The organism is Mesorhizobium sp. AR02 (assembly GCF_024746835.1).
In the GTDB taxonomy this organism is placed as follows: Bacteria; Pseudomonadota; Alphaproteobacteria; order Rhizobiales; family Rhizobiaceae; genus Mesorhizobium.
The window spans coordinates 276,371-357,630 of record NZ_CP080533.1 but is presented as its reverse complement, the minus strand read 5'-3'; the positions used below and the strand labels follow the sequence as shown (position 1 = coordinate 357,630).

Below are 81,260 nucleotides of genomic sequence, written 5' to 3'. Positions count from 1 at the left end.
GGGGGGCCTCCTTCCGGCGTTGTCTCCTTGTGTCCATGTTAACATGGAAACAAGTCATCATAGACACATGATGCAAAATCACGGTCGAAACATGGTGACATAGTCGACGGGGAAGACTGGTTTGGCAACCCAGGCGCGCACCGGCGCGGCCCTGGCGGGCCCTTAGCGCCCGCGAGCGGGCTTGAGAGATGGATGCAGACGCCCAGAAAACAGCGGTGAAGAGCGCGTCACGACACTACGGCGAGGTGACGCACATCCGGTTTTCGGCTGACGAACTGGCCAGCCTCAAAGCCATTGCGGGGCGGGACGGCGTAACCGTCAGCGAGGTCGTCCGGCGGCTTGTGCGGGCAGAAGCGGGGCATCTGCCTATCGCATCAGAGGCGTTGCGGCCGGCAATCGTGGAGATGACCGAGCAGCTGCGGCGCGTCGGCATCAATTTCAATCAGGCCGTGCGCCCGATGAACGACGGCCGTGTTGCCCATGATGAGGATCTTGAGCAGGCGCTGATCGCCGTGGGCGACCTCGTGCGGCAGTTTCGTGAGGAACTGAAAACGATGACCGTCGGGTCTCGCAAGGCGAGGGAGGCCAGGCCATGAGCGGTCGTCTTGCTGGCTACGCGGCCGAAATCGAACGCTACCTGCGGGGCGGGTCCGGCGTGAAGTGTGAGGAGTTGGACGACGACAAGTCCGTGACGGGAGCCGGACGCGCGGCCGGTGAATTCCAGGCGATGAAAAGTCACGAGGTGACTGGTGGCGGCGGGCGCCTCGGGCAAGGACAGGCCGGCGCGACGCCAGGTGGGCGTAGGAACGCCCCTCGTTCGTCGCCGGGAGGATTGGGGGCGTCGGGGAGTTCGATGTCCAGCGGGGCTCCAAAGGCTACTACTGCTGCGAGCTCGCACAAGGCCACTAGCGCGCCGATCCTGGTCTATGGCGCCACGCTCGCCGGTTTCCGGCCGGAATGAGGAGGAGGAAGAGTGGAAGCGGCGGGGCGGGGGTGGCGGTCGTAGTACTGACCGCTCTGGGGGTACAGGACGAGCGGCGCGGGTGGGCTATCAGGCGCGGGCCGTCGCGGCACGGGCAGGCTATGCGGCGGGTGCGCAGCCTGCCGTGTTCAAGGTCATGCCCAATCCTCCGTCGACCAGGGAAGCCGCTGCTCGGCTGCTCAATTACATTGGCAAGCGCGAGGACGAAAAAGGCGAGAAACACGACATCGAGATTTTTGACGAGGACGGGCAGGTTCTTGCGACAGGTGCCGCACGAAAAGCGTTTCTGGAGACGTTTTGCGAGACGTTCGAACCACCCCTGGAAAACACCAATTTTATCGAGGTTCGTTTCGAGCTCGCCGGCGAGGTCGCCGATGCCGCCTTGAGCGAGGCGCTGAACAAGGCCTTCGGTGCAAAACCGTTCATCTATGCGCAGGACGGACAGACAGTGCAGGTGTACGCGCATACCGATGAGCGGGCAGGACCGCTCGCCAAGGCGCTTGCCGGCGGGCGGGAGAACTCGCGCAGCAAGGCGCTCGACAAGATCGAGGCGCGCTTGGCTGAAGCCATGGTCGCGGCGGGGGTGGTCGCCAAGGCGGAGGTAACGGCGGCCGTGAGCCGTGAACCCAAAGCGAAATACTTTTTGCAAAAGTTCATCCGTACAAACAAAGACGTCCGCACTGCGAACGGCGAGCCAATTCGGGGCGCGAGGAACCCCGCCAAGGCGGCGGCTTCGGTCTACGAACAATGGCGGCCGCAGTTTTCGGGGCGTGAACGCCGCAATGCCTATCACCTGCTTTTCTCTGCAAGGGCCGGCACCAATGCCAACGCCGTCATGGCCGCGGCGCGCGCCGTGCTCGAGGAGCGAGCGCCAGGATACAAGTTCGTCCTGGCGCATCACAAGGACACCAAGCACGTCCATATCCATGCGATGGTGCAGGCACGGTCAGCCGATGGCGAGCGCCTGAAATTCTACAAGCCGGATCTCGCAGCCTGGCGCGAAACCTTTGCGGAAAAGGCGCGCGAGAACGGCATTGCGATGGTGGCGACGCGGCGCATGGACCATGCGATGACGCGGCCATTCACGAAGGAGCATGCTGGAGCCTATAGCCGCGCCCAGAGCGATCCGCGCTATCAGGTCAGCGCCAGGACAATCGAGCGGGTGGAGGCCAAGCGGCAACGGCGTTTGGATGGGCAATCCCTTGTCGTGAACGGCGATGCAATCGCTGCCGCATGGCAAAAGACTGTGACGACGATGCGGACCGCGGGCGTGGTCGGTCAGGCTCTCACGGCGGCGGAGTCGATCGGCAACAATTTTCTGCAGTTCCGTCGCGATCGGGCAGTGGAGGGGCAACCAGGTCCTGGCGCGGGTCGCGGGACTGATGAATTGGGGCAGAGGTCTTTCCTGTCCCATCCCGGTATGAGAAAATTGAATGCACTGATAGGAGATTTGAACATGGCGCAAACCCCCTTGGAAATGCGGCGTCAGATGGCCCGCGTCAATCAGGCTCTGGACAACATGCGCGAGACGCTGCCGCCGGCGCATCAAGGACAGTTCGAACAGTATCGTGAAGAGGTGAACGACAAGATGCACGACCGTCTCGCGCGGCTGCAATTCGAGCGGCAGCAGCGTCGTGGTGGTGGCAGTGGCGAGCCGATCCCTGAGCGCGAGGCGCGAGGGCGAGACCTTCCAACTCGGGACGATCCCCGCGAGCCGCAGCAGCCGCGCACAGGCACCGAGCAGGAGAAGGTGAGAGCCAAGCAAAAGGACGGCAACAAACAGAAGGCGCGGCAGTCGGAAGAGCAAGACCGTAAGACCCAGCGCTCGAATGATAACGATTACGAGCGCTGAGCAAGGGCCGACCTAGCGTCCTCCCGTGGAGGTCTACCAAAACGACACATTCGTCACAGAACGATCAGGCTGTATGGCAGTAATGCGCCCTCATTCGGTCATTGACGTGGTCTCTGCCGCGACCTCAAAGCTGACATCGCCGGCGATAGTACTGGCAATCTATTTGCTGGCGAACGACAACGAACCAAATGGAGGACGGATGCCCAAGGTCAAACGTGAGAGCGCTCTCGACAAGGAGCGCGCCAAAACAGAGAAGCTCCTCAAAAAAGTTGGATACACAGCCTTGAAGGAGGCCGGTGTGGTATCCAAGCGACCCGACCTCCCAAATCTAAAGTTGAAAAACGAGGGAAGTAGCGCGGCCACTCACTCCGGACAGCAATGCGCCTCATGTCGGCCGAAAAACGGTGAGTGTCTTAACTCCTGAAAGCCGACCTAACGACTTAAAGGGCCCTAGCCGGGACGCTGAAGCTACCTAACGGCCCGTGCCGATCGAACTTTCCGGCAGGACATCGATAGGGGCCCCTGCCAGCGTCGGCCGCTTCCTGCATCGCGAGGGCAAGAGTTTTAAAAAACCGTTCTGCCGGCCGAGCAGCTCAAGCCGAAGCTGATGCGTCGGCGGGCGCAATGGATGCGCTATCAGACCCGCATTGACCCAACGCGCCTAGTCTTCCTGGATGAAACGTGGGTCAAGACCAACATGGCGCCGTTGCGCGGCTGGGGTGTGCGCGGCAAGCGGCTGATGGCTCACGCGCCATATGGTCATTGGAAGACGATGACCTTCATCGCCGCGCTGCGGCATGATCGGGTAGAGGCGCCTTGGGTCATTGACGGACCCATCAATGCGCAGACCTTCCGTGTCTATGTCGAAACCGAACTCATTAAGACACTGAAGCCGGGCGACATTGTCATTCTCGACAATCTCGGGTCTCACAAGGGCCAAGCCGTCCGCGACATCGTCAGGGCCGCCGGAGCGCGGCTCTTCTTCCTGCCGCCCTACAGTCCAGATCTCAATCCAATCGAGAAGCTCTTCGCCAAGCTCAAGCACTGCATGCGACGTGCCGCCAAACGAAGCATCCAGGCCGTACACAACGCTATCGCCCGCACCCTCGACATCGTCACCTCAAATGAATGCAACAACTACATCGAAAGCGCGGGCTATAAGTCAACCTAAATGCGAACCGCTCTAGTGTTGGACCAGCCCGCTGCCAGGCTTAGGGAGCTCTTAAGGCAACGGGCTGTTGGGTGTTTTTGCAACACCCTCCTATTAGGAACAGCGACGGGCATCGCCGCTCCGACTAAGCCTACGAAACAATGCCCAAACTTGCGACTTACCGATTCGTAAGGGCGCATGAGGACGCGCCTTTGCGGGGCGTGGATCAATGGTGCGTCCTCACCCGATAGCGCCGTCTCACTTCACCCAGCGGCTCCCCGTCCCCTGCGAACTGGCACAGAACCGCTGATGCCGCTTCCGCGATCACACCATAACGCTGCCCCGATAAATCGGTCATCTATGCAGCGCGGCGGATCTGTTTCCGCCTGGCCGGCGCCCTTTACCCCAACGCCCCCCGCCCAACGAGGCGCCGGCCACCTTTCCAACACGCATCGGCCGAGGGCTAAAAGTCGAACAGATTGTCCGTCACTTCGTCGAGCAAATCAGGCGTGTTGTTTCGCGGGTTGCCGCCCGTCCTGTTGCCTTCATCACAATGCACGGCGACACGCGTGAGCCTCCGTGGGACACCTTCTCGCATGGAAAGAGCAGTAGGCCTTTACCGATGCCCAGGAAGTCCGCCCTTTGCCTGCATCCTGGAGAGCGGCAAATGCAGCTATATCGGCCAGGACGCCTACCGTTCCGGCAACCACAAGCCGGACTTTGACGCATTGCCGTGGGAAGCCGAATACAGGGCCACAAAACAAAAGGCCTAAGAGAAAACCCGCCGGGCGAAGACCCCAACCACCTCAAGCCCGGCGAGCCTACTACCTGATCAGGTACGCGATCAGGGCCGGGATCAACCGGCACACTGTCCGACGCAAGAGCAATGCCAGAACGCCCGTCCCAAAATGGGACGATACCGGGGGAAAACGCCAGCGCAGGGTTATGTTGCAGACTTGCTAATATTACGGTCGCGCTGGTCGGCTCGCCGCGGATGAGTCGGCTAGGCCCGGCGGCCAGTCAACACAACACCCCAACGACGACTGCCGGGCCGCTTCGTTATTTGTGGTCGACGAAATATCGCCTTTGCGCTAAATTGGTCGCAACCAGGGGTGGGGTTCATGACCAAAAAGCAGCCGAAGCGCGAAGTCGTCGAGGTTCATGAGGATGCGGTTTTTGCCGTGGAAAACGGCATCACTCTTGAACAACTGCGCGATCTGATCGTAAGCGCTCATTTCCCCGCACATTGACGGCCCTTGCAACAACTGATCGCTTTCAGACGGACGCGTCGGGTCAGGCTGCGGCGGCTTTGAGGAAGTTGAAGGGCAGGAGATCGTCGATAGCCACGTTCTCGGGGCGCTGAGGCAGTTCAGTGAGGACGTGGCGCAACCACGCTAACGGCTCGACGCCACAGGCGCGGCAGGTTAACATCAGGCTGTAGACGATGGCGCTGGCCTTGGCTCCGTCGACAGTATCGCTGAACAACCAACTCTTCCTGCCAGTTGCAAAAATCCTGATGTCGCGCTCCAGAAGATTGTTGTCGATCGGCATGCTGCCGTCCTCGGTGTAACGCGTCAGATATCCCCATTGGTTCAGGGTGTAGGAGACGGCGTCGCCGAGCTTGCTGTCCGGCAAGACTTTTGGGGCGATGTCGTCGAGCCATGCCTTGAGAGCATGGAGGATGGGGACACTATGTTGCTGGCGGAAGCGGCGAATGCAGTGATCTCGCGTTTCGCCGTCATCGGGGATTTCGTTCCGCGCCTGCCTTTCAACTCGGTAGAGCTGTTCGAAGAACCGGAGTGCCTGTTCCGGCGGCCCGCCGCCTTTCTTCCTCGCCTTTAGGGCATCGACGAAGCGCCGCCTGGAATGGGCCATGCATCCAAGATGCGTTGCCCCTTCCAGCGTGCGCCAGGCGGAATAGCCGTCGCTCATCACGATGCCGCGGTAATCGCCGAGGAAGGCCTGCGGGTGTATCTGGCCGCGGCCCGGCTGATATTCGAGCAGCACGATCGGCTCGTCACTGTCCTGGCCGCTCCGGTATGCCCACATGTACGAGGTGCTGGCGGCCTCTCTGTCCATTTCCTTCAGCACCTGGACCGTGGTCTCGTCACCATGGATGAGGGGCTGCGATCTGAGCCGCAGCTTCAGCGCGTCATAGATGCGGGAGAGATGCTTTTCGCTCGAGCCGATCACCCAGTGGCCCAGAGCGCCTCGGCTGACAGGAACGCCGGCGCGCTCGAATGCCTGCGCCAGGCGGTAGAGCGGTGTGCCGTCGACATACTTATGAACGAGCGCGAAGGCCAGCGTCGAGGCCGTAGCGATGCTGCCCGGCAAAGGTTGCGTGGGCATCGGCGCGGTCACGACCGGCGTGCTGATCCCGGTGCGGTCGCAATGACGGCAAGCATATTTGAACCGCACATTCTGCAGGACCTTCGCCTTCACCTCGATATGAAGTTGCTCGGTAACGGTCTCGCCCATGCGATGCATCTGGTGACGGCAGCAAGGACAAGCCTTCTGGGCGTCGGGAAGGTCATACTCGACACGCTCGCGCGGCAGGTTTTCCGGCAAGGCCTTGCGGCCGCGCTTCTTTCCCGTCGCCCCTTCGCTCGCCGGCAAGCCCGTGTCCGGCAGGACAACGACATCGCCATCTTCGTTGTCGGCGGCGTCCTCATCCGCGGCCTGTTCGGCTTCATTGAAGAGGCGGTCAATGTGTTTTTCACTGCGCGGCGCAAAACGATGCAGTCGTGCAAGCGCCAGCTCTTCCTCGAGTTTGACGACGCGTTCGGTGAGTTGACGGTTCTCCGCCCGAAGCGCAGCAATACGCGCCATCAACTCTTCAACAGTCGGTTCGCCGGGTCGATTCATCAGATTCTTGAATCGAAAGCATGCCGGCGCGTCAATCGCTCAATTCGAGAGCCCTCAACCGGCAACCTGATATTGCCGCACCGGATGGCGGACCATCGCATCGATATCGATGCCGTCGAGGATCCAGTGCAATTGCTCGGTCGTAAGCGTGACCACCGCTGCCTCCCGGCGCGGCCACCGGAACTTGTCCTCGGTCAGCCGCTTCAGGACCAGCACGAAGCCGGACCGGTCAAAGAACAAGAGCTTCATCCGGTCGCGACGGCGATTGCAGAAGGCAAAAACCGCTGGAGCAAACGGATCGAGCGCCATCGTCTCTTGGACCAGAACCGCAAGGCTGTTGATGCCGGCCCGGAAGTCGATCGGCTCGCGGTGCAGGTAGACTTTCAGGTCAGCGCCCAGTCTGAACATGACCCAGTGCTCCGATGGTCGCCGTCAATGCATCCACATCACCGCATTCCAGCGTCAACTTCACGCCGTTCGGCAGTGACGCGCTCACCTTGGCTGGAGAGGAAAAAAGCGCAGCCCTTTTGGCTTCCGACCCATGCACTTCATCACAGGTCGCCGGCAAATCCACCGCAGCCATGCTGCTCTGTCGCAGCAAGACCCGATCGGAAGTGCTTTCAATCTGAACCGGGATGAACGCCGGTGATGAGGACGGCGGGAGGGACTGGGTCTCAGTGCGCTTCTTTATCCACTTCCGAAGAAGGTTCGCATTGACCCCATGTTCGAGCGCAAGCCTCGATACCGACACGCCAGGCTCAAGGCAGGCCGAGACAAGACGGTCCTTCGATGCAGGGTCGTATCGGCGTCGCCCGTTCCGACCAACAAGCCTTACCTGCAATTTCTGATCATCTTCTTCCATCACAAGGTGTCCACCTATTTGGGTGGACACCTCATGCATCAGAGCACTCAACAGCAAAAGGTGCGGGGAAATTCGCGCTTACATCTGATCAGGGTACTTGGCAATGATCGCGAGACATTAGTCGAAGCGGTGCTGGCGTTGCGAAACATACGGTAGGGGCCGTCTGGCCCTACCGCCTGAAATCACCGCGTGACGCTCGCCGTCCTCTGTCCAAGGAATTTAGGAAGTCGGCCAGGTCGATAGCCTGCAGAAGCGACATTCCTTCTAGCGCCAGCGCGCCGCGCTCATAAGGAAGGCCCGTGAATACGTCGACGACAGCCCACGATCCGTCGTGTTCTTCTTTGATGTCGTAGCGCCGCGTGGCAATCGGGCAAGGCTAGCACGCACGCGGTTAGGTTCCGATATGCTTTTGCGCAGGTCCCGTAAGGTTCCATCGAATGAACGGAGCATCCCTGCCGGTGACCACGACGATCGATTTCAACAGCGCTTCGTGGGCGGACTGAAGGGCACGGTAATGAGCGCTGCTTGGCGACAGCAGCGGTTGTACGATGCTTTTGTGTAGCGCCTGCGCAGCCACCAGGAAGCGGTCAATCTCTTCTTGAGAGAGTTCCTTTGAAAGTTTCGTCCTAGCCATAGCGACACCTTTTGAGAGTCGCCCCACCCAACGACAATATTCCTACTGCTGCACTGACAGTCAATAAAAAAGCCCGCCGCCGAGGGTGGCGTCGGGCTAAAGCATTGGGACAGGGCCATGGAGATGGCCACATGGCGATGATGCGCTTGGTCCGTGAGGGAGACCTTAATTACACCCTGACAGTTTTATGGGGTGCGTCGAATCTGTGCATAAACCATCACATCTCGGAACGGACTGGGAACGAGTCAACCCGTTCAGCCGCCGTCGCGTCGATGCAACGCCTCGAAGATGACTTCGAAAACGCTCCGGACCTCTTCATTGATCTCGTCAGGCTTGATCCCTGCTTCCTGGGCGGCTTTCATCATTTGATCTGCCAAGCCGCTGGCGGCGATTGGGTCGCCTGGGCTGGCAATCGGCAAATGTTCCGCCACCCAATTGTTGAGGAAGTCCATCCAACGGGCGCTCATTCGGGCAGTCCCGGGTCGTAGTGCACGATAGCATCGAGGAGCGTGCGGTAGAGGCTGTCGACTTCCTCATCTATCTCTATGCGCTTGATACCGATCGCTCCGGCGTCGGCCAACAGCTGGTTGGTAAGCTCGTCAACTGAGATGACATCAGCTTTCGTCGTCTCAGGGACGTTGGTGGCGATCCATTGATCCAGGAAGTTTATGCCGCGTGTGCTCATTTGGCCTAATGTTGCCCCTTCAATAGCCTGGCCTCGCGGAGCAGCGAAGATCGGTCTGTGCCAACCACGTTGATGAGTTCTCTGGCCTGCGCCTCGGTAATTCCCGTCTCGCGCGCGAGGAACCGGACAAGAAAGGCCTCCTCTTCTTCCATCCGCGCCCGGTTCTTCCGCTTACCGTTTCCAGCTGAGTTTAGATTTGATGGAGTTCTACGCGTTGCCTGTGGCCTTGGTTCAGATTGCAAGACCACCATGCCGGCTTCTTGTACCGCAGCGAGAAAGGCCTGGCGGGCCATTTCGATCTCTTCTGAGGTATTGATCTGACCTGTACAGGCTTGCAGTGCAGCTCGGTAGAGCGTCCCGTGCTCGGCGGGCCATCGCTCCATCATAAAAATCGCCGCCTCAGACACGCTGACGATTGTGCGATACGCGCCCGGCGTCGCCGCCTCAATGATCACGGGTTCCCCAAAGAACGGATCGCGCATGCCTTGGCCCTCGATGTCCAAGCGAACGAAGGAAACGACAACTCGTTCCATCCCTGCCGCGCGTGCTCACGTTTCGTCCTCCTTCAGTATTCGCGCTTCCCGCACAATCGACGAACGTTCGTAGCCGACCATGGAGATCAGTTACCGAACTTGGTCCTCTCTAATGCCGGTCTGGCGCGCCATCATCGCGGGCTAGGCGCTCAGCCTCGATCATCAGTTTCGATTCGCGATCAGCACGAAGGTAGTGCGGTTGTAGGCTCTACTCACTCTTCGCGGGAATCCTGCAGCGAGGCGTGACGCAAATCTTCCTCGCCCCTTAGGTGCTTTACACGGCCGATCAGCCCGGCTTGACCCATTGCGTGGCCGGCCGCTTCATGCCCTTCGGTGCCGTCCCTACGTGCTGTTGGACGCGCTCCCAAAGGCGTTCGCGCATTTCCCGGTTCAATGTGACGAACGCGCTCCAGACATAACGCCCGGTGCCACGCTACGAAGAGCCTGGCCATGAGCCGCTCGAGCCGGAGCCCGAGGCAAAGGTCATTGAGTTCCCACGACGGAAACGAAAAAAAGCCCGCCGGCAGGAGCCAGCGGGCCTTTTTTGAAATGACCGATTGTCAGGCCACCGGTCCAGAAATAACCACCACCTGAGCCGTCACGGACCCCAAGCGATCACGCTTGGTCAGAACAGGCTTTTCGTATTTCTTCTTCATAATGGGGTGTCCTCGCTCTTTCCCTCGAATCAAAATTGCCTTGCGCCTGCGCCCCTTGTCAACCTCCAGCGCCTGTCGATGCATTGGGAACCTTGTCATCATTGGCAAAATCGTCGAGCAGCCTGATGATAGTTTTTGCTTCTTCCGACTTGCAGGAATAGTACCGCCGGGCGCCTTCGGTGCGGCATTCGAGAATCCCTTGTGCAATCAGAAGGCTTAGATGCTGGGACAAGGCGGGTCGGCTGAGGCCCACTCGGGAGGCAAGGTCTCCCATCGTTGTTTCGCGGTCCATCAAATGAACGATGGTCAACAGGCGCTTGCCGTTACCCAAGACGGCAAGCAACCGCGCCGCGACGGCTGCCTGGCTTCGTAAGCTTTGGCGCTTGATCGGCGGCTGCCCAAGGGCGGGGTCGGCCTTGATCTCCTGAAGTCTCTGTCTGAGGTATGATACCATGATGCCAAACCCCCGTGTGACGCCTCGTCTCAATGCCTGACCAGATAGCACGTTTGAAATGAAAAAGCCCGCCACCTTTCGGCAGCGGGCTTGCGGTCAGCCGCCTCAACGGCGCGCGATTAGCAGACACAGCTGACGCAGGTCTCGGTCATAGCTTCCTGAGCTCGCAAGGATATCTGCGCAGCGCTTCTTCATGCGAGCAACCTGGCTATCCGACATCTGGGCGACAACGCCCGGCAGGTGGGGATTGCTGGTGTTTGACGGATTGGATGGATTCCCTGGATCGACAGCGCCGACCCCAAGGCCAACTCCTAAGCCGACACCAGTCGTTCCCCCGACTGTAGCACCCAGACCGGCGTTCACGCCGTTCGTGCCACCAATGTTGGCTCCGGCGCCCGCGTTGACGCCGCTGGCTCCGCCAACGGAAGCGCCAAGTCCGGCACTGACGCCGTTCGACCCGCCCACATTTGCGCCGGCACCAGCATTGACACCGCCGCTGCCGCCTACGGAAGCACCTGCACCCGCATTAACGCCACCGCCTCCACCAATCGAAGCGCCAGCGCCCGCGTTGATGCCGCCGCCACCACCAACCGATGCGCCTGCCCCGACGCCAATGCCCGCTGTGTGAGCCGGGAAAGACAATGCAATAGCCAACACACTGCCGGCCAAAGTCTTGGCAAGACTTCTATTGAGGGAATACATGCGATTCTCCTTGTTGCCTAACAGTCGTCAATGACTGCACAGGAGCAACTTGCGAGCGGCATGTTAGACCCATCTTATAAAACCTTATCCACGAAGATGGCTTGCAAGGCGTCACTGAAACGGAATCAATTTGAACCAGCCGCGTCAGGAAAAGGCCCGCCACTCCGAGGAGAGCAGCGGCCAAGCACGGAGTAGCTGGAATCAGACAGGATGGGTCAACGAGCGGCGGAGAGGTTGGTTGCGAAACCGTAGATACATGGGCGCCAGCGCGCGTTCCCCGCTGTCCTGGCTGCTCAGGCCGCACGCTTCTCGCCTTCGCTGATCCTCGCCTTCCGCATCTTGCCGGGGCCAGCGACCTTGAAGGTGGCACCAGCCGGCCGGAGTTGCCTGGCGTAGAGATAAATCATGCCCGCAAGCGCGTGGCGCTGGTGGACCACGCCCCTTAGTTCGTTCACCATGGCCATCATCGGCCCCAAGGGCAGCTCGTCGAACATCTCCAGCAGCGCCGTGGTCTTTCCCTCGACCAGATCAGGACAGGCCCGCAACAGGTCGCTAATGGCCCATAGGGAAGTTTCGTCGATTAGGGCGTTGTTGCCCTTGCCTTCAGCCAGAACGCACAGCACGAGCCGCGCATGTTCTACGCCATGGCGATCGATGATCCGCCGAATTGTGCCCACTGCACGTGTTTCGCCGGGCTGTGGGTAAAGGTGCGAGCCGACGATCCGAACGGCGAATTCGTCGCAGAGCGCCTTCACGCGCGGATCCGCAATCGTGCCGCGGGAGGTACCCATCCGTGCCAACATACTGCGCCTCACTATTGATAATTCGGGGATATTTGCACTAAATGCGATCTTCGCGCAAGGATATTGCGCGCGTAGACAGGGTGGGGGGCGGCACCGCGACACAAACGAAGTCGACAAATTCCACTATTTTACTGTATCCGGCATGTTCTTTTCAGGTGAACAGCTCATAGCGTAGGGACCGCCAAAAATCATCCCGAGCCTTTTTATGGGGTCGCATAATTCGAGATCCTGCGATCAATCGCGTCCCTTTTGCGGGCCATCACGAACGGTTCAAACCTTGACATTACTTGACAGGCGAGGCTGCCTTGGCCGGCGGGGACGCGAGAGGTGCTGGCGTGGCTTTGTTGAAGACAGTGGAACATTGAAGCGCGGGCTTCATCCTTATTGATGATGCTGTGTTTCGGCTGGCAGTTGTACGCTCTCGTAAGGTGGGGACGGTGCCATGCGAGAATTACCATTCGACATCGATGCAGATGCCGTGATTGAAGTCGGCCGATATCTGGATGATCACGCGAAGACCACCGCAGTTTCGATATCTGAAGCGCTCCGTGTAATCAGGCGTCGCGTCAACAAATCGCACGTCGGCGACAGCGGTTTGGAGGAACTGATCTTAGAAAGCGCCGCAACCAGAAAGCTTGCTCTCTTGTTGGACAATCACAATTAAGGGCCGAGTCAGGCGTAGGCGGGCGCCAGGACGCGCGGAGCGCTTCGGCGGCGTAGGACAGCGGCCGGCGGGAACGCGCGCTGGCGAGGCTTCCTGCGGCCCGGCAGTCCGTTGGGGTGTGTTCGACTGACGGCCGGGCCTAGCCGGCTTGGGGGCTTCCCTTGGTGGCAAGCCGGCTATTGCTTTCGTCGGCCCACGCTCATCGTCAGGGGCGGCGTCGGCGCCACAGGGAAGTAGGGTGCTGATCGGCCTTTTAAACCCTGCGCAGCTTTAATCACGGCCTTGCGGCTGTTACCGTGTTTTAGGATCAACTCCCAGACCAGGTCCGCAGGCAAGCCGTTCTCCGGAGCGAAACATTCGACCTGATGGTCGTGAATAGCATCATGCCAGGGCTTATTGCCGCCCATTTGAGCCTCCGCTCTAGGCGCCGCATGGCAAAGATATGCGCTCCTGCTAATGTATGCGAAACATGTGAACGAAGGACGTAAGGCCCTGGCTATGGCAAAGAGATCGGCGACAAAGTTCGGATCCAAGAGATCACGTAGGTCAAGGAACCGAAGGGTTGACAAAAACCAGCGCTTCCAACAGTTTCCACTCTGAGGGAACAACGCGGGGACACACCATGAAGAAGACATACGAAAAGCCGGTGCTGACCAAGCGTGAACGTCTGCCGTCGATTACCGCGCTCGTTCCAATCTCAGCGGTAGGCAAGTAACGGCTGGTCGCCTTCCTCTCAAGGCCCCAAAGTCCCCACACCTGCCTGCCCCTACGTGGTGCGGGGGCTGATGTCAGGGTGCGTTCTGAAGCCCGCTACCACGACATCCACTGCAGATGACCGTCGATCCTTTACAACCCTGGCGGTGGACTCCGTGAGGGCAGCAAGTGCCGTTCGAAGCCCGCCATTTATCGCAACTGAAAACCTTGCCTGCACCGAGACACTGCCGACATTGGTGCTTCCTAAATTCCGACAATTGCTACCCGCCGCCCCTTTAGAACGGCAAGAACGCGCTAGCCGAATTTTAGTTTCAGCTACTCCATGTCCGGTACATCGCCATTGGCGAAAAGCACGCTCGGCGGTCCATACTCGCCGAGCGCTGGATCGGCATCGCGGCTCCAAGCTATGACGCCGACATGTCGCCCAGCAAGCGCCTTGGCCGTGCGGATGGCCCGCTCTTCGCTCTGCTGATCAGTCGGACCATAGGCCGTGAACAGCTCGCCATCATCGCAACGATCGAACGCAACGACTACGATCAGCTTCGGTTTCTTTTGGCCGGGAAGGATGTGATCCGACATTCAGTGCGTCTTACCGGAGCGGAGCTCCAGTTCGATCTTGTTGAGCGCCTTGGTCAGAACTTCGACCGCCTGCAAATTGATGGCGAAGTCGAAGTTACCTTCTGCCGTCTCGAATATCAGAACTCCCAACTTGGACTCGTCGTCAATCAACATGCCCATCCCAATGCCGGTCGGCATGTACGGAGGTCTATCTGGCATGGTCTTCCTCCTTCAAAGGTGCCGATCGCCATGCTCGCGATGTTCGAAGCAATACCAATGCGATGGCTTTCTCGGCCGGGCAAAACCAAACGGTGCGCGCTTGGCGCATCGAGAAAACTCGCAGACGTGATTTTCGATCCTGGCGCGCTCGTGCGGAACTGCTGTCATGCCCTCGGCAAGCTTGATCGGTTCGTCGCTCATAGCGGCTTGATCGGCTCAATGAGCCCGGCATGATCGTTGGGCTGCTTGTTGATGGCGGCCGCGTTGACGTCGCGGCCAACCCGGTAGAACTGCAACTGCCCGTCGATGTCGTGGCTGAGGATGTCCTTCAGGTCGCCAGTTGGCGTCTTAGGATCGAGCCAAGCGTCGTAGTACGCCGGATCAAGGATAAGCGGCTGGCGGTCATGGATTTCATTGACGGGTGCCGCTGATGGCTCGGTTATGATCGTGCAGCTTGTCACATCCAGGTTCGAGTTGTAGGCCCAGAGGCCAGCAAATGAGAACGGTGCATGGCCAGGCTGGAAAAAGTGCCACGGGTCTCGCTTCTTGTCGGCTGGTGATATTGTCCACTCATAATATCCGTCGGCCGGGATGAGACAGCGCTTTGACTTGAAGGCGTCACGGAAGGCGGGTGTCGTGTCGACGCCCTCGATACGGGCATTGAACATCGCAGCCTTTGGCATTTCCTTGGCCCAGAACGGCACCAGCCACCAGCGGCCCGATCGGACCTTGTGGTTGCCGTCTTCGGCGGCCGTGATGAACGGCACCTCATCTGTCGGCGCGATGTTGTAGCGCGGCGCGTCGTTGCGACCGACATCTGCGGGCGCTGTCAGACGATACAGTCGGTGGATTTCCGACCATGTCAGATATCGGGTGTAGCGACCGCACATATCTTGCCGGGTAACTCATTCCAACCGGCAGGGGCCGGACATAGCTAAAGACCCGGGACGCTGGATCATAGGCTAATTTGGCCTCAGCACCACGAGGGGTTTCAACCACCACCCTGATCAGGCCACCCGTTGTCGTTGGCAGCTTTAGAAAGTCGCGCATTAAAAGGCCTCGCAAATTGTGAGCCGGCTCTGGAACTTCGGGAGGTCAAGAATGTTCCGAGCGGGCAGCCGCCAGGAGAATCCAGGGATGACAAAAACTGCTCTCCATATGCTCAAGGGCGTGGGCTATGTGATTTCAACTGTAAGCGTTGTCCTGCTCGCCATCGTGAGCTGGAAGAGCGCTTCGCAAAGCCCACTACTGATCGCCTGTCTGCTCGTCGGCGCCACCGCATCAATTGCTGGCATGTTATGTCGATGGCTCACGTACGAAATCGAAAAGCGTCGGGAAGGGAAATAGATGCCGTCAGGACCGGTCTGCGTTGATCGGGAATACGCCGTCCGTAGCTGGAATGATCGTCACAATTCCACGCTAGACACGCGTCCTTCACGGACGACCGCCGGCCTTCAGCTCGTCAGGCTGGCTATAGAACAGGTTTGTCCCCCTGGGGTGCTGCCAAGCGAAGAAACGTCACTGGGCTTTATGGGCCCGGAACCGGTCCACTAGGCTGAAGCGCTGGCTAGAACAATCATTGAAACCGTGGAAGCTCGTTGGATGGGCACCGTCTTGGTCAAATCGCGCCACGGCGGTCCGAGATTGACCGGAACCTTGGAAAGCCCATCCCCGTAAACATGGCTGTCTGGTGAGGAGGACGAGCCTGGAAGCCTTCGCTCAGCGACAACGTTGAAGTGCAATGCGACTTCTAAGATCCCGGAGCCAGCATCGTCGCGGACTTTATCGAGAGCTGATGATGATCACCGTCCGGCAGGCTTTCTCTGATCATATCCATCAGAGCCGAGATGGCTTCCTTCTTCGCCTCGGCGAAATCCTTGCAATCTGTTCCTTGGTCATCGTGAAACACCTGACCGTTGTCGTCGACGTCGAAGTAATAGAGAGCCATGGGACCTCCCGTATGCTCGGTACGGATGGCCCGCGCCTTCCCATCCTGCGCGGGCCGACCAAGTCAGCTTTGGTCAGCGGTGGCCGCTGAAGCACCGACCGCCTGGTCATCAACAAACCGACTGTTTCTAAGTTCCGATCGACTGGGAAAGCCCGCCCAGCGTGCGCCGAGACAGGCTGAAAGTCGTCATGGGTGGTATGGAGTGGGCCCGCCTCGACTCGGGGGGCAAAGCGGGCCCCGCCAAGCCTTGCGGGATCTTGACCAGCAGCTACGCTGCCGTCCCTGAAACCAACCGGAGCATATCAGGTTCCGCTTATGCTTGAAAAACGCCCGCCCGAATGGAGAAACGGGAGGGCCATTGTCTGATGATGGGATCTAGCGGCTGACTAGCGAGCTAAGAAGATAGCTTCTTCCTCCTCATCGCGTTGCCTCCCGCCTAGAGCCGCCGCAGCGCTAGCGACGAAGGCGCCTATGACCAAGGACAAAGCACTCAAAAGCGCAAAGGTTATAGTTGCCTTCCTGGCGGTGTCGGCGGCTTGCTTTGCCTTTACTTTTGCGTCCTGCACTTTGGCAAGCACTGCATCGACGCGCGCCTTGGCGTCCGCCTCCGACAATCCTGTCCGCGCCGAAACCAGTTGAGACAGATAGGTCTTGTCATCGGCAGAAACGTCGCCCGTCGCTGCGCTGGCGATCAGAATATGAGTTGCCTGTGCCGTTGCCGCCGCATCGCTTTGTGGGTTGGCGGCGGCAAGCTTGGAAGGGTCGTTCGGTCTGAAAAGCGAATCCACGAAGTACGATGTTGCATTGTCGACCGCTCCCGCGTTGGACGATGCACCAGCCGAAGCGCCCATGGCCGCGCCCGAAGCGATAGTCGTCACCGCCTGCGCACCCGAGCCTACCGCTCCAGAGAGGGCCGACCCGAGAACGCCGACGACAAGCAGCGTCGCAAGCGCCCAGGCAAGAAAGCCGTGCACGGTATCACGGAAGTAAACCTCGTCCGTGTGAACGTTCACCCATTTGGTACGCAATCGTCCTGCAAGATAGCCACCTACGCCCGAGGACAGCCATTGGACGATAACTAGCCAGACCGCAGTGGAGACCGCGAAAGTAGTTACCGAGGCGCCCGAGCCGGACCATGGCGAAACCATCGTCAGGCCGAGGCCGGAGCCGAGTAGCATTAGAATGAACGTGAGCGTGCAGGCCGCGAAGGCGCCGGCGATGATCGGCCCCCAGCTGACGGCGGTGGACGAGGATTCGGTGGAGCGGGAAACCTCTACGCCTGAGAGGACTGGTTGCATCGCAGCACCTATCGAACAAAAAGCATGATGAGAATAATGATTGGAATCGGAATTCCAATGAGCCAGAGCAAGATACCGCGTCCCATGAAAACCTCCCGTAAATTGTTAGGACCCAATACCAATTCCTTGCTCGACGTTTCGTTCCCGAAGTCGCCCCAACGAAAAGCCGGCTGCCTCGGAGGGAGCAGCGGGCCTAGTAGTGGTGGCGGAAGTGGGTGGGACATCCTCCCAACTAACGCGCTACCGGAACCAGATGCGCGCAACGAGATTGCATAAGCCTCTACCGCCAAATACGGCATCGGGAGGTGCGCTTGAATCTCGACAGGGAAGTTCGACATAAATCCGAAGACGTCGATGACCAAGTCTTAGCCGATGTGTTGGTCGCGTTACAAAAGCGAGTGAAGATCAGCCACGATTTCGATATTCCCTATATTGCTGGATACAGTGGTGATGCGACGACCGTTTACATAGACCGCCACCTGCCGAGAACGATGGCATGGAAAGGCAGGGAAGTCAGACTGGCACCCTTTTTGGTCACGCACGAAATCGTGGAAAAGGCGTTGTTGGACGAGCTCAGGTTGCATTACCTCCACGCCCACCAGATCGCCCTTCGGGCCGAGCGAGATGCTGTGAGGGGCGCCGGCCTCACGTGGAGAGATTACCAAGCAGTGATGAAGGCTCACGAGAAACAAATCGACGAAGAGACGCTCAAACGTGTGCCTGGCGATTTGGATCTTACGCCGTATAGGGACCTTGACGACTTTCCCGTTTTGGAGCGCCTGATAAAGACGGCCCGATAGAGCCCGCCCCGGCGTGAGCCGAGACGGGCCTCTTGATAATTGCTGCCTTGTTAAGTGATGACGGGCTTGGAACTCTGCACTGCTGCGGTGACGGCCGAAAGCTTCTCTCGCTTGGTCAGGATCGGCTTTTCGTAGGTCTTCTTCATAATATCCCCTGTGTTTCCCTCGGCGCGAGGGTGCCTTCGCGCGACAACTGTTGTCAAGCTGGCGCGAAAAAGCCCGCCGCCTTTCGGCACCGGGCAGGTGTCGACATGCTTGATCGATCCGTCACAAGCTTTCAAACGCGTCGGATATCTCGCGATCTTCTCGCCCCTGGTGAGCCGCTCTAGAATGTCCGACGATAACCGGTCGATTTCCCGAACCTGCTCCGTGGCTCCGTGCTCTTGAGCAATGTGACCAGTTCGCTTTGCTGGCGGGCTGTAGAATATCGGCTCTAATTCGGCGCGCGGATAGGGGACCAACGGATCAAATCCATGCACCGCCCTTCAGCATCAAGAAGCCGGATTTGCATGCACCCCAACTCCCCTCGCATGAGCCTGCTGGCCTCGATAGAGCCGGTTTTGTTCTCTGCGGCACTCTGCTGCTATGGATGGCAAAAAGGTGGCGACTGGCGTGTTCCGGCGCGCCATTGTGTCCCCAGCGGCGGGCTTTTGCCGTCCGAACCGCGATCACCTTCGGAGGTTTTAGCGACGGCGGCAGGCTCTTCAGCGGCTGTCGCTGACCAAAGACCCATCTTGGTTGGCCAGCGTTTCCCCCCGAGGTGAGGCGGGCCATGTGCCGGACAAGCTGGTTGTGACCAGAAACGAAGAATCAACCGACGACGCGGCCATCACCTCAGCCCGATGTTGCGGCACCTATCCCTCCGACCCTGTCGGCTTCACTTACGGTGGTTTCGTCGAATGCTGCTTCTATATGATGGCTGCAAAGCTTTGGTCCGGTTCGAGACCCTTGCAGCAAGGCGCCGGCGTCCTCTTGCCAATAGTCCGGCATCTTGCGCTCCTTGCCGTCCTGCGCTTGGGCGCCACACAGGCGTCGGCTTTCCCGTCTTCCGCTCGACACCAAGGATCTGGTATTCATCGATCGTATAGCTCTTGATCTTCAGCCAGCTTATCAAAGCGCCCGCTCCGGTATTTATCGCGGCAGCGGGCTAAGGCATAGAGTGTGCTGGGATAAGCCAGCATAGGTCAACGAGGGGCGGCGAGGTTGGGTGCCAACAGGTCGTGATCTCACTTAGCCGTGAAAAATGTCAGCAGAACTTTTCCTTTGTCCCCAAGCAAGCACACAAAGCGGTCCGGCGCTCCGGTTTTGCCACTTCGAGCGATGTAGGCTTCGCCCAGAATGACCATTTTGATGGGAACGTCCCCGACGTTGGTGTCCGCCTTGCTAATCGCGAGACTCTCCATGTCGATAACTAGGTCACTGATGTCCTTCGACTTCTCCTGAAGGGCCAACAGGCCAGTGGATTTGCACGCAGTAATCGCTGGGTCGTCGGCCGTCTGCGCAAGGCAGCTTCCAGTCACCAGGCCGAGAATAACTGACGGCGCAACCATGTTTTTGATCAACATATAGATTCTCCAACGGAAGAGCGACGTTGCGCTCTGTGTCCCTACGAAGCAATGCGCCCCCTAGGGAAAGCCATGGTCTTTGAATTCGTTCCTCCTAGTTACACAAATGCCGATTAAAACTAAGAAAACTCGCCTCGGACACACTTGCCGGCTCTCGGCGGGTAGGCGCCAGGCACTGGCGCATTTCGGTTAGTTCCGTATGCCGGCGTTTCAAATTCCTGCAGCCGTGCTTGCCTTTCAAGGCCAGGCTCTCCACCCATTGGCACGGCGCCGGATTCGTTATCCATCTCCTAAGGCGGGCGTGTGCAACCAAAAGAGTAGCAACTAAACCAAGTGCCTTGTACAGCCACCTGGCCAGTTCACCAGCCATTAGTATCTGTAGATCACTGTGCGGATGCTTTTAGCTTGCGGCGACGTCCTTTGCTATGTGCGGGCAGTAATGCGAGGTACTGTGCTTGGTCACGAAATCACTCAAGAACTCCGTCAATACCTCTGAGGCGGCGGGCCTCACCGCGCTGTCAAAACTGACGATCGCGTCATACGAAGCGCTTGAGCGCGAGCTGCGCGGCACGATCGCGACGCTCGAAGGACAGGCGCGTCGTTTCGAGACAGCGATCGACAACATCACCCAAGGCATCTGTTTCTTCGACGCCGATCAGAAGCTTATTCTGTGCAATCGTCGATAGGCGGAAATTTACAGGATTGCACCTGAGCACTTGCATCCTGGGTCCACCCTCGGCGAAATCGTTGAACTGCGCGAGGCCGCCGGGACTTCTGCAATCCCCAGCGACGCCTGCCTAGCGGTGGCCCGGTCGGTCAATTCGGTCGCTGCTTCAAAAATATGGAGCGCCAAGCTCGCTGACCGTCGAACAATTCAGATTTGTCATCAGCCAATGTCGGACGGCAGCTGGGTGGCCACCCATGACGACGTTACCGAGCGCATTGCTAGTCGGCAGATCCTCGACGAGCGGATCTCCCTACAGGCGTTGATCGACTGGGTGCCCGACTATTTATGGGTCAGGGATACCGAAAGCCGCTTCGTCATAGTCAACAGGGCGCTTGCAGCCGACAGCGGCTACGAGAAGACAAGCGACATGATCGGCTTGACCGATTTCGATCTTCACGCGCCGGAACTCGCCCAGAAATTCCGCCGCATCGAGCAGCGTGTTCTCGACAGCGCACAACCGATGATCGACGAGGAGGAGTTTGTTGTTGACGCCACCGGTGGAGGCATGTGGCTTCATCGACCAAGGTCCCATTGCGCAATATCCAGGACGATGTCTTCGGACTTGTCGGCATCGCCCATGACATCACCGCCCGAAGGCGGGCGGACATCCTGCTGAACGGGCAGGCGCATATCCTCGAAATGATTGCGATTGGCGCTCCGCTTGAGGCGTCCTCGACCGACTGATGCGTCTGGTGGAAGCCCAGCTTAAGGGCATATTCGGTTCCGTGCTGCTGCTCGACAAGGTCGGCAGCCATCTGCGGCATGGTGCGGCTCCGAGTTTGGCGAGAGACTACACGAACGCCATCGACGGGGTCGCCGTCGGCCCAAGGTGGGATCCTGCGGGACCGCTGTCTACCGCCGAGAGCCGGTCATCGTCACCGACGTCATGCAGGATCCACTGTGGGAGGATTACCGCGACCTGGCATCGGCTTTCGGCTATCGATCATGCTGGTCCACCCCGATCGTGTCGCAGGGCGCTGTCCTGGGTGCCTTCGCCATGTATTCGATGACGGTGCGAAAGCCATCCGAAGCGGAGACCCGGCTGATTGATTTTACCACCCGCATCGCTGGCATCGCAGTCGAACGCAAACGGGCTGAAGATCAGATCCACTTCATGGCCAATCATGATGTGCTCACCGGACTTCCCAATCGCGCTTTGCTTGAAGACCGGCTTTCGCAAGCGATCTTGTACGCACAGCGATACGATCGCGGGGTGGCGGTGGTGTTCATCGACCTGGACAATTTCAAAGTCTTCAACGACACACTTGGGCACAACGCCGGCGATGAGCTCTTAAAGACCGTCACTGGCCGTATGGTCGAATGCGTGAAGGCGACTGACACTGTCGTACGACTTGGTGGCGATGAGTTTGTCATCGTGTTGTCCGACCAGCCGAAAAACGTCGACCTCGCGTCTGAGACCCTGCAGAACCTTCGGGCGGCAATCGCAGAGCCGGTTCAGATCGGCGAGCGTCAGCTAAGCGCGACGGCCAGTATCGGAATCGCGAACTATCCCAGGGATGGCAGGCACCCAGATACGCTGCTGGCCAATTCCGATGCGGCAATGTATCGGGCAAAGGAACTCGGCCGAGACAATATTCAGTTCTACGCCCCTGAGTTCAACACCAAGGCCCGCGAAAAGCTGGTGCTGCAGGGGGAGTTGAGAAACGCCTTGGCTTGTTCGCAGTTTACCCTGGTGTCTCAGCCGCAAATCGATCTTCGCTCTGGGCAGGTCTTTGCGGTCGAAGCGTTGATACGCTGGCAGCACCCGACGCGGGGCGCCGTCCCGCCGATGATTTTCATTCCAACAGCTGAGGAAACAGGTCTGATCGTGCCGATCGGCGACTGGATACTGCACGAGGCCTGCAGGCAAAACAAGGCATGGCAGCTTTCGGGTCTACCGCCAATGACCGTTTGCGTGAACGTGTCGGCACGGCAATTCAGGGAAAAGTCTCTCGTTGGACGCGTCGTCAATGCGCTGAAGGAAAGTAGCCTGGAGGCTCGATATCTCGAGCTGGAGCTGACCGAAAGCCTCATCATGCAGGACACCGAACTGGCGGTCGCAACGATGAACGAACTGCAGCGCCTTGGCGTCCATATCTCCATCGATGATTTCGGAACGGGCTATTCCAGCCTCAGCGCTCTCAAAACCTTCCCGATTGCACGGCTGAAGATCGACCAATCATTCATCAAGGACGTCGCCAACGACGAGAGCAGCCGTGCCCTTGCAAGCGCGATGATTTCGTTGGGCCAAAAGCTGAATATAAGGGTTATTGCCGAGGGCGTCGAAACCAGCGATCAGGTAGCGTTCCTGCGCGAAAACCATTGTGACGAGATGCAAGGGAACTATTTCAGCGAGCCTATCTCCGCTCTGGCAATCAAGAGTGTACTTGGCTGAGATCGACGCGAGCGCATTGGTAATTTCCCGTACACCGGCAGAGCCAACGCGTTCCTGACCACCACCCCGTGGAACCCGCTGATGTGCGGAGAGCTCTGCTGGTTCGCCCGGCTGTTCAACCGGCAGGCTTGGCGGTCGGTGCACTTCATCTCGTTCGCTATGGATCGGCCGTATCGGCGCTGAGAGGCCGGTGATTGTCCAACGATTGTTCCTCAAGCAAGCGCCGCATCGCCAGGGCATTCTTTGGCGCAAATCCCTCATAGTCGTTATTAAAATATACCCACGCTCTGTTTGCGCCGCTGGCTCGGATTTTGTCGGCCCATTCTGTTAGCTCGCCTCCGCTGTAATTATGCCGATACCAACGGTCTGGACCGTGGAGCCGCACGTAGACGTCATCGGCCGTCCGTACCAGGACATCCGGAAGGCGAGGGCCGCTGCAGGAGCAAAAGATTGTGCCCGTCTCACGAAAGGCGGAGTAAACAGTTTCGTTCCACCAGCTGGCGTGACGAAACTCCACCACATTGCGCCTGGCCGGGTCGAGTTGGCCGAGAACGCTGTTCAGCCTCGCCTTTGTGAAGTGGTAACTGGGCGGCAGCTGGAATAGAAAGCAGCCCATTCGCTCCCCGAGGATATCGGCGATCATTCCGAAATCCCTTACGAGGGTCTTGGTGCCCTTAAACCTTTTGATGTGAGTAATCAGCTCACAGACTTTTATTGTATAGACGAAGCTGCGGTTGCCGGGCTGCCGACCCCAGCTTCTGACATTCGCGACGGTTGGCCATGAATAAAAGGATGCGTTGATTTCGACAGTATCGAACTGGTTCGCATAGTGGTTGAACCATTCGCCTGTAGGCAAATCCGTCGGGTAAAACTGTCCTCGCCATTTCCAGTAGAACCATCCCGAGCAGCCGACATAGGCAAATGCCCCTAAACATGACGCTGGGTCCCCGCACTCTGCGACTGCCCCGGCCAAGCGCGCGGCGTGCATTTTATCTGCACGTCCAACGTTTTCAACTCGCTGCTTTTCCCTGCGCAGCCTACGCCGTTGACGGCGCTCATTAGGTTCATCTCCCTTGCGTTGGATGGCTTCGGTACCCATGAAAAAATCCTTCCCGCCTTAACGCGGGCACAGCGGGATCGCTCCCTGCATTCTTGGAAGGCTCAAAATTCGGCGCACGCTGCTGATTGAGATGCGTTAAGCCCCAAACTCAGTCCTGCGCTGAGCGAACCAAAACTTGCCCGCGTTGAGGCGCGAGTCGCTCGGTCGGGCGCTTCCATAAAAAGGCGAGCGGGATTGCATAAAGCCGTGAGAAATCGAGCGCAACATCGAACAGGCTCCGTTTGTCATCAAAAAACATGCCGCCGGCGGCTGACTAAGCCCTACGTCTCAGCCCGACGGCGCCTCTAGTCGTGCCCTTCAACTAAGGTCACGGGCACAAGATTCGCTCGACAACCGGCTGCCGGACGAGGTTGAGGATAGCTGGATTACGGCGACTTCGAAGGCGGGGTATTATGACGGCGGCACCGCGTTGGTGCGGCCTCTACGCAACGAGCAGCACCAACCGGCCCGTCCTCGACGGGCCGTTCAATACAACAGTCTCGACTACTTGGCTGGGGCGGCTGGGGCGGGCGCCGTCTTTGCAGGCTTTGGGGCAGGGGCGAGAGCAGGTGCTGGCTCAGCGGGCTTCGGTGGGGTGTCGGACACCGGAGCTGTACCGGCGGCCGGCGTCTGGGAGGCCGGGGCTGCGTGTTCGCGGGTTCTGCTGAAGGAGTAATAAGCGGCGATAGCCAAAACAACGATAATCATTACAGCTAGCCATCCCGCGCCACCGCGTCTTGGCCTGATATCTGTTGTCCGGCCAACACCCGAATTCGTATCCAAAGGCGGAATCGGATTGAACGGTCCATTGGGAGTGGGGGGTGTGTTTGCCATGATGTTCCTCCGGGCTAACCATTAAAGCTCTAACGCCCGACCTTTAACCTGGTTGCAGGCGCCTCATCGCGAAGGGGAACTCGTTTCAAACGTCATGCTGTCATTGAGCCGAGGCATTCGAATCAAGAGCGAGACCGCTTATTGCTTCGGAGAACCTGCCAAGCCGCCCAATGATCGACATGCATGTCAAGCTGGACGGCAAAATCGTCTAGCATCTGGAAAAGAGGTTCGCCGACGAGCGGCGGCCGGCGATGGAAATGATGATCGGCTGCCTGCTGCAAGCCACTCAGGATATGCAGCGCAACATCACCGAGATCCGGCGTGACATAAAGGACAGCGACGCGCGCGGCCCCGCGCTTCGAGCAATCTGAACAGCGCGTCACCGCTACGGAAAGCGCGTCGGCAAGCTCAACGCCGACATGACCAGCGTCAAGGAAGTCACCGCTGAAGTCACCGTTCCCATTTTGGTCTTCGCTGACGTCATAGGTGAGCTTGGTCTAAAATGTGTGGACGCGTCTTCGTCAAATCGACAATATCTGACATGGTGCTGCGCTTTGAATTCGCACATCCTGGCGAAGTCGATCGGCTGAGCAACCGATTCCCAGTTTGGAATGGCCGGCCGGCTGATGTCTATCCGATCATCATTCGAGAAGAGCTTTCCACCAGCATGGCCGGCTTCGTGTCGGCAAAATGGGGCTTGGTGCCTGGCTGGGCTCGCGACGGCGGCGGCCGCCCACCACCCGTCAACGCACGCTGCGAAACGATTGCGACGAACGGCATGTTTCGGAAGGCGTATGCCTCACGCCGCTGCTTGGTGCCTGTGGACGGCTACTTCGAATGGCAGAAGCTCGATACGTCGGGGAAGAAGAAGCAGCCTTACGCCATCGCGATGAAGTCCGGCGAGCCGTTCGCCATGGCCGGCATCTGGGAAGAATACGCCGACAACGTGACGGGAGAACTCATCCGCACGTTCGCCATAGCGACATGCGAGCCGAATGACCTCATGGCGACCATTCGCGACCGGATGCCCGTGATCCTGGCGCCGGAAGATTACATGCGCTGGCTTGGCCCAGAGCTGGACCCGCGAAATCTGTTGAAACCGTATCCATCGGACTTGATGACGATTTGGCCCATTGCCTACGTCGGCACGCGCAACAGGCCCGACATCATCGACGAGATCGGCATTGGGCCATCTGACCTGTTCGATCTATAGGCCCCTCGGCTCGGCATCGCCGAAGAAATGGGCGGCGCAAAGGACCGGACCTTTTGACTGCAAGCCATGTCGGGGAGCGGGACGAGGCAACAGAAACCTTCCTTTACCAGCCATCCGAAGACACCAGGGTGTCGTCAAACGGGCGCTGACGCCAGCACGCCTGTGCCGCCTATTTCCCTTCCCGACGCTTTTCGATTTCATACGTAACCCATCGACATAACATGCCAGCAATGGATGCTACGGCGCCGACGAGTAGGCAGCCCATCAGCAACGGGCTTTCTGAAGCGCTTTTCCAACTGACGATGGCAAGCAGGATAACGCTGACCGTGGAGATCAAATAGCCCACGCCCTTGAGCATATGTAGAGGAGCTTTTGTCATGCCTCAAACCTCCTTAGCGCAGGACTTCGGAACATTATCAACGACCCGAAGTTCCAAAGCCGGTTCACATTTGCGAGGCCTTTTAATGCGCGACTTTCTAAAGCTGCCAACGACAACGGGTGGCCTGATCAGGGTGGTGGTTGAAACCCCTCGTGGTGCTGAGGCCAAATTAGCCTATGATCCAGCGTCCCGGGTCTTTAGCTATGTCCGGCCCCTGCCGGTTGGAATGAGTTACCCCTACGACTGGGGGTTTATCCCTTCGACGCTGGGCGAGGATGGTGACCCCCTCGATGGCCTCGTTATTCATCAGGCTGCTACCGCCCCAGGTGTGGTTATCAAATGCCAGTTGCTTGGTGCTTTGCGTGTCAAGCAGAAGGACCAGGACGGCCAGGCCCTGCGCAATGATCGTTTTATTTTCTGCCCTCATAAAGAGGATGCAGAGGACGAGACTGCTGACCAAGTGCCCGAGGTAACCGGGGCAGATTACCGGGCGGTGGGGGTTTGCAGGCGCGTGTGTTCGTGATTCACCCTTTGCGTGACGCTACCACCGACTGATTCGCTTGAAGGCTTGTCGCTTGCGGAACTCCGCGGGCTGGTTTCTGCGCTGATCGGCGAAGTGCGCGGTCTTCAAGGCCGGGTCGAGAGCCTTGAGAGCGAGAATCAGGCGCTACGTGCCGAGAACCAGACCCTGAAGGATGAGATCGCCCGGCTGAAGGACCTGCCGCCGCGTCCCCCGGTCAAGCCGACCAAGCCATCGGGCATGGAGAAGGCGACGCAGCCGACATCTGGCAAGGGCAAGCGCCGCCGGCGCGGCGCCAAGCGCGATGGCGGTCGCGTGAGCCGCACGGTGACGGTTGCGGTGAGCGCACCTGCGGGCTCTCGCTTCAAGGGGTATGAGACGATCCTGGTGCGCGATCTGGCGTTGTCGGCCGAGGTGGTGCGCTATCGCCGTGAGCGCTGGGTGACACCGACCGGCGAAACGATGGTGGCGCCCTTGCCGGCGGGGATCATCGGCGGCTGGGGCGCGAACCTGCGCCGCTTCATTCTGGCCTGCCACATTCAAGGCCAGGTGACGACGGAGCGGTTGACGGCGTTGTTGACCGGGATCGGGGTCGACATTTCGAAGCGCCAGGTGGTGCGGCTGATTTCGGAGGGCCTGGAGGCCTTCGCGGCGGAGGACCGTGACGTGCTGCGCGCCGGGCTGGCTACGGCGCCCTGGATCACCGTCGATGATACGTCGGCGCGCCACGCCCACCAGGACGGCTACACCACCCAGATCGGCGACCGCCGCTTCACCGCGTTCCGCACCGGGCGATCGAAGTCACGGGAGGCGTTCCTGGCGACGCTGCGTGCCGGGCACAGCGATTACTTCATCAATGAAGAGGCCCTGGCCTATATGCGCGGCCGCAACCTCGCCGGTCCGGCGATCACGCGGCTGGCGGCTGCGCCGCACAAGGCATTTGCCGACAGCGCCGCATGGCAGGCGCATCTGGCCGCACTCGGCCTTGACCAGCTTGCGGTTGAGCCCAACCCAGTCAGGATCGCCACCGAAGGGGCGATGTGGGGGGCGATCCGCCACCACGGCTTTCTCGCCGATACCGTCGTCGTATCCGATGATGCCGGCCAGTTCCGCATTGGCGAGCATGCGCTGTGCTGGGTCCACGCCGAGCGGCTCGTCCACAAATTGATACCCGTGACCCCGGATCAACGTCAGGCCGTCGACATCATGCGCCAGTTGATCTGGTGGTTCTATCGCGACCTCAAGAGCTACCAGCGTGCTCCTTGTCCGCGCCGCGCGGCGGCCCTGCGCGCCCGCTTCGAGCGCCTGTTCAAACGACGAACCGGCTACGTCATGCTCGACCGGCTTCTTGCCAGGCTGCATCGCCGCAAGCATGAACTCCTGCGCGTTCTCGATCGTCCCGAGATCCCGCTCCACACCAATGGTTCGGAAAACGACATCCGCGCCTTCGTCACCAAGCGCAAGATCTCCGGCGGAACCGTCAGTGAGGCAGGCAAGAACGCCCGCGACGTCCTGCTCGGCCTGATGAAGACCTGCATCAAGCTCGACGTCTCATTCTTCCGCTATCTCGGCGACCGCCTTGCCATACCAACACAAGAGTCGATTCCGCCGCTCCCGGATCTCGTTAAGCAAGCCGCTCAAGCCTGACTGCCCGGTAATCTGCCCCGGTTACGTGCCCGAGCACCTCAGGCGGGAAATCGAGCAGTTCTTTCTCTCCTCGGTGCTTGGCACCGGCAAAACCATCAAGTTCAAGGGCTGGCAGGGGGCGGCGAACGCTCTAAAAGCGATCAGGAAGGGCATGAAAGCCTTTGCCCCGTACCAACTGACGGGGCAGATCTCACGGAACATTAGACGGCTCTAAAAGTTTGTCCTTGCGGCGAAGATCGGTCCTCGGATCGGACCCGTACACGGCTTTCCTGTTTTTTGCACGAGATCACGCATGTCCCAATCCGTTGAACCCCCGATACTTCCCGAAGAAAGCCCAGATCGCCAGGTTAACTGTGAAGTCGCACTAGAAGCGGCATTCGCTGCCTTGGTGACCGCGTCAGAGGCTCAGGGCTGGACGGCCCAGGAAACGGCTGTAGCTCTACTTAAGATCGCAGAAGAGCACGCGAGGCAAGTCGAGGCCGCTGCCGGCGCTGATGGCTGAGTGGTGGACCTTCATAGGTGAACGGCCGACCGGAATTGGCTTTCCATATGGTGCGGGAGCTTGGCGGTAATAGGCGAAGACGGTGCAGCGCAGTGGGAACACAGTTCAGAAGTGGACGTTCTCCTTTAGGTCACTCGTGTTGAATGACCTAAAGGAGGAAATTCAAATGAACATCAAGATGCTGACGATGGGCGCAATGGCGCTTACAATGATGACTGGCTCGGCGCTCGCGGCTGCCAATGGCACCTCCGCGTTGGACGATCCGGCGAAGATGTCGCCGTTCTTCACCGATGCCGGCATGAAAACGTTGAGGTCGGAAGCGGATTTCAAGACCGCATGGATGGCCATGAAACCCGATGAACAGAAGGCTGTGTTGAAAGACTGCGGCGATACCACAATTAACAAGTCGCATGCGGAATTCTGCGCCATGGCCAAGAAGATGGGGGGTTGAATAAAATCGTGGGAACGAAGGCTCCACGGCATCGTTGCCTAGCAAGCCGGTAGCTCAACCCTTTTACCGGCGTCCCCGTAGACTAAGCCCGTTCCACGAGGACGGGCCTTTTTTCCGGGCGCGGGCCTAACTCCCATTCGGCCTGGGGCGCAGCAAGATTGACATCAAACGTCTCTGGCAAATGCGGGTCGTTACTGATTCCCTTGGGCGTGCGTCGACCGGCAGAAGGATGACCATGGGAGCTTTATGTTCTGGCCAAAGCAGCCGGCACCCGCTTAGAAATAGTATGATCGCCAGCAGGCAAACTAGAAGGCTGGCGGTCAAGACATTCGCGATCATCTCGCCAGCCGCCTTGCGACTCACCAGAAATAAGGTGCCGCCACCTCCTCAGAGTGGATGGCGGGCACGGCCGCGGATAGGGTAAACCGGGCCTGACCGACGGGCTGGCTGTGAGGACGGCGGCCACCGACTGGTATGCAAAGATTTGATCGCAGCATCCTGACACGGTGGATTATGCCCGGCCGAGAAAACAAGCCGCCGCACCGATGCCTGACCCTACTCTGCCGACCCGTTGTCGGTAAATGGGGAGGCGCTGGGTATGCAGCGACCAGCCGGCCGGCGTCGGCTGTTTCTGATATTCTGCTATAGCGGCGGTGCACTGTTCGCGCTTATCGAAGGTGCTCGGTAACACGACAATGCCGCCTTGTGGACCGGCGATTACAAGATACCAGATCAACACTGCGGTTGGAGTCACGGGTCATTCCTTGTGTTGCCCCCAGATCCAGTGGGCGAGTCAATTAATAAACGCGTTCTGGAGGCGAAAGCATGGCGGCAGCGGTGGCTTCGCTTTGCTGCCGCCTGGCTGGATGCAACCGCTCCCGTCGGCTTTGCGAACTTCCACAGCGGCGATCCCGTCATTTTTCGATTGGCAAAAGTCTCTAGGCTGTAGTGACAATTTAATCATTTGAGCCAGAGCATGATGGCTGCGAGCTTGACGAAGCCGAGGAAGTTGGCGGCGATTTTGTCATAGCGCGTTGCGATGCGCCGCCACTGCTTGAGCTTGGCGAAGAAAGCCTCGATGCCCCAGCGGTTCTTGTAGGCGATCTTGTCGCAGCTGTGTTGGTACTTGCGATGGCGCCGCGGCGGGATGACCGGTTCACCGCCTTGGTCGAGGACCACATCATGCAGCCGATCGGCATCATAAGCGCGGTCGGCGATCACTTGGCCGGCAGCAAGTCCCTCGACCAGACCGCAGGCTGCTGCCATGTCGTTTTGCTGGCCGGGGCCGATCTCGAAGCGGACCGGCAGGCCGAGTGCATCTACGACGGCATGAAGCTTGGTGCCGAACCCGCCACGCGAACGACCGAGAGCCTGGGCTTCAGATCCCCCTTTTGCGCCGGGCTCCCGCAGCTTGAGCCTGAGCCCGGATAACGGTCGCGTCGATCATCAGCCATTCCAGATCTGGATCATTGCTGATCGCTTCGAACAGCCGGTCGAACACGCCCGCTTCGATCCAGCGATAGTAACGTCGCTTTGCCCTCTGATGCGGGCCAAACCGCTCCGGCAGGTCGCGCCAGCGTGCGCCAGAGCGAGCGATCCACAAAAGCGCATCGAAGAAGCGCCGGCCATCACTACGGGGGCCGCGCTTGCCCTTGCGCCCGCCCGGCACAAACGGCTTGATCTGCTCCCATTGATCGTCGCGTAGAACCTCACCTTCCAAAGCTGATCCTCCAAAAGTCAGCCTTGAATCTGATTTGCGTCTCGATGGGAATCCCAAGCCGTTAAATTGTCACTACAGCCTAGAATAGTGCGTGGTTCCGTGCGGCTTTTCCGCATCAAAGGGCGTCTTCTCAACGATGCCCCGTTCCCGTACCAGGTCACCGTGTAGGCCACTGTTTCGACATCTCCTCAGCCCGCGCCTCGACGGCCAAGGCTGCAACCAGCACGCGGCCGGCCATCCAGTTCGCGGAGCTATCGCGGTGCAATCGACAATGCGGGCGCCCATCGGTCAAGGCGGCGACGAAGTATGGCCACGAAACGGGCAAGGACATGGGATTGTAGCAGCTAGAGCGGTTCGCGTTTTGTCTGAATCAGGATTCCCAAGACTGAGCAAATCAGATTCGATGTTCTGACCGTTGGAGGTCGGGACAGATGGCCAAGCTTTATTCGATGGATTTGCGAGAACGGGCACTGGCTCGCCTTGAAGAAGGCGAGACGAGCCGAGAGGTAGCTGCGGCGCTGAAGGTGGCCGTGTCGAGCGTGATCAAGTGGGCGGCGCGCAAGCGTCGGTTGGGCAGTGCGGCACCCGGCAAGATGGGCGGTCATCGACCCTATCTGATTGACGGGGAGCATCGTGCTTTTGTCCTGAGCGAGGTCGAGCGGGATGCCAACATAACGCTTCATGAATTGACCGCCGCACTGTCTGAACGGGGTCTCATCATCCACCCTGCCAGCGTCGGCCGCTTCCTGCATCGCGAGGGCAAGAGCTTCAAAAAAAACCGTTCTGCCGGCTGAGCAGCTCAAGCCGAAGCTGATGCGTCGGCGGGTGCAATGGATGCGCTATCAGACCCGCATTGACCCAACGCGCCTGGTCTTCCTGGATGAAACGTGGGTCAAGACCAACATGGCGCCGTTGCGCGGCTGGGGTGTGCGCGGCAAGCGGCTGATGGCTCACGCGCCATATGGTCATTGGAAGACGATGACTTTCATCGCCGCGCTGCGGCATGATCGGGTAGAGGCGCCTTGGGTCATTGACGGACCCATCAATGCGCAGACCTTCCGTGTCTATGTCGAAACCGAACTCATTAAGACACTGAAGCCGGGCGACATTGTCATTCTCGACAATCTCGGGTCTCACAAGGGCCAAGCCGTCCGCGACATCGTCAGGGCCGCCGGAGCGCGGCTCTTCTTCCTGCCGCCCTACAGTCCAGATCTCAATCCAATCGAGAAGCTCTTCGCCAAGCTCAAGCACTGCATGCGACGTGCCGCCAAACGAAGCATCCAGGCCGTACACAACGCTATCGCCCGCACCCTCGACATCGTCACCTCAAATGAATGCAACAACTACATCGAAAGCGCGGGCTATAAGTCAACCTAAATGCGAACCGCTCTAAGCGGGCGAAGAAGCGGGGGACCATAGCCTTGCGCCCGTCGACGCAGGTCTAAATTTGGAATCGGGCTATGCGCGATCGAAGCTAAGTGCCGACCTCTTCGGCAATAACTTCGAAGTGGGCCAGTCTGGACGACCCAAAGCTGGTCGAGAGGGCAACGTCGGTGGCATCCCTTCCCGTCGCCATCAGGATTCTTCCGATGCGGGGGTGGTTGTGCCGTGCGTCGAAGGTGAACCAATGACCACTGAGATAGGCTTGGAACCAGGCACTGAAATCCATGGGATCTGGCACCGGCGGGATTCCGATATCCCCGAGATAGCCGGTACAGTAGCGCGCCGGGATATTCATGCACCGGCACAGTGTAATGGCCAGATGGGCAAAGTCACGGCAAACACCGGTTCGATCGATGAAGCCACCATGGGCAGTGCGCAGCGCGTCGGCGTTCTGATAGTTGAACGCTATGTGGTTGTGAACGAAATCGCAGATCGCCTGGACGCGAGACCATCCAGGCTTTGTGTCGCCAAAGGTCGCCCAGGCGAAATCTCCAAGACGATCGGTATCGCAGTATCGGCTTCCTAGAAGAAAAGTTAGCACTTCATCTGGCAGGTCTTTTATATCGTGTTGTATGGCCTCGGGGGCGACGACGTCCGGTTTGCCGCTGTCGTAGATTTCAAAGGTGGTTGAAATCGTCGTCAGTCCAGCAGGAGCCTCGATCCTCGTGCAGGCATTGCCGAAACTGTCGATGTAGCCCCTCGCTGCGATCGGCCGATCAAAACCGATCACCTGTTCCGTCAGAAGGTCGACCCGACGTGACGGGTGGATTTCCAGGACCAGCAGCATCGGCGTTGGCTTCGGACACTCGTAGGTGAGATTGTACCCTGCGCGTATCCGCATCGTGGCTCCAAATATTCTTGATTGAGGAGACGACCAAACTCCGCTTTGACCAATCGGTTCCACCAGAATCAATGGAGCGAGGATCTAGTCTGCTCTATTCCTTGGTAACTTTCACCTCGACATCCATGCCCAAAAAACTCGAAGCGCTTCCCGAATAGCTGCCGGAAAGAGGGATCGCCTGTCGTGGGTGTCGAGCGACTGCCACCCTGATCAGTTCGCGATTACCGACAATGCCATTGGTCGGATCGAACTCGACCCAACCTGCTCCAGGCAAATAGACCTGGCACCAGGCATGCGTCGATCCTCCCCCTCGTACCTCCAACTTGTCTCGGGTTGGGACGTAGATATATCCGGTCACGAAACGCGCAGCGAAACCAAGCGATCGAACAGCTTCCATCATGAAGAGTGCGAAGTCACGGCATGTGCCTCGCCGCAGATGTAGCGTGACAAGAGGGGGTTGCGTCCCGGGTTCCGTTCGACGGGAATACACAAAGCTTTCGTGGATGGCATAGCAGAGTGTCATCAACAGTGTGCCCGTCTCTGTCTGGCCACCGGCGCTCAAGAATTGTCGTGCCCATTTTCCAATCTCGTCGCCTTCGTCGGGATGATGACGCTCGATCGTTTGGGAAAGGTCGGCTGCCTCGTCAGATTCGTAGGAGAACGGATAGCTGAGTGCTGCTTCGTCGATGCGGAAATCGGGGGCGTGCTGAGGTGTATGATCAAGCCGAATGGCTGTTTCGAAGTGCAGTGCTTTAGCCGCCGCCTTGAAATCGAGCACCGCAACGCAGTTTCCAAAAACGTCGTGGATCCACCGGAGCTCATTCGGCTCGGGATCAATGACCATGGCGTGGTCTAGAAGTCTCTGGTCGAAGCTGTCGCGCGGTCTGAATATCAGCCGGTGTTCGCCAAACCTTACAGGTCGGCTGTAACGATAGACGGTCGAGTGCCTCACTGAAAAAATAGGCATGACGTCGTTTAATGCCTTCTGCATACACACACCGGTTTCTCCCGGACGATCGAGTGGCCTCGGGCGCGGAGAGACGCAACGCCTAACAACTCAAAGCGGCCAAAAACTGGCCACGATAGTCCACGGCCTTGCAATCGCCCGGCTTCTACAATGTCGCTGTCAATGGGCCAGGACGCGCAACAGGGCATAAAGGTCCATGGAGAGGGGGACACGCGATGCCTCAAACCTGCTCACCTCTCGGTTCGAACTTCCCCACCGAGATACGTCTGATGCCTGGATTTGTAATATCCTGCCCAAGGCGTAATGTCTCAACTGGTCCGTTTCGACACCCTTGCGAGCGAGCGCGAAGAAAACGAAGGCAGACAAGCACGCCGAAACGTTGGCTTACACGGTGATTTGGTACGGCAAGCAGGGCATCGTTGAGAAAGCGTCGTTCGAGACCGAGAAGGTGCACGGGATCATGCGCTGGCGACCTTTTCCGCTCGAAACATGGGCGGTATTGTAGCGGTCGAGGTTCGCAAGGACGACGGCACGGTTGTATTCAGCCAAGCGGGCCCCAACTAATCGTCCGCATCTTGGTCAGGTTTAGAATGAGATTTTCGGTCCCCCATCCCTGCTCCTTGGCCGAGGCCTCAACGGGCTAAGACGCAGCACGGCGGCGGCATCATGCACTGAACGCCAACCTATCGAGACCGTGGGGATTAGCAGACCTTTGCCCTGGCCTGTAGCCCAACGGCGTATTGCTTCTGTAACGTCGAGAATTCCGCTGCGCCTTATAGTCGGGCCTCTCGCAGCGTGATCCACGATCGGTAACGCCCATGTTGATCAGCTCTCGCGTCCGGGCTTCGGTAATCCGGGTTCGCGCGCAAGGAAACGGATGAGAGCCTTCTGGCTCCTCCCAGACGGATCGCATCCTTTCTGAACGAGTTAGGAACCCAAGGGGTGTCACGACGCAAGCGCAAGGCCTGCGGCCAACGACTATCTGCCGGTGCAGGCAATCGATGAGGAAAGCCAGACGGTACCCATAAAAAGGTTGACTTCGTGGCATGAAAGCCTATGCGCCAGCGTTAGTGCAGGATGAGGGTTCGCGCTCAGGAGGAAATCCATCATGCGCACTATGCTCGTTCTTGCTCTGCTCGCCTTTGCCATGCCCGCCTACGCCGCCAACCATGCGGTCCAGATCAAGGGCATGAAATTCAACCCGGCGAAAATCTCGGTCGCCGTTGGCGATACCATCACTTTCACCAATGCTGACCCGATGACGCACACCGCCACCGCGCTTGACGGCTCCTTCGACACCGGCCGTCTCGCCACCGGCAAGAGTGCCAAGGTCAAGATATCAGCGGCCGGCGCACACCCGTTCCATTGTGCGATCCACAGCTCGATGAAGGGCACTGTCACAGCGAAATAGCGGCATTCTCGCTGGGCTGTCTTCTGCGCGGCGAGTGATTATCGATTTGACAATCACGTCACACGGAATGACTCGCTAACCGATTGTCGCAAGCGTAGAATCCAATTGTCGCTGGCCACTTTAGCGGGCGCTGGCGCTTGAAAGAGCCGATCACGCTTTCGCCCCTCTGGAGGGAGAGAGCACATGCTTTTGAATGGCATTGCCGATTCGGAACAAATGGCGATCCTCACCAAGGCTTTGAATGACCATTGCTTAGCCTTTGGTATCTCGGATGAATCGGAACGGGAAATGGTCGCGGTGCTGGTCATGTCACTGTTCAATAACGGCGCGACTAGCGCTGAGGAATTGAAGTCCGGCCTTTACGGGTTTCAGATCGCAATCGGCGCTATGAGCAGCAGCGTCACGGCTAGACTGCTGCCCAGCCGTAGCAGCTAGCTTCACGTCCGTCATCGCCCGTCACCGTGGAGGCCAATTCGGAAATCCTTGAGGTTTGGCCTGGCTGATTACCCTTGCTTCTCTAAGGATCGAGGAACGATCGAGGCCGACCATCGATATGATTTCGCGTATTTGTTCCTCAGTGACCTCCGCTTCGCGTGCCAGAGCGCGCACACCTTCGGGCGTCATTTCGGGCCGTTTCGTTTCTTCGGCCATCACACAAATCCATGGCTCCATCGGACAATAAGTCTCCGGGCGCCACGTGGTTCCGAGCCGGTCGCGCATTTCTCGCCGGGAACGATTGCTTAGAAACGGAGTTCCTTGACTGCTGCGGACCGCGTCAACCGGGCTTGGCGGTACGGTGAACAGGATGGTTTTCCCGGTTTCATATCCTGGCTAAGGAATGGCAATACCATCTGTCCCGCCCGGTCTGCAGCATCCGACATCGTAAGCCGCTGACATTGACTATTCGTAAGCCTGTCCTGCGGCGCTCTGGTTGCCGATTAAGCTTATCTAGGAAGCAGACCATGGCCCATGAAACCGAACGATCGAAACTCGACCGATTCGCCACGTCCATCCCTAAGCACGAATTCGAATTTTTGATGAAGATCGGGAGCTTGGACCGACAGGAGGTACTCGCTCTCATCGAGAAACACGATGGCGACCGGGAGAAAATCTATCGCGACCTTGCGCAGCGGCGAGCGCGAAGGATGGCTTCGCTATAAGGCCTTCGTGTCGGACAAGGATGGTAACTAACGCTGTTCGGTAGACCACGAGCTTAGTTACTTCTTGCAGCTTGGCATTTTCTTCATTGCAGCGTTCGCTTCCGCCTCGCTTTTGTATGTGGTCTTCGCGAGGTCAATAACCAGGGTTCCGTCAGGCTTCTTCGTGACCACCTCGCACTGCTTAGAGACCGCGTCTTTCGCCACCCACCACTGTTCGGTGGCCCCAATGGCCGACACAGTAAATTGACTGAGAAGCGCCGTAGTGATTGCGATTTTGCGTATCATTTGATTTCGCTCCCTCGGGTCAACACAGAACGTACGGTTTCATCCTCTGTTCCGTCGATGAACGGTCTGATGTCCATCTCTGTCGCCAAGCGATTGATATCGGCCAAGGTGGGGTCAGCGCCGCTCCGGCTTCGGCGTGATCTCCTCGACTCGGACGCTGTCGCCGATCTCTTTCGCCCAGCCCAGTGCCTTGGCCTTGTCGTCCGTGGTCAGCACCGTGCGCCAATGCGGCTTCTCGAAAACGCTGACGACGTAGGTAGTAACGGGCTTATCTGTCATCTCTTCCCTTCGGTCAGTAAAAAGCCCGCGCCTCTGGCGGAGAACGCGGGCCGATCAGGCCATCGCCCGATCTTCAGCAGGCGATAGAGGGCACCTGCCGCAGGCACAAACTTTAGATATGGCTAATGGTCCGTCAAGCCGGTTCGAAGTTCCAGTTCATCGCGAGTCTACCCCCTCTAAACCGCCTCCCTTGGGGGACGCCCTGATCGCCTTGTCATGACGTGATCTCCCCTTTGGCTGAGGAAAGCCTATCGTGATTGAAGATGTCAGCGACGGTTTTCTTGCTGATGCCGAGATCTCGCGCGATCCAACGGTAGCTTCGCCCTTCTGCTCTCAACGCGATGACCTTTGGCGCAAGGGGATCTGATTTAGGTCGGTCGCCAGCTTGGCGGCCGAGTTTTTTGCCGCGTGCTTTTGCTGCGGCGAGGCCGGATTTGACCCGTTCGCTGATCAGGTCGCGTTCGAACTCCGCGATGCCGGAGAGGAAGGTCGCTAGACTAGCATCCGCCCATGCGGTGACGACAGGTCGAAGGCCATGCCGCTCAGGCCAAAGCGGTCGATTTTGAAAAGCAAGTCGATGGAAAACTGCACGACAGCGATGTCCGGGCGCATCGACATCACGTCCTGACATTCGCAGTAACGCTTCTGCACATTTCGATCGCCGTCGCGACGCTGTCCATCATCATGCACGGCAAGCGTTGGCCGTGGATTGGGTCGCTCGCCTTGGGCGGGTTTGGGCTGATCGCGGCCGGCTTCGCCTACAACTGAGCGCGCGGTTCAAACGGACGGCAGTACCGTCGAGATTTCATGGAGGTGATCTAGCCAAGGGTTCACAATCCACCCGACAGCGCCTCCGGTCTTTTGACGGCTCAAGACAACAACGCCGATTGCCGCGACGGCCGCAGCGATTATCGTATTGCTTCTTAGCCGGCGGCTTTCTTGTAGAGGGTCAGCAAGATGGCGCCCGCTGACGACCTGCCAGTTCCCCAGATAGGTCACGAAGAGCATCAGCCCGTTGGGTAGTGTCTCAGTTTGAAATTTGATCGAGATTGAAGCAACGATTTCGACCGAAGTCTACATGTGCCTTTCGCGCCAGAGCCCTATCGCCAGTCCCGCCGCGACAAAGAAGCCTGCCGTACTCGCCCACATGGGGATAGTGAGACCATTTACAGTGACCTCCCAGCCTAACCAGAGCCGTAGCGCATGCATTATGGCTATCAAAACCAGGAGGACGACGGTAACGGTTGTGAAGGGCTTCATGTGTCGTCGCCCTCCACGGCACGCTCAAGATCATACAGTTCGATCGATGTGCCGTCGCTGGCATAGATGCGGAATTTGATATTCCCCGCTTTGAGTTCGCGCGCTTGGCTTACGACCTGCCTGCTGGACAAGTCGTTGATCACCAGGACGTTTGGCTCGTTACCAAGTTTTGTGGAATAACTCACTGCCCTGCTCCCATGCTGCTAAGCATATAGGAGACCGGGAACGGATGCGACAACGACGCGGTCAAATTTCAAACTGAGACGCTACCCAATTTGGCGCTTGAGGGTGAAACAGGGGATTCCTATGAAGAAGACATACGAGCGGCCGACTTTGGTGAAGCGCGAGAAGCTTTCCGCCGTCACCGCAGCAGTGCAGAGTTCCAAGCCCGTCGCTTAACAAGGCAGAAATTATCAAGAGTCCATTCCGGTTCACCCCGGGGCGGGCTTTTCGTTTGTCCGCGCGCGGCTTATCGTCGCCACATGACGACGCTCTCCGAAATCAAAGCATCGGGCATGGGATTGATGGCAAATTGCGCTGGCCCGAATTGCGGCCACGGCAAGCCGCTGGACATGGACATGCTGATAGAGCGATTTGGGACCGACTATGAGATGGTCGGCGAGAGGCGGATATCTGCATCCCTCAAATGCGATCGATGCGGGCGCAAAGGCGCCGTCATCCACTCGCTGGCCAATACGATGCCAAACGGATACGCCAAGGCGAAGGACGATAGATCCGACTGCTGATCCGACATTTACCGGCGCCCATTCATTATTATCACGCGGCGGCTTCGCTATAGCACATCCGTCACAAGAAAGGCCCGTCGCTCCCCGTACCCCTCCGAGCGGCGGGCTTTCTCTGTGTACTTCGCGGGGCTGGTTTTCATCCGGGTTTGGGGCCGTTTTCAGTTCGGGAGCCATTTCAGCGCAAAGGCTTCGCGTGTCCGGCTGCGAGGGTCTGCTGCCAAAACCTTTTATTCAACGGCGGGAACGTTGGGGGCGCTTGCTTGTTTGCTGAATAGCGGCGCGCATCTCCCCGGATAAAGGCCGCTGGCCAACGTCCCTCATTGGTCGGCCCGCGCTCTGTGCAACAGGCGCGGGCCATTCCTTCTTAGGCCGAAAATGCTTCCTAGGAACATCGGCATGGCTGTGCTCCAGTCGGAGGGATTTTGCGTTTGCGGACAGCCACTTCCAATGTAAGCGGTGTTCTCAGGCCACGGCCTTGAGCTCCGAGGCGCGGATATAGGCCCAGGGCAGGAGTTCGTCGATCTGGCTGTTAGGATGGCCGTTGACGATTTTGGTGAGCGCGCAGGCGAGATATCCGGGCGGCACGACGCCGTTGAGCTTGCAGGTTTCGATGAGCGAGGCGCGATGATCGCCCAATGCTCGGCGCCGCCATCGGAGCCGGCGAAGAGTGCGTTCTTGCGGCTAAGCGCTATTCCGCGGATGGAGCGTTCGATGACGTTGCTGTCAATCTCGATGCGGCCGTCGTCCAGGAAGCGGGCCCTCCCGGCGCGAGAGCGTGTAGCGGATGGCCTCGGCAAGCTTGGTCTTCTGGCTGATGAGGCCGAGCTTCTCGCGCAACCAGGGGTCGAGATCGGCAACGATCGAACGGCTCCTCTCCTAGCGCACGGCGCGACGTTCCTCGACCGACCGGCCGCGGATGTCGTCCTCGATTTTGTAGAACTCGGCTATCCTTGTCGGCGATCGGTGCGGGACCGGCTGCGGCCAATTCATAGAAGGGCCTGCGAACGTGCGCCAGCAGAAGCGAGTGTCACCGCACGCTTGTCGGGAGAGTGCGGTAGGCGCCATAACCGTCGACCTGGAGGATGCCCTGAAGCCCTCGAGTTGCTCGGGCAGCAATCGCTTCAGATAGTTCTCAAGCAGCTTCAGCGAACGATCGGCGACGCCGACATCGCCATCGGCTTTGGTTTGTAGGTCCCCACGATCACACCGGTCTTTGTGATGAGCTTGTCCGCAAGTTCAAGCTTAGTGAAGACCACGGTGTCATCGAACAGGCGACGTCCCTCCCCAATCACGAGCGGGTGGATCATTAGGATGAAGGTGTCGATGAGATTGTCCTGCATAAGCGAGCGCACCAACTCTCCGGCGCCGAAGATGATGAGGGGTGTGCCGACGGTCTTCTTTAGCTTGGCAACGTTGGCGCACGGATCGCCGGCGAGCAGAGTCGAGTTCTCCCACGGCAGTCGGTAACTTGCATTTCTGGTGACCACGAACTTCTGCACATTTGTCAAAGCCTTGGTCATCGGACTGTCCGGCTGCCGTACGTGCCATCCTTCGTAAAGGTCCTCATATGTGATGCGTCCGGCCAGCAGCGCCCAGCCGCCGCTCATATGTTTGCCGACGACCTCTTCCAGGGCGGGGTCATGATCTCCTACTGTCCAGCCCCCGTGCTTAAACCCCCCACGGTTATCTTCGTCCGTGCGTGCTGGCGCCTGATACACGCCATCAAGTGAGAGGTGTTCTGCGGCGATGATCGTGCTTGGTGCGTTGGCCATGACTTCCTCCGTTGTGTTGCCATCATCAGTAAGCGCTGACCTCAGGCCACGGCCCTGAGTTCGATGGCCCGGATATAGGCATATGGCAGGAGATCGTCGATCTTGCTGTTTGGGTGGCCGTTGACGATCCTGGTGAGGACATCGGCGAGGTAGGCGAGTGGCTCGACGCCGTTGAGCTTGCAGGTTTCGATCAGCGAGGCGACGACGGCCCAGTGCTCGGCGCCGCCGTCGGAGCCAGCAAACAAGGCGTTCTTCCGATTGAGCGCGATCGGACGGATCGAGCGCTCGACGGTGTTGCTGTCGATCTCGATGCGGCCGTCGTTGAGGAAGCGCGAGAGGCCTTCCCAGCGCGAGAGCGTGTAGCGGATCGCCTCGGCGAGCTTTGTCTTCTGGCTGATCAGCCCGAGTTTCTCACGCAGCCACGGCTCAAGATCGGCGACGATGGGGCGACTCTTTTCCTGGCGCATGGCACGACGCTGCTCGGCGGATCGTCCACGAATGTCGTCTTCAATGCGATAGAGTTCAGAGATCCGTCTCAGCACCTCGCTGGCGATCGGCGCGGGACCGGCCGCGGCGAGTTCATAGAAGCGCCGGCGCACATGTGCCCAGCAGAACGCGAGCACGACGCCGCTCTTGTCGGCGAGCACGCGATAGCCGCCATAGCCGTCGACCTGCAGGATTCCGGCAAAGCCCGCCAGATGAGCGATCGGACGCTCGGCCTTCCGGTCCGGCGCATAGACATAGGCGACGCCCGGCGGGTCGCTCCCTTCCCATGGTCGGTCATCGCGGGCATAGGCCCAGAGCTGTCCAGTCTTGGTCTTGCCGCGGCCGGGATCGAGCACCGGCGCGGTCGTCTCGTCGGCGAAGAGTTTTGGTGAAGTCTTCAACTTGCCAAGCAGCCGCTCATGCACCGGACGTAGGTGCCAGGCGGCGCGGCCGACCCAGTCGGCGAGCGTAGAGCGATCGAGATTGATGCCCTGCCGGGCGTAGATCTGCGCCTGGCGATAGAGCGGAAGGTGATCGGCATATTTTGAGACCAGCACCTGGGCGACCGTTGCCTCGGTCGGAAGACCACCCTCGATCAGCCGGGCCGGCGCGGGAGCCTGAACCACCACGTCCTCGCAGGCCCGGCAGGCATATTTGGGTCTGCGCACGACGATCACACGCAGCTGCGCCGGAACGATATCGAGCCGCTCGCTCACGTCCTCACCGATCCGATGCAGGCTATTGCGGCAGCACGGGCAGGCATGGTCCTCGATGTCGACGACCATCTCCGTGCGCGGCAGATGGGGTGGCAACGCGCCGCGGTTCGCCCTGCGCTTGGTGACACGCGCCTGACGTTCGCCAAGAGCGGTCTGTGCCTGCTCTTCGTCACCGGCGGCCTCGATCTGTTCGGCCTCTTCGAGCCCCAGCAGCAACTGATCCTCGGGGAGCGTCTCAGCTCTTCGGCCGAAGCGGTGACGCTGCAATTCCTTGATGATCTGGATCAGCCGGGCGTTCTCGACATCGCGGGCCAGGACCATCGCCTTCAGCGCATCCGGATCGTCGGGAAGCTGGTCAGCCGTCATCGCCATGAGCGGATCAGATCATATTCGCCGGCGCCGGGCGACAGTGGAATCCGGGCTGATTCACTTGGTCGCGGATCACCCCGCCTGCACCGGAACGCGGGTCCGGCGGGCTTCATGGACCCGCCGCCAGTCGAGACCTTCGAGCAGCGCCGACAGCTGCGCGGCCGTCAGCCGCATCATGCCGTCATGGACTTTCGGCCAGCGGAACTCACCATCCTCCAGACGCTTGTAACTCACTTGGAAATGCAGGCGGTTCATCGTCCCCGTTGCAGTTTGTGATGGTGACTCACCCCTTTCATCCGTATTCCGGGCAGCACGGTGCCTGCGTTGGGAAGCGCGGTAACCGAGCGGGCAAGCTGTTGCTGCTGCGCTTTGACGATGGCCGGATTTGCTCTGTTCCGCCGCAATGGACCGATGCAGCCGTGCCCAGCCTTGAGGTTGTCGCGGGAAACGGGCGCGCACTGTGCAGCCTCACCGACCTACTGGAACTCAGCAGTCTCGTAGAGCGCCTCATATCGCAAGGGAGATGCGCAACGCCGCAAGATTGTAAAGGAAATTTCGCCGATGTTGTAAGGAAAATAACGCCGCAAAATCCATGGGGGCTTCGCTGAATGTGCTGTATTAGTAGAGATTATATGCGATTGGTTGGCAGATACACGCTTGACAGTTTAATCATACGCGGCATATTTATAATTACGATAATTGAGTCGACATCGGGGGGCAGCGCAGGTGTCGGACAGCGTCAAACACAGGCAATCGAAAGCCAGCGCTTTGGCCGAGGATGGCACGCTCAATCCAGCCCCGGAAAAAATCGGCGATCAGAAGTTCCGGGAGGACGGCTTCTTCGATCCGCGCGACATCGTGCAGGTGAAGTACGAGATGCTGCGGCGCGTATCCGTCGACAAAATGTCGGTAACGGAGGTGTCCGACGAATATGGCGTCTCCCGCCCGACCTTCTACCAGGCCAAAGCGGACTTCGAGGACGCGGGTCTGGCCGGCCTAGTACCGAGGAAGCGCGGCCCGCACGGCCCGCACAAGATCCAGAGCGAAGTGCTGGCCTTTCTCAGGGCCCAAGTGGTTCCAGGCGAGCCCATTCGGGCACGCGAACTGACGAACCGGCTCTGGACAGAGTTCGGCCTCGATGTCCACCCCAGAACAATCGAGCGTGCGCTCGGCGTAAAAAAAACGGCGTAACCATCAGTGGTGGTGCGCAATTGCATTGCGCGATGCAGTCCCGCGCCACGGAGCGATACGAAATACTGCGCGCCGCCGCGCTTGGTGCCGCGCTCCCTGTGGAGGCACGCAGTGGTCTTAGCATCCTTCTGCATCGCGGCATGTGGGCCTGGGTTAGCGCGATCTTGCGTGCGCCGGGCTGGTCCCCACCCGCGGCTTCGCCGCCTGTAGCCAGGCTGCCGATCGCGGACGAAACGTCCGAGCGACGCACAATCATCCACTTGCTCGCCGCCATCGTGATGGCGGCCCCTGAACGGAGAACAGCATGAACGAAAAGCTCAAGGTCCAATCGCATCATCTCGAGCGGAGCGCTTACCTCTACATCCGACAGTCATCGATGCGCCAGGTCATGGAGAATGTCGAAAGCACCAAGCGTCAATACGATCTTCGTGGTCGCGCGATCGGGCTTGCATCGCACGACGACCAGATCACCGTCATCGACAGCGACCAGGGCGAATCCGGCGCTTCAGCGTCGTGGCGCGAAGGCTTCCAGCGCTTGGTGTCCGATGTCGGCATGGGGCGCGCGGGGATCGTCATGGGCCTGGAAGTCTCTCGCCTCGCCAGAAACAACGCGGACTGGCATCGGCTGCTGGAGATCTGCGCTTTGGCCGACACGCTCATTCTCGACGAAGATGGCGTCTACGATCCGGCTAACTTCAATGACCGGCTTCTGCTGGGCCTCAAGGGCACGATGAGCGAGGCCGAGTTGCACGTTATCAAAGCCCGGTTGCGCGGTGGCATTCTCAACAAAGCACGCCGCGGCGAATATCGCTGTCCCCTTCCGACCGGCTTCATCTACAACGAGGTTGGCGATGTGGTCCTTGATCCAGACGCTCAGATCCGGGAGATGATCACCCACTTCTTCGAGACGTTCTCGCGGGTCGGGTCGGCCACGCAGACCGTCAAGGCGTTTGCCAGGGAAGGTCTGCTCTTCCCATCCCGGTTCCGCAACAGCAAGCGGGTGGTCTTCCAACCGCTGACCACATCGGCGGCCTTACGCACGCTGCACAATCCTCGCTACGCGGGCGTCTATGCCTATGGTCAGCGTCTTTACCGCAGAACCGTCGACGGAAAGAAACAGTTCCGCAAACGTGAGCCCAATGAATGGCTCGCATGCATCCCGGACGCACATCCCGGCTATATCAGCTGGGAGCAGTTCCAGCACAACCTCAAGGCGCTCGAGGCCAATGGCCAAGGCTACCAGACCGCGCGCATCTCGCCACCGCGCGAAGGCGCGGCTTTGTTGCAGGGGCGCGTCATATGCGGGCGGTGTGGCTGTCACATGAGGGCCCGTTACGTCACCCGGCGCGGTCAGGTGGACACTTGGTACGTCTGCAGCCGCGCCTACGTCTCTCGGGGTGAGCCTCACTGCCAGTCGATCGCAGGCTGGCCCGTCGACGCGGCGATCGGTGAACTGATCGCTGCGGAAATGACGCCCGCCGCCGTGGAGTTAGCTCTGGAGATCCGAAAAGAGATCGAAGCGCGCTATGACGAAGCGGACAAACTCCGGCTCCGTGCCGTCGAACGCGCCCAAATCGATGCCGATCTTGCACAGCGGCGGTTTATGCTGGTCGATCCGAACAACCGCCTGGTCGCCGACACCCTTGAACGCGAATGGAACGACAAACTGCGCATGCTGTCTGATCTACGAGAAGAAAGAGAGAGTGCTCTGCGCGCAGACCGAGCGACACTCGACGATGCAATCCGCGATCGATTGATCGCCATGACGGCCGACTTCAAAACGGTCTGGCGCGACCCCGCCTTGCCGAACCGAGAACGCAAGCGGCTCCTTGCCTATCTCGTCGAAGACATCACATTGCTCAAGTTCCAGGCCGAGGGAGAGACACGGATACACATCCGCTTCAGAGGCGGAAAGACCGAAACATTGATCACTCAGAACCCGAAAACCTCCGCACAGCAGGTAAAGACCCGGCCCGAGGTGGTCGAATTGGTCGACAAGCTTCTCGACGAGCATATCTGCGCTGAAATCGCTGACATCCTGAATGCAAGGGGAATCCGTCCCGGCGGCTCAGCGCGGCGCGGTAAGGCTGACACCCAGTTCAGCGACTTGCGCGTCATCTATCTCGTCAAGCAATATGGTCTGCGCTCGCGCTACGACCGGCTGCGCGAGCGGGGAATGCTGACAAAAGCAGAAGCCTGCGCAAAACTTGGAATCACCGAATGCACCCTGGTCAGATGGGCGAAATACGGCATCGTGAAAAGACATGCCTACAACGGCTATATCGGCCTCTATGAACTGCCCGGACCGCACGTCCCAGCCAAACAGTGCAGCCGATGGAACCAGCTTGCCCATCGGGCAGAGGCCATCCGCCAACTCAACTCCTCAAAATGCTCCGATCTCAAGGAAAGGGCTGTAGTATGAAGCCAGTTAGTTCGCATAGAGGCAGACCCCGGTGCCGTCCCAGAAGATCAGCTTGATCCGGTCCGTCCGCTTCGCGCGGAAGACATAGACTGCGCCACTGAATGGATCGGCGCCCATCGTCTCGCGCACCAGCGCCGCCAAGCCCTCTGCGCCCTTGCGGAAGTCCACCGGCTTTGTAGCGACCATGACCTTGACCGCACCCGTCGGCCCGATCACGACGTGGCCTTCAGCGCACGGATCACCGCCGCCACCGTCCTGGCGTCGGCGCCACGGCCGACCCGCATCGCGACGCCGTCGATCTCCAGCTCGATCACCCCGCCGTCTCGTGCGGCCTTCCGCTTCCGCGGCGACGACCCGCGCCTCGCCGCTGGCTCCGACATCGGCGCTGCGACCACCGCCGGAACAAACAACGATTCCGGTGCCGGCGCTTCTGCCAACGGCAGACGCGCGGCCCGACGCCAGGCGAACAGCTGCTGCGGGGACAATGCATAACGCCGGGCCACCGCGCTCACGGTCTCGCCGGCCTCGTAGCTTTCCGCTACGATCCGAGCCTTCTCCTCCGGCAGCCATTCCCGCCGCCGACCGGAACCCGTGAACACCTCGAACCGCCGCGCCGGCTCTAGGTCGCTGGACTTGAGCGTACGCTCTGAAATCGTCATGTGTCGAAGCCCTCAAAGGCTCCGACCATCGTCCCTCACGTCCACGCGCGAAAGGTGCTGCCGGAACAGCGCTTACCTTCCAATTCAGCCGGCCCCTGCCGGGCGACCCCAAGGCGATAACGAGGGCATGGTCTCGAAGCGCCGCGTTAGCAAATACCGTAGCGGTCGTCACAAACTGGCTGAAGATCAAGAGTTATGCGATCGCCGAATTTGACCTGCTGGGCGTCGAACGCGAGGCAGGCAAGTCCGCCTTTCGCCCTTATGGCCAAGCCACTGTCAGTAACGGGCGGAGGCCTGGCTACGGGGATTTGATGTCTTCCCGCTTGACGGCGTCGGTCAGCGGCCGGAGAGAATCGGCGGTCGACGAGGCAGGTTGCCAATTCGGAGTAACCGTACTCGATCCGGTGGAAGCTTTCAGGCTGATTGGGTGAGTTCGATCCATTTTGCTCGTCGCGACCGACAGAAGATCGATACCTGGCTTCAGCTGCGATTTTTCGCCTGACTTCTTCAGCCGTGCGGTAATTCCGCCGTCCTGCTGGCGCCTTCTAAGGTAGCGCTCGAAAATCTCCAGCTTCTCTTCGTAGCCGATCCGCACTTTAGCGTTGCATCTATCGCATTTGAAACTGGCGATCGTTTTCAGCCAGGATCCCGTTCTCACCATGGCACGTGAACAGGCGGGGCATCGAAACTCGATCGCTACGTCGCGAAGTTTGTCAGATAGGGGCATCCCGCATTTTCTCCGAAAGTTTGCAGGGGAACGAAGGGCGACGACGGGAGCTCGGAAAAGCGTGCCCAAGGAACATGACCCCAGTGCAGCAACACGAACACAGTGATCCCCGTCACTATCAAGAAATAGGCGGCAAAGAGACCGAGGAGCAGGGGGTCGGTATTGTCGAATAAGATTGATGCTTTGACGCCCTTTTGCGGCTCTTCCATGTAGAAAGGGTCGGCTTCGTAGAAAGGGTCGGCTTCTAGTTCCCGGCTGACGAAATTAAAATTGAAGTTTTCTGATGCTTGTAACATCTTGTAAGGCAAGATGCGTGGCGATCACCGGATCATCGGATAGCTGATCTAAAACGGCCAACTCTGGAATGGCGTGACGCTTATGCTCGCTCATGCCCATTCTAATCCGGCCATATAGATTAGGTTCCGCTAAAATAATAAATGCTTATTGGAACCAAAAGGCGTGCGCGAACTTTGGCCGCCGCAAGCCACTACGGCTTAAGGAGAAGAAGCGGGTAGGGCGCTGGGGACCGGATCAATAAGTGGACGTTCCTCCTACGGGTTAGTTTTTTGAATGACCCTAAAGGAGAAATATTCATGAACATCAAGATGCTCAGCATGGCCGCGATGGCGCTCGCAATGATGACTGGGTCAGCACTCTCCGCTGGGAACACATCAGCGCTCGACGATCCGGCAACGATGTCGCCATTCTTCACCGATGCCGGCATGAAAACTTTGAGGTCGGAAGCGGATTTCAAGACTGCATGGACGGCCATGAAACCCGAGGAACAGAAGGCGGTTGCTGAAAGACTGCGGCGATGCTACGACTAGCAAGTCGCATGCAGATTTCTGCGCGATGGCAAAGAAGATGGGCGGCTGAATCTAGGCCCAAACGTTGAAGGCGGACTATATACCCGCCTTCTCGCATTGTCATGTGCCGTCCCTTCATAGACCAAACCGGAGCAGCGAAACATTTCCCTTCGCTGCTCCGGATCCACACCCACAGCCCGCTGCCTCGCCCCAATCGACCTTGGCAGCGGGCTGTTTCCAACACGGGCGCGGGCAAACGCTGTGTGCTCGCGTCTGTTTCGCTGTCCTGGTCCACCATCCGAACTGGCAGATAGGGCGTTCGTTTCCAGTTCGCGGCGTGGTGTCGAAGTTCCACGCCTGTTCCCCAACGCAATTGAACGCGGTCGCCCCGAACTCGTAAGCCCGGTGCCACAATTCGGCCAGCGATTTTCTGTCAGGCGAGGCGTTGAAGCAGCGCTACGATTTGCTTGGCGATCGGGTCGGCCTCATGTTGAAATGCCTCAAGCATCAGCTTGGCGGGTATGACGGGCGATTGATATCTGTCTTTTAGCAGCGCGTCGACGGCTCGTTCCACGGTGACTGATCCGTCAAATCCAAAGAGAGCAAGCCTGGTGGGGTTCGAGGCAAACCAGTCGCGGACTAACGCCGACAGGCTCGGTGCTTCGGTAGTATCAAGCGCGTTTGCGACGATGCGTCGTATGGCCTCTGCCCTCGCGGGAATGTCCGGCTGCGACCGGCGCCAATTGTCGACGAGCTTTAGGAAGTCCGGGTTTGCGCTCATTTGGAAGCGTTCGGTTTTCATTCCTGTAAATTGGCACCATACGTGCAGACCAGCAAGGACGTACCACCATTGGTGGACCAGTTCTGGCTGCCGACGAAGGCTCTCTTCGCAACCGCCGCCGGTGCGATCAGAGCGTGTTGTGGGAACCTTTGGTCAGCCTTGATGTTTGTTGTTCAGGACATTTAGCCTTCAAGGACATCGAACTATGAATACGTCCCAAGACGACACCGACGAGCCTGTTGATTCCGAGGCAGCGCAAATCGCGACCCAGTATGGTATCTCGGTTTTCAAAGCGCGCGAAATCATGGATCGTTGCGGTGAGAATGTGGAATGCATCAAGGAGCTAGCGGTGAAGGCTCATCGGCAAAATCCTGAAGCTTGAGGGAACTGTCTTTGCCTACCATTTCTCTATTCTGCCTTAGGCCAGCTCAGGCAATGCACATGCTGAAAGAAGCTTGGCGGTTGAGAGAAAGCTATCGGGGTTTATAGAAGACAATGCTCTCACCCATGCGGCTGCGATGGCGTTCTTCGCCGTGACGTTGCTATTGCTGCTAATCGTTGCCATTAGCCGGCTTGGTTTTTGGCCCGATGCCGTCAAGGTGCCGGAGGTGCTGCAAGGCGCTCTCCAAAGTTCCCAAACCCCTCATCGGGCATAATAACGACAGTCGTTGTCATCTGGAAGACCAAACCCCAGGGCGCGTCTTTGTCACGCCTATTCGGGCCGGACCGTCAGTCTCGGCTTAGTGATTGCATTAAGCTTCCTCCTGATGGTTTCCCTTGTAGCCAGCCCGGCAAGCGCAGCTTTGAGCGCCAGCATCAATCATGTGCTGCCGTTCGGCGCCCCGATTATCGCCCTTGTCAACGCGCCGATGTCTTATCTGCTGATCGCGCTACTATTTGAAGCCATTTACAAGGTCCTCCAGACCGGGATCTGGAATGGCGCGACGTCTGGGTCGGGGCTTTCGACACAGCCGGGCTGTTCACGGCTGGCAAAGAGCCTCATCGGTTGGCATATCGGCAGCAGCGCTGTCGGGTCATCGTTCAGGGCGGCAAGTGCCCTGATCATCATCCTTTTGTGGGTTTACTATTCCTCCCTGATCTTTCTGCTCGGAGCTGAGTTACCCGAGCCTATTCGATAGAGCACGGTAGTCACCCAAGCAGCGATCTCGCGTCGAAAACGGCCTGACACTTGAAACTTGAGAGTCTTCTTTTCACGAACTCAACGGTCATACAACTGTAGGCGCCATATGCGGGCAAGCCGTAGGGACATTTGTATACCTGTCGGGCGCTTCGGTTGCTTCGTGTTGCAGGCCGCCGGCCGTGCCATTCCCGACTACGAAGGCCAGCAGCGGAAGCGGAACCGCGAATGGAAGCCGACTTTCATTCGACGACCAAAACCGACTTAACGGAGTATTAGCCATCTCTAATTGTGCATCGCGGCAGGTAGTGCGCTTGAAGACGACAGGGAGACTGAAACCATGCCCTGCTGAAGATCGGGGAAACCCTGATCGGCCCGCGTTCTCCGCCAGGGGCGCGGGCTTTTAAACGATACGGGCCAGCATTTCGCTCGCGTAATAGGAAGTCTCTCAACGGAGGCGGATTTACTGCGCGGGGCTATTGTCAGTGAAAGGCGAGGCGCTCGGCACGCACTGCAGCGTCCAGCCGGCCGGCGTTGGTTGCTTCTGATATTCGGCGATGGCTGCGGTACATTGTTCACGCTTGTCGAATGTGCTGGGCAGTACGACTATGCGTTCCCTGGGCTGGTCGATTACCAAATACCAGACTAACGCTGCTGTCGTCGAAGCCATGAGAAACTCCTTGTTCTACCTGGGTTCATTCGCCGCTATCTTCGTCGTCGCCTCTATCGTTGGGCTGATAGCGCTGAACTGGTTCAGGCGCATTCGACGGGGGTCGTTCGCCTCTTCAGCCAAGACCACCAATTCGTGATCGCGGAAGCCCGCCCCTATGCGGTGCCGTACGCATCGCTTTCCTCGTCTAAAGGTAAATTGATCCGCCCGTCTCGGTCATGCCACGCGTGCATCGTATCACGACGTCGGAATGTAGCCGAAAACCAGCCCCTTCTCTTCGTCAGTGACCCTCACCCAATCGCCTTCAGGCTGCTTGGTCAGCTTCACAGTTTGGCTAATCTTTCCTGCAGCTTCGAACGGCGTCGGCGCTTTGATTGCATGTGTCTTGCGCACGATGTCGTCTTCCATTTCGTCAACGCGATAGTTTCTCTTTTGAGGTCTCACCCTTGTTCGAAAGGGCAGCGTTCTGCTCGATTTTCTCGATCTCAGCGGTAATTTCCGCGTGCGAAGCATGTTCGAGACCAACCACCTCGTTTCGCGCATTGTCCAGCGCCACAATAATTTCGTTCAATTTGGCCTGCATCGCACGGGTATCACGGTTGTTCTGGATAAGGACGACGCCGGTCAACGCCATGGCTGATATGGACAGGATGTAACTTCCAACGGACGAACTGGCGATCGCCGCGCAAGTGAGGCTGCCCGAGCATTACGTAGAAGCCCGGCGGTCTTGAGAAAAATTCTGCCAAAAAAATACAAAGGACGATCCATTAATCCCTTTCCATTGCAGGCGTTTACTGGCCAAGCCTTGTTGAGCTGTCTGTTTTTTGACCGATGGCTGGGCGGGTAAAGTTTGCTGCTCCTGGAGTAGCTTCTTGCGCTTGCTGTACTCGCGCACTGGTTACTCACCTCCTTAGCTCGGCGAAGTGAGCTGGAGACGACAATTACGGAGACGCCAAAGGCGCATCATCATCTTCCGAGTGGTTGGACGGAGAGAAAGGCAGCAAAAGCTCGCTACCTCAATTCTTTGTGATCACCTCGGCGGAAGGATGAATGTTATTCACCACCGTCTTGGCCCCCCTTTAGAACAAGAACGCTAACCAAGCCTCTTGCGGTCAGCCGCTTCCTTGCCGAGCGCTCGTATTTGGACGTGCAGTTCCTCGGATGTAAACGGCTTGGTCAAGCGCGGCCGATCGCGCATTTTGTCTGGCAGCGCCCATTCGCCGTAACCGCTGGCAAGCATGAATGGAATGCCGCGCTCCAGCAGCTTTTCTGCAACGGGAAACACCTCTCCGCCGCGAATGGTCACGTCGAGGATCGCCGCATCGATCATTTCGTCGGTAGCCAGTTGAAGCGCGGTTTCGAGCTTCCCTGTGGGGCCGACGACTTCGCATCCGAAATCCTTCAGCGTGTCTTCGATTTCGATCGCGATGAGCATCTCGTCTTCAACCAGAAGAACGCGAAATCCCGCCATTTCACCGATTGTCATCACGCGTCCCGTGTTTCTCGTGGAATTCGCGCATGCCCAACCTCCGCAGTCAGCGGAATGTCGATTGTGCAGTGCAAGCCTTGGGGGAGGAATTGCCGGATCACGGTAGCATCGAATTCATGGGTTAGGCCGCGTTCGATCAAGGTCGTCCCAAATCCCCGTCTGGTAGGGTCAGAAACTGTGGGGCCCCCGGATTCCGTCCAGGCCAGCTTCAGGGTATAGCCTGCGAAGCTCCCGATTATCGACCACTCAACCGCAAGGTGCCCAGCACTGGTGGAAAGCGCTCCGTATTTGGCCGCGTTGCTGCAAAGCTCATGGACTGCCATCGCTACCGCGAAGCTGGCCTTCGGGGTAAGCGCTATATCTGGCCCAATAATCTTCAGATTATTTCCGCGCCGATCGTATGGGGCTAATTCGGTCTCAATGAGATCGCGTAGTTGCGCCTCGTCCTGTCCACCGTTCCGGGTGAGCACCCCGTGAGCCCGCGATATTGCCGTGATACGACCCTCCATGCTGGCGGTAAATGCTTCTGGCGATGTGCTCGTCTTCAAAGTCTGTTTGACGACAGCGGAAACGATGCTCAGGATGTTTTTTACCCGATGGTCAAGCTCGCCCATCAAGAGCGCGGTATGTTCCTCGGCTTTCTTGCGGGCGCTTATATCGACAAACGTTATCACGACGCCATCGATCACGTTATCGACCGTGCGGTAGGGGTGAATGCGCATGATGAACGTCATGCCTTCCTCGCCGACGCGGACCTCTTTCTCAAGCACGGCCAGGTCGCGCAGCACCTTGCGCACGTCGTCCTGCAACTCGGAGTAGTTCAGCAGCGTGACAATCTCTGTCACCGGGCGGCCACGATCGGCGTCGCGCAAATGGAAGATATCAGTCATGCCGGAGGTGAAGCTTTTGATGCGAAGATCATTGTGGAGAAAGATCGTCGCAATGTCGGTGCTGTCGAGCAGGTTTTTCAGATCGCTGTTCAGCAGCGTCATTGTCTCGTTCTTGGCGGTCATTTCGGCGTTGACGGTATGCAGCTCTTCATTGACCGACTGCATCTCCTCTTTCGCGGTTTCGAGTTCTTCATTGGAAGACTGCAATTCCTCGTTCACCGACTGATACTCCTCGGCGGCCGACTTCATCTCTTCCGCTGTCGTCTCCAATTCGTCGATTGTGGACTGAAGCTGAGTTTTTGTGGTCCGCAGCTCGTGTTCCAGCGCCTCCGTGCCGACGTTTGGGTGTTCGCCAGGCGTGACGGCGGCGTTGCCCATGCTTGCAACACGCGAGCCTTGAAAGGCGACCACGCAGAACCCGCCGGCGATTGGCGTGACGATCACGGTCACGGCCCGGCTCTTGCCGTCGATCCTGAGGGCAACATTCTCATTCACGACGGCACGTTTAGTGGTGAGCATGGTTTGAATGGCGGCGCGGACGGATGGCCGCAGCGCCTTCCTAAGAAGCCCGAACAGATTCAGGCTAGCCGTCCCCGACGATGGCTCAAGATAATGGCCCACTTCCCCGCCAGAGAAGCGCACAATGTCGTGTTGCTCGTCGACCACCACAAAGACAGGCGAATATTGCTCAAGAGCCCGTCTCGCATTCCTCTCAATTCGATCCTCCCCGGGCGAAGAGCCGGCTGCGGTGGTAGGGTGCGGTGGCAGCCTATCGGCAGAGATCGAAAGCTCGGGTAGTATCACCTTTGCATCACCGCGCTCAAAGACACGGTGCTTCTTGTCGAGGGTTCTAAACGCCTTGCTGAGTCTTGTCGCTCCTTCCGATGGCCCAAGAAATAGAATGCCGTTTGGCTTGAGGGCGTAGTGGAAGCTGCGCAGCACACGATCCTGCAGATCGGCGTTCATATAAATCAACATGTTTCGGCACGAGATCAGGTCGAGCTTCGAAAATGGCGGATCCTTGACGACGCTATGGGGCGAGAAAACGCATAGCTCGCGGATTTCCTTCACCGGGCAATGCTCGTCGCCGTCCTTGGTGAACCAACGGTCGAGGCGTTCTGCAGAAACGCCGGAGACCTTTTGATAACGCCCGGCCCTGGCGATGGCGACCGCTCGGTCGTCAATGTCGGTTGCGAATATCTGTATCCTCGAAGCGATGCCTCGCCGTTCCGCCTCCTCCTTCACCAGGATTGCGATCGAGTAGACTTCTTCTCCCGTCGAGCAACCCGGCACCCAGATGCGGATCGCGTCGCTGGCACCCTTGTCTTCCAACAATTTCGGGATGGCTATCAGCTCCAACGCTTCGAAGGCTTGCGGATCGCGAAAGAAATGCGTGACGCCGATAAGGAATTCACGAAACAGCAATTCGAGCTGATCCGGCTCTTTCTTGAGGAGTGTTATGTAAGCGGGAACCTTGTCGATCTGCAAAACCTGCATCCGGCGCTGAACGCGGCGGACAAGCGTGTTCTCCTTGTACAAGCTGAAGTCGTGCCCGATCCTTGTGTGCAAGAGCTTGCTGATCGTTTTAAGATGGGCGGCCATGTCCTGGCGCGTCCCATCCTCGCCCTTGACTGGTGCGACCGTCAGCAGATGGCCTTTGTAGGACAGAAGTTTGGCAGGCATGTCTTCTACCGCCATCACCGCATCCACTAAGCCCGTGGCAGCGGCACTGTGCGGCATACCGCTCATTGCCATGTGGTCGTATTCGGCTTGGGCTAACGTCAGCCCGCCATTTTCCTTGATAGCCTTCAATCCGAGCGTGCCGTCGCTGCCGGTGCCGGCGAGAATGATGCAGACGGCGTTTTCACCCTGGTCTTGCGCCAGAGAAAAGAAGAACGTGTCGATAGGCCTTCGATGTTCGCGCGGCGGCGCCGGACGCGAAACCCGAAGGCGCCCAGCCTTGAACGTCAATGTAGCGTTCGGCGGAATGACATAAACCGCGTTCGCGGCCACCGGCATACCGTCTTCAGCCTCGACCACCTTCATCGCGGTCACCTTGCCGAGGATATCCGCCAGCATGCTTCGATGGTCGGGTGCCAGGTGCTGGACAAGGACAAGCGCCATGCCGCTGTCGGTTGGCATGTTTGCAAAGAAGCTCGTAAAGGCGCTGAGGCCGCCAGCGGATGCGCCAATTCCGACGACCAAACCCAAGTCGGGCGGCGTCTTCCTGCCGGTAGGCAATTGCTTGTCGATAGTGTCGCCTTCGCTGAGTTACAAGCCCCGCCTGTTCGAGCTCCCAGCTCGCCCGCGGCCTCTATCTATCTATCTGTACGTCCAAAATGTGGATGAATCCATTGCCGCGTCAAAAGCGTTTCGATCGGCAACCTTTGATCTGTCGCCTCATGCATAGCCGTCTCCCAATTTGCGACCGTACCCCGGTCGTTGGTCTTTTCGGCCATCTGCCGGCAGAGTTCGGCACGCTCGCCCAGTGATCGCATCGCCGTTTCAAGCGCCCGTTCAAGTGCCAGGAACTGCGCGGCCAACATCACTTCTGCGGTGTAGACGTGGCCAATATGACACCTGAATTGAGACAGCGATCCCAATTCAGTCTTCCGCAGTGCCCCGCCGCAATCTGGGCAGGTGATCGCGACAGGATGATTTTGGGTGAACTCCGCAGTCATCTCCTTATCCCCATCCTCACCATATCCGATGACTTCGTGAACCTTGGCCCCTGCCAGGCGCATCAGGAGCTTCGGCATCTCCGCCAACGATGTGCAGTGATCGATGGTCACGTGGTCGATAGCGCTTTGCGGCATGCTGGGATTGGCGGCATCGTCCGGGCTTTGCACGACGCTGGTGCCACCGCGTTCCTTAATCTCATACAATCCAGCGGTGCCGTCATTGAGCCCTCCCGTCAGGATTACCCCGACGACATTGGGACCGTACGCTTTGGCTGCGCTTCGGAACAGCGGATCGATCGCCGGGCGGGCCCAGTTCTCCCGCGGCCCTTTGGTTAAATGAATAATGCCACGTTCAACAATCATATGATGGTCGGGGGGAGCGATGTAGATGTGCCCGGCGGTGATTGCGTCGCCGTCGTTGGGATGAACAGCCTGAAGAGGTCCGCGTTGGTTCAGCAGCCAAGGGAGATTGCTTCTGTGGGCTCCAACGTGGAGGACGACGAGCACGGCCCTTGGAAAATCCTCAGGAAGAGCGGAAAGCAACTGCTGCAAGGCTGTCACGCCACCCTCTGACGTGCCAACTACGAAGACAGGTTCTATTCCCATGGGCATCAACGCGCCGGCGAGCCAATCGTTCAAATGCTTCGGCATGAGCTTGGTTAGCCCAGGTACCTCTGCACTGAGATTATAACTCCTGGGGCGTAACAGGATAGGCTGATCTCATTCTGTTGCGCGCTGTGTCGCTTGTGATCAGCCATTGATTCTGACCCCAGCGGTCGTTTCGCTGTGGTTTCCGACGTCGCGGACGAGACGGTTCGGATCGTCGATCCTGCCATCGCGGGCGCCTCAAGTCGACAAACCGGCGCGACCTGAGCCGCGACATTGTTGAGGACCCAGCAACACCGAAGCGCGAGATGTCCCGCCGACGCGCATGCCGGCGGGGAGTTTGTCAGCTTACATCGCCATTTTTTCACATTCGGCCTGGGCCTTCTTAGTTGACGTGTCGATCATGTACGCCTTGCCTTTGGCGTCTGTCATCATCATCATGCAATGTTTGATCGGCTTCGCCATTTTCATCATTTCGGCACTCATCTTTGCGTCGGGCATCATCGTTCCCATGTGCCCATCCGGCATAATCGCCGTGACTTCTCCACCCTTCATCATCGTCATTTTACCCATCGTGTCTTCGGCAAAGGCATGTGAGGCGGAAAACCCGACAAGGCCGACAAGAGCAACGAGCTTGATCGCGTTCATTTGCTTACTCCCATAGGGGCACAATTGCCCTTTTAGAGTTCGCAAATTTTGGCCGAATGTTACGCGATCACGGAAGCGTGACCTCTCAAGCACTAAGACAGGACTTGCGTCGCACCGCCGGCCCGCAGAGGTGCAGGTGCATTCGGGGGAACGTTCTCGCAGCTTGGTAGACCTACTTCCTGGGAATGCTTACTTCGCCTTGGTGCATTTTGGCATTAGCTGTGTATCCAGCAGATTGCCCCGACTTGCATTGCACATGCACGGTCGTCCTTCTGTGGCCCACCAAGGTCCATTGCTTCTCGCCGCTGGCGGAAGCTGACAATCTTTTCAACGGCATCAAATTTCAAAGTGACGACGGCGGCAGTCTGCGCCGCGAGATATTTACGTAGAGGTCGCATTTGCCCATCCAGCCTTCATACAGACGAGTGAACTGATCCAGCAGCACAGGTCGCGCGATGGGTGGCCGTATGCGTCGCCATGCTATATGGGGAACTAGGCACGATCCTGAACTGGATTGAACACCAAACCGTTAGAAAGACTAAAAAAGGAGACCTCCGCAACCGGCTGCGGGGCACGCGCAGGCTGCCCGGCGTGGCCGAGCCAGGGGCCGCGTCGCCTTGCCTGATCCTGGGCTAGGCCCGGGGGAGTTACTCGGTCGTCCCCAGCGGGAGTGTCAAATTGCGGTTTTGTTAAATTAGCAAATCTCGGGGGCTCACTACTTGATTGCCGGGACTCAGTTTGCCGCTGCAAGCGACACTTTCTTGCGGGCTGGCGGTCGGCGGCGTATGCGGCGTTTGACAGCGAGCTTGAGCACGACCGGCGGATCGTTTGACAACGCACCCAGCACGGCGTCGGCCATGCTATGCGCAACGAAATCGGCATTGTCGCTGGCCAGCCCAGCGGCTGCTTCCGTGTTGTCGTCCCCGGTCTCCGACCAGAACACGATGCCTACCCGCAACGCCGGCTTGGCGCGCTTCAGACGGCGCACCAGAAATCGGGCGTGCTTGACGGAATCGTGGTTCAGGAAACCGACCACGACGGTGTCGACCGCGTCGAGTTCGAGGCGGCGAATGCTTGCCGGCTCCATATCGGCAAAGCCCGCCTTCGACACGGTCGCGCCCTGGACTTCGAGCACCTGCGCCAACATTGCGGCGGCGGCATCGTCGAGTTCGCCGCGCCCGCCGGCACAAAGCACCGACATGTCGGTGCCATCCGGCAGCTCGGTGTCGTCGTCGCCCTCGGCATCCTTGCCCTCTCCGGCTGCCTCTTTTCCCGCATTCGCCCGTGCGTCCTCGGCCACCTCCGGGTCATCTTCCTCTGCTTCCTCCTGTGCGTTGTCGTCGAGGTTTGCCACCAGCGTCAGAGCACTGGCCGCCACTTGCCGCCTTTGCTGGTCGCCCATCACGCCGCGCACGCGGTCCTGCTCACCGAGCAGCAAGGCGGGAATGGCGACCTTGTCGTAGAATTCGATCAAATACTTCTCCTCCAGCATCTCCTCGGCGTGGTCGGTGGCTTCGTCGGGATCGCCAGCCAGCAGTCGCTGGTAGAGCCGGGCATGAGGTTCGAGCACCGGCTGGTTGCCGAACAGCACGTCGAGGAATTCGAACTGCGGCACGTGCCTGCCGAGCACGACGAGACAGACGGTGAGCGGCGTCGACAGAACCAGACCGAGCGGACCCCACAGCCAGGTCCAGAAGATCGCCGCGACAATGATAGCCAGTGGCGAGAGCCCCGTCCTCGAGCCGTAAAGCCAGGGTTCGACGACGTTGCCGGTGACCAACTCCATCACCACGAACAGGGCGGCGGTCCACAGGACGAGCGACCAGCCAGGCGCCACGGCCAGCGCCAAGAATATAGGCAGCAGCGCACCAATGACCGGGCCAATATAGGGAACGAAGCGCAGGGCCAGCGCCAGCAATCCCCACAGCAGTGCATTGGGAATGCCCAAGACCCAGAGCCCGGCCGCAATCGGTATGGCGTAGACGGTGTTCACCACCAACTGCATGAGCAGATATTGACCGACCCGCTTGCCGGCATCCTGAAGCGCCTGAGTGGTTCGGTGGAGGTCGCCGTAACCGACAAGGCGGATGAAACGATCGCGCAGATCCTCCCGCTCCAGCAGCATGAAGATGACGACGATTACGATCAGCCCGGCCGACGCCAGAGGGCTGATCAGCGGGCCGATGATGTTCTGCAGGACTTCGATCGGCTTTTCCCGCGAGACGATCTCGACAGGCATCGGTTCACGCTGCGGCTTGTCGCTCGCCGCGGGAGGCGGCGACGGCCCCTGCTGATCGATCTCCTGGCCGACGCGCTCGATCACCCCGCTCAATCTGGCCATTATACCTCCGCCGACGCCAGTTTCCTTGAGCGAGCGGATCTTGGTCAGGATGTTTGTTTGGTAGGCCGGGATGTTCTGCGCCAGTTCGCTGACCTGCGACGCGGCAATGAAAGAGAATAGGGCGAGCGCCGCGAATGCGCTGAGCACGCTTACAATGACAGCAGGAAGGCGGGGTATGCCGGCTCGTTTGAGCGCGGAAACCACCGGGGCAAGCGCGAAGGTCAAAAGCACCGCGATTGCAATCGGCAGGAAAACCTCGCGCCCAAAGTACAAGGCGGCTACCGTCGTCACGACAGTTGCGACAGTGGGCAAGGACGTGCGCGGGTGGGCGGTGGCTGCGGAAAGAATGCCCGCCAGTCCGGGAGCCGACGGATGCATGCCGTTTCGAGGATTGGCTGCCACTTGATATCTCCGCCGTACCAACCGCCATGATCAGGCATATTAAGCTGACGTGCAACTTTCGTTTCTTCGCAGCTGGGGAACCGACGGAGCGAGCGGCAGCCTGGCATGCAACTTTCGGAATGAGGCGGCATGGCAGCGGGTCAAGCCGGGTACTGACAAATCTCGTTGCGGCGTCAACCCGCCAATTTCATGAAGGCCACCATCTTCAGCACCGATCGTCGCTGGATAGACATGGCAACGGGGGCAATCCGCATTGGACTCATCGGCTGCGGCTTCTACGCGCAAAACCATTTGCATGGGTGGAAGGATCTTGCGAGCGAAGGCGCAGCGCTTGCCGCTGTCTGCGACGTCGATCCCACCAAGGCGGAAACGACCGTGCTCTCAGCGCTCCGTTCTATACGGACGTCGCAACCATGCTTGCCATCGACCGGCTTGACGCCGTCGACATCGTTGCCCGCCACGACACACACCCGCGAGCTTTGCGAGCTGGTGATAGCAAGGCGTCGCCCACCATCGTGCAAAAACAGTTCGCGCCGACCTGGGAAGAGACTGCGTCGAGTATTATTGCGATTTCATTGCGAAAATTGGTGACGGTATGGAGTCCCGGAACGCGACTGTCGTGACCCCTCGAAATCCTAGAAATGGGGCAGATACTTGAGCGTTCCGGTGCCTGGGTCACTGTTCGCGCTTTTTCACACCGGAAGCATCGGCACACGGCGGATCATTGCAAAGCTCAAGCATTTGAGAATCAATGAGCGCCGCGCCGACCGCAGGTCTGATGAGGCGACGCTAGATGAAGGCGAGGGAGTTCTGATCTGATTTGTCGTTAGAACGCGGATATTAAGAAAGCGGTAGCCAATCCGGAAGAATGTCGCTTGCGGCCTCTTTTCGTCCGCTGGCAGGAGCACTCCCCATGCGTCGCGGCCTCAGCTTACCTGCACTCACCTTTGCCGCCAGCACGGCGCTCGGCCTTTTCCCGGCGACGTTCGTCATGTCATCGGCGACAGCCTCGTCATTGCTTACTCCCGAGGCCATCAACGCAGCAGCACTGGACGCAATCCCGCCGACCTATGAGCCTGCGTCTTCGCAGGTCGACCCGTTGACGACCAGCAGTACCTTCAAGGTCGGTTTCGCCGGCCCTTCCACCGAGTTTATCCCACCCCACGTTGGCGACACACCCTCCCCCTCTATTGTCCGGTTGCAGGTATTGCTCGACCGGGCGGGAGCGTCGCCGGGAGTTATTGACGGGCTCGACGGCGGCAACCTACGGCACGCCATCGCAGCCTTTGAGATGATGCGTGGCCTTCCGGTCGACGGGAAGGTCGGGCCGCAGGTCATCGGCGCCATAGACGCGGACAAGCAGGTGATCGGCAGCTATGTCGTCACGGCCGACGACCTTTCGACGGTGGTGGGCGCCATTCCGAAGGACTATGCCAAAATGGCCGAGATGAAGTATCTCGGCTATGCTCGTGCAAGCGAGGCCCTGGCCGAGCGCTTCCACATGGACGAGGATTTTCTAACGTCACTCAATCCGGGCGCGACCTTCGCCGAGGGCGAAACTATTTCCGTGGCCGATCTCGGCTCAGGCAAGCGCGGGAAAGCTGTCAGGCTGGAAGTGGACAAGGCAGAGGGCCAGGTTCGCGCCTATGCGGAAGACCGCTCTCTTCTGGCGGCCTATCCCGCTACCATTGGCAGCGAGGAGACCCCATCCCCGTCCGGAACATATACGGTTAGGGCGGTGGTCTCGAACCGACCTACACCTACAATCCCAAGCTCAATTTCAAACAGGGTAACAACGACAAGGTACTGACCCTTCCCCCCGGCCCTAATGGTCCCGTCGGAACGGTTTGGATTGAACTCTCCGAACCGAGCTTCGGTATCCACGGCACCCCTGAGCCCGCCCGTATCGACAAGACCGGCTCGCATGGCTGTGTTCGCCTGACGAATTGGGATGCCCAGGGACTTGGCAAGCTTCTCAGTCGCGGCGTGCCAGTCCAGTTCCTGTGAGCGGCGACGACAATCTTGGCCGTTAGACCTTCGACTTGGACTCATGGCGGGAACATTGCTTGGTTCTCTCCGTCAGCGGAGTCGCAATCTTCGTGCCCGTCGACGCTAATATCCATGAGCTTCGGCGTTTTGGCGCTAAATGCTTGTATTGCATGTTTTTGTGGAGCGATCTGGGCACAAGAGAGTTGTGGACCGCCAGCATCATTTTGGCAGGAGGGTCCATTGGCGCCTAGCATCTGCGTGTTGGTTGTCGAGGACGAGCCGCTAATCCGCATGGATATCGTGGATTTCCTGATCGGCGAGGGTTTCGAGGTATTGGAGGCTGCCAATGCCGATGAGGCAATCGACTTGCTCGAAGCCAATGCCCAGATCCAGATCATGTTCACCGACATCGACATGCCGGGGAGCATGGATGGCATAAAGCTTTCCGCTGCTGTTCGCGACCGCTGGCCACCCATCAGGATCGTGGCGACATCAGGCCACCGTGCGGTGTCGGTAACAGACCTTCCGAAAGGCAGCCTGTTTTATGCTAAGCCGTACGACAACGCAGCCATCGCAACAAGTCTACGCGACCTGGTCTCAACTTGACATGCCAGCCGGCTAGTCCTCCGCCTCTATGGCTTGGGCAGGTCGTTTCTCGATCACCTGCTTAGGCCTCTGAAGGCCAGCGCGGGGTTATTGTGCGAGCCGTTCCGGCTGGACCTTCAGCGTGACGACCAGGCCCTGCTTTGACCAGTCATAAGCGATCGAGCCACGCAGATGCCCGGTTACGCTGCGCTCGACCAATCTGCTGCCGTAGCCGGGCGGGCCCGCAGGTGTCTCAACGAGGGGTCCACCACTTTCTGTCCAGACGATCGTGACGGCGTCATCGTGCGCCGAGCACGAAACATCCAGCGTCCCTGCCTCGGCCGACAGGGCACCGTATTTGAGCGAGTTGGTTGCAAGTTCATGGATGATAAGCGCGAGGATAGTTGCCGAGGATTCACCGACGCTCATCCTTGGTACCGACACCCTGATGCGGCCGCTGAACGCTCCCAGATCGTCATAAGGCGCGAGCAGTACCGTAAGCAGATCGCCAAGCAGGGCCGAGGCGGCCTCGGTCTGCCCGGGCACCGGCCGCACCAGATCATGGGCTCGCCCCAAGGCAGTCAGCCGCTGAGTAAGCTCGCGCGCCATATCGTTGGTGGTGTTCGTCGAACGCGAGGTAATGGCTGTAAGGCCGGAGGCTATGGTGAGCAGGTTCTTGACGCGATGGCTCATTTCGCCAGCCAGCAGCTCACGGCTTTCTTCCGCCTGTTTGCGGCCGGTCACATCAATGAAGATGCCGAACATCAGCCGCTGGACTATCCCTTCGTCGTCGCCTTGACCACGCGCGGAAATCCATTTGAGTTCGTCGCCGATCATCATCCGGAAGTCGATCTCATAGGGGCCGACAATCGCTCGCGTGGCGTTGAAGGCCGCGCGCACTCGGTCGCGATCCGCAGGATGGATGTGCGCGGAAAGGTCTTCAAACTTGACGTCTGTGGTGCGCGGGATGCCCCAAAGGTCATAGGCGCGGTCATCCATGGCCAACGCGTCGCTATCCACGTTCCATGACCACAGGGCGACCCCTGCGGCTTCGATGGCTCGGACCAGGTTCTTGGGTTCCCAAAGGAGGGGCTTTAGATTTTCCGCGGTTGTCGTCATGGAAACTCGCAAGGATGTCGAAAAAGGAACGGTTGTGACGTCATAAACAAGCGGCTGGCGGTTCTATTAGCCCAATTCATCCGGCATATGAGAAAAAACCGCAGATCATGCCGCGAGTTTTATCGCCCCTGACCATACTTGAGGCACGGCTGTTTCACCCTCAGTTCCCAATCAACCAATCCTAGCGCAGGAGTGGCTATGTGGGCCCTGGGCAAGCCTCCTTGGCGAAAGCCTGCGCGCCTTCTACAAAGGGCGATGAAAAATTCACAACCTGTATATGTAGTCTACCATCCGCCAATGAACGGCTCCCATACCTGGCGGTCGTTCTGGCACCTGACGGAACTGCGATCGCAACGCGTTTCGACACGGCCGAAGAGGCCTCTGCATTCAACAATCAAACGGCTATGAGGCTGCACGGCGACGGCATCAGGCACTGAACGCCAACCTACCGAGATTGTGGGCCTAGCCCGGGGTCCTCACCGTCAGCCTAGGCGGCGCCCTCCTTCCGGAACATTGCCAGATTCCGGCGTCTCAGCGCTGCGCCTTCAATATTCTGGCCTCTCGCAGCAGTGATCCACGATCAGTACCGACCATATCGATCAGCTCGCGCGCCTGGGCTTCCGTAATCCCGGTTTCGCGCGCTAGGAAACGGATGAGAAAGTCTTCTTGCTCCTCCCTGTGCCCACGATCCCGTCGTTTCTCGTCGACGATGTATGACGATTTTGGCTGTTCTATCGAACGCGGCGATGGAGCGTCCTCGTTGTCATGCACGCCTTGCACGGTCAGCCCTGCCTCCTCCGCAGCCGCCAAAAACGCCTGCCGGGCATTTTCCACCTCCTCCTCTGAAGTCAGTGAGCCTGTGCAAGCCCGCAGCGCGTCCCGGTATCTTGAGCCATGCTCTTCAGGCCACTTCTCCATCAGCAAGATCGCAGCCTCGGATGCACTAGACAACCTGCGAAGTTCTCCATTTGGCAACTCAACCGTCACTGGAACCCTGAAAAAAGCATCGTGCATCGCGTCATCCCTGTCCCCACCATCTCTCAGCGAACGGGGCGCGACGACATTCGTTCCAGCGCGACATATAATGCGGCCTATCCGTCCAACATCAGGCAGCTGATGCCGGATCACAATGAAGCCCCGTGCTATTTGGGGGGGGCGGCCGGTCGGCGCGGCCCCCAGGCGGCCGGGCGTCGACGAAAGGCTCAGATCCAAGCATCCATTGGCGGCTTGGGGCGTTAAGAGTGACGTCAGCAGGCCCCCCAAACCGATTAGCCAAGGGCTGGCGCAATCTCGGAGAACATTACACATGGATATTCCTAAAGGCGCGACCGTTGCAGTGGCCGATGGCGAGAGGCTCAATCTGTTCCGCAATTCAGGAGACGAAGCCAATCCAAAACTGACGGCCTCGGTCGTGGAAGACGTGGCAAACGAGAACAAGGGATCCGGTGCGCGTCATCAGAGCAGCTCCGCCAATCCGGACAACAGTCAGATCGAGGAGGACAGTTTCGCCGCCGGAACCGCCGATCTGCTCAACCGACAGGTCCTCGGCGGGCAAATCGCCAACCTGATCATCATCGCCGCTCCGCGAACGCTTGGCGAACTGCGCAAGCACTATCATCAGAAATTATCGGACGTTCTGATTGGCGAAATCGCCAAGGATCTCACCGGCCATTCGGCCCAGGAGATCGAGAAGGCAGTTGCCAGCGCCTAGGCGCATCATCGACAGGAACTCAAATCTGCATCGCGCCTGCGCTATGATCGTCTTCGCGCCTGCGCCGAATTGAAGGACTTTATCATGACAAAATCCATTGGATGGCTGGCCGCAGCAGTGCTTTGCATTGGAGCGCCTGCTCAGGCCGCTGACGGCGCCTTTCTGAAATCGTTTGCCGGCAACTGGGTTGGCAAGGGCACGGTCAAAGTCGACGCCGATTCCCAACCCATCAAAATCAACTGCAAATTTGCATCTGACGCGACGGAAAGCTCTTTGGCGCTTAACGGCAAGTGTACAGGTTACGTGGTGTTCTCGCGGGCGATCGGCGCCGACGTGAAGACGAATGGCAAAACCTATACGGGCATATACACCGGATCGAGCACCGGCCCGGCCGGCCTCAGTGGCAGTCGCTCAGGCAACGCACTGGTCCTCGGCATCCATTGGGCAAAAGAAGTCAATGGCGACCGTGCCGCCCAGCTAAGGCTCGAAAAAGTTGGCGACAATGGGATGCGATTGACGACGATCGATAAAGACCCGGCAACCGGCAAAACCATTGTGATCAGTCGGATTGATCTCAGCCGCTCCTAGCGTGTTTGGTTGGCCAAGATCCGGCGCCTCGCTAGTGGGAAGACGGGCTGCCGCGCCGACTATTACGTGAGCTCGTAGTAAAAAGCGCAAATCAAATCCGCGACTTTGACGGCTTCAAAGTCAGTCATGTGCGCGGCTGTCTCAACAGCCACGGCCTCCATATCGTCCTGATCGATTGCCAGAAGATCCAGTATCTTTGCAAACTTGAACTTGAGCTCCCGGTCCCCAGCAAATTCATCGATAGTGACGTGCAAAATGTTCACATTTGCGTCGATCAATCGCGTTTGTATGGCGTCGGCAGAGGCTGCTAGCGTGCGAATTGCCGCGAAAAAGTGCTCTCGCGCATTGGCGTATTTATCGTCCATTTTGATACCTTCAAAGTTGAAAAGCTGCGCCCTGGACGTGATGCGCGAACCGGGACTTACGCGTTTGGCATAGGCGGAGTCAACAATGGCGGCCTTCCCGTACTGGTCAGTTTGAAATTCAGGGCTTTGCGAATTAACAGCCGGGCTTCCCGCATGAACGACGGCCAATTGGCGCTGCCCAAAACAGCTGACAAGCTCGCGAGCTTCCGCTTCAGTGATGCCTGCTTCTCTGACAAGACCGTGAACTACCGGGCCGTCCCTGCGAATCGGGTTCGTCAGCCATCGGGTGGCCCTACCACAAGGGGTCGGTTCATATGTCTTTGTTAATAGACGCGTCTGGCCGATTTTGCCTACTGAACCGTCGCCTGCTTTCGAACGGCATAGGGGCGATTGAAAGAGTCGATCGCTTTCGCCCTAGCGCAAAAGGGGAGTTGGCCATGCCATTCACGGGAATAGCGGAACCGGAACAGCTTAGCATGCTTGGCCAGGCGTTGGAGGAGTATTGCCTCACCCATGGTATTTCGGACGTGCAAGGCCGTGACGATGCCGCTTGGCTGATCATGTCAGCATATACGAACGGCTGTGGGCGGCGCTTGAGACGGAAGAGCGCCGCCAAGCTTAGGCGTTTTACGCCTCTTATGCGCCGCGCAATTTCGGCTGTCTCGGGGACATGGGCCAATACTCCTGGAACGGCTGGACGGTATGCGAGCCTGCGGATAAAATGCTGTTGACCGACAGGATATACAGCACCGATGGACAGCAAGCGGCTCGACCACAAACTGGACTGCAAAGCGTGCGGGACGATCCTGTTGGACATCCCGAACAACGCGGAGGAGCACACGGCCATTCATTGCAGCCAGTGTGGCGCGTATCTCGGGGAATGGGGAGAACTGCAGGATGATTTTCACAAGCAGGCCGGAGACACGCAGGCCTTCGACCTGAACCACGGCAATATCGTGAAGAAGTAGTCCCATCAGACGTAACGGATCGCTTCTGGTCGAATATGCCGCGGCAGAGCGCGCCGTTGCGTGCCTCGCCGCGCAAATGCTTCATGGTCCGGGCTTGGCCCTAGTTGGCAGCAGCCTTGTGGGCCGCGGTGGCATCCCGGGACCGCTTGCCATAATTGCCACGTCTCGATAGCATTGATGAAAGCCCAGCCAACATGGCGTGCCTTTCTTGCCCATGAGGTAAGAGTTTCGGTGTCGCGCTCGCAAGGGCTATGGCTTGTGGCGATCAACCCGTTAGGAATCGGCGTGGCCGTGGCGGCAGCATTGAAGCCAATGGACGACAACGCCGGTGACACGACGAGCTTTGGCAAGTGCGCTTCGCTCGTGAGAAGCCGCCGCCATCCAAAAGAAAACTGCATCCGAACGTTCAGTCGGCATACTGCTGGCCCCTGGGCGAGCCCGACACTAGTTGGCATCGCCTGGAACATAACCCGCATCGACTCGTTCCGTGAGAAACGCACGGCTACCCAGGGGATAAGTAGTGTCGAATCCAGTCGATCAAATCTTCGTCGTCACGGCCTTTGATCTGAACGAGAGCGGAGTTCTGATCCCCTCCTATAAGCCCGCACAGCCTGAAAGCGAAAAGGACGCGATCGCTTTGGCATCCGCACTTGCTGGCAAGCACGCCGGTGTGATTGCGTGGAGCAAACCTGCCGGAGGAACCACGAAGAAGGTGCTGTTTCAAAGAGGCGACGTCGGTGAATTGGAATGACGACGCATCAACGACCCTGCCAGCCATGAAGAGTCTGCCAGGCTCTTGCAACTTCAGCCGCTAGAAACGCGTGAACGCCTTCATGGACGTAGAACACTCGGCGACCCGCGGCACTACGACTTCACGCAGTTGAAATGTAAGCGCGAATTTCCCCGCACCTTTTGCTGTTGAGTGCTCTGATGCATGAGGTGTCCACCCAAATAGGTGGACACCTTGTGATGGAAGAAGATGATCAGAAATTGCAGGTAAGGCTTGTTGGTCGGAACGGGCGACGCCGATACGACCCTGCATCGAAGGACCGTCTTGTCTCGGCCTGCCTTGAGCCTGGCGTGTCGGTATCGAGGCTTGCGCTCGAACATGGGGTCAATGCGAACCTTCTTCGGAAGTGGATAAAGAAGCGCACTGAGACCCAGTCCCTCCCGCCGTCCTCATCACCGGCGTTCATCCCGGTTCAGATTGAAAGCACTTCCGATCGGGTCTTGCTGCGACAGAGCAGCATGGCTGCGGTGGATTTGCCGGCGACCTGTGATGAAGTGCATGGGTCGGAAGCCAAAAGGGCTGCGCTTTTTTCCTCTCCAGCCAAGGTGAGCGCGTCACTGCCGAACGGCGTGAAGTTGACGCTGGAATGCGGTGATGTGGATGCATTGACGGCGACCATCGGAGCACTGGGTCATGTTCAGACTGGGCGCTGACCTGAAAGTCTACCTGCACCGCGAGCCGATCGACTTCCGGGCCGGCATCAACAGCCTTGCGGTTCTGGTCCAAGAGACGATGGCGCTCGATCCGTTTGCTCCAGCGGTTTTTGCCTTCTGCAATCGCCGTCGCGACCGGATGAAGCTCTTGTTCTTTGACCGGTCCGGCTTCGTGCTGGTCCTGAAGCGGCTGACCGAGGACAAGTTCCGGTGGCCGCGCCGGGAGGCAGCGGTGGTCACGCTTACGACCGAGCAATTGCACTGGATCCTCGACGGCATCGATATCGATGCGATGGTCCGCCATCCGGTGCGGCAATATCAGGTTGCCGGTTGAGGGCTCTCGAATTGAGCGATTGACGCGCCGGCATGCTTTCGATTCAAGAATCTGATGAATCGACCCGGCGAACCGACTGTTGAAGAGTTGATGGCGCGTATTGCTGCGCTTCGGGCGGAGAACCGTCAACTCACCGAACGCGTCGTCAAACTCGAGGAAGAGCTGGCGCTTGCACGACTGCATCGTTTTGCGCCGCGCAGTGAAAAACACATTGACCGCCTCTTCAATGAAGCCGAACAGGCCGCGGATGAGGACGCCGCCGACAACGAAGATGGCGATGTCGTTGTCCTGCCGGACACGGGCTTGCCGGCGAGCGAAGGGGCGACGGGAAAGAAGCGCGGCCGCAAGGCCTTGCCGGAAAACCTGCCGCGCGAGCGTGTCGAGTATGACCTTCCCGACGCCCAGAAGGCTTGTCCTTGCTGCCGTCACCAGATGCATCGCATGGGCGAGACCGTTACCGAGCAACTTCATATCGAGGTGAAGGCGAAGGTCCTGCAGAATGTGCGGTTCAAATATGCTTGCCGTCATTGCGACCGCACCGGGATCAGCACGCCGGTCGTGACCGCGCCGATGCCCACGCAACCTTTGCCGGGCAGCATCGCTACGGCCTCGACGCTGGCCTTCGCGCTCGTTCATAAGTATGTCGACGGCACACCGCTCTACCGCCTGGCGCAGGCATTCGAGCGCGCCGGCGTTCCTGTCAGCCGAGGCGCTCTGGGCCACTGGGTGATCGGCTCGAGCGAAAAGCATCTCTCCCGCATCTATGACGCGCTGAAGCTGCGGCTCAGATCGCAGCCCCTCATCCATGGTGACGAGACCACGGTCCAGGTGCTGAAGGAAATGGACAGAGAGGCCGCCAGCACCTCGTACATGTGGGCATACCGGAGCGGCCAGGACAGTGACGAGCCGATCGTGCTGCTCGAATATCAGCCGGGCCGCGGCCAGATACACCCGCAGGCCTTCCTCGGCGATTACCGCGGCATCGTGATGAGCGACGGCTATTCCGCCTGGCGCACGCTGGAAGGGGCAACGCATCTTGGATGCATGGCCCATTCCAGGCGGCGCTTCGTCGATGCCCTAAAGGCGAGGAAGAAAGGCGGCGGGCCGCCGGAACAGGCACTCCGGTTCTTCGAACAGCTCTACCGAGTTGAAAGGCAGGCGCGGAACGAAATCCCCGATGACGGCGAAACGCGAGATCACTGCATTCGCCGCTTCCGCCAGCAACATAGTGTCCCCATCCTCCATGCTCTCAAGGCATGGCTCGACGACATCGCCCCAAAAGTCTTGCCGGACAGCAAGCTCGGCGACGCCGTCTCCTACACCCTGAACCAATGGGGATATCTGACGCGTTACACCGAGGACGGCAGCATGCCGATCGACAACAATCTTCTGGAGCGCGACATCAGGATTTTTGCAACTGGCAGGAAGAGTTGGTTGTTCAGCGATACTGTCGACGGAGCCAAGGCCAGCGCCATCGTCTACAGCCTGATGTTAACCTGCCGCGCCTGTGGCGTCGAGCCGTTAGCGTGGTTGCGCCACGTCCTCACTGAACTGCCTCAGCGCCCCGAGAACGTGGCTATCGACGATCTCCTGCCCTTCAACTTCCTCAAAGCCGCCGCAGCCTGACCCGACGCGTCCGTCTGAAAGCGATCAGTTGTTGCAAGGGCCGTCAATGTGCGGGGAAATGAGCGCTTACGTTGAAATGAATGCCTATCAACCATTCACTGGACTAAACACAGCTTACCAGCCGCTCTGCGGTGCGATGTCCATCTGGTAGATGCCTGGGCAGTGGGCGTCGAGCCAATCCCCGTGAGCTTGGCAGCATGCAGGAAACGCTTGCTCAGTGCCATGAAATGGGGCCTCCGCCGAATACGTGGCGCAGAGAATCCTTGACGAAGTAAACAGGCGAGGCGCTCTTTCAAAATGAACCTTACGACCGGCAGAGCGTTCTGTGGGTTCTAAGGAGAGATCGCGATGGCCTGGGTTTTTGGGGTAGCGTTTGCGCTGGTTTTGTTGTTCGCCGTTCTGCTGGCCGTTACAGCACATCGGGATCTTCAGAGTTCTCCCATTTTTCATCGCCTGCGGCGTCGGCGAACCGACGGCGGACATGACGAATAGTTGTGCTGGGGCGACCTTCTCTCTCCCGATTGCCGCCTGCGTCAGAGGGGGCCGCCCGTTCGCAAGCTGATCCCATCCGCCCCGCTCGAGGCGCAGCCCATCTCCGCTCGCCGGCATTCGCCCGCCTCTCTGCCGCGCGCTCACGCGCCCCCCGAAGGCATGCCGAGGGGCATGCCTTCGGCATGTAACGGGAAAGGAATAGAACCATGACGACCAATGAAACGAGTGCGAGGACCGCAACTGCCAGCAGGGCGGCACAGAGGTGTTCATTCCGCTGAACAAAGTTGAAGAAATGGCCCCGCAACGCGCGCAAGACCTCGCACAGCGAGGCGGGGCCCATATTACCACGTCGCAAAGAGGCCCACCGCAGCCACGGCCATGACCGCAGTGGCAAGCCAGCCGACAATTTTGAGCCCTGTCGGCAGCTGAAAGTCTCCCATGGCCGCGCGCTTGCCCGACAGATGCATCATCATACCCATGACTGGCACAGCCACGACGCCATTGATAACCGCGCTCCAGAACAGAGCCTTAATCGGATCGATCGGCGTGTAATTAAGGGCGACCCCGACCAGGGTCGCCACAGCGATCGCGCTGTAGAAGGCTTTAGCCCGGTGCGGTTTTTTGGCTAATCCCACGTTCCAGCCGAGCGTCTCTCCCAGGGCATAGGCGGAGGAGCCGGCGAGCACGGGCAATGCCAGCAACCCTGTGCCAATAATTCCAAGCGCAAAGACGAAGAACGCAAACGGGCCGGCGATCGGACGAAGCGCTTCGGCCGCCTGCGATGAGGTCTGAATGTCGGTCACGCCGTTGGCGTTCAGCGTCGCTGCGGTAGTCACGATAATAAAGAGGGCAACGGCGTTGGAAATGGCCATACCAAAATAGGTATCGATGCGGATACGTGTCAGTTCTTCTGGGGCCTGTTCGGGAGCGACTTTGAGCGGCGAGGCCTCATCGCGCTCCTTAACCTCCTCCACCTCCTGTCCAGCCTGCCAGAAGAAAAGATAGGGGCTGATCGTCGTCCCAAGAATAGCCACGACAGAAGTGATATATTGGCCGTCAAAGCTGATGTGCGGAACAACCAGATTGTAACCGACCGTCGCCCAGGGGACCTTCGCCACGAAGGCCACGGCGACATAGGCCAGAAGTGACAGTGTGAGCCACTTCAGCACCGACACATAGCGCGCGTAACGCGAGAAGATTTCAAGCAGGACGGTCACGATGCCAAACGCGGCAACGTAAAGCAGCTGCGGCCCGCCAATAATTAGCTTTAGCGCAGCTCCCATTGCTCCCAGGTCGGCGCCTATGTTGATGATATTGGCGACCATGAGCAACGAAACGATGGAAATTCCCACGCTGGCCGGATAGTGCTTTCGCAGATTGCCCGCGATACCTCGACCGGTGACACGGCCGATCCTGGCGCTGATCTCCTGGATCGCGCACATCAGAGGCCAGCTGAACAACATGACCCAGCCCATGCTGTAGCCGAACTGGGCACCGACCTGGGAATAGGTCGCAATGCCGCTTGGATCGTCGTCAGAGGCTCCCGTGATCAGGCCGGGTCCAAGGATGCTAAGCAGTCGCGGCTTGGATGGCCCGACAACCGGGTTTGCTGCATTTGCGTCCACGATTAAACCCCGCCCAATGTAAAAATCCGCCAGCGGATTGCTAAAGGTCCCGATCTAAGATCGGCGGTAGTAATATCTACCGAAAAAATGAGAGCCGCTCGCACCGACCGGGAAGACGATGTTGTGAAGCGGCGACACCAGCATTCAGCTGACCTCAAGAAAGTTGATCCCATTCGCGCTCATCCAAACCAGCCGAACGTAAGGCTAACCATCAACACCGCGACAAGGATTGAGAGCGGCACAGCGACGAACAGCCCTGCCTCTAAGAATCGTGTTTCTTTGTCACTGAACATTAGGCGCGCCTTATGCATCCTTGTTGAACGCCAGGAAGCTGCAAACTCCCGGTTCGGTTCCGTGCACCTACCTTACAAATTAGTATGAATGGTATGGCCGCCCCCTTTGAACAGATGATGGAAGGGCATGGCTGCCAGGTTTTGACAAGTAGTCGAGTGAAGCCTAATTCACCACCGGCCCCGCTCCGGTGGATGTTTCGGCCCGAATGGCGGAAATCCTCTCTAAAGTCTCAATAGTGCGATCCATTAGTCCTTCCTGAACTCCATCTGAACGCAGCCTTCAGCATCGGTTCGAACGGCATTTCGTAAAAGGAAGCCGTTCAACTCGCGGTCCCGTCCGCCAAAGGAGACGCTCTCATGATCCGCATTTCTTTCATCGCAACCGCGCTCGCCGCTCTTGTCGGTATTACCGCCGCCGCCCCGGCCATGGCCAACGACGTGAGCATCGAGCAATATGGCTGGTCGAACTTGGCCGGCGGCGCCCAGAACGGCTTTAAGAACCGTATCCGGGTTTACCAGGACGGCCGCTTCAACACGGTGATCGGCCAGCAGCGCGGCCGCCACAACCTTTCGGCCATCGGCCAGGAAGGGATCGGCAACTACGGCGCCACCTACCAGAACGGCAACCACAACGTAGCCGGCGTCGCCCAGTTCGGCTCCAACGACACCACCATCCTGACCCAGGACGGCAACGGCAACATCGCCGCCGGCGTGCAGGTTGGCCACGGCTGCGATGCCAATGTCAGCCAGGGCGGCAGCGGCAACGTCGCCGCTTTCGTCCAGGCCTGCCCATAAACACGGCAACGGCCGGGCGGCCGTGGAAAGAGTCCGCGGCCGCGGCCAACTCGTGCCAAGGAGACGAACATGCCACGCATCGTCAAGCATCCCCGCCGCGTCATGGCCGCTCTCGCCCTGGTCCTGGTCCCGGCCGGCGCGCTGGCGGCTATGGCCACCGCCGACCAGTCCATTGGTCCGGTGCACTGCGAGATCCGTGTCACGCCGGAAGGCGACATGGTCTCGCTGGAGGCGCTCGCCCGTGCCGACAGAAAGGTGAGCGGCACCTATTCCTTCCATGTCGGAAGCGTCGGCCGGTCCGGCGGCACCAATATCGAGCAGGGCGGCGCCTTCAGCGCCGCGCCCGGCAAGCCTGCCACGCTCGGCGCAGTCACGCTCGACGCGAAGGGCGCCGTCTACGACACCAAGCTCGAGGTCACGGTCGATGGCAAGAGCATCGGCTGCGCCGAGCGGGTCGGCGGCGCGACTTGACCGCATCGCCAGATTTACAAAAAGGGCGTCGGCATTCGGCGCCCTTTTTTATGTGCGCCAGGCCCGGGGGAAAAATGACTGAACGACAGCTGAACGAAGGATTCCGGCAGCGTTCAGCCACGAGATGAGAAGGTTGGCCATAGGCTGGGGCAGCCGGAAAATGGAGATCAAGATGACCCCCAATATGTTCAGAACCCTTACCGCCGCTCTCGTTGCCGGCGGCATCGGCCAGGCGGCGCTGTCTGCGCCGGCTTACGCGGGCGGCTGGGTTTCGGTGACATTTGCTCCCGGCAACGCTCGCGACGCTGGCGCGCTGGCGACTGGCCTGCACGTCTATTCGTTGTATCGCGGCCTGCACGGCGCCAGCATCCGCCAGTTGGGACACGGCAACGCCGCCGGCATCGGACAAAACGGCGGCGGCAATCTCGGCATCATCCAGCAGGAGGGCAACGGCCATTCCGCCACCCTGCAGCAGAACGGCAATGACAACGCCTACGGCATTTTCCAGTTCGGAAGAAACACCGACGCGAATGTTGTTCAGAACGGCGATGATGGCGGCGGCGCCACCTTCAGCTACGGCTGGTAGTGGCCGACGACTGATCGAGAATCGGACCCGCATAATCGTTGCTCGTCGTCAGCGGCTCGCTTGCCTGGCGCCGCCCTCAAGAGCGCCTCCTCGCTATCCAACATGGAGCATGAAGGTGCGCCTGATAAGGCGCTCGGAAATTACACGAACGGGGTGATAGCTTTGAGACGAGATTTTCGTGCGCTTCATACGCCTTCCAGCAGGAGCGATCAGCGCTCGAATATGCCGAGCATGCCTGCAAAATTTTGCCGGGAAAGTGCCTTTTGTAGCTATGCCATTTCAAGGATGTATCGATTTGTGAAGCGGCATCCTAACATTCGCCATTTTTTAGATGCCGCTTATATTGCGTTAAAAACCGCACCTGATCGCAAACGACGGTCGGGGCAAAAGAGTAGGGCAGGATAATTTCATGAGCTTCAAAACTGTCTGTTTCGGTGCACTTGCGTTCACCATTGTCGGCGGCGCGGCGCTTGCCGGCGCACTCGACGAACCCAAGATGATGGCGCCGTTCTTCACCGACGCGGGCATGAAGACGATGAAGCCGGACGCCGATATGAAAAAGGCTTGGGCTGGCATGGCTAAGGCCGATCAGGACAAGATGATGAAGGAATGCAACGACGCAGCGATGAGCAAGCCTCACGCCCAGTTCTGCGAGAAATTGAAGGCACTCGGCGGTTCCAAATAAGCCACGGCTTTCGCTAACGGTATGGTGGCGGGCTATGTCCCGCCATCATCATGTCAGGCTGATTTCTTCTGACGTCCGCTCGACACCGATTCATAGATTTGCGGCTTGACCATCGTGTCATTGCCGGCACTGGGCTCTCGATCGGCCCCTTCTTCGTCGGGAGGTCGGTCGCGCTCAGGAAGACCTGATCTCGATCGGCGTCGCGTCTGCACCAGCCTGTAGGCGGTTTTTAAAATCATTTTACAGATTGATGATTTGAGCCTTCGGATAAGTCGAACATCCTTGATAGCGGCTCGATCATGCTGAACGCCAAAAGCTTCGAAATTCAATCTACCGGATTGTGACAAGGCGCTGCACAGGGAGGACGCGAGGAAGATGAAGGACCGTGAAGACTTCCTGGCGTGGGTGAAGACCTCGCTGTACCAAGCCGAGCTTGCCCTCCACAATGGTGACCCGGCGCCTCGCCGGGCGCTCTGGTCCCATCGTGAGCCGGTCACCGTTCTCGGTGCGTGGCGCAACGCCAACGGTCAAGCCGAGATTGATGACCTCTTCGTCTATCTGGGAAAGAGCTTCTCGAACTGCACGTCCTTCGTCGTCGAGGTGCAGGCGTACGACGTGATCGGCGACATGGCCTACACAGTTGGACTGGAGCGCACGTCCGTCTCGGTCGACGGCAAGCCGCGTACATACACGTTGCGCGTCACTCAGGTCTATCGCCGGGAGGACGGCCAGTGGAGAGTCGTCCACCGTCATGGCGACACCGTGACCGAATGATGGCGGATGACTTCCTCATTGTGGAGGCCTGAGCGAGGTCTTGGGTTTGGCGCCTGCTCAGAGATTTCGAACCCCAAGACGCGAGCGTTCACCCGTCGGGTTTGAATGTCGTGGATCTGGTCAACAAGCCCGAGGCCGAGACCCGGACCGAACGGCAGGGACGCATGGCCGACTATCTCGGCCGCCTGACCGCCTCAACGAGCAGACCTCGGTCATCGTCACCACCACCAGACCTTTGGGAAATGGCCTCCCGTTTTCGGTGATGTCAAGAATGACCACGGCGCGATCGCCTGACCCATCAATGCGATATCGTCGAGACCGGCAACGAGAGAGCTGGCGCTTCAAAACCGCGCCTGACCCTCAGCACCCGGCGATCCAATCCGCCTGCGCAACTGCGACCAGCTCCGACACGTTGGTCCGGAACATCGCAAAATTGTGCCGCTGCGAAACCTGCGGCGGACCAGTGGGCGTTCTTCTGCGGGGCACTGCGATCATGACTGATTCCTCGACCCGTCGGCGGGAAGGGCGAGCGGTACGAAACCTGCGAAATTGGACAGGAACCTGGATGCCGCCGCGCTTCAGAACACGCGCAGGATGTCAGTCCCTGAAAACGGCTACCGGGAGATCAGTCGGGTATTCGGCCCATCCGGCCTATGCCCGCCGGAGACCTTTGTCGGCCTGTGAGCAAACCGCCAGGAATGCGGCGAGGAATCAGGATGGAGAAAGTGCAGACAGAGCATTCATGGTTTCGCTCCCTTAATCAAAACTCGGAGGGACGGCTTCTAGTGTTCGGTTCAGTGCCGCGACGTCGACCATGCCGCGTTAGGCTGGGCAGGCCTCAAGGATGGAAATGGGTCCTCGGGTCTGAATCACTCGTTCAAGGCGCAGCCCTGCGGCGCCGAACAAGCTTGCATATTGGGTCTGCGTTCTCTCCAGGCCGCCAGTGACGGCGAGCATGACCACGTCGATACCCTTGATCTGGTTCGGCTCGTCACCCGGCGGCACGAGCGTTTCGGCCACGAACACCTTGCCGTTCGGCAGCATTGCCTTGCGGCAATTTTGCAGGATCACCGCGGCACGCCTGTTGTCCCAATCGTGAATGACCTTCTTGATGACGTAGACATCACCGGTGGGAACGCTTTCAAAGAAATCACCGGCAACAAATTCGGTGCGCGGCAGGTCGCCTCCGGCACCCTGGCGTGCTGCCGCGACGCCCGAAGGCAGATCGAAAAGCACGCCGTCCAAATGGGGATTGCGAGCCAGGATCACCGAGAGAAGCTGGCCATGTCCCCCGCCAACGTCGACGACCCGCGTGAACGGCTTGAAGTCACAAGCTTCGGTAACGGCCTCGTTGCTGCCTTGGCTCAAGGCGACCATGGCACGCTGAAACAAGGCAGCCTGCTCGGGGTGTGCCGACAGCCAGTCAAACCTTGGGCTGCCGAACACCTTGTCGAAGGCTGGCTTTCCGGTGCGGACAGAATGCATGAGCTGCTCGAAGGCAAGATAGGCCTCGCTGTTGATCATACGAACGAAGTCACGGGGGCCAGGCTGATCGGAGCGCAGCACGGCGCCAACCTCCGTCAACTCAAAATGGCGGGGCAGCACTTCCCTAACGACCCCTTCGGGCGCGAGAAGTCGCATTACACGATAAAGCGCGTCAGCATCTGACTGAGTGGCAGCCGCTAGTTCATCCACCGACTGTTCGCTGGCAGCCAGGAGATCGGGGATGCCGAGTTCGATAATGACGCGCAGTGCCTGTGACACGGCGAATCCGAATCCTAACCTCATGATCTGTTGCGACGGGTTGAGCATGACATCCCTCCAATATGCGCGGAAGTTTAGCAGGCTCTGAATGATGAGTCCTGCATGCCCTGCTTGGATGTTGGTAGCCCTTAGGTAGCTCTGGGCGGGCCTCTATCTGGCAGCAGCCTAATTGCAACAAAGCCCTGACCCGTTATTTCGGTGCCAGTTTATGCTCAGGACGTCTCCTGCCGTCTCCGTGCCGGATCGCCGATAGCAACGTCCACATGCAGGCGGTGCCCCGACCCGGCCCGCTGCGGATCGCATCGCGTCGGGATACCCAAAACCGCTATTTTTTGGACGAAATTCAACCGCAAAGCCGCGCGAGATTGGTTCGCACTGTCTGGGAAACATTTCCGCCCGACGACATCGTCTTCAACAACATCCACAACACCACGATCAATGGCAATGCGCCGGGCGGTCTCACCACCGGCCAGAAGCTCGGCGCCGCCGCAGGCCTGGGCGCGGCCGCGCTCGCGGCCAAGGTTGCGCTGCCGCCGCAGCTGCAGAAAAGGGCCGCGCTGGTCAAGCAGAATCCGAGCGGCCTGCCGGCGAAGCTCGGGCAGGGTGCGGCGCAAGGTCGTCAACCAGGCGGCACCACGCCGATGTCGAAGACGCTACCTGGCGGCAAACTTTCGACTGATCACGCCTTGCCCGGCGCCAACCGCAAGACGCTGCCACTCGTCAACGGCAAGCCGGTGCTCAACAGCCAGACCTTACCCAACGACAAGTCCAGGAACCTGCGCAAGCAGGGTACGATAAGCGGGAACCCGCAGGCTACAGGGAATACAGGCGCCGCTGTGACGACAGGGCAGGGCGCTGGCCAGCAGAACGGAGCCGGCAATGGGCAGGGCAAGAATGGCAAGTTCCGCAAGCCGCCGACCGTCAGCGGTGCACCGGCCGGGCAAGATCTGAACGCTCGGCAGAAGTTCAGGAAGAACACTCCGAACGCGTTGTCCGACCAGAACACCGGCAAGCCGAAGAAGCTGACGCGCAAGGACCTGTCCGCTGGCCAGGCCGTTGTCGTACCGAGCGATCAGGTCCCGGGCAACGGGAACAAGAAAATCCGCAAGCTGCAGAACAGCGGTGGTGGTTCCGTCGGCCCGGAAATCAACGTGCAGCGGAAACCACAGCGCCAGCTCAAGCTGCAGGAAAAGCCGAACGTGCACGTGTTCTCCAAGCCGCAGAAGCCGACGTTTCATGCGCAGCCGAAGCAGGAATTCCACGCCCAGCCGAAGCCCAAGATCCAAGAGCGACGTCTGCCACCGCAGCCCAAGCCGGAGTTCCGTGCCCAGCCGAAGCCCCAGATCCAAGAGCGACGTCTGCCACCACAGCCCAAGCCGGAGTTCCGTGCCCAGCCGAAGCCCCAGATCCAAGAACAGCGCCTGCCGCAGCAGCCCAAGCCGCAGCAGCCGCCAGGTAAGAAGCCGTCCTGCGGGCATCCAGGCGAGCCGGCCTGCGGCAAGTAAGAGCGCTGAAGGCAATCAGGGCGACACAGCCGCGCGAGGTGGGCGGTGAGGCTCGAAATGGAGTGGAAACGAACGGTGTCATCGACGGGATGGACGGTGGGCCACACGGTGTTCAGTCCCGGCATTTGCTGGATCGGATTTAGGATGAAGTGCTCGGGCTCTTTTGCCCAGGTTTTGCAGATGTGTTCGTAGGGTGTGGGCCCTTGAGGGTCTTCAGCACCCGGATGTTTGCTTCCAGCCTTGGCAACCAAAATCCAAGTCGCGCATTTTAGTGAATGCTGTTAGGCCAAATCTCGATGTGCTGTTCTCGCTGCGGTGCCCGCGACCATGATTATGAGCACTGCACGCATCTGAACCATGGTAGCCTATCCGAGGCATCCGCGCCTTCGAACAGGCCCAATGAACGTCCGAAGGAGCAGGTTCCGGTTCGCAATCCAACCGAATCGTGGAATCAGATCGATTATTTGAAACTGACCGAAAATCGTCTACCTGTAGTTCAGATTGGAGCGCTGAAAGTCATCCCATTTGCCCGCCGGTCCCCTCCAGGCGGTCAATAGGGCCGCAAGGTCCGCCGCCCGCTGGCTCCCGGCCAGCGGGCGCCTTTGCACAACAGACCGCCCATTTGACGCGCCGAAACAGGAAGGCCCTTGCGAACTGGTTTGTGCAGCACCTGGCCGCCGACTACAGGAGCATGCTGGGCGGATATCCTCGGCAAGGTGACCGCGATGAAGGTCGTCGAGGCCGAATACGGTATATGCCGATGCGAACTCGGGATGTCATCGCACCGAACGCTACATTGAGGTTCAAGGGTGGCCCACGGTGAACTTGCCGCAAGCAGGGGCGCGACTCGCTGTCGTGCCGATCCAGGGCTATCGCGACACCGCCGCCATCACACCAAGCTGGATGAGCTAATTATCGCGCTGGC

87 protein-coding genes and 8 pseudogenes are annotated in these 81,260 nt (G+C 59.0%); 41 read left to right on the top strand and 54 right to left on the bottom strand.

What is annotated here, in order from left to right:
- Nucleotides 1-188 precede the first annotated feature (188 nt).
- From DBIPINDM_RS43265 to DBIPINDM_RS43250, 4 genes and pseudogenes are all read left to right on the top strand, one after another.
- Entirely contained in the window at nt 189-596 is a 408-nt protein-coding gene (locus DBIPINDM_RS43265) for a hypothetical protein (protein ID WP_258589713.1), read from the top strand.
- 447 nt (nt 597-1,043) lie between these two features.
- Nucleotides 1,044-2,834 (top strand): relaxase/mobilization nuclease domain-containing protein, encoded by a 1,791-nt coding sequence (locus DBIPINDM_RS43260; protein ID WP_258589712.1) that lies wholly within the window; start codon nt 1,044-1,046, stop codon nt 2,832-2,834.
- A 643-nt stretch (nt 2,835-3,477) separates the two neighbouring features.
- Nucleotides 3,478-4,005, top strand: a pseudogene (locus DBIPINDM_RS43255) (IS630 family transposase); the annotation flags it as partial.
- A 1,100-nt stretch (nt 4,006-5,105) separates the two neighbouring features.
- A complete protein-coding gene (locus DBIPINDM_RS43250) occupies nt 5,106-5,234 on the top strand; it encodes a hypothetical protein (RefSeq protein ID WP_258589711.1) in 129 nt (42 codons plus the stop codon).
- Between the two features lie 43 nt (nt 5,235-5,277).
- On the opposite strand, the gene tnpC (DBIPINDM_RS43245) is transcribed toward DBIPINDM_RS43250, so the two are convergent.
- From tnpC (DBIPINDM_RS43245) to DBIPINDM_RS43195, 10 genes are all read right to left on the bottom strand, one after another.
- A complete protein-coding gene (gene tnpC / locus DBIPINDM_RS43245) occupies nt 5,278-6,849 on the bottom strand; it encodes an IS66 family transposase (RefSeq protein ID WP_258581801.1) in 1,572 nt (523 codons plus the stop codon).
- A 54-nt stretch (nt 6,850-6,903) separates the two neighbouring features.
- The gene (tnpB, locus tag DBIPINDM_RS43240; protein ID WP_014761846.1) at nt 6,904-7,257 is read right to left on the bottom strand and encodes an IS66 family insertion sequence element accessory protein TnpB; all 354 of its coding nucleotides are present in this window, start codon (nt 7,255-7,257) and stop codon (nt 6,904-6,906) included.
- A complete protein-coding gene (tnpA, locus tag DBIPINDM_RS43235; protein ID WP_258580855.1) occupies nt 7,238-7,711 on the bottom strand; it encodes an IS66-like element accessory protein TnpA in 474 nt (157 codons plus the stop codon). The genes tnpB (DBIPINDM_RS43240) and tnpA (DBIPINDM_RS43235) overlap by 20 nt, the downstream gene beginning before the upstream one ends.
- Nucleotides 7,712-8,102: 391 nt before the next feature.
- A complete protein-coding gene (locus tag DBIPINDM_RS43230; protein ID WP_258589710.1) occupies nt 8,103-8,345 on the bottom strand; it encodes a hypothetical protein in 243 nt (80 codons plus the stop codon).
- Nucleotides 8,346-8,599: 254 nt separating this feature from the next.
- Nucleotides 8,600-8,797 carry a hypothetical protein gene (locus DBIPINDM_RS43225; RefSeq protein ID WP_258589709.1) on the bottom strand — a complete coding sequence of 66 codons (198 nt, stop codon included), beginning with the start codon at nt 8,795-8,797 and terminating at the stop codon, nt 8,600-8,602.
- A gap of 11 nt (nt 8,798-8,808) precedes the next feature.
- Nucleotides 8,809-9,030, bottom strand: a complete 222-nt coding sequence (locus DBIPINDM_RS43220; RefSeq protein WP_258589708.1) for a hypothetical protein — start codon at nt 9,028-9,030, stop codon at nt 8,809-8,811.
- Between the two features lie 5 nt (nt 9,031-9,035).
- Nucleotides 9,036-9,512, bottom strand: a complete 477-nt coding sequence (locus tag DBIPINDM_RS43215; protein ID WP_258589707.1) for a DUF982 domain-containing protein — start codon at nt 9,510-9,512, stop codon at nt 9,036-9,038.
- Nucleotides 9,513-10,277: 765 nt separating this feature from the next.
- Entirely contained in the window at nt 10,278-10,673 is a 396-nt protein-coding gene (locus DBIPINDM_RS43205) for an ArsR/SmtB family transcription factor (protein ID WP_258589705.1), read from the bottom strand.
- A gap of 105 nt (nt 10,674-10,778) precedes the next feature.
- Nucleotides 10,779-11,375: a hypothetical protein gene (locus tag DBIPINDM_RS43200; protein WP_258589704.1), complete on the bottom strand. Its 597-nt coding sequence runs from the start codon at nt 11,373-11,375 to the stop codon at nt 10,779-10,781.
- A 293-nt stretch (nt 11,376-11,668) separates the two neighbouring features.
- Entirely contained in the window at nt 11,669-12,178 is a 510-nt protein-coding gene (locus DBIPINDM_RS43195) for a hypothetical protein (protein WP_258589703.1), read from the bottom strand.
- Nucleotides 12,179-12,620: 442 nt separating this feature from the next.
- Between DBIPINDM_RS43195 and DBIPINDM_RS43190 the strand changes: the two genes are divergently transcribed.
- Nucleotides 12,621-12,842 carry a hypothetical protein gene (locus tag DBIPINDM_RS43190; RefSeq protein ID WP_258589702.1) on the top strand — a complete coding sequence of 74 codons (222 nt, stop codon included), beginning with the start codon at nt 12,621-12,623 and terminating at the stop codon, nt 12,840-12,842.
- 176 nt (nt 12,843-13,018) lie between these two features.
- Here DBIPINDM_RS43190 and DBIPINDM_RS43185 read toward each other — a convergent pair whose 3' ends face one another.
- The 5 genes from DBIPINDM_RS43185 to DBIPINDM_RS43165 form a co-directional block, all read right to left on the bottom strand.
- Entirely contained in the window at nt 13,019-13,249 is a 231-nt protein-coding gene (locus DBIPINDM_RS43185) for a hypothetical protein (RefSeq protein WP_258589701.1), read from the bottom strand.
- A gap of 622 nt (nt 13,250-13,871) precedes the next feature.
- Nucleotides 13,872-14,135, bottom strand: coding sequence for a hypothetical protein (locus DBIPINDM_RS43180; protein ID WP_258589700.1), 264 nt, complete (start codon nt 14,133-14,135; stop codon nt 13,872-13,874).
- Nucleotides 14,136-14,333, bottom strand: a complete 198-nt coding sequence (locus DBIPINDM_RS43175; protein WP_258589699.1) for a hypothetical protein — start codon at nt 14,331-14,333, stop codon at nt 14,136-14,138.
- A gap of 12 nt (nt 14,334-14,345) precedes the next feature.
- Nucleotides 14,346-14,534 carry a hypothetical protein gene (locus DBIPINDM_RS43170; protein WP_258589698.1) on the bottom strand — a complete coding sequence of 63 codons (189 nt, stop codon included), beginning with the start codon at nt 14,532-14,534 and terminating at the stop codon, nt 14,346-14,348.
- Nucleotides 14,531-15,223 carry an SOS response-associated peptidase gene (locus DBIPINDM_RS43165; RefSeq protein ID WP_258589697.1) on the bottom strand — a complete coding sequence of 231 codons (693 nt, stop codon included), beginning with the start codon at nt 15,221-15,223 and terminating at the stop codon, nt 14,531-14,533. The genes DBIPINDM_RS43170 and DBIPINDM_RS43165 overlap by 4 nt, the downstream gene beginning before the upstream one ends.
- A gap of 211 nt (nt 15,224-15,434) precedes the next feature.
- Between DBIPINDM_RS43165 and DBIPINDM_RS43160 the strand changes: the two genes are divergently transcribed.
- Nucleotides 15,435-15,680, top strand: coding sequence for a hypothetical protein (locus tag DBIPINDM_RS43160; RefSeq protein ID WP_258589696.1), 246 nt, complete (start codon nt 15,435-15,437; stop codon nt 15,678-15,680).
- 403 nt (nt 15,681-16,083) lie between these two features.
- On the opposite strand, the gene DBIPINDM_RS43155 is transcribed toward DBIPINDM_RS43160, so the two are convergent.
- Both DBIPINDM_RS43155 and DBIPINDM_RS43150 read right to left on the bottom strand, forming a co-directional pair.
- Entirely contained in the window at nt 16,084-16,281 is a 198-nt protein-coding gene (locus DBIPINDM_RS43155) for a DUF6894 family protein (RefSeq protein ID WP_258589695.1), read from the bottom strand.
- 386 nt (nt 16,282-16,667) lie between these two features.
- Nucleotides 16,668-17,579 (bottom strand): hypothetical protein, encoded by a 912-nt coding sequence (locus DBIPINDM_RS43150; RefSeq protein WP_258589694.1) that lies wholly within the window; start codon nt 17,577-17,579, stop codon nt 16,668-16,670.
- A gap of 311 nt (nt 17,580-17,890) precedes the next feature.
- Between DBIPINDM_RS43150 and DBIPINDM_RS43145 the strand changes: the two genes are divergently transcribed.
- Nucleotides 17,891-18,379, top strand: coding sequence for a hypothetical protein (locus tag DBIPINDM_RS43145; protein ID WP_258589693.1), 489 nt, complete (start codon nt 17,891-17,893; stop codon nt 18,377-18,379).
- A gap of 50 nt (nt 18,380-18,429) precedes the next feature.
- Here the strand turns inward: DBIPINDM_RS43145 and DBIPINDM_RS43140 are convergent, their stop codons facing one another.
- Nucleotides 18,430-18,840, bottom strand: coding sequence for a hypothetical protein (locus DBIPINDM_RS43140; RefSeq protein WP_258589692.1), 411 nt, complete (start codon nt 18,838-18,840; stop codon nt 18,430-18,432).
- Between the two features lie 765 nt (nt 18,841-19,605).
- Complete coding sequence (locus DBIPINDM_RS43135) at nt 19,606-19,944, bottom strand: hypothetical protein (protein WP_258589691.1); 339 nt, start codon at nt 19,942-19,944, stop codon at nt 19,606-19,608.
- A 455-nt stretch (nt 19,945-20,399) separates the two neighbouring features.
- Between DBIPINDM_RS43135 and DBIPINDM_RS43120 the strand changes: the two are divergent.
- Nucleotides 20,400-23,066 (top strand): annotated as a pseudogene (locus tag DBIPINDM_RS43120) (EAL domain-containing protein).
- 157 nt (nt 23,067-23,223) lie between these two features.
- Here DBIPINDM_RS43120 and DBIPINDM_RS43115 read toward each other — a convergent pair.
- A complete protein-coding gene (locus DBIPINDM_RS43115; RefSeq protein ID WP_258589689.1) occupies nt 23,224-24,165 on the bottom strand; it encodes a DUF72 domain-containing protein in 942 nt (313 codons plus the stop codon).
- 1,336 nt (nt 24,166-25,501) lie between these two features.
- Here DBIPINDM_RS43115 and DBIPINDM_RS43110 point away from each other — a divergent pair.
- Nucleotides 25,502-26,212 carry an SOS response-associated peptidase gene (locus DBIPINDM_RS43110; RefSeq protein WP_258589688.1) on the top strand — a complete coding sequence of 237 codons (711 nt, stop codon included), beginning with the start codon at nt 25,502-25,504 and terminating at the stop codon, nt 26,210-26,212.
- Nucleotides 26,213-26,381: 169 nt separating this feature from the next.
- Here DBIPINDM_RS43110 and DBIPINDM_RS43105 read toward each other — a convergent pair whose 3' ends face one another.
- Nucleotides 26,382-26,591 carry a hypothetical protein gene (locus tag DBIPINDM_RS43105; protein WP_258589621.1) on the bottom strand — a complete coding sequence of 70 codons (210 nt, stop codon included), beginning with the start codon at nt 26,589-26,591 and terminating at the stop codon, nt 26,382-26,384.
- On the opposite strand from DBIPINDM_RS43105, the gene DBIPINDM_RS43100 reads away from it, so the two are divergent.
- From DBIPINDM_RS43100 to DBIPINDM_RS43090, 3 genes are all read left to right on the top strand, one after another.
- Nucleotides 26,590-27,114, top strand: coding sequence for an inorganic diphosphatase (locus DBIPINDM_RS43100; protein ID WP_258589687.1), 525 nt, complete (start codon nt 26,590-26,592; stop codon nt 27,112-27,114). The two genes, DBIPINDM_RS43105 and DBIPINDM_RS43100, sit on opposite strands and share 2 nt — an antisense overlap.
- Nucleotides 27,115-27,159: 45 nt before the next feature.
- Nucleotides 27,160-28,758, top strand: a complete 1,599-nt coding sequence (locus tag DBIPINDM_RS43095; protein WP_416361821.1) for an IS66 family transposase — start codon at nt 27,160-27,162, stop codon at nt 28,756-28,758.
- A gap of 668 nt (nt 28,759-29,426) precedes the next feature.
- Nucleotides 29,427-29,711: a hypothetical protein gene (locus DBIPINDM_RS43090; protein WP_258589686.1), complete on the top strand. Its 285-nt coding sequence runs from the start codon at nt 29,427-29,429 to the stop codon at nt 29,709-29,711.
- Nucleotides 29,712-30,266: 555 nt separating this feature from the next.
- Here DBIPINDM_RS43090 and DBIPINDM_RS43420 read toward each other — a convergent pair.
- Nucleotides 30,267-30,465, bottom strand: a pseudogene (locus DBIPINDM_RS43420) (hypothetical protein).
- A gap of 206 nt (nt 30,466-30,671) precedes the next feature.
- Nucleotides 30,672-31,431 (bottom strand): IS5 family transposase gene (locus DBIPINDM_RS43085; RefSeq protein ID WP_258589685.1). Its coding sequence is split into 2 segments (ribosomal slippage): nt 30,672-31,104 and nt 31,103-31,431, totalling 762 coding nucleotides; the frame shifts between segments, so codons are not numbered across the junction.
- A 431-nt stretch (nt 31,432-31,862) separates the two neighbouring features.
- Here DBIPINDM_RS43085 and DBIPINDM_RS43080 point away from each other — a divergent pair.
- Nucleotides 31,863-32,808, top strand: a protein-coding gene (locus tag DBIPINDM_RS43080) for an IS630 family transposase (RefSeq protein WP_416361820.1) whose coding sequence is annotated in 2 segments (ribosomal slippage) — nt 31,863-32,201 and nt 32,203-32,808 — 945 coding nt in all. Because the reading frame shifts where the segments join, the coding sequence is not laid out codon by codon here.
- A gap of 97 nt (nt 32,809-32,905) precedes the next feature.
- Here the strand turns inward: DBIPINDM_RS43080 and DBIPINDM_RS43075 are convergent.
- Nucleotides 32,906-33,715 carry a transglutaminase-like domain-containing protein gene (locus DBIPINDM_RS43075; protein ID WP_258589683.1) on the bottom strand — a complete coding sequence of 270 codons (810 nt, stop codon included), beginning with the start codon at nt 33,713-33,715 and terminating at the stop codon, nt 32,906-32,908.
- A 94-nt stretch (nt 33,716-33,809) separates the two neighbouring features.
- The gene (locus DBIPINDM_RS43070) at nt 33,810-34,682 is read right to left on the bottom strand and encodes a transglutaminase family protein (RefSeq protein WP_258589893.1); all 873 of its coding nucleotides are present in this window, start codon (nt 34,680-34,682) and stop codon (nt 33,810-33,812) included.
- A gap of 1,108 nt (nt 34,683-35,790) precedes the next feature.
- Between DBIPINDM_RS43070 and DBIPINDM_RS43065 the strand changes: the two genes are divergently transcribed.
- Both DBIPINDM_RS43065 and DBIPINDM_RS43060 read left to right on the top strand, forming a co-directional pair.
- Nucleotides 35,791-36,093: a cupredoxin domain-containing protein gene (locus DBIPINDM_RS43065; RefSeq protein WP_258589682.1), complete on the top strand. Its 303-nt coding sequence runs from the start codon at nt 35,791-35,793 to the stop codon at nt 36,091-36,093.
- A gap of 183 nt (nt 36,094-36,276) precedes the next feature.
- Entirely contained in the window at nt 36,277-36,528 is a 252-nt protein-coding gene (locus DBIPINDM_RS43060) for a hypothetical protein (RefSeq protein WP_258589681.1), read from the top strand.
- Nucleotides 36,529-36,549: 21 nt separating this feature from the next.
- On the opposite strand, the gene DBIPINDM_RS43055 is transcribed toward DBIPINDM_RS43060, so the two are convergent.
- The 4 genes and pseudogenes from DBIPINDM_RS43055 to DBIPINDM_RS43040 all read right to left on the bottom strand — a co-directional run.
- Entirely contained in the window at nt 36,550-36,744 is a 195-nt protein-coding gene (locus DBIPINDM_RS43055; protein ID WP_258589680.1) for a hypothetical protein, read from the bottom strand.
- 566 nt (nt 36,745-37,310) lie between these two features.
- Entirely contained in the window at nt 37,311-37,538 is a 228-nt protein-coding gene (locus DBIPINDM_RS43050) for a hypothetical protein (protein WP_095203452.1), read from the bottom strand.
- A gap of 114 nt (nt 37,539-37,652) precedes the next feature.
- Nucleotides 37,653-37,817 (bottom strand): hypothetical protein, encoded by a 165-nt coding sequence (locus DBIPINDM_RS43045; protein ID WP_179298170.1) that lies wholly within the window; start codon nt 37,815-37,817, stop codon nt 37,653-37,655.
- Nucleotides 37,818-38,031: 214 nt separating this feature from the next.
- A pseudogene (locus tag DBIPINDM_RS43040) lies at nt 38,032-38,360 on the bottom strand (recombinase family protein); the annotation flags it as partial.
- Nucleotides 38,361-38,402: 42 nt separating this feature from the next.
- Between DBIPINDM_RS43040 and DBIPINDM_RS43035 the strand changes: the two are divergent.
- On the top strand, nt 38,403-38,585 hold the full coding sequence (locus DBIPINDM_RS43035; protein ID WP_244571348.1) for a DUF4337 family protein: 183 nt from the start codon (nt 38,403-38,405) through the stop codon (nt 38,583-38,585).
- 488 nt (nt 38,586-39,073) lie between these two features.
- On the opposite strand, the gene DBIPINDM_RS43030 is transcribed toward DBIPINDM_RS43035, so the two are convergent.
- Nucleotides 39,074-39,262, bottom strand: coding sequence for a hypothetical protein (locus DBIPINDM_RS43030; protein WP_258589679.1), 189 nt, complete (start codon nt 39,260-39,262; stop codon nt 39,074-39,076).
- 121 nt (nt 39,263-39,383) lie between these two features.
- Between DBIPINDM_RS43030 and DBIPINDM_RS43025 the strand changes: the two genes are divergently transcribed.
- Together DBIPINDM_RS43025 and DBIPINDM_RS43020 are read left to right on the top strand one after the other, a co-directional pair.
- The gene (locus tag DBIPINDM_RS43025; RefSeq protein ID WP_258589678.1) at nt 39,384-39,476 is read left to right on the top strand and encodes a putative RiPP precursor; all 93 of its coding nucleotides are present in this window, start codon (nt 39,384-39,386) and stop codon (nt 39,474-39,476) included.
- A gap of 83 nt (nt 39,477-39,559) precedes the next feature.
- A complete protein-coding gene (locus DBIPINDM_RS43020; RefSeq protein ID WP_258589677.1) occupies nt 39,560-39,823 on the top strand; it encodes a hypothetical protein in 264 nt (87 codons plus the stop codon).
- Between the two features lie 462 nt (nt 39,824-40,285).
- Here the strand turns inward: DBIPINDM_RS43020 and DBIPINDM_RS43015 are convergent.
- From DBIPINDM_RS43015 to tnpB (DBIPINDM_RS43000), 4 genes and pseudogenes are all read right to left on the bottom strand, one after another.
- Nucleotides 40,286-40,919 (bottom strand): annotated as a pseudogene (locus tag DBIPINDM_RS43015) (IS66 family transposase); the annotation flags it as partial.
- A gap of 46 nt (nt 40,920-40,965) precedes the next feature.
- The gene (locus DBIPINDM_RS43010) at nt 40,966-41,595 is read right to left on the bottom strand and encodes a dihydrofolate reductase family protein (protein WP_258589676.1); all 630 of its coding nucleotides are present in this window, start codon (nt 41,593-41,595) and stop codon (nt 40,966-40,968) included.
- A gap of 41 nt (nt 41,596-41,636) precedes the next feature.
- Nucleotides 41,637-43,169 (bottom strand): IS66 family transposase, encoded by a 1,533-nt coding sequence (gene tnpC, locus DBIPINDM_RS43005; RefSeq protein WP_258589675.1) that lies wholly within the window; start codon nt 43,167-43,169, stop codon nt 41,637-41,639.
- A 69-nt stretch (nt 43,170-43,238) separates the two neighbouring features.
- Complete coding sequence (tnpB, locus tag DBIPINDM_RS43000; RefSeq protein ID WP_258589674.1) at nt 43,239-43,421, bottom strand: transposase; 183 nt, start codon at nt 43,419-43,421, stop codon at nt 43,239-43,241.
- A 20-nt stretch (nt 43,422-43,441) separates the two neighbouring features.
- Here tnpB (DBIPINDM_RS43000) and DBIPINDM_RS43835 point away from each other — a divergent pair, with 20 nt between their 5' ends.
- From DBIPINDM_RS43835 to DBIPINDM_RS42990, 3 genes are all read left to right on the top strand, one after another.
- Nucleotides 43,442-43,774: a DUF5372 family protein gene (locus tag DBIPINDM_RS43835; protein WP_416361686.1), complete on the top strand. Its 333-nt coding sequence runs from the start codon at nt 43,442-43,444 to the stop codon at nt 43,772-43,774.
- Nucleotides 43,775-43,934: 160 nt separating this feature from the next.
- Complete coding sequence (locus tag DBIPINDM_RS42995; RefSeq protein WP_258580931.1) at nt 43,935-44,357, top strand: helix-turn-helix domain-containing protein; 423 nt, start codon at nt 43,935-43,937, stop codon at nt 44,355-44,357.
- A 304-nt stretch (nt 44,358-44,661) separates the two neighbouring features.
- The gene (locus DBIPINDM_RS42990) at nt 44,662-46,779 is read left to right on the top strand and encodes a recombinase family protein (RefSeq protein WP_258589673.1); all 2,118 of its coding nucleotides are present in this window, start codon (nt 44,662-44,664) and stop codon (nt 46,777-46,779) included.
- 18 nt (nt 46,780-46,797) lie between these two features.
- On the opposite strand, the pseudogene tnpB (DBIPINDM_RS42985) reads toward DBIPINDM_RS42990, so the two are convergent.
- The 4 genes and pseudogenes from tnpB (DBIPINDM_RS42985) to DBIPINDM_RS42970 all read right to left on the bottom strand — a co-directional run.
- Nucleotides 46,798-46,965 (bottom strand): annotated as a pseudogene (gene tnpB / locus DBIPINDM_RS42985) (IS66 family insertion sequence element accessory protein TnpB); the annotation flags it as partial.
- A gap of 26 nt (nt 46,966-46,991) precedes the next feature.
- Nucleotides 46,992-47,438, bottom strand: a complete 447-nt coding sequence (gene tnpA, locus DBIPINDM_RS42980) for an IS66-like element accessory protein TnpA (RefSeq protein ID WP_258589672.1) — start codon at nt 47,436-47,438, stop codon at nt 46,992-46,994.
- Between the two features lie 298 nt (nt 47,439-47,736).
- A complete protein-coding gene (locus DBIPINDM_RS42975) occupies nt 47,737-48,033 on the bottom strand; it encodes a hypothetical protein (RefSeq protein ID WP_258589671.1) in 297 nt (98 codons plus the stop codon).
- A gap of 101 nt (nt 48,034-48,134) precedes the next feature.
- A complete protein-coding gene (locus DBIPINDM_RS42970) occupies nt 48,135-48,473 on the bottom strand; it encodes a hypothetical protein (protein WP_258589670.1) in 339 nt (112 codons plus the stop codon).
- A gap of 285 nt (nt 48,474-48,758) precedes the next feature.
- Between DBIPINDM_RS42970 and DBIPINDM_RS42965 the strand changes: the two are divergent.
- A pseudogene (locus tag DBIPINDM_RS42965) lies at nt 48,759-49,041 on the top strand (hypothetical protein).
- A 363-nt stretch (nt 49,042-49,404) separates the two neighbouring features.
- On the opposite strand, the gene DBIPINDM_RS42960 reads toward DBIPINDM_RS42965, so the two are convergent.
- Nucleotides 49,405-49,773, bottom strand: a complete 369-nt coding sequence (locus DBIPINDM_RS42960) for a hypothetical protein (RefSeq protein WP_258589669.1) — start codon at nt 49,771-49,773, stop codon at nt 49,405-49,407.
- 184 nt (nt 49,774-49,957) lie between these two features.
- Between DBIPINDM_RS42960 and DBIPINDM_RS42955 the strand changes: the two genes are divergently transcribed.
- Nucleotides 49,958-50,134, top strand: a complete 177-nt coding sequence (locus DBIPINDM_RS42955) for a hypothetical protein (RefSeq protein ID WP_258589668.1) — start codon at nt 49,958-49,960, stop codon at nt 50,132-50,134.
- A gap of 385 nt (nt 50,135-50,519) precedes the next feature.
- Nucleotides 50,520-50,891 carry a hypothetical protein gene (locus DBIPINDM_RS42950; protein WP_258589667.1) on the top strand — a complete coding sequence of 124 codons (372 nt, stop codon included), beginning with the start codon at nt 50,520-50,522 and terminating at the stop codon, nt 50,889-50,891.
- Nucleotides 50,892-51,353: 462 nt separating this feature from the next.
- Here the strand turns inward: DBIPINDM_RS42950 and DBIPINDM_RS42945 are convergent, their stop codons facing one another.
- The 9 genes from DBIPINDM_RS42945 to DBIPINDM_RS42905 form a co-directional block, all read right to left on the bottom strand.
- Nucleotides 51,354-51,560, bottom strand: coding sequence for a hypothetical protein (locus DBIPINDM_RS42945; protein WP_258589666.1), 207 nt, complete (start codon nt 51,558-51,560; stop codon nt 51,354-51,356).
- Nucleotides 51,561-51,797: 237 nt separating this feature from the next.
- Complete coding sequence (locus tag DBIPINDM_RS42940; protein WP_258589665.1) at nt 51,798-51,968, bottom strand: hypothetical protein; 171 nt, start codon at nt 51,966-51,968, stop codon at nt 51,798-51,800.
- A 4-nt stretch (nt 51,969-51,972) separates the two neighbouring features.
- Nucleotides 51,973-52,194, bottom strand: coding sequence for a low affinity iron permease family protein (locus tag DBIPINDM_RS42935; RefSeq protein ID WP_318036968.1), 222 nt, complete (start codon nt 52,192-52,194; stop codon nt 51,973-51,975).
- 72 nt (nt 52,195-52,266) lie between these two features.
- Nucleotides 52,267-52,455: a hypothetical protein gene (locus DBIPINDM_RS42930; RefSeq protein ID WP_258589664.1), complete on the bottom strand. Its 189-nt coding sequence runs from the start codon at nt 52,453-52,455 to the stop codon at nt 52,267-52,269.
- Between the two features lie 198 nt (nt 52,456-52,653).
- Nucleotides 52,654-53,046 carry a response regulator gene (locus DBIPINDM_RS42925; RefSeq protein ID WP_258589663.1) on the bottom strand — a complete coding sequence of 131 codons (393 nt, stop codon included), beginning with the start codon at nt 53,044-53,046 and terminating at the stop codon, nt 52,654-52,656.
- Nucleotides 53,046-56,150: a chemotaxis protein CheB gene (locus tag DBIPINDM_RS42920; protein ID WP_258589662.1), complete on the bottom strand. Its 3,105-nt coding sequence runs from the start codon at nt 56,148-56,150 to the stop codon at nt 53,046-53,048. The genes DBIPINDM_RS42925 and DBIPINDM_RS42920 overlap by 1 nt, the downstream gene beginning before the upstream one ends.
- Before the next feature lie 107 nt (nt 56,151-56,257).
- Complete coding sequence (locus tag DBIPINDM_RS42915) at nt 56,258-57,271, bottom strand: chemotaxis protein CheB (RefSeq protein WP_258589661.1); 1,014 nt, start codon at nt 57,269-57,271, stop codon at nt 56,258-56,260.
- A 303-nt stretch (nt 57,272-57,574) separates the two neighbouring features.
- Nucleotides 57,575-57,874: a hypothetical protein gene (locus DBIPINDM_RS42910; protein ID WP_258589660.1), complete on the bottom strand. Its 300-nt coding sequence runs from the start codon at nt 57,872-57,874 to the stop codon at nt 57,575-57,577.
- Nucleotides 57,875-58,607: 733 nt separating this feature from the next.
- On the bottom strand, nt 58,608-60,617 hold the full coding sequence (locus tag DBIPINDM_RS42905; RefSeq protein WP_258589659.1) for an AI-2E family transporter: 2,010 nt from the start codon (nt 60,615-60,617) through the stop codon (nt 58,608-58,610).
- 413 nt (nt 60,618-61,030) lie between these two features.
- Here DBIPINDM_RS42905 and DBIPINDM_RS42900 point away from each other — a divergent pair, with 413 nt between their 5' ends.
- From DBIPINDM_RS42900 to DBIPINDM_RS42885, 4 genes and pseudogenes are all read left to right on the top strand, one after another.
- Complete coding sequence (locus DBIPINDM_RS42900) at nt 61,031-61,240, top strand: hypothetical protein (protein ID WP_258589658.1); 210 nt, start codon at nt 61,031-61,033, stop codon at nt 61,238-61,240.
- Between the two features lie 31 nt (nt 61,241-61,271).
- On the top strand, nt 61,272-61,436 hold the full coding sequence (locus DBIPINDM_RS42895) for a hypothetical protein (RefSeq protein ID WP_258589657.1): 165 nt from the start codon (nt 61,272-61,274) through the stop codon (nt 61,434-61,436).
- Between the two features lie 49 nt (nt 61,437-61,485).
- Nucleotides 61,486-62,624: pseudogene (locus DBIPINDM_RS42890) on the top strand (L,D-transpeptidase family protein).
- 222 nt (nt 62,625-62,846) lie between these two features.
- Nucleotides 62,847-63,212 carry a response regulator gene (locus DBIPINDM_RS42885; protein WP_258589656.1) on the top strand — a complete coding sequence of 122 codons (366 nt, stop codon included), beginning with the start codon at nt 62,847-62,849 and terminating at the stop codon, nt 63,210-63,212.
- Nucleotides 63,213-63,299: 87 nt separating this feature from the next.
- On the opposite strand, the gene DBIPINDM_RS42880 is transcribed toward DBIPINDM_RS42885, so the two are convergent.
- Complete coding sequence (locus tag DBIPINDM_RS42880; RefSeq protein WP_258589655.1) at nt 63,300-64,310, bottom strand: sensor histidine kinase; 1,011 nt, start codon at nt 64,308-64,310, stop codon at nt 63,300-63,302.
- Nucleotides 64,311-64,841: 531 nt separating this feature from the next.
- Nucleotides 64,842-65,324, bottom strand: coding sequence for a DUF982 domain-containing protein (locus DBIPINDM_RS42875; protein WP_258589654.1), 483 nt, complete (start codon nt 65,322-65,324; stop codon nt 64,842-64,844).
- 292 nt (nt 65,325-65,616) lie between these two features.
- Here DBIPINDM_RS42875 and DBIPINDM_RS42870 point away from each other — a divergent pair, with 292 nt between their 5' ends.
- Nucleotides 65,617-66,021: a host attachment family protein gene (locus DBIPINDM_RS42870; RefSeq protein WP_258589653.1), complete on the top strand. Its 405-nt coding sequence runs from the start codon at nt 65,617-65,619 to the stop codon at nt 66,019-66,021.
- An 84-nt stretch (nt 66,022-66,105) separates the two neighbouring features.
- Nucleotides 66,106-66,609 carry a hypothetical protein gene (locus DBIPINDM_RS42865; RefSeq protein WP_258589652.1) on the top strand — a complete coding sequence of 168 codons (504 nt, stop codon included), beginning with the start codon at nt 66,106-66,108 and terminating at the stop codon, nt 66,607-66,609.
- Between the two features lie 62 nt (nt 66,610-66,671).
- On the opposite strand, the gene DBIPINDM_RS42860 is transcribed toward DBIPINDM_RS42865, so the two are convergent.
- A complete protein-coding gene (locus tag DBIPINDM_RS42860) occupies nt 66,672-67,142 on the bottom strand; it encodes a hypothetical protein (RefSeq protein ID WP_258589651.1) in 471 nt (156 codons plus the stop codon).
- A gap of 584 nt (nt 67,143-67,726) precedes the next feature.
- Here DBIPINDM_RS42860 and DBIPINDM_RS42855 point away from each other — a divergent pair.
- The 5 genes from DBIPINDM_RS42855 to tnpC (DBIPINDM_RS42835) all read left to right on the top strand — a co-directional run bounded on the left by DBIPINDM_RS42855 (nt 67,727) and on the right by tnpC (DBIPINDM_RS42835) (nt 71,345).
- The gene (locus DBIPINDM_RS42855; RefSeq protein WP_136619709.1) at nt 67,727-67,942 is read left to right on the top strand and encodes a hypothetical protein; all 216 of its coding nucleotides are present in this window, start codon (nt 67,727-67,729) and stop codon (nt 67,940-67,942) included.
- Between the two features lie 520 nt (nt 67,943-68,462).
- A complete protein-coding gene (locus DBIPINDM_RS42850) occupies nt 68,463-68,693 on the top strand; it encodes a hypothetical protein (RefSeq protein ID WP_258589650.1) in 231 nt (76 codons plus the stop codon).
- A 218-nt stretch (nt 68,694-68,911) separates the two neighbouring features.
- Nucleotides 68,912-69,385: an IS66-like element accessory protein TnpA gene (gene tnpA, locus DBIPINDM_RS42845; protein ID WP_258580855.1), complete on the top strand. Its 474-nt coding sequence runs from the start codon at nt 68,912-68,914 to the stop codon at nt 69,383-69,385.
- Complete coding sequence (tnpB, locus tag DBIPINDM_RS42840) at nt 69,366-69,719, top strand: IS66 family insertion sequence element accessory protein TnpB (protein ID WP_014761846.1); 354 nt, start codon at nt 69,366-69,368, stop codon at nt 69,717-69,719. Before tnpA (DBIPINDM_RS42845) ends, tnpB (DBIPINDM_RS42840) begins: the two co-directional genes overlap by 20 nt.
- 54 nt (nt 69,720-69,773) lie before the next feature.
- The gene (gene tnpC / locus DBIPINDM_RS42835; protein WP_258581801.1) at nt 69,774-71,345 is read left to right on the top strand and encodes an IS66 family transposase; all 1,572 of its coding nucleotides are present in this window, start codon (nt 69,774-69,776) and stop codon (nt 71,343-71,345) included.
- 114 nt (nt 71,346-71,459) lie between these two features.
- On the opposite strand, the gene DBIPINDM_RS42830 is transcribed toward tnpC (DBIPINDM_RS42835), so the two are convergent.
- Nucleotides 71,460-71,828: a hypothetical protein gene (locus DBIPINDM_RS42830; protein ID WP_258589649.1), complete on the bottom strand. Its 369-nt coding sequence runs from the start codon at nt 71,826-71,828 to the stop codon at nt 71,460-71,462.
- Between the two features lie 350 nt (nt 71,829-72,178).
- A complete protein-coding gene (locus DBIPINDM_RS42825; RefSeq protein WP_258589648.1) occupies nt 72,179-73,462 on the bottom strand; it encodes an NRAMP family divalent metal transporter in 1,284 nt (427 codons plus the stop codon).
- Nucleotides 73,463-74,112: 650 nt separating this feature from the next.
- On the opposite strand from DBIPINDM_RS42825, the gene DBIPINDM_RS42820 reads away from it, so the two are divergent.
- The 5 genes from DBIPINDM_RS42820 (at nt 74,113) to DBIPINDM_RS42800 (ending at nt 77,066) form a co-directional block, all read left to right on the top strand.
- A complete protein-coding gene (locus DBIPINDM_RS42820) occupies nt 74,113-74,550 on the top strand; it encodes a curlin (protein WP_258589647.1) in 438 nt (145 codons plus the stop codon).
- Nucleotides 74,551-74,619: 69 nt separating this feature from the next.
- The gene (gene csgH, locus DBIPINDM_RS42815; protein ID WP_258589646.1) at nt 74,620-75,021 is read left to right on the top strand and encodes a curli-like amyloid fiber formation chaperone CsgH; all 402 of its coding nucleotides are present in this window, start codon (nt 74,620-74,622) and stop codon (nt 75,019-75,021) included.
- A 172-nt stretch (nt 75,022-75,193) separates the two neighbouring features.
- Nucleotides 75,194-75,607 (top strand): curlin, encoded by a 414-nt coding sequence (locus DBIPINDM_RS42810; protein ID WP_258589892.1) that lies wholly within the window; start codon nt 75,194-75,196, stop codon nt 75,605-75,607.
- A gap of 409 nt (nt 75,608-76,016) precedes the next feature.
- Complete coding sequence (locus tag DBIPINDM_RS42805) at nt 76,017-76,292, top strand: hypothetical protein (protein ID WP_258589645.1); 276 nt, start codon at nt 76,017-76,019, stop codon at nt 76,290-76,292.
- Between the two features lie 375 nt (nt 76,293-76,667).
- Nucleotides 76,668-77,066 carry a YybH family protein gene (locus DBIPINDM_RS42800; RefSeq protein ID WP_258589644.1) on the top strand — a complete coding sequence of 133 codons (399 nt, stop codon included), beginning with the start codon at nt 76,668-76,670 and terminating at the stop codon, nt 77,064-77,066.
- Between the two features lie 822 nt (nt 77,067-77,888).
- Here DBIPINDM_RS42800 and DBIPINDM_RS42790 read toward each other — a convergent pair.
- The gene (locus tag DBIPINDM_RS42790) at nt 77,889-78,878 is read right to left on the bottom strand and encodes an acetylserotonin O-methyltransferase (RefSeq protein WP_258589643.1); all 990 of its coding nucleotides are present in this window, start codon (nt 78,876-78,878) and stop codon (nt 77,889-77,891) included.
- Between the two features lie 215 nt (nt 78,879-79,093).
- On the opposite strand from DBIPINDM_RS42790, the gene DBIPINDM_RS43830 reads away from it, so the two are divergent.
- Nucleotides 79,094-80,335 (top strand): hypothetical protein, encoded by a 1,242-nt coding sequence (locus DBIPINDM_RS43830; RefSeq protein ID WP_416361819.1) that lies wholly within the window; start codon nt 79,094-79,096, stop codon nt 80,333-80,335.
- The last annotated feature ends 925 nt before the right edge of the window (nt 80,336-81,260 follow it).

What these genes read in the sequence shown, in the direction of transcription:
- DBIPINDM_RS43265 (WP_258589713.1), top strand. Translation starts at nt 189, where the DNA reads ATGGATGCAGACGCCCAGAAAACAGCGGTGAAGAGCGCGTCACGACAC.
- DBIPINDM_RS43250 (WP_258589711.1), top strand. Translation starts at nt 5,106, where the DNA reads ATGACCAAAAAGCAGCCGAAGCGCGAAGTCGTCGAGGTTCATGAGGAT.
- tnpC (WP_258581801.1), bottom strand. Translation starts at nt 6,849, where the DNA reads ATGAATCGACCCGGCGAACCGACTGTTGAAGAGTTGATGGCGCGTATT.
- tnpB (WP_014761846.1), bottom strand. Translation starts at nt 7,257, where the DNA reads ATGTTCAGACTGGGCGCTGACCTGAAAGTCTACCTGCACCGCGAGCCG.
- tnpA (WP_258580855.1), bottom strand. Translation starts at nt 7,711, where the DNA reads ATGGAAGAAGATGATCAGAAATTGCAGGTAAGGCTTGTTGGTCGGAAC.
- DBIPINDM_RS43230 (WP_258589710.1), bottom strand. Translation starts at nt 8,345, where the DNA reads ATGGCTAGGACGAAACTTTCAAAGGAACTCTCTCAAGAAGAGATTGAC.
- DBIPINDM_RS43225 (WP_258589709.1), bottom strand. Translation starts at nt 8,797, where the DNA reads ATGGACTTCCTCAACAATTGGGTGGCGGAACATTTGCCGATTGCCAGC.
- DBIPINDM_RS43220 (WP_258589708.1), bottom strand. Translation starts at nt 9,030, where the DNA reads ATGAGCACACGCGGCATAAACTTCCTGGATCAATGGATCGCCACCAAC.
- DBIPINDM_RS43215 (WP_258589707.1), bottom strand. Translation starts at nt 9,512, where the DNA reads ATGCGCGATCCGTTCTTTGGGGAACCCGTGATCATTGAGGCGGCGACG.
- DBIPINDM_RS43205 (WP_258589705.1), bottom strand. Translation starts at nt 10,673, where the DNA reads ATGGTATCATACCTCAGACAGAGACTTCAGGAGATCAAGGCCGACCCC.
- DBIPINDM_RS43200 (WP_258589704.1), bottom strand. Translation starts at nt 11,375, where the DNA reads ATGTATTCCCTCAATAGAAGTCTTGCCAAGACTTTGGCCGGCAGTGTG.
- DBIPINDM_RS43195 (WP_258589703.1), bottom strand. Translation starts at nt 12,178, where the DNA reads ATGTTGGCACGGATGGGTACCTCCCGCGGCACGATTGCGGATCCGCGC.
- DBIPINDM_RS43190 (WP_258589702.1), top strand. Translation starts at nt 12,621, where the DNA reads ATGCGAGAATTACCATTCGACATCGATGCAGATGCCGTGATTGAAGTC.
- DBIPINDM_RS43185 (WP_258589701.1), bottom strand. Translation starts at nt 13,249, where the DNA reads ATGGGCGGCAATAAGCCCTGGCATGATGCTATTCACGACCATCAGGTC.
- DBIPINDM_RS43180 (WP_258589700.1), bottom strand. Translation starts at nt 14,135, where the DNA reads ATGTCGGATCACATCCTTCCCGGCCAAAAGAAACCGAAGCTGATCGTA.
- DBIPINDM_RS43175 (WP_258589699.1), bottom strand. Translation starts at nt 14,333, where the DNA reads ATGCCAGATAGACCTCCGTACATGCCGACCGGCATTGGGATGGGCATG.
- DBIPINDM_RS43170 (WP_258589698.1), bottom strand. Translation starts at nt 14,534, where the DNA reads ATGAGCGACGAACCGATCAAGCTTGCCGAGGGCATGACAGCAGTTCCG.
- DBIPINDM_RS43165 (WP_258589697.1), bottom strand. Translation starts at nt 15,223, where the DNA reads ATGTGCGGTCGCTACACCCGATATCTGACATGGTCGGAAATCCACCGA.
- DBIPINDM_RS43160 (WP_258589696.1), top strand. Translation starts at nt 15,435, where the DNA reads ATGTTCCGAGCGGGCAGCCGCCAGGAGAATCCAGGGATGACAAAAACT.
- DBIPINDM_RS43155 (WP_258589695.1), bottom strand. Translation starts at nt 16,281, where the DNA reads ATGGCTCTCTATTACTTCGACGTCGACGACAACGGTCAGGTGTTTCAC.
- DBIPINDM_RS43150 (WP_258589694.1), bottom strand. Translation starts at nt 17,579, where the DNA reads ATGCAACCAGTCCTCTCAGGCGTAGAGGTTTCCCGCTCCACCGAATCC.
- DBIPINDM_RS43135 (WP_258589691.1), bottom strand. Translation starts at nt 19,944, where the DNA reads ATGTTGATCAAAAACATGGTTGCGCCGTCAGTTATTCTCGGCCTGGTG.
- DBIPINDM_RS43115 (WP_258589689.1), bottom strand. Translation starts at nt 24,165, where the DNA reads ATGGGTACCGAAGCCATCCAACGCAAGGGAGATGAACCTAATGAGCGC.
- DBIPINDM_RS43110 (WP_258589688.1), top strand. Translation starts at nt 25,502, where the DNA reads ATGTGTGGACGCGTCTTCGTCAAATCGACAATATCTGACATGGTGCTG.
- DBIPINDM_RS43100 (WP_258589687.1), top strand. Translation starts at nt 26,590, where the DNA reads ATGCCTCAAACCTCCTTAGCGCAGGACTTCGGAACATTATCAACGACC.
- DBIPINDM_RS43105 (WP_258589621.1), bottom strand. Translation starts at nt 26,591, where the DNA reads ATGACAAAAGCTCCTCTACATATGCTCAAGGGCGTGGGCTATTTGATC.
- DBIPINDM_RS43090 (WP_258589686.1), top strand. Translation starts at nt 29,427, where the DNA reads ATGAACATCAAGATGCTGACGATGGGCGCAATGGCGCTTACAATGATG.
- DBIPINDM_RS43075 (WP_258589683.1), bottom strand. Translation starts at nt 33,715, where the DNA reads ATGCGGATACGCGCAGGGTACAATCTCACCTACGAGTGTCCGAAGCCA.
- DBIPINDM_RS43070 (WP_258589893.1), bottom strand. Translation starts at nt 34,682, where the DNA reads ATGCCTATTTTTTCAGTGAGGCACTCGACCGTCTATCGTTACAGCCGA.
- DBIPINDM_RS43065 (WP_258589682.1), top strand. Translation starts at nt 35,791, where the DNA reads ATGCGCACTATGCTCGTTCTTGCTCTGCTCGCCTTTGCCATGCCCGCC.
- DBIPINDM_RS43060 (WP_258589681.1), top strand. Translation starts at nt 36,277, where the DNA reads ATGCTTTTGAATGGCATTGCCGATTCGGAACAAATGGCGATCCTCACC.
- DBIPINDM_RS43055 (WP_258589680.1), bottom strand. Translation starts at nt 36,744, where the DNA reads ATGGCCGAAGAAACGAAACGGCCCGAAATGACGCCCGAAGGTGTGCGC.
- DBIPINDM_RS43050 (WP_095203452.1), bottom strand. Translation starts at nt 37,538, where the DNA reads ATGATACGCAAAATCGCAATCACTACGGCGCTTCTCAGTCAATTTACT.
- DBIPINDM_RS43045 (WP_179298170.1), bottom strand. Translation starts at nt 37,817, where the DNA reads ATGACAGATAAGCCCGTTACTACCTACGTCGTCAGCGTTTTCGAGAAG.
- DBIPINDM_RS43025 (WP_258589678.1), top strand. Translation starts at nt 39,384, where the DNA reads ATGAAGAAGACATACGAGCGGCCGACTTTGGTGAAGCGCGAGAAGCTT.
- DBIPINDM_RS43020 (WP_258589677.1), top strand. Translation starts at nt 39,560, where the DNA reads ATGACGACGCTCTCCGAAATCAAAGCATCGGGCATGGGATTGATGGCA.
- DBIPINDM_RS43010 (WP_258589676.1), bottom strand. Translation starts at nt 41,595, where the DNA reads ATGGCCAACGCACCAAGCACGATCATCGCCGCAGAACACCTCTCACTT.
- tnpC (WP_258589675.1), bottom strand. Translation starts at nt 43,169, where the DNA reads ATGGCGATGACGGCTGACCAGCTTCCCGACGATCCGGATGCGCTGAAG.
- tnpB (WP_258589674.1), bottom strand. Translation starts at nt 43,421, where the DNA reads ATGAACCGCCTGCATTTCCAAGTGAGTTACAAGCGTCTGGAGGATGGT.
- DBIPINDM_RS43835 (WP_416361686.1), top strand. Translation starts at nt 43,442, where the DNA reads ATGGTGACTCACCCCTTTCATCCGTATTCCGGGCAGCACGGTGCCTGC.
- DBIPINDM_RS42990 (WP_258589673.1), top strand. Translation starts at nt 44,662, where the DNA reads ATGAACGAAAAGCTCAAGGTCCAATCGCATCATCTCGAGCGGAGCGCT.
- tnpA (WP_258589672.1), bottom strand. Translation starts at nt 47,438, where the DNA reads ATGACGATTTCAGAGCGTACGCTCAAGTCCAGCGACCTAGAGCCGGCG.
- DBIPINDM_RS42960 (WP_258589669.1), bottom strand. Translation starts at nt 49,773, where the DNA reads ATGAAAACCGAACGCTTCCAAATGAGCGCAAACCCGGACTTCCTAAAG.
- DBIPINDM_RS42955 (WP_258589668.1), top strand. Translation starts at nt 49,958, where the DNA reads ATGAATACGTCCCAAGACGACACCGACGAGCCTGTTGATTCCGAGGCA.
- DBIPINDM_RS42950 (WP_258589667.1), top strand. Translation starts at nt 50,520, where the DNA reads ATGGTTTCCCTTGTAGCCAGCCCGGCAAGCGCAGCTTTGAGCGCCAGC.
- DBIPINDM_RS42945 (WP_258589666.1), bottom strand. Translation starts at nt 51,560, where the DNA reads ATGGCTTCGACGACAGCAGCGTTAGTCTGGTATTTGGTAATCGACCAG.
- DBIPINDM_RS42940 (WP_258589665.1), bottom strand. Translation starts at nt 51,968, where the DNA reads ATGGAAGACGACATCGTGCGCAAGACACATGCAATCAAAGCGCCGACG.
- DBIPINDM_RS42935 (WP_318036968.1), bottom strand. Translation starts at nt 52,194, where the DNA reads ATGGCGTTGACCGGCGTCGTCCTTATCCAGAACAACCGTGATACCCGT.
- DBIPINDM_RS42925 (WP_258589663.1), bottom strand. Translation starts at nt 53,046, where the DNA reads ATGACAATCGGTGAAATGGCGGGATTTCGCGTTCTTCTGGTTGAAGAC.
- DBIPINDM_RS42915 (WP_258589661.1), bottom strand. Translation starts at nt 57,271, where the DNA reads ATGCCGAAGCATTTGAACGATTGGCTCGCCGGCGCGTTGATGCCCATG.
- DBIPINDM_RS42910 (WP_258589660.1), bottom strand. Translation starts at nt 57,874, where the DNA reads ATGAACGCGATCAAGCTCGTTGCTCTTGTCGGCCTTGTCGGGTTTTCC.
- DBIPINDM_RS42900 (WP_258589658.1), top strand. Translation starts at nt 61,031, where the DNA reads ATGCTTGCCATCGACCGGCTTGACGCCGTCGACATCGTTGCCCGCCAC.
- DBIPINDM_RS42880 (WP_258589655.1), bottom strand. Translation starts at nt 64,310, where the DNA reads ATGACGACAACCGCGGAAAATCTAAAGCCCCTCCTTTGGGAACCCAAG.
- DBIPINDM_RS42875 (WP_258589654.1), bottom strand. Translation starts at nt 65,324, where the DNA reads ATGCACGATGCTTTTTTCAGGGTTCCAGTGACGGTTGAGTTGCCAAAT.
- DBIPINDM_RS42870 (WP_258589653.1), top strand. Translation starts at nt 65,617, where the DNA reads ATGGATATTCCTAAAGGCGCGACCGTTGCAGTGGCCGATGGCGAGAGG.
- DBIPINDM_RS42865 (WP_258589652.1), top strand. Translation starts at nt 66,106, where the DNA reads ATGACAAAATCCATTGGATGGCTGGCCGCAGCAGTGCTTTGCATTGGA.
- DBIPINDM_RS42855 (WP_136619709.1), top strand. Translation starts at nt 67,727, where the DNA reads ATGGACAGCAAGCGGCTCGACCACAAACTGGACTGCAAAGCGTGCGGG.
- tnpA (WP_258580855.1), top strand. Translation starts at nt 68,912, where the DNA reads ATGGAAGAAGATGATCAGAAATTGCAGGTAAGGCTTGTTGGTCGGAAC.
- tnpB (WP_014761846.1), top strand. Translation starts at nt 69,366, where the DNA reads ATGTTCAGACTGGGCGCTGACCTGAAAGTCTACCTGCACCGCGAGCCG.
- tnpC (WP_258581801.1), top strand. Translation starts at nt 69,774, where the DNA reads ATGAATCGACCCGGCGAACCGACTGTTGAAGAGTTGATGGCGCGTATT.
- DBIPINDM_RS42830 (WP_258589649.1), bottom strand. Translation starts at nt 71,828, where the DNA reads ATGTCCGCCGTCGGTTCGCCGACGCCGCAGGCGATGAAAAATGGGAGA.
- DBIPINDM_RS42820 (WP_258589647.1), top strand. Translation starts at nt 74,113, where the DNA reads ATGATCCGCATTTCTTTCATCGCAACCGCGCTCGCCGCTCTTGTCGGT.
- csgH (WP_258589646.1), top strand. Translation starts at nt 74,620, where the DNA reads ATGCCACGCATCGTCAAGCATCCCCGCCGCGTCATGGCCGCTCTCGCC.
- DBIPINDM_RS42810 (WP_258589892.1), top strand. Translation starts at nt 75,194, where the DNA reads ATGACCCCCAATATGTTCAGAACCCTTACCGCCGCTCTCGTTGCCGGC.
- DBIPINDM_RS42805 (WP_258589645.1), top strand. Translation starts at nt 76,017, where the DNA reads ATGAGCTTCAAAACTGTCTGTTTCGGTGCACTTGCGTTCACCATTGTC.
- DBIPINDM_RS42800 (WP_258589644.1), top strand. Translation starts at nt 76,668, where the DNA reads ATGAAGGACCGTGAAGACTTCCTGGCGTGGGTGAAGACCTCGCTGTAC.
- DBIPINDM_RS42790 (WP_258589643.1), bottom strand. Translation starts at nt 78,878, where the DNA reads ATGCTCAACCCGTCGCAACAGATCATGAGGTTAGGATTCGGATTCGCC.
- DBIPINDM_RS43830 (WP_416361819.1), top strand. Translation starts at nt 79,094, where the DNA reads ATGCAGGCGGTGCCCCGACCCGGCCCGCTGCGGATCGCATCGCGTCGG.